The organism is Nakamurella panacisegetis (genome assembly GCF_900104535.1).
In the GTDB taxonomy this organism is placed as follows: Bacteria; Actinomycetota; Actinomycetes; order Mycobacteriales; family Nakamurellaceae; genus Nakamurella; species Nakamurella panacisegetis.
In genome coordinates this window covers 2933556-3048898 of sequence record NZ_LT629710.1, presented here as the reverse complement: position 1 = coordinate 3048898, position 115343 = coordinate 2933556, and the positions used below count along the sequence as shown (strand labels likewise).

The window sequence follows — 115343 nt, the reverse complement described above, 5'->3', positions numbered from 1 at the left end:
CGGTCTGGCCGCGGCGCTGGGCATCGCGCTCGGACTGGCCGGGGGTCTGCTCACCCGCGTCCGGAGCGCCGACGGCGCGGCGTTCATCAAGGCCGGACCGGCCGCCGCCGGGCTCTGGATAGCCAGCATGACGGCCCGGCTCGGATTCATCATCTGGATCTCGCACCACAGCGGCGCGGTCAGCATCGCCGACTTCTCCGTGGCCCACCACATCACCAGCGGCGAGACCTGGCAGACCGCGCTCGTGCTGCTGGCCCTGACCGAGGTCGTCGCCCGCATCGCCGTCATCGCCGTCCGGTCCGTGCGGGCCGCCCGGCTCACCGCCCCCGCGACGGCCGTCGAAACCGCTCCCGTCGGCTGACCCGGCGACTGGATCACCCGGATATCACCACCAGCCCAGTCCGTGACTGAGCAGCAGTCCGAGCACGGTGACCAGAACCGCCCCCAGGCACCGGACCACACTCGGGATCAGGGCCGGCCACCGAACGGCCGAGCGCAGCGGCACGACGGCGGCCAGCGCGGACAGCTGGTGCACCAGGGGCAGCAGCAGCACCAAGGTGATGAGACGACCGTCCAACTGCGCCTTTCCGAAGAAGACCTGCATCACCAGGGTCAGGAGCAACAGGACCACCGGGGCCGACGACGCGGGCCGGATCGCCACCCACAGCGTCAGGGACACGGCGATCGTCCACTGCAGGAAGTTCTGCCCGCCGCCCTGCCCGTGCACGAACAAGTTCACCATGATCAGCACGCAGGCCAGGATGAGCAGGATGCGCAGCCACGCGCCGCCGCTGGGCAGGACCAGGGTCGGCACCTCACGCTGGACCGGCACCGCGGGATCCTCCCGTGGTGCCGTCATCGGCGGTGCCTGCGCAATCGCATGACGGCGGCCAGATCGGTCGCGATCTGTCCCTGGTCCCAGGTCAGCACGGGAATCCCCTTGGCCCGCAACCGATCCAGCCGCACGTCACGCTCGGCCAACAGGAGTTGCACCTCCTTGACGGCGTGCGGGAAATGATCCGTACGAGCTGCGGCCACCAACTCGTGGACGGGCAGCGCATCCACCACCAGCACCTGATGTCCGCGCCCGGCGGCATCCAGCCCCGCCTGCATGGCCACGTCGTCGATCATTGGCGAGATCAGGACCACCACGGCGGAGGACGGCAGTCCCCAGAGCTCCGGCATCGGCATCCACCGGAGCTTGGATCCCCGCACCAGCGCCAGTTGGTACCGAACCCGTTGCAGGTGGCGGGATCCGCTGCCCATCCGCACGTGCCGACGCACGTGGGCCAGGTCGAGGACGCCGACCCGGTCCCCGGCCCGCAGCTGGGTCGCGGTGATGGCAGCCGCGGCGGCCACCGTGAAATCGATACTAGACCGCGGGATCGACGGATCCCGGCCGTCCATCGGCTCCGCCACCCTGATCAATCCGCTGAGCAGGAGCCGCAGACGCGACCAGCTGCGCACCGTCCGCTGCCGGAATCGTTGCCAACCGGTCAGTGCCCCACGGGTCTGCGGCAGGATTTCGAAGCGGGTGTCCAGGCACAGCACGAACTCCGTGTCCGCGTCGCTCTGGGTACGCCGGACGAAGAGCCGCTGGTGCCGGGCGTAGGCCCGCCAGTGGATGCTGCGAAGGCGGTCGCCCGGCATGAACTCGCGCAGATCGATCAGATCACCGCCCTGGCCGGGGCGCCGGCTCCGATGCTCGCCGGCCCAGCCCCCCATGATCGGCGGCAGCTGGAGACCGTCGACCTTCTCCACTGCCGGGGGCACCGTGACCCGCAACGCCTCCCCGATCACCGGGCCGGCCACGTAGAGCGCGTCCGGGCCGGCGGCGACCAGATCGGGCCGCGCCAGCGGCATGACCCCCCACCCGGAGGTCCGGGTCCGGGTGCTGAGCGTGCCGTCCGCTCCGCCGGCCATGGTGCCGAACCCGCCTCCGGGAGCGCCGTCCTGGTCCGGTGTCCGCAGCGTCACCAACTGGACTCCGTCCAGTCCGACGACGTCGGTCGCCACCGTGGCCGGCCGGTCACCGAAGACCTCACCTTCGACGCGGGCCGATGCGCGGGGCAACCCCGGACCCGGCTGGCGGACCGACAGCGCGAGGACCAGGAGCAACGCGAACGGGATTCCCAGCACGGCGATGTCCGGGCGGCCGAACGCGATGCCGAGACCGATGGCCGCGGTCGCGAAGGCGGTGGCCCGGTACAGGGCCGCCGTCGGGCGCCAACGGCCCGGATCGGGGGTGCTCACCGGAGTTCAGCGCCCCGCGGCCCGCAGGGTCGGTGGGGTCGGCACCGTGGCCAGCAGATGACGCACCACGTCCTCCCCGGACACCGACTCGGCGTTGGCGGCCAGGGTGAGCACAAGACGATGCCCGAGACCGGCCACGGCCACCGCCTTCACGTCCTCGGGCACGACGAATCCGCGGCCGTCCAGGACGGCCCAGGCCCGGGCCAACAGCAGCAGGGCCTGGGTACCGCGGGGCGAGACGCCGGCCTCGACCGAGGTGTGCCGTCGGCTGGCCGTGGCCAGATCGACGCAGTAGCCGATGATGTCGGCATCGGCGTCGACCCTTTCCACCCCGGCCTGCAGCCGGCGCAACGATTCCGGGTCGGTGACCTGGGGCACCGGTTGGTCGCCCGCGGCCCGGGCGATCCGGCGGCGCAGCATCTCCGCCTCGGCCTGCGCCGGCGGGTATCCGAGGCGGGTGCGGACCAGGAACCGGTCGAGCTGGGCCTCGGGCAGCGCGTAGGTGCCCTCGTACTCGATCTGGTTGGCCGTGGCAATGACGTGGAACGGCCGCGGCAGCACGTGGGTGTGGCCCTCGACGCTGACCTGCCCCTCCTGCATGGCCTCGAGCAGCGCCGACTGGGTCTTGGGCGGTGTCCGGTTGATCTCGTCGGCCAGCAGCAGGCCGGCGAACACCGGTCCGGCCTGGAAATTGAACTCGGCCCGGCCCGGGTGGTACAGGTAGGAGCCGGTGATGTCGGAGGGCAGCAGGTCGGGGGTGAACTGCAGCCGGCGGAACTCCAACCCGAGCGCGCCGGCCAGACTCCGCGCCAGCAACGTCTTGCCCAGACCCGGGTTGTCCTCGAACAGGACGTGCCCGCCGGCCAGGATGGCGGCCAGCGCCAACCGCAGCGGGTACCCGTTGCCGACCACGGCGGTTCCTACCGCTTCGGCGATACGCCCTGCGGTGTGGGCGATCTCGGCCGGGGACGCGACCGGCTCACCGGGCCGGGCCGGGCTCCGGCCCAGGTCGGCGTTCTGGGTCAGGTCGGGCGCCGCGGGTACAGGCGTGGTCATCAGGGTCCTTCCGAGGGGGAGCTGGAGCCGAGTTCGAGGAGACGGTCGATCAGGTCGATCAGCTGCGCGCTGGTCGGCGGGTCCGGCCGGGGATCGCCCTCGGCCCGTTCCGGCGGGAACAGCAGGTCGTGATGGCCCCGGCCGAGCAGCGCGATCGCGGCCGGCGACCCGATCACGACGTGCCGACGCGCGGCGATGGCGCTCGCCAGAGCGGCCAGGCGACGGCGGAGGTCCGGGCTCAGGCCGGGCGGCCGATGGGTCAGGGCGTCGAACCCGTTGAGTCGCCATCGCTGGATCTGCCCGAGCTCGTCCGCCTTCGACGGCGGTGTGGCCGGCCACGCGAGAGCGGGGACCTCCGATGCCCGGAGCAGGACGAACGAACCGACGGCGAAGACCACGCCGGCGGCCAGGGACCGGGACAGCGGGGCCCGGATGACGTAGAGCACGAGAGCGGCGACCAGACCGATGCCGGCCGCGACGACCAGGTGCGCGCCCCGCGAGGTCGTCCGGGTCGGCGGGTAGGCCGGGGGTGGCCCGGTCACGGCGGGGACCACGAGGCGGTGATCGCGCCGAGCACGATGTCGGCGCAGGCCCGGGCGCGCGCGGCCGTGTCCGGCCGCAGCCGCACGTGATCGAACCGGGCCCGCTGGTACAGCGCCAGCAGTTCGGCGCAGGCCCGTTCGTCCATCGGGTAGGCCGCCCGCAGCGCGTCGAGGAACTCGGTCGGCGTCTGGGCGGGACCGCGGCCGAAGCCGGTGGCCCCGGCCTGCCGCTCGACCTGCTCCCAACTGGCGATCACGTAGTCGGCCGCCTCGCGGGTGTCGAAGGGTCGCGCCGGGTCAGGTTGGGACGGCGATGGGATCACCTCGTCCCGGACCGGGCTCTTCGGCCGTTTCGGGCCGGCGCCGTCCGAGCGGTTCCGGATCATCGAGCCGGCCATCAGCACCAGGGCCACCAGTAGGACGCCACCCAGGATCAGCAGGACGATGGTGGGGTCGAAGGAGCTTCCGGTCCCGGTCCGCGGGTTGACCGGCGCCCGGGTCGGCAGCGTCGGAGGGGTGAAGGTCGGCAAGGTCGGGAGGTCGGTGGGCTCCGATCGGGTGCGTTCCGGACGTCCGGTCCACGGTCCGTTCGCCCCGGCCCAGAGGGCGGCCCCGGTGAGGAGCACGCCGGTGGCCACGAGCAGCCCGACCCGTACCGGCGCGGTCGGCGTCGGCCGGCGGCTGCGGATCACCTCGACCCCCCCATCGGCTCATCATGGCCTGCGGCGCCCACGTGCGGCACGGCGGGCGTCGTGGTCGCGCTCGACAAGGGTCAGGCGACCGGCGAGACGAGCAGGTCGCGGATCTCCGGTGCCTGCCGGCGCACCTGATCGGCCGAGGAGTCGCTCGGCTCGGTCTGCGACCGTCGTTCGGCCTCCACCCGGGCCAGATAGGTGGCCACCTCCTGATCGCGCTGGGCGTCGGTCCAGCCCAGCACGCCCGCCATCAGCTCGGCCACCCTGGGGGCGGTCTCCGTCCCCCGGTGTGCATACTCGATCGAGATCCGGGTCCGGCGGGCCAGCACGTCCTCGACGTGCAGGGCCCCCTCGTGCGTCGTCGCGTACAACGCCTCCACCTGCAGATACTCGTCGGCGCCGGGCAGGGGCTTCCACAACTCGGGGTCGGCCGAGGCGAGCGCGAGCAGCTCGTGGATCTCCGAGCCGTAACGGTTGAGCAGGTGCTTGATCCGGTACGGATGGACGTGGTGGTTGGCCGCGATCCGGTCGGCCTGGTTGACCAGCGCCCGGTACCCGTCGGCGCCCAGCAGCGGCACATCAGCCGTGCAGGAGGGGTTGATCCGGCCCGGCAGGTCCTCGGCGGCAGTGTCGACCGCGTCGGCGCCCATCACCCGGTACGTCGTGTATTTGCCCCCGGCGATGGCCACCAGTCCCGGCGCGACCCGGGCCACGGCGTGCTCTCGCGACAGCTTGGACGACTGCTCGCTCTCCCCGGCCAGCAGCGGCCGGAGACCGGCGTAGACGCCCTCGATGTCCTCGTGGGTCAACGGAACGGCGAGCACCCGGTTCACGTGGTCGAGGATGTAGTCGATGTCGGCCTTGGTTGCCGCCGGGTGGGCCAGGTCGAGGTTCCAGTCGGTATCGGTCGTCCCGATGATCCAGTGCGCCCCCCACGGGATGACGAACAGCACCGACTTCTCGGTCTTGAGGATGATCCCGGATTCGGAGGTGATCCGGTCCCTCGGCACCACCAGGTGCACCCCCTTGGACGCCCGGACCTTGAACCGGCCGCGGCCCCCGGACAGCCGCTGCAACTCATCGGTCCAGACGCCGGTCGAGTTGATCACGACCTTGCCCCGCACCTGCGTCTCGTCCCCGGTCTCGACGTCCCGGACCTGGACCCCGGTGATCCGGTCGGCCTCCTTGATGAACGAGACGACCTGGGTGGACGTGCGGACGACGGCGCCGTAGGCGGCCGCCGTCCGGGCCACGGTGAGGGTGTGACGGGCGTCGTCGACCTGCCCGTCGAAGTAGCGGATCCCGCCGACCAGGGCGTCGCGCCGCAGGCCGGGAACCAGACGGAGGGCACCGGCCCTGGTCAGATGCTTGTGTCGCGGAACGGATCTCGCGCCGCCCATCGAGTCGTACATGATCAGCCCGGCCCCGACGTAGGGCCGCTCGATCAGCGGCTTGGACAGCGGGTAGAGGAACGACACCGGCTTGGCCAGGTGCGGGCAGATCTTGGTCAGCATCAGTTCGCGTTCCCGCAGGGCCTCGCGGACCAGGCCGAACTCGAACATCTCCAGGTAGCGCAGGCCACCGTGGAAGAGTTTCGACGACCGGGAGGACGTGCCGGACGCGAGGTCACGGGCCTCGACCAACGCGACCGACAGACCGCGGGTCACCGCGTCCAGGGCGGCCCCGGCGCCCACCACGCCGCCGCCGATGATCACCACGTCGAACTCCTCGGCGGCCAGTCGCCGCCAGCTGTCGGCCCGGTGGACCTGCCCCCAGGTCGCCCCGGCGCCCCCGCCGTCGGCGCCCTGCTGGTCGCTCGTCTGCGTCGTCATCCTCGCCTCACCGCCCCTTTGCTGGGTTTGATCCACTTCGATTGTGCTGGTTCGCCGGTGTCAGGTCACCAGCTGGACCGTCGCGCCGCGATGTCCCCACGCGTCGGCCAGTCCCACGGCCGCCGTCCAGGCGGCGTACTCGGCCTCCCGGCGCGCCGGGTCGATCGTCGGGCGCCATTCGGCGGCGCGCTGCCAGTTGCGCCGCAGCGCCTGGCGGTCGGGCCAGTAGCCGACGGCCAGCCCGGCGGCGTAGGCGGCGCCCAGGGCCACCGTCTCAGCCATCATCGGCCGCACCACCGGGACGTCCAGTACATCGGCCAGCATCTGCATGAGCAGGTTGTCGGTGGTCATGCCGCCGTCGACGGCGAGACTGCGGGCTGACAGCCGGGCGTCGGCCCGCATCGCCTCCATCACGTCCCTGGTCTGCCAGGCCGACGCCTCGAGAACGGCGCGAGCGATGTGGGCCTTGGTCACGAAGGCGGTCAAACCGACCAGGACGCCCTGCGCGGACGGGTTCCAGTGCGGGGCGAAGAGTCCCGAGAATGCGGGCACCACATAGCATCCCCCGTTGTCGGGCACGGTCGCGGCCAGGGTCTCGATCTCCGCGGCGGTCCGGATCAGGCCCAGGCTGTCGCGGCACCAGGCCACCAGGCCGCCGGCGACCGCCACCGATCCCTCAAGTGCGTAGTGGGCCGGCTCGTCGCCGACCCGGTGGGCCACGGTGGTGATCAAGCCGTGGCTGGATCGGACGATGTCCTGTCCGGTGTTCAGCAACAGGAAACTGCCGGTCCCGAAGGTGCACTTGGCCTCGCCGGCGTCGAAGGCGGTCTGGCCGAACAGGGACGCCTGCTGGTCACCGATGATGGCCCCGATCGGCACGCCGGGCACCGGGTGCACCGTGTGACCGACGACCCCGATGGTGGAGCGGATCTCCGGCAGCATGCTGCGCGGGACCCGAAGGGCCTGCAGCAGAACGGGATCCCAGTCCAGGGTCTCCAGGTTCATCAGCATGGTGCGGCTCGCATTGGTCACGTCGGTGACGTGCAGGCCTCCGTTGATCCCCCCGGTCAGGTTCCAGGTGATCCAGGAGTCCATGGTGCCGAACATCAGCTCGCCCCGCTCGCCCCGGGCCCGGATGTTCTCGTCGTGGTCGAGGATCCAGCGCAGCTTCGGGCCGGAGAAGTACCCGGTCAACGGCAGGCCGGTGCGGGCGGTGATCTCGGCCGGATCGATGTCGCCGGCGATCTCGGCCAGCAGGTCGGTGGTCCTGGTGTCCTGCCAGACGATCGCCCGGCCCACCGGCCGGCCGGTGATCCGGTCCCAGACCACCGTCGTCTCGCGCTGGTTGGTGATGCCGAAGGCCACCACCTGCCCGGGCTCGACGCCCGCGTCGGAGAAGGCCATCGGCACCACCTGCCGGACGATCGACCAGATCTCGGCCGCGTCGTGTTCGACCCATCCGGGCCGCGGGTAGTGCTGGTGGTGCTCCCGCTGGGCCATCGCCACCATCGTGCCGTGGACGTCGAAGATCATGCACCGGGTCGAGGTGGTGCCCTGGTCGAGGGCGGCGACGAACTTCTCGCTCACCATTCGCGACCGTGCCCGAGTTCGCGGGAGATCGACCGGCCGGCCCGGATCACGTGAGACACCAGGGCCGGGCGCGGGCGGGAGCGTTCGTCACACATCCGGTTCGTGTCTCCTTCGATGCCGACGGCGGCCACCACGTAGCCTCCTCCATCGCGGATCGGGGCGGCGACCCCGGTGACCCCGGCGGCCGACTCCTCCACCGCCGCGGCCCAGCCCTGATCACGGATCGAGGCCAGATCCCGTTGCAGGGCAACACGATCGATGATGGTCCGAAAGGTGTACCCGGGCAGCGGCTTGCCCATGATGCTGCGGGCCGCGCCCGGGTCGAAGGCGAGCAGCACCTTGCCCAGCGCGCTGGCGTGCAGTGGTACGGCGGAACCGGTGAGCAGTACCTGGTCGCTGAGGTCGGGCCGGAAGACATGGTGGGCGACCACCGCCTGTCCGTCGGCGAAGGCCGCCACCCGGGCCGACTCCCCCGTGCGCGCGGCCAGCGCATCGGTCCAGTTCAGGGCCTTCGACCGCAACTCGTTGAGATCCAGGCGGGCCCAGCCGAGACGGAAGATCTCGGGGGCGACCCGGTAGGGCCCGGTCGGGAAGGTCTGCTCGATGAACCCGACGTCCTGCAAGGTGCGGAGCAGGCCGTGGGCCGTTCCCTTGGCCAGACCCAGTGCCGACGCGATCTGAGCCAGCCCGATCGGCTCGTTCTCGTCGGCCAGCAGCCGGAGCATGGCCGCCGCGCGCTCGACGGACTGCACAGTCGCGGACACTCGATCAGCGTACTCGGTTGCACTTCACATCGTTCGGCAATGCCGAACCTTTAACCGTTCGGCATTGCCGAACGCTACAGGTTGTCCCGGTCCGCGGGGCACCGATACGGTGCACCACGAGGCACTTTCGGCGGTCGTACTGCGCCCGCGGAAGAGCCCAACCCGATTGATCAGTGAGGATCCGTCGATGACCTTGCGGCGTAAGAACCCCGATGGTCCCGGCCTGCCCGCCTCCTTGCTGCGTTCATCCCACCTCCTCCCCGGCCGTGATCACCCCACGGCCGCCGAGGGCAGCACCAACGAAGCCAATGGAGTGCCGTCATGAGTTTCCTGTCCACCGCTCTGAGCCCGTCCAACCGTGAGGAATCACTCCGGCAGATGGCCGAGACGCAGTTCGACGTCCTAGTCATCGGCGGTGGTGTGGTGGGCGCCGGCGCCGCGCTCGACGCGGCCAGCCGTGGGTTGAAGGTCGCCCTGGTGGAAGCCCGCGACCTGGCGTCCGGCACATCCAGCCGTTCGTCCAAACTGGTGCACGGCGGGCTCCGCTATCTCAAGCAGCTCAACTTCTCACTGGTCTTCGAGGCCCTGCGGGAACGCAAGCTGATCCTCGAGACGCTGTGTCCCCACCTGGCTCGCCCGGTGAAGTTCATCTACCCGCTGGAGAAGACCGCCTGGGACCGCGCCTACGTCGGCACCGGGGTCGGGGTGTACGACGTTCTTGGGGCCGGCCGCGGCGTGCCCAGTCACCTGCGCCACCTGTCCAAGAAGTCGACCCTGAAGTCCTTCCGCAGCGGCAAGATCGGGGGGATCAAGGGCGGCATCATGTTCTACGAGGGGCAGCTGGACGACGCTCGGCACACCATGATGATCTCCCGCACGGCCGCCTCCTACGACGCGCTGGTCGCCACCAGCGCGCGGGTCACCGGCTTCCTGCGTGACGGCGAACGCGTGATCGGCGCCGTGGTCAAGGATCTCGAATCCGGCCGCGACATCGAGGTCAAGGCCAAGACGACGGTCAACGCGGCCGGCGTCTGGACCGACGACATCCAGCACATGATCGGGGGCAAGGGCCAGTTCCGGGTCACCGCGTCCAAGGGCGTGCACGTGATCATCCCGCGCGACCGGATCGACTCCGACACCGGACTGATCACCGAGACCGAGAAGAGCCTGCTCTTCATCATCCCGTGCCCGTGGAGCGACGACTTCTGGGTGATCGGTACCACCGACACCCCGTGGAACCTGGACCTGGCCCATCCGGCCGCCAGCCGCAGCGACATCGACTACATCCTCGACCACGCGAACCGCCTGCTGGAGAAGCCGCTGACCCGCGACGACGTGGTCGGCGTGTACGCCGGCCTGCGTCCGTTGCTGGCCGGCGAGGAGGACCAGACCAGCAAGCTCTCCCGCGAACACGCCGTCGTGTCCCCCGTCCCGGGTCTGGTCATCGTGGCCGGCGGGAAGTACACCACCTACCGCGTGATGGCCAAGGATGCGGTCGACAAGGCGGTGGAGCAGCTACCCGGGAAGATCGGCAAGTCGATCACCGACCGGGTTCCGCTGATCGGCGCCGACGGCTATGCGGCGCTGGCCAACAACCAGGACAAGCTGGCCGCCGAGGTGCATCTGGACGAGCCGCGGGTCAAGCACCTGCTCGGCCGGTACGGCAGCCTGATCCGGGAGATCGTCGCCCTGATCGCCGAGCGGCCCGAACTCGGCGACCCGCTCGAGCACGCCCCGAAATATCTGAAGGTCGAAGCGGTGTACGCGGTCTCGCACGAAGGGGCGCTGCACCTGGACGACATCCTGGCCCGCCGCACCCGCATCTCGGTGGACACCTGGGACCGCGGAGAGGCCGTCGCTCAGGAGGTTGCCGATCTGGTCGCTCCTCTGCTCGGCTGGGACGCCGCGGCCGTCGCCAACGAGGTGGAGCACTACCGGGCCAGGGTGAAGGCCGAGATCGAGTCGCAGCAGATGCCCGACGACCAGACCGCCGATGCCGCCCGGATGGGCGCCCCGGAGGTGCGGGTCGGCGCGGAATCCCCCGGCGAGCGGCACGGGGTCGACGGGGCGGCCGAAGGCCAGGGCAAAGCCGATCAGGGGCTGTGACCGGAATGCGCGGACGACGGGCGTCGGTGACCGTGGCACCACGGGGCACGGGGAACCGACTGCGCGCCGGTGACGACCGGGAGGCGCCGATGCCACCCTGACCGATGGATCGGGCGTACCGCACGCGTCGTCATCACGAACCACCCATCAACCTCGCCGGCAACGAAGCCGGCCCAGTCCAATGGAGGACTTAGTTGAGTACTGTCAGCTTGGGCCACATCTTCCTGTACGAGACGATGGGCACCGCCCTTCTTCTCCTACTCGGGTGTGGCGTCGTCGCAACGGCAATTCTGAAGGGCAGCAAGGGCGAGAACGGGGGTTGGCTGCTGATCAACTTCGGTTGGGGTCTCGGCGTTTTCGTCGGCGTCTACGTTGCCTTCCCCACCGGCGCCCACCTCAATCCGGCCGTCACCGTCTCCCAGTGGATGATGGGCAACATTTCGGCCAAACAGGCTCTCATCTACTTCTGCGGGGAATTCCTCGGCGCATTCATCGGTGCCGTTCTGGCCTGGGCTGCGTTTCGTGAGCATTTCGACGCCGAAGCCGATCCGGGCAAGAAGTTGGGCGTGTTCTCCACCGGCCCCGCGATCCGCACCCCGGTGTGGAACATCATCACAGAAATCATCGCCACCTTCGTGCTGATCTTCTGGATCCTGATGTCGGGCGGTACCCCCGCCTCGATCGGCCCGCTCGGCGTTGCACTGGTCGTCGTCGGCATCGGCGCATCCCTGGGTGGACCGACCGGTTACGCGATCAACCCCGCTCGTGACCTCGGTCCTCGCGTGGCGCACGCCCTCCTCCCGATCAAGGGCAAGGGCTCCTCCGACTGGAGCTACTCGTGGATCCCGGTCGTCGCCCCCGTCATCGGCGCGATCCTGGCCACCCTCCTGTTCAAGGCGACCGACGCCGCCGACCTGATCAAGGCGGTCAAGGCCTGAGGACCCGTCCTCAACCCGGCCTCCGGCACACCATTCACGACGAAGTGAGACAAGGGAACCCCCAATGAGCGAACAGTTCGTAGCAGCAATCGACCAGGGCACCACCTCCACCCGGTGCATGATCTTCAACCACGAGGGCCGCGTGGTCGCGGTCGACCAGAAGGAACACGAGCAGATCTTTCCCAAGGCGGGCTGGGTGGAGCACAACCCGGTCGAGATCTGGGAGAACACCCGCGCGGTGACGGCCGGCGCCCTGGCCAAGGCCGACCTCAAGGCCGAGGACATCGCCGCCGTCGGTATCACCAACCAGCGCGAGACGGCGATGGTCTGGGACAAGAACACCGGCGAGCCGGTCTACAACGCGATCGTCTGGCAGGACACCCGGACCGACGCGATCTGTCAGCAGCTCGGGGCGCTGGGCGGCGGCGCGGAGCGGTACAAGGACAAGGTCGGGCTGCCCCTGGCCACCTACTTCTCCGGCCCCAAGGTGCGTTGGATCCTGGACAACGTCGAGGGCGCGCGGGAGCGGGCCGAAGCGGGTGACCTGGTGTTCGGCAACATGGACACCTGGACGGTCTGGAACATGACCGGTGGCCCCGACGGCGGTCTGCACATCACGGAGCCGACCAACGCCTCGCGCACCCTGATGATGGACCTGGACACCCTGACCTGGGACGAGTCGATCGCGAAGGACATGGGCATCCCCATGTCGATGCTTCCGGAGATCAAGTCGTCCTCGCAGGTGTACGGCGAGGTGCGTCCGCGCGGTGTGCTGGCCGGGGTGCCGATCTCCGGCATTCTGGGCGACCAGCAGGCGGCCACGTTCGGTCAGGCCTGCCTGTCCCCCGGCGAGGCCAAGAACACCTACGGCACCGGCAACTTCATGTTGCTGAACACCGGCACCGAGAAGGTCCCGTCCAAGAACGGCCTGCTGACCACGGTCTGCTACAAGATCGGAGACCAGCCGACCGTCTACGCCCTGGAAGGCTCCATCGCCGTCTCCGGGTCGTTGGTGCAGTGGGTCCGGGACAACCTCGGCCTGATCAACTCGGCCCCGGAGATCGAGGATCTCGCGAAGTCGGTCGAGGACAACGGTGGCTGCTACTTCGTCCCGGCGTTCTCCGGTCTGTTCGCCCCGTACTGGCGCTCCGACGCCCGCGGCGCGATCGTCGGTCTGACCCGGTACGTCAACAAGGGCCACATCGCGCGGGCGGTGCTGGAGGCGACCGCCTTCCAGTCCAAGGAGGTGCTCGACGCGATGAACGCCGATTCCGGGGTCGACCTGACCGCGCTCAAGGTGGACGGCGGCATGGTCATGAACGAGACCCTGATGCAGTTCCAGGCCGACATCCTCGGTGTCCCGGTGATCCGTCCGGTGGTGGCCGAGACCACCGCCCTCGGCGCCGCGTACGCCGCCGGCCTGGCCGTCGGATTCTGGGCAACGGAAGACGACATCCGCACCAACTGGGCCGAGGACAAGCGCTGGGAGCCAAACATGGAGGAAGGCGCTCGGGCCAAGGCCTACGCCTCATGGAAGAAGGCCGTCACCAAGACCTTCGACTGGGTCGAGGACGAGGCCTGACCTTCGGCCGCCGCCGATCGACTTCGGCCCGCTTTGGCGTGGATCAACTTCGCAGGCATGGATGAACATGGCGACTCCTGTCCCATTCGTCACAAACCGGCGAAGTTGATCCACGCCGAGCCGATCGGGGTCGTCTTGGTCCACAGGGCGGGACGCACCGAGGGGTGCGCCCCGCCCTTCGTCGTCCCCCGCTCCGGCGGTCGCACACCTCGGAGTCACTCGGCCGGCGATCGGCGCAAGCGGGTGACCATCGGCCAAGGAATTGACCATCAGACTGACGAATTGTCACGCCAGGTGGCTGAACGGACGTCGCCGCCCCGCCCACATATCCCGGAAATTCACTCTCCAGATCGCGCTGCCCGGCAACAAATCTCGCCGCTCGGCCCGATTTCCGAAATAATTTCGGCGTGCACTCTTCACAATTTCTCATTGCTCGGGCAAAGTAACTTATCGTCCGGATTTGCCCCAAGCAGTCAGGAGTTCAGATGAGGACAAGCATCATCCTCGGCGCGGTGACGGCCCTTGCCGCCGCTCTGCTGATCGGGCCGGCCGGCCCCGCGTCGGCCAGTTCGACCGCGGACCACCAGAGTCGACATCGGGCGGATCGGGTGTGCGCCGTGGCCCCGGCCGGTCAGGCCGCCTGCCAGGCCCTGGTGCAGGTGGATGCGGCCGGCGCACCCGCCGCCACCGCCAGCCCGAGCGGCCTCGGGCCGACCGACATCCGATCGGCCTACGCTCTCACCTCGTCATCCAGTGGCGGGCGAACGGTCGCGATCGTCGACGCCTACGACGACCCGACCGCCGCGGCCGATCTCGGGGTCTACCGCAGTCAGTACGGGCTGTCGGCGTGCACGACCGCGAACGGATGCTTCCGTAAGGTCGGCCAGACCGGCGGGGCCGTGCCTCGCACGAACGCGGGCTGGGCCCAGGAGATCAGCCTCGACCTGGACATGGTCTCGGCCGCCTGCCCGGACTGCAAGATCCTGTTGGTCGAGGCCAAATCTGCGTCCTTCGCCGATCTGGGCACGGCGGTCAACTACGCCGCCACCCAGGGCGTCGTGGCCATCAGCAATTCCTACGGCGGTTCCGACAGCGCCTCGAGTTCGGCCTACAACCATCCGGGAATCGCGATCACCGCGTCCACCGGTGACGGTGGTTACGGCGTGGAGTCCCCCGCGTCCTTCGGCACGGTGGTAGCCGTCGGCGGCACGAGCCTGTCCAAGGCGTCGAACACCCGCGGCTGGACCGAATCGGCGTGGTCCGGGGCCGGCAGCGGCTGCTCGACCCTGAACGCGAAGCCGACCTGGCAGACCTCGGTCACCCAGTGCTCCGGCAAGGCCAACGCCGATGTCTCGGCCGTCGCTGATCCGAACACCGGCGTCGCCGTGTACGACTCGACCGCGTACCAGGGTTCCAAGGGCTGGATGGTGTTCGGCGGGACGAGCGCATCGTCTCCGATCATCGCATCGGTATACGCGTTGTCCGGCAACACATCGGGCTACCCGGCGTCGTACACCTGGGCGCACAGCTCCAGCCTGAACGACGTCACCTCCGGATCCAACGGCACCTGCAGCACCGCGATCTGGTGCACGGCTGGCACGGGCTGGGACGGCCCGACCGGACTGGGCACACCGATCGGCACCACCGCCTTCTGATCTCGGAACCGTTGGTGGGCAACGACAGAACGTTGCCCACCAACGGACCCCGACGTCAGGGGCGACGACTCAGCCGAGGTCGCCGTCGTAGTGCATGAGGCGACGGCCGATCTCGGTGATGGAGCCCGACAATGACGGGTACACGCTCAACGTGTACGCCAAATCCTTTGCGGTGAGCCCGTTCTGCACGGCCATCGCGATGGGGAGGATCAGCTCCGAGGCTTCCGGAGCGACCACCACCCCGCCGATGACGATGCCCGTGGCCGGGCGGATCATCAGTTTGATGAAACCGTTCCTCATCCCGGTCATCTTGGCGCGTGGATTGGTCGACAGCGGCATCATCATGGTGCGGGCCGGGACGGTACCCGCGTCGACCTCGGCCTGGCTGATGCCCACCGTGGCGATCTCCGGATGGGTGAACACGTTGGCCGCCACCGTCCGCAACCGCATCGGGGGAACTCCCTCCCCGAGCGCATGCCACATGGCGATCCGCCCCTGCATGGCGGCCACCGACGCCAGCATCAGCACCCCCGTGCAGTCGCCGGCCGCGTAGATGCCGGCCACCGACGTGCGAGACACCCGGTCGACCGGAATGAAACCGCTGTCCGGCACCTCGATCCCGACCTTGTCCAATCCGATTCCGGCCGTGTTCGGGATCGAACCGACGGTCATCAGTGCGTGGGAGCCGCGCACCTGCCGGCCGTCGGTCAGGGTCACCACCACCTCGTCGCCCTCGCGGACCACCGACGCGGCGCGGGCGCGGCGGGCCAGTCCGCCCCCGTGCTCGGTGAACACCGCTTCGATCACGGCGGCGGCGTCGGCGTCCTCGCTGGGCAGCACCCGGTCGCGGCTGGACACCAACGTGACCTTGACACCGATCTCGTTGTAGGCCGAGGCGAATTCGGCTCCGGTCACACCCGAGCCGATGACGATCAGGTGCTCCGGGAATTCCTTGAGCGTGTACAGCTGCCGCCAGGTGAGGATTCGCTCCCCGTCAGGCACAGCCGAATCGAGAATTCGAGGTGACGCCCCGGTGGCGATGAGCACCACGTCCGCTTCCAGCACGGTGTCGACGCCGTCATTGCCGTGCACCAGGATCCGGTGCGCGGCCAGGCCGGGCGCCGAATCGGCGAGTTCGGCCCGGCCGGCGATCATTGCGACGCCCTCGGACAGCAGCCGGGCGCCGATGTCCGCCGATTGCGCGAGGGCCAGCGACTTCACCCGGCCGTGGACGACCTCGACGTCGACGTCGACCTTCTGCGGCGGCACGATGACGCCGAGCTCGTCCGCGTCACGGACCGAGGTCCGAGCCCCCGCCGAGGCGATGAACGTCTTGCTCGGCACACAGTCGTAGAGCACGCATCCGCCGCCGGGACCGTCCGTCTCGATCAGCGTCACCTCGGCGCCGTACTGGGCGGCCACCAGCGCCGCCTCGTAGCCGGCGGGGCCGCCGCCCATGATCACGATCCGGGTCATCGGTTCTCGTTCCTGTCCATCGCGGTGTTCGGTCTTCCGGCGGGGCCACAACTCGGCCCGGCCGCTGTTTTCGGAGAATTGCGGAGCGTCAGGAGTTGCCGGCCTCGGCGTCGTACTCGACCGCCGTGACCGTGGGTCCACTGGCCTCGAGCACACTGCTCATGTAGCCGGACGCGGCGCCGAGTTCGAGGACCCGTCGGCCTCGACCGCCCATCAGGACGAGCTTCGAGTGCGTGGTGGCGGTGTTCTCCAGATCGATCTCGGCAGCGTAGCGAGTGTTCACGGTGCCCTCCGGTACTGGCGTCGCGCGGTCAGGGGACGACCGCCCGCAGAACCGTCACGGTAGCAGCGGTCGGGCTCGTCCGGGCGAACGCACCGATGGACATCGCCGACCGGCGCCCGTCCACTCGAAGAAGTGGTCGACGCCGGGGTCTCGCACGGCGGCCACGACGGGCCACCGCGAGAACCGCCGCGGCGGATAAGCTCCCCTCATGGCCCTCTATGCGGCGTACGGATCCAACATGGATCCGGCGCAGATGTTGCAGCGCTGCCCGTCGTCACCGGTGGCCGGGAGCGGATGGTTGCCCGGGTGGCGCCTGACGTTCGGCGGCGAGGACCTGGGCTGGGAGGGCGCGCTGGCCACGGTGGTCGAGGACCCCGACAGCAGCGTGTTCGTCGTGCTCTATGACATGGCCACCTCGGACGAGAAGAACCTGGACTCCTGGGAGGGCGCCGACCTGGGCCTGTACACCAAACTCCGGCTCCGGGTGCACACGTTGGAGGGCGACAAGCTGGCCTGGCTCTACGCCCTGCAGGCGTTCGAAGGCGGCGTCCCGTCCGCGCGCTATCTGGGCGTCATCGCCGATGCGGCCGAGGCCGCGGACGCGCCGTCGGAGTACGTGGCCGAGTTGCGCCGTCGGCCCTGCCGTTCGATCGGCAGCTGACGAGGGCGAGGATCGATGGAGCAGCGAGTCAGCCTGATCACGCTCGGCGTCACCGACCTGACCCGAGCCCGCTCGTTCTACGAAGCCGTGGGCTGGCGGGGGCAGGAGGTGCAGGAGACGGTCTTCCTGCAGCTCGGCGGACTCGGGCTGGTGTTGTGGGGCCGGGACAAGCTGGCGGAGGACTGCGGCCTGCCCGACGACGGGCGGCACGGTTTCGGCGGTTTCGCCCTGGCCCAGAACGTCCGCTCCGCGGCCGAGGTCGACGAGGTGATGGCCCAGGCCCGGCTGGCCGGGGCCACGGTCACCCGACCCGCGGCGACCACCTTCTACGGCGGCTACGCCGGTTACTTCACCGACCCTGACGGCCACCCGTGGGAAATCGCCTACAACCCTGGCTTCACGATCAACGACGACGGGACGCTCGTCATCCCCGACTTCGGCTGATCGATCCTCGACCGGCAGCACCCGCGTGTGGCGTGGCCATGGGCGGCGCATCGACCGGAATGAAAATTCCGCGATTGGCGGCCTGGAGCGCAAATGTCATTCCGGTCGACGCAGACAACGCGGGCGACGCCGCTCGACTACGGCCGCGGTGCGTCCAGGGCTTCCAGTGCGGTGTGGACCAGTAGCCGCACGGCCACCGGCAGGGCTCGTTCGTCGGCCCGGAACGCCCCCGAGTGCAGGTCGACCTGTGGGCTGACCCCGTCCCAGACACCAACGCGGGCAAGGGCTCCCGGCACATGGTCGAGATAGATGGCGAAGTCCTCGGCTCCGGTCGACTGTTCGGCCACCGCGGTGTGCTCCAGCCCGGCCGCGCCGCCGACGGCCAGCCGGAGGATCTCCGTGCAATCCGGGTCGTTGTCCACCGGCGGGACGCCGCGCAGGTAGTTCAGCACGAAGCCGGCCTTGGTCGGGGCGAGCAGGTCGGCGATCAGTTCCCGGACGAGGCCCTCGGCCTGGTCCCAACCCGCCCGATCCATCAGCCGCAGCGTGCCCCGCAGCACGCCGGTCTCCGGTATGGCGTTCGCGGCGACGCCGGAATGCACGTTCCCCCACACCATGACGGGCACGGAACGCGGGTTCATCCGCCGGGTCAGCAACGCCGGCAGGCCGGTGATCACCACGCCGAGGGCGTAGATCAGGTCGGCCGTCAGGTGGGGGCGGGCGGTGTGGCCGCCCGGCCCGGTGAGCTCGATCTCGACGACGTCGCTGGTGGAGGTGATCGGGCCGATCCGCAGACCGACCCGGCCCACTTCCAGCCGCGGATCGCAGTGGATGGAGAAGATCTGTTCCACGCCGTTCAGCGCTCCGGAGGCGATGACGTCGTGCGAGCCGCCGGGCATCACCTCCTCGGCCGGCTGGAAGATCAACCGCACCCGGCCCGGGAGGTTGTCCGCCGTGGCCAGGGCCTGGGCGGCGCCGATCAGGGCCGTGGTGTGGATGTCGTGGCCGCAGGCGTGGCACACCCCGGGGACCGTCGAGGTGAAGGGCAGCCCGGAGGTCTCCCGCAGCGGCAACGCGTCGATGTCGGCCCGCAGCGCGATCACCCGGTCACCGCGCCCGAGCTCGGCCACCACGCCGGTCCCGCCCGGCAGCGGACGGCCGGTGATGCCGGCCGCCCGCAGGGTCCGCAGGATCAGGGCGGTGGTGGCCGATTCGGTCCGCGCCAGCTCGGGGTGAGCGTGGATGTCCCGGCGCATGACGACCAGTTCGCCCAGCGACCGGGCCAGATAGGCCTCCAGGAAGTCCGGGCCACGGCCCGAGCCGAGGTCGTCGGGAACCTGGAGTTGCGCCGTCGCGCCGGAGGAGGTCATCTGCTCGCCATCACCGTCGAAGTTCGTGATCAGTGAAGATCACGATCACTGTAGATTTTGTCCGCACCACGGGGCGCAGCCCGCACGTCACGTTACCCGTGTGGTTGGCTGTGACCGGTGTCGCAAGCAGCGCGGCCGGCAGTCGCTTCAACCCCAGGAGGCACCATGGGCGACGACATCTCCAGCGGCTCCTTCACCCGCGAGCAGCGGCAGCGTTACCGCGAGAAGGTCCGTCGGTGCCTCGACGTGTTCGAGAAGATGTTGGCCGAGCACGTCTTCGACTTCGACCAGCCGCTCACCGGGCTGGAGATCGAACTGAACCTGGTCGACCGGAACTGGCAGCCGGACATGGCCAACGCCCGGGTGCTGGCCGCCATCGCCGATCCGGCGTACCAGACCGAACTCGGCCAGTACAACATCGAACTGAACGTCCCGCCGGGGCCGCTCACCGGCGACTCCTTGCTGGAACTCGAATCGATGCTGCGGAAGTCCCTGAACCACGCCGAGGCCAAGGCCAACGAATCCGGCTCGGAGATCGTGTCGATCGGGATCCTGCCCACCCTGGCCCCCGAGCATTTCCAGGATGACTGGATGAGCGCCAATCCCCGGTACGCGGCGCTGAGCGAAGCGATCTTCGCGCACCGCCGGGAGGACCTGGAGCTGGACATCACCGGCGTGGAGTCCTTGAAGATGTTCGCCGACACGATCGCGCCGGAATCGGCGTGCACCTCGGTGCAGTTGCACCTGCAGGTGTCGCCGGCCGCGTTCGCCGCCAACTGGAATGCGGCGCAGACCCTGGCCGGCCCGCAGCTGGCCCTGGGCGCCAACTCTCCGTTCCTGTTCGGCAAGCGACTGTGGGCCGAGACCCGGACCGAATTGTTCCTGCAGGCCACCGACACCCGCTCCCCCGAGCTGCGGAACCAGGGCGTGCGGCCGCCGGTGTTCTTCGGCGAACGGTGGATCACGTCGATCTTCGATCTGTTCGAGGAGAACGTCCGCTATTTCCCGGCCCTGCTCCCGGAGACCACCGACGAGGACCCCGAGGCCGTTCTCGCGGCCGGCAAAGCGCCTCGCCTGCAAGAACTCCGTCTGCACAACGGCACCGTCTACCGATGGAACCGACCGGTCTACGACGTGGTCGACGGCGTCCCGCACCTGCGGGTGGAGAATCGGGTGCTGCCGGCCGGACCGACCGTCGTGGACGTGCTGGCCAACGCCGCCTTCTACTACGGGGCGGTGAAGATGCTGGCCGGTGACGACCGCCCGGTGTGGACGAAGATGTCCTTCGACGCGGCCAAGGCCAATTTCGACGCCGGTGCCCGTCACGGCGTGGACGCGATGTTCTACTGGCCCGGGTTCGGCGAGGTCTCCTGGGACGAGTTGATCCTGCGCCACCTGCTGCCGCTGGCCCAGGAGGGTCTGGACCGCTGGGGGGTCTCGGCGTCGACCAGCGATCGCTACCTGACCATCATCGAGGAGCGATGCAAGTTGCGGCGCAACGGCTCCTGGTGGCAGAGCGAGGCGGTGCAGCGGCTGGAGAGCAAGGGGATGAGTCGCCACGAGGCACTGACCGAGATGCTGCACCGCTATTCGGTCGGCATGCACTCCAACGAGCCGGTACACACCTGGGAGCTGCCGTGACGGCCGCCCTCGGCCTCCGCGACCGCCGGCCGTGACCGCGCCCGACCCGAAGACGCTGGCCGCGCTCGTCATCGGCCGGCACGGCGACGGGCCCGCTCGGGCCGCCCTGTCACGGTCGATCACGTTGATGGAGTCCACCCGTCCTGACCACCGCGTGGCCGCCCGGGAGCTCTACGCATTGCTCGCACCGCACGCGGGAGGGGCGGTGCGAGTGGGGATCTCGGGCGCGCCGGGGGTCGGGAAGTCGACCCTGATCGAGGCCCTCGGCACGCACCTGACCGCCGCCGGTCACCGCGTCGGCGTCCTGGCCGTGGATCCGTCCAGCACCCGGACCGGCGGCTCCGTGCTCGGCGACAAGACCAGAATGCCCCGGCTGTCGGCCGACCCGAACGCCTACATCCGGCCGTCTCCGAACGCCGGGACGCTCGGCGGCGTTGCGCGGTCGACCGCGCAGGCCATCACTGTGCTCGAGGCGGCCGGGTTCGACGTGGTGATCGTCGAGACGGTCGGGGTCGGGCAATCGGAGACGACGGTCGCGTCGATGGTCGACACCTTCCTTCTGCTGGCCCTGTCCCGCACCGGAGATCAGTTGCAGGGCATCAAGAAAGGTGTCGTCGAACTGGCCGACGTCATCGCGGTCAACAAGGCCGACGGCGAGCGCCTCGTCGAGGCCGAGGCGACCGCCCGCGACCTGGCCGGCGCGGTCCGGCTGGTCCGCGGGAAGGACGCCCGGATGTCCGTCCTGACCTGCTCCGGACTGACCGGTGCCGGGATCGAGGAGCTGTGGGCGGCCGTCATGGCGCACCGAACGGGGCTGACGGTCGCCGGTCTGGCTCGGAAACGCGCCGGGCAGCAGGTCGAATTGACCTGGACCCTGGTCCGCGACGAACTCGATCAGCGGCTGCGGAACTCGCCGCACATCGCGGCCATCCGCGACCGGATCACGCAAGACGTGGCGGCCGGCCGGGTGTCGTCCGCCGCCGCCGCCGACCAGTTGCTGGCCGCTTACGACTCCGACTGATCTTTCTTGCTCTGCTCGTACCGGGCCCGTTGGGCCTGCGCCCGCTCCCGGCACTGACGGAGGAACTCGGCGTCGGCCTCCGGATCATCGACCGTGGATCGGCCGAGTCGTTCGTACTCCGGGAAGCCCTGCGCCCGGGCGCCGGCGTAGAAACCCCGGCCAGCGCCCCGATCGCGCGCGGTCCCGGACCGCGGCCGGCCGGCGATCAGCCAGATGATGGCCCCGATCTCGAACAAGAAGATCACCAGGAGCAGCCAGAGCATCTTCGGCAGGTTCCGGGTCGCGCCGTCCGGAGTCATGATGACGTCGACGACACAGAAGATCCAGAGCGCCATCAGCGCCAGCCCGACGAACGAATCCAGGTACAACATCCGGTCCCCTCCTGTACCCCGCCCATGACTACGACGAGGTCATCATGGCAGATCGACGGGCCCGCGTCGCGGTTGCTTTGACCCGGCGTTCGCTCGAGTTCTACTCTCATCCCACTTGAGCCCATTTGCCGGACGGAGGATGAGGTGGAACTCGGCCTCTTCGCCACCCTCCGGCCGACGACCGGCGACCGTCCGGCCTACGCCCAGGTCCGCGACCAGCTACGGACCTTGATCGACTCCGGGGCGCTGCCGCCCGGGCACCGACTTCCGACCGAACGTGCCCTGGCGCAATTGCTCGAGGTCTCCCGCATCACCGTGCGACACGCCACCTCGGCCCTGGAGAACGAGGGACGGCTGATCCGTCGTCACGGTTCGGGCACCTACGTGGCGCCGCCCCGGGTGACGGCGGCCGCGGTCACGCTGACCGGGTTCTCCTCGGTCCTGAGCGACCAGGGTCGCGACTGGCACACCCGGGTCCTCAGTGCGGGGTTCGCGGCGCCCGACCCGGCCGTGCTCACCGCGCTGCGCGTGCCCAACGAGGCGAACCGCGTCGTCCGCCTGGTCCGGGTCCGGTACATCGACGGGATCCCGAGCAGCCTGGAGACGTCCTGGCTGCCGGCGTCCACGGCCGGACCCCTGCTCGACGAACCGCTCGGCGACGAGTCGCTCTTCCAGACCCTTGGCCGGGACGGTGGTTTCGCGCCCGACCACGCCGCCGAACGGCTCTCGGCCGTCGGCCTCGACCCGGCCGCCGCCCGCCATCTCGAAAATCGTTCCGGGGTACCGGCTTTCGGTCTCGAACGGACCACTTACGCCGCCGACGGGAGACCGCTGGAGTTCGCCCGCACACTGCTCCGCGCGGATCGATTCACCTTCGTCAACCGGAGGCCTGATGGCGCGCGGCCGCTGGATCCGGCGGTCCCGTCGTGACCGGCACCGCCGTGACCGGGCGGATCCGCGACGTGACGACCCTGGCCCTGCCCGACGGGTCGACCATGGTGGTGGCCTGCGACTCGGTCGGTGGCATCGGACCGAAGCCCGGCGACACGGTGGCCGCCGATCCCTACACAGTGGGCTACTTCGCCGCCCGGACGCCCGTCCTGGAGGTGCTGGCCGCGGGCGCCGTACCGCGACTGGTGGTGAACAACTTGTGCTTCGAAACCGGGCCGGTGGCGGACGCGATGATCGCGGCGATGAGCGATCTGGCGCGTGAACTCGGGCTCGATGCGGGGGCGGTCACCGGATCGACCGAGGACAACGTCACCACCACCAGCACCGCCGTCGGGGTCACCGTCGTCGGGATCGCCGAGGCGGGCCGGCTGCGGGGCGGGAGCAGTCGAGCCGGCGACATCGTGGTCTGCCTCGGTCTTCCGCGGTCGGCTCCGGCGCACACCCTGACGCCCGCCGACCGCGCCATGCCCACCGTGGCCGAGGTCGTCCGCGTGCTGCACATGCCCGGGGTGCGGGAGGTCCTGCCGGTCGGATCCCGGGGCGTGGCCGCAGAGTTCGCCGCCCTGGCCGCCACGGCCGGTCTCCGACATCAGATCGACGACCGACATAGCGGGCAGGACAGCGGGTTCGATGTGCACGCATCGGGCGGTCCCGCTTCCTGCGTCCTGGTATCACTTTCCTCCGGCGCACTTGTCGGCCTCCGCGCGATCCGCGCGGATCTGCCGGTCACCGTCATCGGGAAGCTGTCCTCGTCGCCCCCGACCTGATCGAAGTCATCTGCGAAAGGATCCACCTGTGACCACCGTCCACCCCGAGATCGAACGCTCGGGCGTCTCGGCGCCGATATTGGAACTCAACGGCATCAACGTCATCGACCCGGTCGAGCGAAAGGGCAAGCCGTCCAACCTGTTCTGGCCGTGGTGCGCGGCCAATGTCGGCGTGCTCGGCATGGGTTACGCCGCGTACCTGCTGTTCCATGGGGTCTCGTTCCTCCAGGCCCTGGTCGCCGGGGTGATCGGCATCATCGGCTCGTTCCTGCTGGTCGGGTTCTCGGCGCTGGCCGGGAAGCGCGGCTCGGCGCCGACCATGATCCTTTCCCGCGCCCCGTTCGGCGTGCTCGGCAACCGGCTGCCGTCGCTGGTCAGCTACCTGCTGCTGGTCGGCTGGGAGATCGTCACCATGGTGCTGGCCATCTCGGCGGTCGGGGTGATCTTCGAACGGCTCGGCTGGAGCACCGGCACGGCAACCAAGATCGGATCGTTCGTCGTGGTGGCCGGGGTGATCGCGGTGGCCGGCACGCTCGGTTTCGACGTGATCATGAGATTCCAGAAGTGGATCACCTACCTGATGATCCTGCTGACCATCGGGTTCGTGATCATCACCGCGTCCCACATCCACCCGTCGGCCCTGAAATCGCTCCCGACCGGCGGGGTCGCGGCCTTCGTCGGCGCGGTCATCTTCGCCTTCACCGGCTTCGGGCTGAGCTGGGCCAATACCGCTGCCGACTACAGCCGCTACCTGCCGACGTCGGTCCGCGGCTCGAGCGTGGTCGGCTGGACCACTTTCGGGGCGAGTGTCGGCCCGGTGCTGCTGATCCTCGACGGATTGCTGCTCACCGGCTCGGACCCGGCTCTGCTGACCGCGGTCGGCAACGACCCGATCGGCGGCCTGGGCACGATCCTGCCGACCTGGTACCTGGTCCCGTTCATCCTGGTCGCCCTGCTCGGCTTGATCGGGAGCGCGGTCCTGGACATCTATTCGTCAGGTCTGGCCCTGCTGAGCCTCGGTCTGAAGACCAAGCGGCACATCGCGGTCTCGATCGACGTGGTGATCATGGTGCTCGGCACCGTCTACCTGGTGTGGATCGCCGCGGGATCGTTCCTGGGCTCGTTCACCGGCTTCCTCATCACCCTCGGCGTGCCGATCGCCGCCTGGACCGGGATCTTCCTGGCCGACATGCTGCTGCGCCGCCGCAACTACGCCGAGGCCGACCTGTACTCGTCCCGAGGCCGCTACGGTGCGGCCAACGTCTCGGCGGTCGCGCTGATGCTGCTCGGGTCGGGCGTCGGTTTCGGGCTGGTGGTCAGCACGGCCGAATGGCTGGCCTGGCAGGGATACCTGCTCGCCCCGCTGCACCTTGGCCCGAAGAACGGCACTTGGGCGAACGCCAACCTCGGCGTCGTCATCTCGCTGGCCATCGGCTTCGTCGGCTATCTGGCGCTGAACCGGCGTCGGGTCCGCACGCAGGAGAGCGTCTGACGGCAGCGGTCGTTCCCGGTGACGACCGGCCCCGCGGTTCAGTTCAAGCTGATCCCTAGTTCCGTCCACAGGGCGTCCGTACTTCGCTCGTCCTGCATCCGGTCGTCGTTCGTCACCGGCCGAACCTAGCGGCGCGGCCGACACGTGTCCGGTGAATTGCGCCCCGCACGCAGGTCAGGGCTGGAACCGGTAGCCCACACCGGCTTCGGTGATCAGGTACTTGGGTTTGGCCGGGTCCGGTTCGAGTTTGCGGCGGAGCTGGGCCATGTAGACGCGCAGGTAGTGCGTCTCCGTCTCGTACGCCGGCCCCCAGACCTCGACCAGCAACTGCTTGCCGGGCACCAGCTTGCCCGCGTGGCGGACCAGCAGTTCCAGCATCGACCACTCGGTCGGCGTGAGCTTGACCGGCTCGCCGTTCCGCAGGACCCGGTGGGCGTCCAGATCGACGGTGAAGTCCGGCGTCACCACGGGTTCCAGCACCTCGCCGCTGGCCGGCGCGCCGCGTCGAACGGCGGCGCGGACCCGGGCCAGCAACTCGGCCATGCCGAACGGTTTGGTGACGTAGTCGTCGGCTCCGGCGTCCAGCGCCTCGACCTTCTCGGCCGAGGTCGATCGGGCCGACAGCACGATCACCGGGATGCTCGACCAGCCGCGAATGCCTTGCAGCACTTCCACTCCGTCGATGTCGGGCAGCCCGAGGTCGAGGATCACCACCTGCGGATGGAGATGGGCGACGCGGTCGAGGGCGGCCCGTCCGTCGTGCACGACGGTGACCTCGTAGCCGTGGGCGCGCAGGTTGATCCCGAGCGCGCGGGCCAGAGCCAGATCGTCGTCCACCACCAGTACCCGGTTCATCAGACCGCCTCCCCTTCGGATCGGCCGGAGGCCGGTTGCTCGTCGCGTCCGGCGATCGGCACGGTGATGATCATCGTCAATCCGCCCCCCGGAGTGTCGTCCACCTCGATGGAGGCGTCCACGGCCAGGGCCAGCCCGCGGGCCACCGCCAGCCCGAGCCCGATGCCGGAGCCTGACGGGGCATCCCCGAGTCGTTGGAACGGCGCGAACATCGCCTCGCGCTGAGCCTCCGGGACACCGGCGCCGTGGTCGATCACGCGGATCTGGATGGAGGCCGCCCCTGGCACCTCACCGGCCAGGATCCGCACCGGCTTCCCGTCCGCGCTGTGGCTGACCGCGTTCGACACGATGTTCGCGACGACCCGTTCCAGCAGCCCCCGGTCGGTGTCGATGAGCGGCAGGTCGTCGCTGATCTCGACGTCCAGACGGGCCGTGGGCAGACCGATGAGGGCCCGGTACACCACCTCGTCCACCGACACCGGGCGTCGCACCGGCGCCAGGACACCGGTCTGCAACCGGGAGAGGTCGAGCAGATTCGACAGCAGCCCATCCAGCTGGTCGGCCGCTTCGTCGGTGGCGGCGAGCAGGTCGTCCCGGTCTTCCGCCGACCAGGTGACGGCGCCGTCCCGCAGGCTGGACATGGACGCCTTGATGGTGGCCAGCGGCGTCCGCAGGTCGTGGGACACCGCGGCCAGGATCGCTGTCCGGACCACGTCCGACTGGCGGAGTCGCTCGGCCTGCGCGGCTTCCGCCTCCAGCTCGCTGCGTTCCAGGGCCAGCGCGACCTGGGCCGCCACCACGTCGACCAGCTGCTGGTCGGCGGCGACCAGCGGATGCCCGAACAGGCCCAGCACCAGTCCTTCCTCCCCGTCGGCGTCGACGACGACATCGGCGCCCGCCAACGGATCATCGGGATCCGGCATGGTGTCACCGGCCACCGCGAGGACACGGGGATCCGGTCGGGTCGTGCCCGGACCGCTCCGGACCAGCACCGCTCGACGCATGCCGAATCCGATCCGGGCCTGCTCCAGCACTGCGGTGAGAGGATCGCCGGGCAACGCCATCGTGTTGGCCACCGCGGCCAGCAGCTGCGCCTCGGCCTGACCGCGGGCGGCCTGCGCGGCGGCGGCCCGGCTCCGATCGACGATGCTGGCCACCGTCACCCCGACGACGACGAATACCAGCAGGGCGAACGCGTTCTGCGGTTCGGCGATGGTGAGCGACCCGTACGGCTGGGTGAACAGCAGGTTGGCCAGTACACCGGCCACCACCGCCGTGATCGCGGCCGGCAGTACGCCCCCGATCAAGGCGGTGGTCTGCACCCCGAGCAGGAAGATCAGCAGCACGGTCGGCAGGTTCAATCCCTCCCGGAACAGCCGCATCACGGCGGCCAGCAGCACCGGCACGCCGACCACGGCGGCCCACGCCCAGCGGGTCCGGACACTGGCCCGACGGCGGGCTCGGCCCGGCGGCCGCGGCATCGGTTGGTGGGTCACCACGTGCACGTCGATGTCGCCCGACCCACGGACGATGGCCATCGATGTGCTGGGGCGCACCAGCTGGGTGAGCCGACCGTGGCGGGAGGCTCCGACGACGATCTGCGTCCCGTTGACACCGCGGGCGAAATCCAGGACCGAGGCCGCGATGTCGTCCCCGACGATGAGGTGGAAGCTGCCGCCGAGGCTCTCGGCCAGCAGGCGCTGGCTCTCGATCTCGCCGGTGGGGGCGCCCATCGAACCGTCGGACCGGACGATGTGCACGGCCACCAGGTCCCGACCGGTCGCCCGGCCGGCGATCCGCGCCCCCCGTCGTAGCAGCAGCGGCCCCTCCGGACCTCCGGTCAACGCCACCACGATGCGCTCACGGGCGGCCCACGTCCCGGTGATGCCGTGCTCGCGGCGGTACCGGTCCAGCCCCTCGTCGACCCGATCGGCCACCCACAGCAGAGCCAACTCCCGCAGCGCGGTCAGGTTGCCCTCGCGGAAGTAGTTGCCCAGCGCGGTGTCGATGGCTCCGGCCGGGTAGACGTGCCCGTGGGCCATCCGCCGCCGCAGGGACTGCGGGCTCATGTCGACCAGCTCGATCTGGTCGGCCGCCCGCACCACGTCATCGGGCACGGTCTCGGCCTGGACGATCCCGGTGATGCCGGCCACCACGTCGTTCAGTGACTCCAGATGCTGGATGTTCACCGTTGTGATCACGTCGATCCCGGCGTCCAGGATGGATTGCACGTCCTGCCAACGCTTTTCGTGACCGATGCCCGGGGCGTTGGTGTGCGCCAGCTCATCGATCAGGACCACGGCCGGACGGCGGGCCAGCACCGCGGGAAGGTCGAGTTCAGTCAGCGTGATGCCCCGGTGCTCCAGTGTTCGCCGCGGGATCACCTCGAGGTCGCCCAGGCATTCACGGGTGTAGTCGCGTCCGTGGTCCTCGACGATGCCGACCACGACGTCGGTCCCCCGTTCCCGGCGGCGGCGCGCCTCGCCGAGCATCGCCACGGTCTTGCCCACCCCCGGCGCGGCACCGAGGTAGACCCGCAGCCGCCCGCGCGCCGCCGGGCGCTCGGTCGACGTGCGGGCACTGCCGCTGGACGCCGGAACGCTGCCCTCCTCGATCACCGCCCCATCCTGCCTCTCTCCCGATTCCAGCACTCGACATCCGACGGCGCGAGCGCTGCTGCCTCCACTGTGCCGGACGGCGGTCGCTCCATCGCGGTCAGCCGGCCAGGCGGTCGACCGCGACGTTCAGTTCGAGCACGTTGACTCCGCCTTGCCCGATGAAGCCGAGCACCTTGGATTCGACGTGGGACTCGACCAGATTCCGCACGACGGCGAGCGACAGCCCGCGGGCCTTGGCCACCCGATCGACCTGGATGAGTGCATAGGCCAGGCTGATGTCCGGGTCGAGCCCGGAGCCGGAGGCGGTGACCGCGTCCGGCGGCACGGCCGACTCGGGCACCCCGTCGGCCTTGGCCACCGCCGCCCGCCGGTCCTGCACCTGCTTGGCCAGCACCGCGCTGTCGGCGGCGAGGTTGCTGCCACCGGAGGACGTCGGGTCGTATCCGTCGGCGCCGGCCGCCGACGGCCGCGATTGGAACCATTTGGCGCCGGTGAAGTTCTGACCGATCAGGCTCGACCCGACAGTGGTGCCGTTGACCGAGACCATCGATCCGTTGGCCTTGGCCGGGGCGATCAGCTGGCCGATCCCCAGGACCAGCAAGGGATAGGCAATGCCGAGCACGACCGTCATGGCGAGCAGGAAACGTAGGCCGACGAGCAGCTGCCGACCGGCGATCGAGGCCAGCGTGCCGACCGAGGGGGACGACGCACCGGGGTCCGACGGAGTCGGGGTGGTGGGGGTAAGGGTGTCTGCAGACATGGTGATCAGCCGATTCCGGGAATCAGGGAAATGACGAGGTCGATGAGCTTGATGCCGACGAACGGGACGACGAGTCCGCCCAGTCCGTAGATCCACAGGTTGCGGGACAACAACTTCGCCGCCGAGGACGGGGTGTAGCGGACTCCGCGCATGGCCAGCGGGATCAGGGCGATGATCACCAGCGCGTTGAAGATGACGGCCGACAGCACCGCCGAGGACGGCGTGGCCAGCTTCATGATGTTCAGCGCCCGCAGCCCGGGGAAGACCCCGGTGAACATGGCCGGCAGGATGGCGAAGTACTTGGCGATGTCGTTCGCGAGCGAGAACGTGGTGAGCGCCCCGCGGGTGATCAGCAACTGCTTGCCGATCTCCACGATGTCGATGAGCTTGGTGGGGCTGGAATCGAGGTCGACCATGTTGCCTGCCTCTTTCGCGGCGGTCGTCCCGGAGTTCATGGCCACCCCGACGTCGGCCTGGGCCAGCGCCGGCGCGTCGTTCGTGCCGTCCCCGGTCATCGCGACGATCCGTCCGCCCGTCTGCTCCTGGCGGATGTAGGCCAGTTTGTCCTCCGGCGTCGCCTCGGCCAGGAAGTCGTCGACCCCGGCCTCGGCCGCGATCGATCGGGCCGTCAACTGGGTGTCGCCGGTGATCATCACCGTCCGGATCCCCATCTTCCGCAACTCGGCGAACCGTTCAGAGATACCGGGCTTCACCACGTCCTTCAGATGCACGACGCCCAGCACGCGGGAGCGCTCGCCGACCAGTTCGGCCACCAGCAGCGGGGTTCCGCCGCTGCCGGCGATCGTGTCGACCGCGTCCATGACATCCCGGCCGACCTGTCCCCCGTGTTCGGTGACCCAGGCTGTCACGGCCGAGCCGGCGCCCTTGCGGATACTGCGCGACGGGAGATCGACGCCACTCATCCTGGTGCGGGCCGAGAATTCCACGAACGTGCACTCGTCGCCGACGGAAGGTTCGGCGCCGTAACGGCTCTGGCACAGGTCCACCAGCGAGCGTCCCTCCGGCGTCTCGTCCGCCATCGACGAGTCGAGCGCGGCCGACGCCAGGTCGGCCATGTCCACCCCAGGTGCGACGACCAGTTCGGAAGCCTGACGATTGCCGAACGTGATGGTGCCGGTCTTGTCCAGCAACAGGGTCGAGACATCTCCGGCCGCCTCGACCGCCCGGCCGCTCATGGCCAGTACGTTCCGCTGCACCAGCCGGTCCATGCCGGCCACACCGATGGCCGAGACCAGGGCCCCGATCGTCGTCGGAATGAGGCAGACGAGCAGGGACACCAGCACGACGATCGACTGGTGCGAGCCGGAGAAGGACGCCATCGGCTGCAGCGCCATGATCACCAGGAGGAAGACGATGGTCAGGCTGGCCAGCAGGATGTTCAGGGCGATCTCGTTGGGGGTCTTCGAGCGGACCGACCCCTCGACCAGGGCGATCATCCGGTCCACGAAGGACTTACCTGGATCCGCGGTGATCCGCACGACGATCCGGTCGGACAGCACCCTGGTCCCGCCCGTCACCGACGAGCGGTCGCCGCCGGACTCCCGGACCACCGGGGCCGACTCCCCGGTGATCGCGGCCTCGTCGACGCTGGCCACGCCCTCGGTGATCTCGCCGTCGCCGGGGACGGTGTCACCGGCTTCGCACACCACCAGGTCGCCCTGGCGCAACTCGGAAGCCGGGACCTGTTCCTCGGTGTCGCCGGTCAGCCGGCGCGCGACCGCGGTGTCCCGGCCGGCCCGCAGGGATGCCGCCTGAGCCCGTCCGCGGCCTTCGGCCACGGAGTCGGCCAGGTTGGCGAACAGGACGGTGAGCCACAGCCAGATCGCGATCCAGACACTGAACGCGCTGTAGTCGGTGAAGCACAGTGCCGTGGTCAGAGCGGCACCGACCTCGACCACGAACATCACCGGGTTGTGCCACATCACCCGCGGGTCAAGGGCTTTCAGGGCGTTCGGGAGCGCCGCGAGCAGGCTGGCGGGCCGGAAGACGCCCGCCCCGACGCGGTGCGGCTCGGCGTCCTGGGAACCGGCGACGGCCGGTCGGTGCAGAACAGGCGTGGTCATGCTGATCCCTCGGCAATCGGACCCAGCGCAAGCGCCGGAAGGTAGGTGAGAGCGGCGACCAGGACCACCACCCCGATGAGGATGGTGATGAACTGGAGTTTGTGGGTGGGGAGCGTCCCGGAATCGTCCGGACGGAACCCTTGGCGTCCCAGCGATCCGGCCAGGGCCAGCACCATCGCGATGGGAACGAATCGGCCGAGGAGCATCACCACGCCCAAGGCGATGTTGTAGAAGTCGTTGTTGGCCGACAGCCCGGCGAAGGCGGAGCCGTTGTTGTTGGCCGCCGAGCCGAACGCGTAGACGATCTCGGTCAGTGAGTGGGGCCCGGAGTTCAGGACCGCACTCTTGGCCGACGGGACCAGCAGCGCCACACCGGTACCGAGCAGCACCAGGGCCGGGGTGGCCAGGATGTAGAGAGCGACGTACTTCATCTGCTCGCCGCCGATGCGCTTGCCCAGGTACGTCGGCGTACGCCCGACCATGAGGCCGGCCACGAACACACCGACCATGGCCAGGATCAGCATCCCGTAGAGACCGGATCCGGTCCCCCCGGGGGCGATCTCACCCAGCAACATGTTCAACAGCAGTGCGCCGCCGCCGAGACCGGTGAACGAGGAATGGGTGGAATCCACCGCCCCCGTGGAGGTCAGCGTGGTGGATACCTCGAACAAGGTGGACATCGGTACGCCGAATCTGACCTCCTTGCCCTCCATTGCGGCGCCGGCCGCGCGCAGTGCGGCGCCGGCGTGGCTTTCCTCCAGCACCAGGGTGGTGGTCAGGGACCCGGCCCACAACACGGCCATGGTGATCAGAATGGCGACGCCCTGCTTGATGCTGCCGACCATTCGCCCGAAAGTGCGTGGCAGGGCGAACGGAATGGCGAGCATCAGCACGATGGCCAGGAGATTGGTCCACTGGGCCGGGTTCTCGAATGGGTGTCCGGAGTTCGCGTTGAAATACCCGCCGCCGTTCGTCCCCAGTTGCTTGATCACCTCCTGTGAGGCGACCAGGCCACCGGGAATGGTCTGCGATCCGCCGGCCAGCGTGGTGATGTCGGTCGGCGCGTTCAGGTTCTGGATGACGCCACCGGCCACCATCACGAGCGCGATGACGGTCGAGATGGGCAGCAGCAGACGTACCGTGGTCCGGGTCAGGTCGACCCAGAAATTGCCCAGCCGATCGGTGTGCCGACGGACCAGTCCCCGGATGAGCGCCGCGACCACGACCATGCCCACCGCACCGGAGAGGAAGTTCTGGACCGTGAGACCGATGGCCTGCACGGTGTAACCCAACGCGGTCTCTCCGGAATAGGACTGCCAATTCGTGTTGGTCACGAAACTGACAGCGGTGTTGAAACCCTGGGCTTTCGGCAGGCCGGCCCGGCCGAAATCGAACGGCAGGTACGACTGCGCGGACAGCAGCGCCCAGAGGAGCAGGATCGACACCGCACTGAAGCCCAGAACGGACAGCAGGTAGGTGTACCAGCGTTGATCGGCGCGGCTGTCGATCCGGAGCAGTCGGTAGAACCCCCGCTCCACCTTCCAGTGCTTGTCGGAGGTGTAGATCCGGGCCATGTACTCGCCGAGCGGGACGTGGATGATCGCCAGCACGGCGACGACCAGAGTGATCTCCAGGGCCGCGGACAACCAGGGCGTCATCAGAAACGCTCCGGTTTGAGCAGGGCCAGGAAGAGATAGACCAACAGTCCGATCGCGGCCGCGGCCGCCACCACGGTCATGACGTTGCCCCGGAGAGCCAACGGGAAGTGAACACCTGGTGCCGCCAGTTCTTGTTTGATACCCAGTGTTTTCGCACGGTAGGGCCGGTCGGTCCCACTGGCGACGACGGTATGGCGGCCCGGCCCGACGGCTGATGGGTCCTGATACGGCCTTGACGGCCCGGGAAACGTTCTTGACGGAATCCTGATGCCAACGGGCCGGGATCCTCACTCCACTACCCTGGAGCGGTGGCCACCGTCTCCGACCCCGCGGGTGGCCGTGCCGTGCCCGAGGACGAGCCGACCCAGCGGCTCCTGGGTGGCCGCTACCGGTTGGAGCGCGTGGTCGGCAAGGGCGCCATGGGAAAGGTGTGGGCCGCCTACGACGAGGTTCTCGGCCGCCCGGTCGCGATCAAAGAAGTCGATTTCCCGGCCGGCATGCCGAAATCCGAGGTCGACCAGATCGCCCAGCGCACGATGCGGGAGGCCAGGGCGGTCGCGTCCGTCTCCGACCCGCACGTGGTGACCATCTTCGACATGCTCAGCCTGCCGAACGGGCCGGCCATCGTCATGGAGTTGCTCTCGGCCCGGTCCCTGGCCGAGATCCTGGCCCGGGACGGAACCCTGTCCGACACCGAGTCCGCAGTGGTCGGCCTGTCGGTGGCCACCGGCCTGCTCGCCGCCCACTCGGCCGGCATCACCCACCGTGACGTCAAACCGGGCAACGTGCTGATCTGCGACGACGGTCGGATCAAATTGACCGACTTCGGCATCGCGCGCAGCGCCGGGGAGCAGACCATCACGGCCAGCGGCCTGTTGCTCGGTTCGCCGGCCTACATCTCCCCCGAGGTGGCCGCCGGCCGCCCGGCCAATGCACAGTCCGACGCCTGGGGGCTCGGCGCCCTGTTGTTCGCCTGTGTCCAGGGTGGGCCGCCGTTCGACCAGGGCACCCCGCTGGCCACCCTGACCTCGGTGGTGCAGGACCCGGTCCCGCCGCACCCGAATTCCGGCCAGCTCAGCGGGGTGATCCGCGGTCTGCTCGTCAAGGACCCGTCGACCCGGATGTCGGTCGGACTGGCCCATCAGGCGATGCTGCGGATCGCGGTCGACACCGGGGGCCTGGTGACGCACGCCTGGAAGCCGGCGGCTCGGGCCCAACGCCCGCCTTCAGCGAACCGCCCCCCGTTGCCGCCCCCGCCATGGGCGACCTCGGCGTCGAACCGACCCGGGGACCTGCGGGCCGGTCCGGCCCTCCCGCCGCCGCCCTGGGCCGGGTCCGCGGCCACCGCGCTGCGCCCGATCCCGGTCACGGCACCGGCCCGGTCCCCGCGCCGGAAGCTCGCGCTGACCGCCGTCGCCCTGTTGGTGGCCGTCCTCGCCGCCGCCGCCGGGTATTTCGGTGTCCGCGTCGTCGCGCACCTGGAGAACGGCACGCCGATCGCCGCGGCCGACGCGGCACCGGTCGCGGCCCTGCCCTACGCTCCGCTGCATGTCTGATGATGCTGGGACCGACAACCGCGCCAAAGCCGAGGAAGCCGCGTCGGCGCTCGCCAAAGCGACGGGAGTGCTTCACCACGACGTCGCCCTGGTGATGGGATCGGGCTGGGCACCGGCCGCCGACGCGCTGGGCACGGCCACGGCGGAGATCAAGATGGCCGACCTGCCCGGCTTCCTGCCGCCGGTCGTGCCGGGCCACGGCGGTGCCGTCCGGTCCATCCCGATCGGCGACAAACGCGCCCTGGTCTTCCTGGGGCGGACCCACTTGTACGAGGGCCGCGGAGTGGCCGCACTGGCCCACGGCGTCCGCACGGCCGCCGCCGCCGGGGCGAAGCTGATCGTGCTGACCAACGCGGCCGGCGGACTGCGCGACGGCATGCGTCCGGGCCAGCCGGTGCTGATCGCTGATCACCTGAATCTGACCGGGATCTCGCCCATCGTCGGGGCGAACTTCGTCGACCTCACCGACCTGTACTCGCCGCGGCTGCGCAAGCTGGCCACCGAGATCGACCCGAGCCTGGAGGAAGGGGTCTACGCCCAGTTGCCCGGTCCGCATTTCGAGACCCCGGCCGAGATCCGCATGCTGCGCACGCTGGGCGCGGATCTGGTCGGCATGTCCACCGTCCTCGAGGCCATTGCCGCCCGGGAGGCCGGAGTCGAGGTGTTCGGGCTGTCGCTGGTCACCAACCTGGCCGCCGGCATGACGGGCGAACCGCTGAACCATCTCGAGGTGCTGGCCGAGGGCCGCGCCGCCGCCGGCCGGATGGGCTCGCTGTTGGCCGACGTCGTGGCCCAGGCATGACCGTCGGTTCGGAGTTGCGCCAGAAGGCGATGCGCTGGATCGCCGACGACCCGTCGCCCTCCGACCGCGCCGAGTTGCAGAAGGTCTTGGCCGAGGCGATGGGCGGTTCGACACCGGCCCTCGACGACCTGACCGAACGAATGAGCAGCCCGCTCACGTTCGGCACCGCCGGTCTCCGTGGGCCGCTCCGGGCCGGACCGGCCGGCATGAACCTGGCCGTGGTGCGCCGGGCCGCCGCCGGGATCGCGGCCTATCTGAAGGCGCAGGGGGCCGGTGGGGCGACCGTGGTGATCGGATTCGACGCCCGCCACCGCTCGGCCGAGTTCGCCCGGGACGCCGCCACGGTGCTGGCGGCCACCGGTTTCCGGGCACTGCTGGCGCCGAGCGCACTGCCGACCCCGGTCACCGCGTTCGCCGTCCGTCGCCTGAACGCCGCCGCCGGGCTGCAGGTCACGGCGTCCCACAACCCGCCCCAGGACAACGGGCTCAAGGTCTACCTGGACGGCGGCTGCCAGCTGGTCGGTCCGGCCGACACCGAGATCGAAGCCGCCATCGCCGCGGCCCGCCCCGCCATCTCGATCGACACCGCCGGTGCCCCGCTGTCCTGGCCCGACGACCTGCTCGAGGCCTACGTCGGCCGCGCGGCCGGCTTGGCCGGTGCCGGTGGAGCCGTCCGGGACCTGCGGGTGGCCACCACCGCGTTGCACGGCGTCGGGGGCGAAACCCTGGTCAAGGCCCTGCATCGGGCCGGATTCACCGACGTGCACGTGGTCGCCGACCAGGCCGTACCCGATCCGGATTTCCCGACCGTGACGTTCCCGAACCCGGAGGAGCCGGGGGCCACCGATCACCTGCTGGCCCTGGCCGCCGAGATCGGCGCCGATCTCGCCATCGCCAACGATCCGGATGCCGACCGCTGCAGCATCGGCGTTCCCGGGGCGGACGGTATCTGGCGGATGCTCAGCGGTGACGAGGCCGGGGCGTTGCTCGGTGACCGCATCCTGGACCGGCTGGACCGCACGGCCCATCCGGACCCGTTGGTGGCCACCACCATCGTCTCCTCGCAGATGCTCGGTCGGATCGCCGCCGCTCGCGGCGCCCGGTACGACGAGACGTTGACCGGGTTCAAGTGGATCGTGCGGGCCGGGGACGGGCACGGCACCGGGCTCGTCTTCGGCTACGAGGAGGCGCTCGGCCTGGCCGTCGACCCGGATGCCGTGCGCGACAAGGACGGCATCTCGGCCGCGGTGCTGGCCTGCGACCTCGCGGCCGACCTGAAGGGCGCCGGTCGGTCCGTACCCGACGTTCTCGACGACCTGGCCGTGACGCACGGGTTGCACACCACAGGCGCGGTCTCGATGCGGGTCGCCGACCAGTCGACCATTCCGCGCTGGATGAGCCGGCTCCGGACGCACCTGCCGACGACGCTCCTGGGCGAGGCCGTGGTCACCGCCGCCGACCTGCTTCCACGGACCGACGGAGTCCGCCTGGCCACCGAGCGGGCGCGGGTGATCGTCCGTCCATCGGGCACCGAGCCCAAGCTCAAGTGCTACCTGGAGATCGTCACCCCGGTGCCGGTCGCGGCGGATCTCCCCCGCCTGCGGGCGGCGGCCGCGGTCGATCTGGCCGCCCTCAAGGCGGAAGTGACGGCCCTGATCCAGGGCTGACCCGGTGATGGTCTGCCCCGGGTCGAGCTTCGTCTGAACGGGGGAGCCCATTCGTCGAATGGGCCCGGTACGGGGTCATCCCCTTACGATCGATCACGATGAGACCCGATCGTGATGTTGACATCGGAGCGGACCCGGTTGGGGCCGGCTCGCTGATCGTTGTGCGCCCGAAACCGCCCCCACCTCTCTGAGCTGGGCAGATCGCAGTCGTTCCAGACCGAAGAGGAGAAGAAGTGACGCTCAATGACGTCGTCGTTCCGATCGAGATACAGACGTTCAGCACCGAAGAGGGGACGGTCAACGGACAGCCGGTGACCAAGGGGAACTACCGCACCATCCACGACGCCTGCATCGCGCTGGCGGTGCCGCTGGCTCAGCGGGCCGGCGCTCCCCTCCTGACCCACGCGGTCGACACCATCGGCTCGCCGCTGGAGTACTGGCTGCATGTGCACCCGGATGGCCAGGCGACCCCGGCCGGCCCGATTCCCGAGCCGCGTCAGGACCCGGCCGAGGCGGGCTCGTCCATGACCAGGGCCGAACGCCGCCGGCACGCCGCCGAGCAAGACGGCCGCGCCGCGCCGAACCTGGAGTCGCCGACGCCCGCCGCGCCGCCGACGCCCGCCGTCCCAGTCGCGTCGGCCTCGCCCCCGCCGCCGGCCGCCGCCGCGCCCCCGGTTGCCGCACCCCCGTCGCCGACCCTCGACGACCTGCTGGCGACCCGTCCGGCTCCCCCCGAGGACCCGGCCCAGCTGGGCTGGCGAGCGGCCGTCCGGAAGCTGACCGGCGGCCTGATCACGCTGCGCCCGAACGAGTTCGAGGTAGCCCGGCGGCGCGGGATCGCCGCCGTGCAGCGCAGCCTGGCCGGCCCGCGAACCGTGGTCGTGATCAACCCGAAAGGCGGGGCCAGCAAGACAACGGCCTCGCTGCTGTTGGCCGCCACCTTCGGGATCCACCGCGGGGGCTACACGCTGGCCTGGGACAACAACGAGACCAGGGGCACCATGGGCTGGCGGGCCAAACAGGGCCGTCACACCAATACCGCGGTCGATCTGCTGCGGGAACTGGACCGGTTCGAGGACGCCCGGTCGGCCCGCATCGGCGATCTGGACAACTTCGTCCGTGGCCAGGGCAGCGCCCAGTTCGACGTACTGGCCAGCGACGAGGACGCCGCCTCGGCGGCGTCGATCGACGCCGACGCGTTCACTGCACTGCATCGCAGCCTGAGTCGCTTCTACCGGGTGATCGTGGTGGACACCGGGAACAACATGCGGGCCTCGAACTGGGACGCCGCGGTGGAAGCGGCCGACCAGGTGGTCATCGTGTCGACCATCCGGGAGGACACCGGCCAATCCGCCGCGTGGGTTGCTGATGCGTTGGGCGAGAAGGGTTTTGCCGAAAAGGTGGCCTCGGCGGTGACCATCCTGGCGGCGCCCGGTCCTGATCCGGACCGCGAGTTGAGCGGCCGCCTGCGCGACCACTTCGGCCGCCTCACCCGGGCCGTCACACTCGTGCCGTTCGACCCGTCCCTGGTGGCCGGCGGCCCGATCAACATCGACTTGCTGTCCCCCGCGTCGCGGGACGCATGGCTGCAGGCCACGGCCCTGGTGGCCGACGGGCTCTAGGACCGCGCCCGGGCCGATGCCCGAGTTGCGTCAGGAACGGCGAAACCGGGCACAGTGGGGGCATGTCCTCAACGAACGCGGCCCGGGTGACCATCGTCGGGGCCGGACTGGCCGGCGCCGCGTGCGCCGTGGCCCTGCGGGACGCCGGGGTCCCGTTCCGGCTCGTCGAACGCGGACGGTCGATCGGCGGACGGATGGCCTCCCCGACCGTGCGGGGCCGACGGGTCGACATCGGCGCCGGGTACTTCACCGTGCGGGACAACGGTTTCGCCGCCGTGGCGCAGGCCTGGGCGCGAACCAACCTGGCCCGGGAGTGGACCGACACGTTCGGCGTCCTGCGCGCCGGAACCGACCCCGACACCACCACCGGCCCGACCCGCTGGGCCACCCCGGGTGGGTTGCGATCGTTGGTGCGGGCCCTGCTCGCCGACATCCGGGTGGAGTTGGAGACCGAGATGACCGAACTACCCTCGGGGACGGTCGTCCTGGCCATGCCCGACCCGCAGGCGGCGCGGCTGGGCCCGGTGCCCGATCCGGTCGGCTGTTCACCGGTGCTGACCACGGTCCTGGAGTTCGAGGAGCGGGCCTGGCCGTTCGTCGATGCCGCCTTCGTCAACGATCACCCGATCGTCGAGTTCATCGCCGACGACGGCGCCCGACGGGGTGACGGCGCGCCGGTGCTGGTGGCGCACAGCACCCCCGACTTCGCCCGCTCGTACCTGACGAACTCCGAGGCCGCCGCCGCGCCCATGATCTCGGGTGTCCGCGAGGTGATCGGGGGGCGACCGCCGGTCCGGACCCACGTACACCGGTGGACGTTCGCCAAACCGGCCGGACAGCACGCCATGAGCTTCGGACTGGTCGAAACGGGTGGCCGCCTGGTCGGATTCGCCGGCGACCAGTGGTGCCCCGACGGTCCGCCCCGGGTGGAGAGCGCGTGGCGGTCCGGGACGGACGTGGCCGCGGCGATCATCGCCGCGCAGTGACCGTCAGACCGCGGACGGTCAGACCGCGCCGAACTGACGATCCCCGGCGTCGCCGAGGCCGGGCACGATGTAACCGGAGTCGTTCAGGCGCTCGTCGACCGACGCGGTGACGACCCTGACCCCGAGGCCGGACTCGGCCAGGGTCACCAGGCCCTCGGGCGCGGCCAGGGCGCAGATGGCGGTGACGTCGGTGGCGCCACGGGCCTTCAGCAATTCGATGGTGTGCACCATCGACCCACCGGTGGCCAGCATCGGGTCGAGGACGTACACCGGCCGGCCGGCCAGCGATTCGGGCAACGACTCCATGTACGGCGTCGGCAGCAGCGTCTCCTCGTCCCGGGCCAGGCCGACGAAGCCCATCTGCGACTCCGGGATCAGCGCGTGGGCCTGGTCGGCCATGCCCAGGCCGGCCCGCAGCACCGGAACCAGCAGCGGCGGATTGGCCAGCCGGATCGCCGAGGTCCGGGCGACCGGCGTGTGGATCGGGTGCTTCTCGGTGGCCAGGGTGCGGCTGGCCTCGTAGATCAGCATCAACGTCAACTCGCGCAGGGCCGCCCGGAATGCCGCGTTGTCGGTCCGCGCGTCGCGCATGGTCGACAGGCGCGACGCGGCCAGCGGGTGATCGACCACCGTGACGTCGAGGCCGGCGGGGATCTCGTGCGGAGCTGGCATGGTGGGTGACTCGCCTTCTTCTGCTGGGGCCCATCGACACCGCAACCGTAGTCGGTGGCCGCCCGGCGCCTAGGATCGCGGGAATGACCACCGCTCCCCCGCAACGCCGCGACCCGGTGCACCCCGACCTGCGCGACGCGGTCGCCGACGAGTCGTCGCTCCGCCGGTTCCTGCACGGGCTGCCCGGGGTCGACCCGGTGGGAGTGGAGTCCCGGGCCGCCGGGCTGGCCACCCGGTCGATCAAGGCGGCGTCCAAACTGCGGGCCATCGACCTGGCCATCTCGATGGTCGACCTGACCACCCTGGAGGGCTCGGACACCCCGGGCAAGGTCCGGACGCTGGCCGCCAAGGCACGCCGACCCGATCCGGCCCAGCCCGACACCCCGGCGGTGGCCGCCGTCTGCGTCTATCCGGACATGGTCGCGGTCGCGGCCGGTGAACTGCGCGGGACGGGGGTCGGCATCGCCTCGGTCGCCACCGCCTTCCCGTCCGGACGCTCCTCGCTCGCGGTGAAACTGGCCGACACCCGGCTGGCCATCGACTCCGGGGCCACCGAGGTCGACATGGTGATCGACCGCGGCGCGTTCCTGGCCGGGCAGTACGGCAAGGTGTTCGACGAGATCCGGGCGATCAAGCAGGCGTGCGGCGCGACCCGGCTCAAGGTGATCCTCGAGACCGGCGAACTGGCCACCTACGACAACGTGCGCCGCGCGTCGTGGCTGGCCATGCTGGCCGGCGGCGACTTCATCAAGACCTCCACCGGCAAGATCGCCCCCGCCGCCACTCTGCCCGTCATCCACGTGATGCTGCAGGCGGTGCACGACTGGTTCGCACGCACCGGCGAACGGGTGGCGGTGAAACCGGCCGGCGGCATCCGGAACACCAAGGACGCGCTGCGCTACCTGGTCGCCGTCCGGGAGGTGGCCGGCCCGGAGTGGCTGGACCCGTACCTGTTCCGGTTCGGCGCCTCCTCCCTGCTCAACGATCTGCTGATGCAGCGGCAGACCCAGCTCCAGGGCCACTACAGCGGCCCCGACTATGTGACGGTGGACTGATGACTGATCTCGACGGTGGACCGGCCCCGGTCGACCCGCACGTCCCCGGCAAGCGGGGCGCGGTCGACTGGGACTACGCGCCAGCGCCGGAATCGGCGGCCATCGGCCGGGTCAAGCAGCGGTACCAGATGTTCGTCGGCGGCCGGTTCGTCGACGGCGGCGGCGACGACCTCGAGACGCTCAACCCGGCCACCGCCGAGCCCCTCTCGGTGGTGTCGACGGCGTCGGGCGGCGACATCGACACGGCCGTCGGACATGCACGAAAGGCCTTCGACGGCAGCTGGTCCCGCCTGTCCGGGGCCGAACGCGGCAAGTACCTCTTCCGCATCGCCCGGGGCATCGCCGAGCGGGCCCGGGAGCTCGCGGTGGTCGAGACGCTCGACAACGGCAAACCGATCAAGGAGTCCCGCGACGTCGACGTCCCCACCGCGGCCGCGCACTTCTTCTATCACGCGGGCTGGGCCGACAAATTGCGGCACGCCGGATACGGTCCCGACCCGAAGCCACTGGGTGTCGTCGGGCAGGTGATCCCGTGGAACTTCCCGCTGCTGATGGCCGCGTGGAAGATCGCCCCGGCCCTGGCTGCGGGCAACACCGTGGTGATCAAACCGGCCGAGACGACGCCGTTGTCGATCCTGGTGCTGGCCGAGATCCTGGCCGACGCCGACCTGCCGCCCGGGGTGGTGAACATCCTGCCCGGAGCCGGCGACATCGGTGCCGCCCTGGTCAACCACCGGGGCATCGACAAGGTGGCCTTCACCGGGTCGACCGACGTCGGCAAGCAGATCCAGCGTTCGCTGGCCGGGACCGGCCGGAGGCTCACCCTCGAACTGGGCGGCAAGGCGGCCAACATCGTGTTCGACGACGCACCGATCGATCAGGCGGTGGAGGGGATCGTCAACGGCATCTTCTTCAACCAGGGTCACGTGTGCTGCGCCGGGTCCCGTCTGCTGGTGCAGGAATCGGTCGCCGACGAGGTGATCGACAAGCTGCAGCAACGGATCTCGACCCTGCGGCTCGGCGATCCGATGGACAAGAACACCGACATCGGCGCCGTCAACTCGGCCGAGCAACTGGCCCGGGTGACCGCTCTGGCCGCCACCGGCGAGGAGGAGGGCGCCGTGCGCTGGACCTCCCCGTGCCCGGTTCCGGACCGTGGTTACTTCTTCGCCCCAACGGTTTTCACCAACGTGTCGCAGTCGATGCGGATCGCCCGCGAGGAGATCTTCGGGCCCGTGCTGTCCGTGCTGACGTTCCGCACCCCGGACGAGGCGGTGGCCAAGGCGAACAACATCCCGTACGGGCTCTCGGCCGGCGTGTGGACCGAGAAGGGATCGCGGATCCTGGGCATGGCCTCGGCCCTGCGGGCCGGTGTGGTGTGGGCCAACACCTTCAACCGCTTCGACCCGACGGCCGCGTTCGGCGGCTACAAGGAATCCGGGTTCGGGCGCGAGGGTGGCCGTTCGGGCCTGGCCGCTTACCTGGACACCGACGACGAGGGGGCGTTCTGATGGCGGACGAGCAGCGGACGGCCGACCCGTCACCGGGTGACCGGCTGACGGTGGCCAAGACCTACAAGTTGTTCATCGGCGGAGCTTTTCCCCGCTCCGAGTCGGGGCGGACCTACCCGGTCCGGGACCACTCCGGGGCGTTCCTGGCCAACGCGGCCCGCGGATCCCGCAAGGACGCCCGGGACGCGGTAGCGGCGGCGCGCAAGGCGTTCGGCGGCTGGGCCGGGGCCACGGCCTACAACAAGGGCCAGGTGATCTATCGGATCGCCGAGATGCTGGAGGGACGGCGGGCCCAGTTCGTCGAGTTGCTGGAGGCGACCGGCCAGAAACAGGCCGGCGCGGCGGTCGACGCCTCGGTCGACCGGCTCGTGCACTACGCCGGTTGGACCGACAAACTCGCCGCGGTGTTCGGCGGCGCCAATCCGGTGGCCGGCCCGTTCTTCTCCTTCTCCACCCCCGAGCCGACCGGGGTGGTGGCCGCCGTCGCGCCGGCCCAGGAATCCTTGCTGGGCCTGGTCAGCGTCATCGCCCCGATCATCACCTCGGGCAATACGGTGGTGGTGATCGCGTCGGAGGAACATCCGTTGGCCGCGGTCGCGTTGGCCGAGGTGCTGGCCACCTCCGACCTGCCCGGCGGCGTGGTCAACATCCTCACCGGCGACCCGGCCGAGATCATGCCGCACCTGGCCGCGCACGGGGACGTCAACGCGCTCGACCTGACCGGCGCCGAGGGCGATCTCCGGACCTCGCTGGAACAGGCCGCGGCGGGCACCGTCAAGCGCGTCTTCGCCCCGACCCGGTCCGATTTCGGCCGGCCTCCCGGCACCGCGCGGCTGCGGGCGTTCCTGGAGACCAAGACGGTCTGGCATCCCACCGGCGCGCTGTCCCTGGGTGGGGGCGGCGGGTACTGATCGGTCCGGCCGCGTCTCAGAACGCGGTGAACTTCGCACGGGACAGCACGAACCCGTGGTGGTCGAAGTTCTCGCAGCGGACGCCGCCGGTCTGGGCGACCACACAGATGACGTCGCCGCTCATCGCCAGTTGACCGTAGGCGATGGGCTGGCGGCCGGCGTTGACCATGGTGTCCCCCTGGCAACCGGAGAGGGTGGGGGTGCCGCCGGCCGGCCATCGGACGATCGTCCCTGGCTCACCGACGCAGCCCGTGGGGACCGCGAAGTCGGTCTTGCTGATCGTGCAGTCGACCTCGCCGCTGCCGTACGGCTGGTCGACGCACCACAGGTTGCCCGAGGCCGAGACGATGCCGCCGCCGAGATCCAGGATCTTGGCCGCCGAACCGGCGGTGTAGCCGGCGATCGGCGGCGTGCCCGAGCACGGACCGGTCTGCGGCGTCGTGGGTGGCGTCGGCGGCTCGAACGCCGGGGCCGAGCAACCGGTCTTCGTGATCGAGGTGGTGACCGTGTACGTGACGTACGCCTTCGGGGCAGCGGCGTAGCTCACGCCGTAGTCGTAGAACGCGACCGTCCCGACGATCAGGGCGTGGGTGGCGTCGGTCGAGCGGAAGTCGAACCCGCCCTCGGACGCAATCTCGGTTCTGGTCAGGTTCATCAGCCGACCGTTGACCACCCGCGCCACCGCACCGAAGGCGGTGTGGGCTCCCGGGACGCCGCTCATCAGACAGGTCGGGGCGCCACTGACGGTGAGACAGGTCAGCACCGGGTGCGCACCGAGGTCGCGCGTACCCAACTGGTCGTAGACCTGGCCACCGGACAGCAGGAGCATCAGCGAGGCGGTGGCGCCGGCGTTGACCACGGCCACACTCCATCCGCCGGGCAGGCCGACCCGGGCCACCGCCGGGCACGACTGGTCGGACCAGCAGGCCGGGGCCGCGTTCGGCCGCGGGGTCACGGGGCGGCCGGTGGTCGAGGGATTGCTCCCCGGCGTGGACGGCGCGGTGCTCGCCGGGCCTGAGGTCGGTGTGGTCGTCACCGTGACCGTCCGACCGACGGTCGGACTCGGCGCCGGTTCGCTTGCGCCCGGCGACGACCCGGTCGAGTCCGGCGCCGCCGTCGAGGCGGGTCCGGCGGAGACCGTGGACGCGGCGACCGCCTGGCCGCCCTCGGTGACCGAGCAGCCCGCAAGAATCAGTACGGCCAGGATGAGGGAAGCACCCGTGATCGCTCGTCGCATGTGGTCTCCGCCGCCGTTCGGTACACCGTTGTGAGGCCAGAGAATACCGAACCGGCGTGCTCGGCGACGGCGTTCTGCGACTCCTCGCGGGACCGCTCTCCGGCTCCGGGCACCGACTCCGACCTGCGAGATTGCTCACCATGGAAAGAGGGTGCCCCGCACTCAAGTAGCCTGGAGGGGTTGCCCGTATCGAGGAGAACTCTGTGTCCCAGCCTGTGTCGTTGCCGTTGCGTGTCGCCGTCGTCGGCGCCGGACCGGCCGGAATCTACGCCTCCGACATCCTGACCAAGAATGACCCCGATGTCACGGTCGACATCTTCGATCGGCTGCCGACCCCCTACGGCCTGATCCGCTACGGCGTCGCGCCGGACCACCCGCGGATCAAGCAGATCATCGTCGCGCTGCACCGCGTCATGGAGTCCGACCGCATCAACTTCATCGGCAACGTGCACGTCGGCGTCGACATCAAGGTCGACGAACTGCGCGAGTTCTACGACGCGATCATCTTCGCCACCGGCGCCGAACGGGATCGGCCGGCCGACCTGCCCGGGATCGACCTCGACCGCAGCTACGGAGCGGCCGACTTCGTCGCGTTCTACGATTCGCACCCGGACCGCGAGAAGACCTGGGACCTCACCGATGCCCACTCGGTCGCCGTCATCGGCGTCGGCAACGTGGGCCTGGATGTGGCCCGCATGCTGGCCCGCACGGCCGACGAGCTGCTCTACACCGACATCCCGGAGCACGTGCACGCCGTCCTGCGGGACTCGGCCGTCACCGACGTCCACATGTTCGCCCGTCGCGGCCCGGCCCAGGCCAAGTTCACCCCGGTCGAGCTCCGCGAACTCGACCACTCCCCCAACCTGCAGGTGCTGGTGCAGCCGGAGGGGATGGAGTTCGACGCCGGTTCGCAGGAGGCTCTGAGCAAGTCCAAGTCGCTGCGCATGGTGGTCGACGTGCTCAGCGAGTGGGCCATCCGGGACGCGGATCCGAACTTCAACCGGCGGATCCACATCCACTTCCTCGAGAACCCGATCGAGGTGATCGGCGAGGACGGCAAGGTGGTCGGGCTGCGCACCGAGCACCAGGAGCTGACCGGCGACGGCAATGTTCGCGGCACCGGCGAGTTCACCACCTGGAACGTCCAGGCCGTCTACCGGGCCATCGGGTACCGCTCCGAGGCGATCGAGGACCTTCCGTTCGACACCCGCAACTTCGTGTTGCCGAACCGGGCCGGACGGGTCATCGACCTGGACGGCGAGCAGCTCTCCGGCATCTACGCGACCGGATGGGTCAAGCGCGGACCGGTCGGCCTGATCGGACACACCAAGTCCGACGCCGCCGAGACGGTGGCCAACCTGCTGGCCGACGCACCGAGTCTGATCAAGGCGCCGGTCCGCGACCGTGAGGCCGTGCACGCCCTGCTGGCATCGAAGTCGTTGCCGGTCACCGACTTCGAGGGCTGGGATCGCCTGGACGCCCACGAGCGGTCGCTCGGCGAGCCGGCCACCCGTGAGCGCATCAAGCTGCACTCACGCGAGGACATGACGCAGATCGGTCGCGCCGGCGCACGCTGACCGCGCTCCGGTCGTCACCTGCGCCGGAGGTCCGCTCGGTGACTCGTGATCCGAACGGCGTCCGCTGTCGCGTTGCCGTCCTCCAGCCGCCGCGCCCCGCACTCCTGGGGGCGTCGCGGCCCACCCGTTCGGCCGCGACCTCGAAACCGCACGGCCGGGAATACCGGTTCCGATTCGTCGGGATCGCTCAGGTCTTTCCCCGGCCGACCCGAGTACCGTGGTTGGTGAAAGTCCCTGTGCCCCTGGCTGCTTCGCCGATTGTTCGGACGATCACCCTCTCCTGCGATCCGGACCGGCCGGGCCGTGGCGGCGTGGTTGGCGTCGTTCTGCGCCCGAGCAACCACGATCGGTGAGCACGAGGGCGATGATCGACTGGCGCGTGACGGGAGCCGAAGGAAGTGCCGTGATGACATACGCAGTCCATCTCCGGGCCGTCCAACAGGTGCCGTCCGTCTTCGACGTCGACCTGCCGGTATTCGACGACCGGCCGGTCTGTTCCGGTGAGTTCCGCGGCTCGGTGTTCATCCTCGACGAGCAGGGCATTCAGCAGGCCGTGGCGCCGTGGCCGGTTCCCACCGACGAGGAAGCCGACGTCACCCTGCAACGGTTGGGCCTGGAGCGGCTCACCACCTGGGAGCACGACGAGTTCGGGCGACGCACGGCCCACGTGACGCCGATCCGGACCGGCGCCGACCGGTCCGATCGCTGGCCCCCGCAGCAGCTGCAGACCATCGGCTGACCAACGGCCGTCCGGGGGAAGCCATGGGGTCCGATCGCACTGCGCGGCCATGGCGGTTCGGACCGGTGATTCTGTTGCTGGCCGCCGGCTTCCACCTCTACCGGCGTCAGCTGGTGGAGGCCGCGGTCTTCGGCGCGGCGGGCGCCGTGCTCATCGTCGACGACCTGCACCCGATCCGGGCCCATCGCGTGGGCTGGGCCCGGCCCACCGCGACGATGTCGGTGGCCGGGGCCGGGGTCGTGGGCGCCGCGATGGGGTTGTCCCCCCGGTACTCCGGACTCGACATCGTGGCGGTGGCGAGCGCGGGCATCACGGTCATGGCCCTGACCTGGCCCGGCGGCGCAGGGCCGACGGGCCAACCGGCCCGCACCCTCCCGCGACGGACGGTGGCCGCGTGGTCGTCGGCCGCCGTCGTCACCTGCCTGGTCGAGCTGTCCGCCTACGGCTTGGGTGATGCTCGCCATCGGGGGAACAGTCTTCCGACCCTGTCCGATCTGATCGACCCGGCCCTGGGCCACTGGTTCTGGCGGGTGCTCGCCGGCGGAGTCTGGGTGGCGACCGGCGTGACCTTGGTGCGCTGGTCCCTGACCCAGGCGCCAGCGGCGGAGGAGAGTCGGCGACCGGAGTTGCCCCCATGACCAGGGTTCTCACCATCGCCCTTTTCGTGGCCTGCGGTCTGGGTCTGGCCGTGTTGCAGTGGCGGGGCGCGTCGGAGCCGGGACGCGCCGGGACGCTGGGGGCCGTGCTGCGGTCGACCATGTCGCACCGCTCGTCGCGCATGACGGTCGTGGTGTTCTGGTGGTGGCTCGGCTGGCACTTCTTCGTCGAGAGGTAGCGGCACCGTCACGGTCCGCGACGACGCCGCGGATCCGAGATGACGGTCGGCGGGCGTCGGGCCGAACGGCCAAAGACCGACCCGGGCGGCCTGCCGGGGTCGGGTCGGCGCCAGGCGCTACTCTGCTCGGACGGCGCCGCAGGTGCGCCCGATCACCTCGGCCGCGCCGCACGCCGGTCCCGAGCACAACAGGAGGAACGAACGATGTCGCAGAAGGTCCAGGGCGTCATTTCACGTGCCAAGGACGCGCCGGTCGAACTGGTCACCGTCGTCGTCCCCGACCCCGGACCCGGGGAGGCCGTGGTGAAGATCCAGGCCTGCGGCGTCTGCCACACCGATCTGCACTACAAGACCGGTGGCATCGGCGATAACTACCCCTACCTGCTCGGACACGAGGCGGCCGGCATCGTCGAGGCGGTGGGCGACGGTGTCACCGACGTCGCGCCGGGCGATTACGTCGTCCTCAACTGGCGCGCCGTCTGCGGGCAGTGCCGTGCCTGTCTTCGCGGCCGTCCCTGGTATTGCTTCAACACTCACAACGCCAAGCAGAAGATGACCCTGGAGGACGGCACCGAACTCTCCCCGGCCCTTGGCATCGGCGCCTTCATCGAGAAGACACTGGTCGCGGCCGGCCAGTGCACCAAGGTCGACGCGACCGCCCCGGCCACCGTCGCCGGCCTTCTCGGCTGCGGTGTGATGGCCGGTCTCGGAGCGGCCATCAACACCGGCGCGGTCACCCGCGGTGACAGCGTGGCCGTCATCGGCTGCGGCGGCGTCGGTGACGCGGCCATCGCCGGTGCCCGGCTGGCCGGTGCGAACAAGATCATCGCGATCGACATGGACCAGCGGAAGCTGGAATGGGCCAAGGACTTCGGCGCCACCCACACCATCCTGGCCTCCGACGGTGACGTGGTGGAGGCGATCCAGGGGCTCACCGGCGGCTTCGGTGCGGACGTCGTCATCGACGCCGTCGGGCGTCCGGAGACCTGGAAGCAGGCGTTCTACGGTCGCGACCTGGCCGGCACCGTCGTCCTGGTCGGTGTCCCCAACCCGACCATGCAGCTGGAGATCCCGCTGATCGACATCTTCGGCCGTGGTGGCTCTCTCAAGTCCTCCTGGTACGGCGACTGCCTGCCGTCCCGCGACTTCCCGGTGCTGATCGACCTGTACCTGCAGGGCCGGTTGCCGCTGGAGAAGTTCGTCTCCGAGGAGATCGCGCTGACCGACATCGAATCCGCGTTCGCCAAGATGGACCACGGGGACGTGCTCCGCAGCGTGGTCGTGCTGTAGAGCCGTCCGGACGAAACAGGGCCCCGACGCGACGCGCCGGGGCCCTCTTTCGGTCAGGCCCGCGTCACCAGCATGCGGCGGCCGCCGAGTCGAAGGGTGGCTGGCAAGGTCAGCGGCGTGGGCACCCCCGGGGGGCAGGCCGACAGTTGGCCACCGTGTTCGACCAGGACCCCGTTGGTGGAATGTCGGTCGGTCACCACGATGCCGGCGGCCGACGGCGTCAGCAGCAGATGCGTCTTCGAGAAGCTGAACGTCATGTCGGGAACCGCTTGGAGGACGGCCTGTTCGCCGTCCATCGGCGCCGGGTCCCGGCCGAACAGCGTCGGCGAGTCGACGGTCACGATCTCCCCGCTGTCGAGTTCGACCCGAAACGTGCCGCCCATATCTCGACGACGGGCCGTCGGGTGGGCTCCGGCCTCTGCCGCGCGGCCGACCCCCGGGACAGCGGTGATCATCTCCCCCGGTGCTCCGACCGGTATCGGCCCCACCTCGGGGACGGCCGGTCCCGGAGGTGACCACGCTGACGGTCCGGCAACGGTGGGCGCACTGCGGATCTGCGATGCGGCAATCCGCATCGTGTGATCAGCGGACCCGGACGGCTCCGGCTCCTGGGCCCCAGGACGTTCCACCGCCGCGTAGGGAAGTCCGTACCAGGCCGGTTCCGTGGCCGGCCGCCGCCCGGCGGTGACGACCGCGGCGAGCTGGCGATGTTGGTCCGACGCGGACGCGGGGAGCAGCGTGTGCCGGTGGGCCACGATGCGCTGCACAAGTTCCCAGGCCAGATCCGCGGCCGCGAGGTGTCTGGTGGTGACCAAGTCGACGTACTGGCGACCGGCTTGCGACGCCGGGAGGTTGGGGTCCAGGAAGAGAATCCGGATGTCACCCGGGTCTCGCCGGCCGGCCCGGGGCCGGACCAGGAGGTCGGTGATCCAGGGGAACAGGATCTCTCCGGCCCACTGTCCGGCGGCTTCGCTGTGGGCCAGCAACCCAAGGCGGCTCGCCGTCCGGGTGATCACGGTCTGCAGTCCGACGCTGTTGAACACGACCCGGCCCTGGTCGTCCGGGTGTTCGAGCTCGCCGGCGGCCACACTCAGCAGATCCGTCGGGTCGGGTTGCTCTCCGTCGCCCGGGCGCATGACCAGTCGGCCGGCCGGATCGACCAGCGGCTGTTCGGCGCCCGGTGGCCGCCCAGCCATCACCTCACCCAGGACGGTGATCTGGCCGAACAGCACGAACGTCATCCCCTGCGCACCTGCATCTCCCGATCTCCGAACCGCACCACCGACCCGGGCCCGGCGACCATCGGTTCTCCGGCCCGACACCGGGTGGCGATGCCGGCGGTGATCACCACCACTCCGTTGGTGGAGTGGCGATCGGTGACCAACATGACGTCTCCGGCCGGCTCCAGTCTGACATGCGTCTTGGAAACGGTGCGTGTCTCGTCCCGGGAGGACCACCAGCGCAACGTCGCCCTCCCCGGGCCGACGCGACGGATCGCGACCGAAGACCGACGGTCCGGCCAGCGGAACCGCCCGTCCGTCGTCAAGGGTGACCGCCCAGGCGGGAGCGATCGGGTGGCCAACCAACCCCGGCCGGGGCGGCGCCGGCCTCACGGCGGGGGCGATGACCGCTGACACCGCCACCGGAACCGGACGAACCATCGGAACCGGCCGAACCGCCGGGACCTGCCCGGCGGCGCGACGGCGCGCCTCCTGCATCCGGCGTGACGTGCCGGTGAGGGCCCGGCCGAGACTGGTGCCGCGCGTCAGCAGGCCCACCCACACCAGCAGGTACAACCCGGCGACGACCGACAGCCAGAGCACCAGGGGACCGCCGAGGCGGCCGCTCCAGCGACCCCAGCCGGCCAGGGAACCAACGACGACGGGCGGCCCGAGGTCGATGAGCAGCGCGATCCCGTAGGGCGAACGCGGCCGCTCCGGAGGAGCCGCCCCGTGCCGGGGGTGGGACGAGGGAAGGCAGGGGCTGGTGCCCGCGTCGACGCCCACCATCCCGACGACCGGCAGGGGGCGTACGGCCGGCGTCGACCGCTGGGGACCGGCCGCGCGACCGCAACGCGGGCAGAACAAGCTCCCCACCGGCGGCGCCGAACCGCAGCCGCCACAGATCGCCGCGGTCACGTCAACCACCTGATCCGGTCCGACGTGGGCGCCGCCCGGCCCGCCGACGTCCGGGCGGTGCCCACGTCAGGACCGGACGGCCGGTTGCCGGTCGCCGATCAGCGCCGTGTCCATGATCGATCGGATCTCGGCCAGGTCCAGGGTGCGGGCCGGTGAGACCGTACCGACCAGCTCGACCAGGTCGGTGACACCGTCGTGTTCGACCACGAAGATGCGCCAGGACTGGGCCAGGGTTCCGGCCTCGGCATGACGGAAGGCGAATTCCCGGGCGTAGCCGTTCCGCCCGGCGGTCTCGATGATCGCCCGCCCGATGTCCTGGACGTCGGCCAGGGACGCCACGCCCTCATCCACGATGGCGGCGGCCGTCTGGAGATCCACGGTGTTCTCCACCCGCTGGGTACGCACGATCACGTTGGAGACGAACTGCCCTTCGTCGACGCGCCGGTGTGCGGCGAGCACCGTCGCCGGCACCACCACGCCCGACCATTCCTCAGGCAGCACAAGGGACACCGCCGGCAGTGCCGGGAAATCCTCACTCGGGAATCTGATGGTCGAGTTCGACATGACCATGGCCTTTCGTTCGTTGCGGACTGATCTCTAGAACCAGCTGCTGATGTCGTGGACGACGCTGTCGCCGACGCTGGCGATGCCACCGACGGTGTCGGAGATGCCGTTGACCATGTCCTTCGGACTGAAGTCGACGTCGAAGCCGACCTCGGCACCGAGCCCCAGTCCGGCTCCCACATCGAAGCCGAGATGCACGTCGTCGTAGCCGATAGCCAGGTCACCGGACGCCTTGGCGCCGATGCCGGCCCACGCCGATGCTGTGGTCGAGCTGTTCATCCCCAGGACCGACGTCGTGTAGCCCGCACTGGCCCGGGCGCCGGCGAAGGCATCACCGCTGAAGCCGCCGGTGACCTGTGTGGCACTGATCGTGCCGTTGACCGATCCGGTCGCCGAGGCGCCGGCCATGGCGTTCGCCGTGCCGGAGACACCGACCGGCCCCAGGGACAGGTTGCCGTCGGCGTTGGCCTGGGCACCGGCGAAGGCGCCGGCGTGGGCCTGGCCGGTGGCGCCGTCCGGACCGATGCGGCCGGACGCGTCGGCATTGGCCTGGGCGCCGGCGAACGCGTCGCCGTGCGCGGTGCCGTTCAGGGGTCCGGCGTGCAGGGATGCGTCACCGGAAGCCCAGGCACCGGCCCTGGCGCTGGCGTCGGCCGAGCCGGACATGGTGTTGCCGTCCATCGAGCCGGAGGCGTGGGCGTCGGCCTGGGCGCCGGCGCCGGCCGTGCCTCGGTAGTCCAGCGGACCGTAGCTGCCCTGGCCGCTGACCTGGACGTAGCTGGGATGGCCGTTTCCATCCGTCACCGTCCCGGTCCCGGCCGTGGTCAACCCGGCCGAGCTGACACCCGAGGCGTTCCCGTCGTACGACGAGCTCGTGGCGTCCTGGGCGTCGGCGTTGCCGAGGGCCTTGGCCCCCAGTTCGTCGATCTCCTTGGCCAGCGCGTCGATGATCGCCCGGTACTGACCGGTCCACAGCTGCGTGAAATGGTCGGAATCCTGGCCGTGCCAGGATTGTCGCGCCCGTCCGGCCGTCCGATCGACGGTGGTGACGACGCCGCGCAGATTCAGCGACTGAGTCTGCAGATCACGCCCGACCTGCCGGATCACCTGCAGGTCCATCCCGACGAATGCCATCGTCACCGCCATCCTTTCTTGCCCGAGGACCTACCGACCGGCGATCAGTAGGAGTTGGAGGTGCGCTCCTGCTCACCGGCGTTCTTGATGGCGGCCTTGCCCAGATCCTCGATGTCGGACTGGATCTTGCGCAGCTGGCCCTGGTACTGCCCGTGCCAGAGCTGCTCGAAGTGGTCGGAATCCTTGCCCTTCCAGTTCTGCTTCGCGTTGTCCAGCAACTTGTTGATCGCGTTGATCGACGTCTGGATCGCCTGGGCCTGGGTCCCCAGATCCTTGCCGATCCCCTTGACGACATCAACATCCATTCCGACGAGCGACATGATGAATGCTCCTTTCAAGAGCAGAGTTCAGGCTTTGGGGCTGACGTTTCGCCGCCCCGATCCAGACGATGATCGAAATGTAATTCGCAATTCGTGATGGGGCAATGGGCACAACTACCCATGCCTGCCGGTCAGTAGGAACCGGACGTGCGCTCCTGCTCACCGGCGTTCTTGATGGCGGCCTTGCCCAGATCCTCGATGTCGGACTGGATCTTGCGCATCTGGCCCTGGTACTGCCCGTGCCAGAGCTGCTCGAAGTGGTCGGAATCCTTGCCCTTCCAGTTCTGCTTCGCGTTGTCCAGCAACTTGTTGATCGCGTTGATCGACGTCTGGATCGCCTGGGCCTGGGTCCCCAGATCCTTGCCGATCCCCTTGACGACATCAACATCCATTCCGACGAGCGACATGATGAATGCTCCTTTTCAGCGTCTTTTTGATTCCCCACCCCCCGGCGGGAGGTGAGACCAAAGTTATGGGATCTGGTCGGAACCGGCAATGGGCAGCACTACCCATCCCGTTCTCCCCTGACGGGCGGTCAGCTGGCCTCGACGAACTGCACCTTGGTAACGGACCCGTTGAGCACGAACGCCCCGCCGCAGACGGCGAAATCTTTGCGTTGACCGCGGGGCAGGTCGGTGCGCAGCAGGTTGTCCCCGTCAGCCTGGTCCGGCTGGACCAGGAACCCCTTCCGCTGTCCGCGCAGCAGCTTGAGCAGGTCGCTGTACTGCGACCAGGTGCCGGTCTCGGACTCGGCGATGACCCCTCCACCCGCCCGGCCGAGGGCCTGGGCCAGGTTGAACACGGCCTGCTCCATCGCCGTGCCAACCAGCCCGGCCACGTCCTCGACGAACAGCACCGTCGTCGCGGCCGCGGCGGCCACCGCGGCCGTCCAGCGCTCGAGGTCGTCGTCGGTCCGTAGGATCGCCGTCCAGGGCAGCGACGGTTCGACCGCGGACTTCCGGCCGGACACCAGCAGGCGCTGGATGCCGGGCCGGTCCCGGGCGATGGCCGCCGCCAGACCGACCAGCACGTCGGGCGTACCGGACCCGGGCGGGCCGGCCAGAACCCAATAGCCCTCGGGCTCGAATTCGATGGGGGCCAAGGTGTTTCCGGCGATCCCGATCGGCACCCCGGATGTGCCCGGCGGTAGCTCGGCCAGCAACACGCGGTTCGGCAGGCGCCCGATGGCCGGCGCGTCGACCACCCCACGTGCCCGCAGGGTCCGGGCCAGATCATCGACCGCCTTGGACTGCACGGCCAGGTTGGGGCTGCCGCCGAGCACCGCCACCTGCAGGTCGAGACCGTCCAGGACGCCCCGCCCGGGCGGGGAATTGCCGTCCATGGCGTCGGCCGGCACGCCCAGGAAGTTGTAGTCGCTGTCGTCGGCCAGACGGAGCACGGCCGTCCGCTGGATCGCGGCCCGGAGCGAGCTGGGGATCGACGCCGCCCGGTCCGCGGTCACCACCACGTGGACGCCGACCGGACGGCCGTCGGCGGCGATCTGGGTGAACATGGCGAAGATCGACGCGACGGCGTGACTTTCGTACTGCTGCCGGAAATTGGCGATACCGTCGACCAGCAACAGGATCCGCGGCTCGTCGTGGTGGCCGCTGATGTCGCGGTACTCGGTGATGCTGCCCGCCCGGACTGCGGCGTACCGACCGGCCCGCTCGTCCAGCACCGTCTTCAGCCAGCGCATCAGTCGGTTGATCCGCTCGTCGTCGTCGCCGGAGATGATGCTGCCGACGTGGGGCAGCGTTTCGAGCATGCGCAGCCCCGACGAGCCGAAGTCGAGCCCGTAGACCTGGCACGGCCCGGATCGGGGGGTGATCCCGGCGGCCAGCGCGACGGTGCGCAGCAGCGTGGACTTCCCGGAGCCGCCGGTGCCGTAGACAGCCATGTTGCCGTCAAGGTCCGGGTAGAAGTACGCCGTCCGCTGCTGCTGGGCGTTCGGATCGTCGATCACCCCCAAGGCCAGTTCGCGATCTCGCCGCTGGCCCAAGAACTGCAGGTCGTAGGTCGGCGCCATGTCCGGCAGCCAGGGCTTACGCGGCGCCGGGATCTCGGCCCGGCCGGCGGCCTGGGAGATGGTGGCGACCAGCCGGACGATGTCGGTCGGGCCGAGATCGACGTCGGCACCGCGATCTTCGACCTGCGGCTCGTCCCACGGCCGCCCCGGCCCGAAGGCCAGCTCCCCCACACTGACCTGCGCCGCGGGCGCGTCACGCTGCGACCACCCGCCGACGTAGCCGGTCTGGAAGCCGGCGATCCGGCCCGGCCCGGTCTTGGCCGCACCGCGTCCGGGGATGTCCGGCGAGAAGCCCGCGGCCAACGGCACCCCCAGGACATCCGTCGAGTCGTTCTCGTCGGCCATCCGCAGGGCGATCCGCAGGTTGGTGTTCGCCCGCAGGTTGTCCTTGATGACACCGGCCGGCCGTTGGGTGGCCAGGATCAGATGCAGACCGAGGGAACGGCCGCGCTGCGCGATGTTCACCACCCCGTCGACGAATTCCGGCACCTCCTGCACCAGCGCGGCGAACTCGTCCACCACGATCACCAGGCTGGGCGGCGCCTCCGGGTCGCCGCGCCGTTGCAGTTCGAGCAGGTCCTTGGCCTTCTTGGCGTTGAGGATGTGTTCCCGGTGGCGCAGCTCCGCGTTCAGGGAGGCCAGCGCCCGGCGGACCAGGTGCGGCGAGAGATCGGTGACCAGGCCGACGGTGTGCGGCAGGTGGACGCAGTCGGCGAACGCGGCACCACCCTTGTAGTCGACGAACAGGAAGGTCAGCGTGTCGGGCGAATACCCCGCGGCCATGCCGAGCACCCACGACTGCAGGAACTCGCTCTTGCCGGCCCCGGTGGTACCGCCGACCAGGGCATGCGGGCCCTGGGTCCGCAGGTCGAGGGCGAGCGGCTCGCCGGCGGCCTGACCGACGACGGCCCGCAGGCTGGTCGTCTTCCGCGGCACCGGCGCTGCCGCCGCCCGGTCGATGACTGACTCGGACTCGTGCCACCGCTCCAGGACACTGGCCGGGTCCTGGGCCAGGTCCGTCCCGATCAGCGTCAGGAACGAGATCGAGCGGGGCAGATCCGACTCGTCGGCGATCCCCGCTCCGGCGTCGGCGACCGGGGCCAGCGCCCGGGCGGCCAGCATGGCCGCCTGCTGGTCGACCGTCTCGCACACGACCGGGGCGACACCGAACGCCGTGGTGACGAACCCCGCCGTCACCTCGCCCGTTCCCGGGTCCACGGTCACGTAGGTCCGGCAGGCCGCCGGCAGCCGCTCCTGCGACGCGGCCACCCACAGCACGTGGATCCCTTGCTCCGGGCCGTTCTCGGCGATGCCGACCAGCCGGTGCCGTTCGACCGGGGCGTCGTCCTCGACCAGGACCAACAGGGCCGGCATCATCCGCTTCCGGGGATCACGCTTGACGGAGCTGCGATCGACGATCAGCTGCTCGATCTCGGCGATCAGCCGGGTGCCGGCCCCGGTCTCGTCGGCCAGATGCCCGATCGACAGTGGCGAGTACGCAGAACCGTTGTGCGGCAGCCACTTCAACGCATCCCAATCACGGCCGCTGTCGCTCGAGGTGACGGCGGCGACGGTCAGATCGGCCGGCGAGTGCAATGCGGCGAACTGCAGCAGCACGCCGCGGGCCACACCGACGGCGGCCGACCGAGGACCGGCGATCCCGAGGCCGCCGCACGCCGGCAGTTCCACGACGACCGGAACCCCGTGCACCAGAGCCACTTCGGACTGCAGCTCGGTGAGCATGTGCCAGTGTTCGGCTTTGGCCCGCGCCCGCGACGGCAGCACCACCGTGTGCCGGCTGGGCAGGGTGCCGGTACCGAGCCGGGCCGTCAGGAACCGGTCGTGCTCGCCGCGACGGGTCCACAGCAACGCGGTCTGGCGGTGAATGGCATCGACCGAGTCCGTGGTCGACGGTGCCTCGGCCAGCCGCCCGACCTGTTCCAGTGCGAGCGCCTGCCGCAGGTCGATCCGGAGCGCGCGGAGCGCCTCCTCGAACACCGCGGTGGCCTCGCGGAGGTTCCGCCTGCTCTGCAATCGCTCGTCCAGGTAGGACCCGATGACCAAGATCGGCGACAGGGCGACGAACAGGACGGACAGGGCGCTGCGGGTGAACGCGAACAGCGCCGCTCCCATGATCAGCGGAGCCAGCATGGCCAGGATGGGCAACCGGGCCCGGGGCGGGCGCTCCGGGGCCTCTGGGGCCTCGAACCGGAGCCCGGCGTAGGTGGGGTCGAGCCGGGGCGAGCGGTTGAAATCGACGTCGGCCGTCGCCGTCGGCGACGACGCGGACGTCCGGTGCAGGGTGATCCCGATAGCGGTGTCACCGACGATCACCCGATCCTGCGGCCGCAGCACCGCCCTGGGCACGGCCACTCCCCCGATCACCAGACCGTTGGCCGAGCCCAGGTCGATGATCTCCGCGGTGTCGCCGATGGTGATCCGCGCGTGACGCTTGGAGACCAGCGGATCGGTCAGCCGGATGTCGCAGGCCGGGGCCCGGCCCAGGAAGCAGGTGCCCTCGCGCAGCGGGATCGTCCGCCCGGCCTCCGGCCCGGTCAGGACGGTGAGGGTGGCCGCCGAGGGGCCTCCGTTCGCGCCCGGCGCGTGCCACTGCTCGGTGACCGCCGCCAACGAGACGAACGAGCCGGACCGAAGTCCGCTGGTGGCCAACGGGATGCCGGCGGCCAGCACGGATGTGGGCCCTTGCGGGCCGCCCGCGTGCACCCGCAGGGTCAGTACCGGCCCGTCGCCGGCCGTGCCGCGGGCCGATGCCTCGCCGGATCGAATGGCGGACACCGATAGCCGCGGGGCGCGTGCGCCCTGGGCCTGGCGCACCGGGTCGCAGCGCTCGACTGCCGAGGCCAGGTCGCCGACGGACACGGTGGCGTCCACCGTCGCGACCAGATCCACCGTCTGGCCCCCCGGTCGTACCAGCGTGAACTTGAGCTTCATCTATCGGCGCCCGTCTTCTCGGCGTAGGGACGCGATGGAGACCCGGGCCCGCAGGCGCCGCCACCTACCGTGTCCGGTCTGCAGGCCGAGCAGGGCCGCGTCGACCTCGGTCCAGAACCGGGCGGCCTGCTCGTCGTCGACGGCATCCGGCCCGAACACTCTCGCGTCGGCCTCCCGGGCCAGCAGGACGGTGCCGGTGGCGAATCGTTCGTCAAGGTCGGCAGCGGCTTCCGAGCGGGTGCGTCTGTCCGGCACGGCCCAGCCGAAATCGGTCGCCTCGTCCAGCACCTGGTTCCACCCGCCGGATATGCGGTCCGGGGGCGCAGGGGCGTTCCGGCGCCGAGCACGGCGGCGGGCCTTGAGCCACAGGATCAGGGCCACTCCCGCCGCGATCAGCAGCATCAGGCCGCCGGCCCCGAGGCCGATGGCCCACCAGAATCCGGAAGCGGCGCTGCCGGGCGGCGGAGGGTCGTTCTTCTTGTTGTCGTCGGGGTTCTTGTCGCTGGACTGGCTCTGATCGACCTCGGACGTCTTGGCCTGACCGGGCGGCGGGGGTGGCGGCGGCGGCTGGACCACCTGGGGTTTGGGCGCCGATTGCCGAGGTATCGGTTGCGGCGCCTGTGAGTTCTGGTCCGGGGTCGGGTCGAACGACACCCAGCCGACCCCGGCGAACGGCACCTCGACCCAGGCGGTGACATCCCCTCCGGTCACCGTGACCGGCGCGGTTCCGTGCTTTCCGGTGGCGAATCCCATGACGACCCGGTTCGGGATGCCCTGGGACCACAGCATCATCGACAGGGCCGGGGCGAACTGCTCCTGATCACCGATCATCTGCGGGTCGGTCAGCAGTCGCGTGAGCCGGTCGATGCCGTGTCCGGAGGGCGATTGCCGCGTTTCGGTCTTCGACCCGTGGCTGAGGTGCCCGGCCGCCTTGAGACCGTCGGCCATGGCCTTGGCCTTCGCGTAGGCGCCGTCCACCGCACCGGTGTACTTGGTCGCGGCGGTCCGGGCCGCGTCCGGGATCTTCGCCGGCGCGACGATCCCGGTGGAGTTGTCCACAGCTGCCGAGGCCATCTGGCCGTCGGTCGGATCGGCCGGCACGAGGGCGGTGAAATCGTAGGTGTCACCGGGCCGCAGACCATCGGGCTCGACACCGACCGCACTGCCGGTGGCGTACCGGAAGGCCTCGGTGAGGGTGGCCGCCCGATCGCCGGAGAACTCGATCCCGGTCAGATGGCCGGCGGTCGGCAGATACACGCCCTGATAGCCTTGGACGGTCAGGTGGGCCGAGACCTGTGTTCCGGTCACCGATTCGGCGATCTTGTCCCCGACCCGGGCGAACGCTCCGGTGTCGGAGGTGACGCCGAACGCAACGCCGTCGTAGGAGTCCAGCGCGGCCAGCCGGACGTCGACGTCGTCCGGCAGTCCGCTGATGCTGAACAGCTTGACCTTCTTCGCCTCGTCGGATCCGACGTAGTTGCGGAACCCGGACAGCGGGCTCGGGTAGGTCTGCGGGTCGAACGGCGGATTGACGTAGGTCCGCAGCGCCACCCGGGGACTCCCGGGCGCCGTGGGTCCGCCCGCGAACAGCACCGCGGCGACGGCGGCCGCCAGCACCAGGATTCCGGACACCGGTTTGCGGAGGTTCAGCCGGGCGTCCCCCACGCCGACCGCCGAGGCCAGGATCAGTCCGCCGACGGCCAGCACGCCGCCGGAGACCAGCGGCAGGTGGGAATCCGAGGTGCCCATCAACGCCGCGACCGCCAGCATGACGGTCGGCGCCAGCAACGCGAACAGCGGCCGGCGGGTCCGGACGGCGATGGTGGCGCCGACGTGACTCAGCACCAGGGTAGACAGGAAGACCGGCACCAGCAGCGCCCCCGACGAGCCGACCGGGACGGCGACCGTGAGTGCCTGCCGCCACGACGTGACGACTCCCAGGACCAGCAGCCGGGTCGATTCCAGGGTGGGCGCGATCCCTCCCGCCGCGACGCTCGGAGTGGCCAGGGCAGCTCCGAAGAGAAGGTAGGCCACCACCAGCCCCAGCACCGAGAAGAACCACGGCAGAGCGAGCCTTGCTGCACCCCAGGCCACCAGGGCGCCGGTCGCCGCGCCGCCCACCGCGGCGACCAGCCAGCGTTGCCCGCCGTAGGCCGGTTGCAGGGCCAGGGAGCCGGCCACCACCAGAGCGGCGATCCCCACGGCGAGAACGAGCGTGGCCGATGCGCGCCGGCCGCTCCGGGTCGCCGGCCGGCCGGCGACGTATGCCGTCATGCGCGCACCGCCCGGAGGGCGCGGGCCAGGTCGTCGAGGGCGCCGATGGTCAGGACGGGAAGGGAGCCGACGCGTCGGACCGCGATCGGCGCGCCTCGTTCCACCCGGACCGCGACCACGCGCACGCCGACCGGGAAAGCCGTGGCCGCGGAACGGATCTGCGCCACCGTCGGCTCGCTCCCGCAGAGGACGATCGCGACCGACACGTCAGGCACCGTGGCCGCCGTGTTCCTGGCCGCCGTGGCCACCCCGTCGGTGGTGTCGGACCATTCGACTCCGGCGATCCCGTCAAGCAGTCGGCGGGCGGTGGCGGCTCGGAGCGGCCGGTCGCCCGGGACGACCGACACCGCCCGTTCCTCGCGGAAGGCCTGCACGCCCAGCGAGGCGGCCGATGCGACGGCGATCTCGAATTCGGCTTCGCTGCCGTAGTCCTGCATCCGCACCGAGAGGGCGACGGCCAGGTGGGACCGTCTGGTCTCCTCGAACTGACGCACCATCACCACGCCGGTCCGCGCCGTCGTCTTCCAGTGGATGTACCGCCGGTCGTCACCCGGAACGTAACCGCGCAGGGCGTGGAACGACACGTCGTTGTTCGACAGTTCCTTGGTCGCCTCACCCTCGAGATCCTGGATGAACCCCGGGCTGGTGCCCTCGAGCGGGACGGTCCGCGGATGCACGTACAGCAGTTCCGGTTCGGTCCACCGGACCGACCGGCGGAACAGGCCGAAGGCATCCCCACGGACCGATCGCGCCGGGCCGACCACGATCACCCCCCGCCGCGCGGTCGGGATGACGAACAGTTCCTCGTGCACCGCGTCCTTGGCCAGCGACGGGATCGAGATGGACGGGATCGCCGCCCCGACCGGCAGTTCCATCCGCACCGGCAGCAGGCGGGAGCCGGAGGTGTTGCTCACCAGCATCCGGCCGGTGGCCGGCTCACCGACGACGACCCGCTCGCTGCGCAGGTCGAGAACGACCCGGTACCGCGACCGGCCGACGACGAACACGGACGCGACCACCAGCGCAGCGGCCAGGGCCACCGCCACCACCGAGAGTTCCGGCCAGCCGGTCCATCTCGAGGCGGCGAAGAACACCACGGCGGCGCCCACCGCGGTCCACCCGATCGGGGTGACGACCCGTAACCCTCGCCCGAGGCCGGCCTGCGGGCGCCGGCCACCAGCGGTCGGTCCGGTCCCGGGTGCGGCCGGACGGGGGGCGAGAAGACTCACGGGTGACTCCTGTGGATGGCGAGATCGGACGACGGGCCGGGCTTCACGCCCGGCGCTGCGGCGGGGCGATCTCGGTGATGATGCGGCTCAGGACGGCCGGGACGCTCGCCCCGGCGAATTCGGCCTCCGGGTCGAGCAGGATCCGATGGGCCAGGACGGGTTCGGCCAGAGCCTTGATGTCGTCCGGCACGACGAAGTGGCGCCCGTTGGCGGCGGCCCAGGTCTTCGCCGCCCGCACGAGGGCCAGGCATCCGCGGACCGAGACCCCGAGCGTCGTCTCGGGCGCGAGGCGGGTGGCCTCGGCGATGTGCGAAACGTACTCCAGCACCGAGGGATCGACGTGCACGGTGGAGGCGAGCTCGATCATGTCGATCACCGCCGCGCTGGTGATCAGCGGCGCCACCACCTTCGGCCGGCTCCGGGTGCCGATCGCGCCCAGGATCTCCACCGTCGACGCGTGGTCGGGGTAGCCCAGCGACGCTTTCATCAGGAACCGGTCCAGCTGCGCCTCGGGCAGCCGGTAGGTTCCGGCCTGTTCGATCGGGTTCTGGGTGGCGATCACCATGAACGGATACCCGACCTCGTGGGTCTCGCCGTCGACGGTGACCTTGGATTCCTCCATCACCTCCAACAGCGCCGACTGGGTCTTGGGCGAGGCCCGGTTGATCTCGTCGGCCAGCACGATCGACGCGAAGATCGGGCCCTGGTGGAACTGGAAGTGCCCGGTCTGCTGGTCGTAGATCGTCACTCCGGTGACGTCGCTGGGCAGCAGATCCGGGGTGAACTGGATCCGGTTGGTCGTCCCCTGCACGGTCTGGGCGAGGGCACGGGCCAGAGACGTCTTCCCGGTGCCGGGGAAATCCTCGAGCAGCATGTGACCCTCGGACAACAGGCACGTGAAGGCCAGCCCGATGGTGCGCGGTTTGCCCAGCACCACCTGGCCGACGTTGGCGACCAGCTTGGAGAAAGTCTCGGCAAACCACTGTGCGTGTTCGGGGGTCATCGTCATGAAGGTGCTCACTCTCTCGTTGATCAACTCGGGGGCGTACTGCCGGAATTCCACACTTTGGAGACGGACGCCGTCTTGCCGCCCCCGCTGCAGGTGATGGTCATGGTCTTGCTGGGGTACCCGAAATACCAGGTGCTCTCGGCACTTCCGGCCCCGCCGGTCAGGTTGATGGTGGTGGTGCGATCGACCTGGTTGTTGGTGCACGCCACCGATGAGACACCGGTGAAATTCGCCACCGTGATGCGCACGCTGTAGCACGAGGGATCCCAGCAGGTACTCGTGTTGTAGTGAGTCGCCTTGGTGAAGTCCACGACCGGGCTGGCCGGACACGCGTCCGTCGACATGTTCTTCGACGTCACCGGCCCGGCCAGACCGGTGGTGTCGACCGCCCGGACATCGATGTTGTAGCTGGTCCCGCAGTTCAGTCCGCCCGCCGTCGCACTGGGGTTCGCGCCCGTGCCGGCATCGACGAAACCACCGCTGTTCACCCGATACTGATTCGTCAATGGGCCCTTGCCATTGCTGGGCGGTGCGTTCCAGGAGAACCTGATCGAGTTCTGCCCGCTGCTGGTCTTGGTCAGCCCGGTCGGCGCGGCCGGGGCCGGGCAGGCGGACGTCGAGCCGGCCACCGCGCCGGATTGCGGGCCCGCGTGACCCTCGGAATCGAAGCCCTGCACGTTGATCGTGTGCTGCGTCCCACAACCCCAGTTGCCGACGACCACCGACGCGTCGCCCGCGCCGAAGTTGACGAACGCACCACCGTCAACGCTGTACTTGGTCGTCATCGGGGAGCGGCCGTTGTCGGCCGGCGCGCTCCAGTTGAACCGGATCTGGGTCAGGCTGTTGTCGGTTTGCCGGACGTTCACCGGCGCCCCGACCGGGCCGTACGGCGTCGCCGTCGCGCTCGCACTCTTGCCGCACAATTGCGCTGTGGTGTAAGGACTTTCGTCCGGATAGCAGACCCGCGCGGTGAAGGTGTACTGCTGACCGTTGGCCAGGGTACCCCCGCCGGAATCGGTGGTGACGGTGTCGCCGGGCGAGAACTGCTTCCAGCTCCCGCCGTTGTCGGTGGAGTAGAAGTCCGATCCCGTCCGGCCGCTGGACGCGCCGCCCTGGACGTTCGACAGTTGCACCGAGTGGTCGGCGCCGGTGGCGGTGGCGGTCAACGAGGTGACCGGGGTCGGGGTGGTGAACGCGGTGACCGACCCGGACGAACCGGACGACGGGTCGCCGTCGCCGAACTTGTTGTGCGCCACGATGTTCGACACCGCATAGCGATGACCGTCCACCGGCGAGGGCAGTTCGGCGCTGGTGGCCGACCCGGACGACACCGGCAACGTGCGGGACGATCCGTTGTCCGTGTAGGTGATCACGTAGCTCTGGACGGTCGGCCGCAGTGAGTTCGCGGCCGGAGGCGACCAGGAAACGGTCGCCGCATGGCTCCCGGGGTCGAAGGCGATGCTGACCGCGGTGGCCGGCCCGGGGGTCGTGTTCGGGTGCTGCGGAGCGCTCGGCGCCGACTGCGCGGACCCCTTCTTGTTGGTGACCGTCAGATAGAAGGAATACGCGTTGCCGATGTCCAGACCGGAGAAGTCCTGACTTCCGCGACCCGAGGACGGCACGGCGGTCGTCTTGCCGTCGGTCCCGTTGACCACTTCGGTCAGGACGGCGGAAGTGACCGGGCTGTAGGACTTGTCGTCCTTGCCGATGTTCCAGGTGACGGTGAGCTGCCGGTCCGCGCTCAAGGTCACAACCGGGGCGGACGGAGCCGGCGGAGCGGCGTCCGGCGTGATCGGGGCCGATCTCGGGGACTGGGCCGAGCCGTCCTCGTTGGTCGCGGTGACGGTGAAGACGTACTGACGCCCCGGAGTCAGGCGGCTGATCTGACAGCTGTTGGTCGGGCAGGTGGTGCTGTCCAGGCCGGGAGCGCTGACCACGAACGGCCGCACGGTGCCGCCGTTGGCCCAGTTCTGTTGCCACTGCCAGGTCAGGGTCACCGAGCTGGCGGTCGCCGAGTTCGGGACCGGAACGGGCTGCCCGGGCGCGTGTGGCTTGTCCTTGACCGTGAGGGTGAGCTTCCCGGACGCGTAGCGAGCCTGATCCTTCGTGCCGTCGGCCACGGTGAACTGCACGACCATGTCGCCGATCTGGCCGGCGGCCGGAGTGACCCTGACCGACGAACCGGAGACGCTGACCGTCCCTTTGCCCTGCAGCACAGTCGGATCCGGCTGTACCGTCAGGCCGGCACCGAACGGGTCGGTGCTGCCGGCGAGCACGTCGAACGTGCTGGTCACACCGGGCTTTCCGATCTGGCTGGCGTCGCTCACCGTCGGCAGCGGCTTGGTGGTTCCGGTGGCCGTCACGTTGATGCCGGCCGCGACGGTGGCTCCCTTGACATCGGTGACGCTGATCGGGACGCGAGCGGTTGCGCCCTTGGGCACCGAGCCCGCGACCGCGACCGTCACCGTGGTGCCGTTCCGGGTGGCGGTGAATCCGTTCCCGGGGCTGCCTGCGGTGTACCGGAGTCCGGCCACACCCGGGTAGTTGGTCGGGCTGACCAGGCTGGCCAGATTGACCGTGCCCGATTGCCCGACCTCGACGTCGAGGTTGGTGTTGTTCAGCACCGGGGTAGCCGGAATGATGATGATCGGGACGCCGATCCGGATGGACGGTGATCCGCCAACCGAGGCGGTCAGGCTGAGGGCGTCCCGGCCGGCCCCTGTCTTGGCCGCGGTGTAGCTGAATGTGCCCGCGTCGAGGAGGTGTCCGACTCCCTGCGTGGCCGACATCGGCGACCGGGCCGGGATCTGGGCGGTCTTGCCGGCCGGCACGTCGACGTAGTCGGCAATCTTCCCGGTGACGGTCGCGCCGGCGTCGACCGTGAGCGTCGGCATGTGAGCCTTCGGTGTCGGTGGCTGGTCCAGAGGCTGGTCCTGCTGCTGTTGCGGTACGGCGACCAGGTCGGTCTTGGGCGGGACGACGATGAATGCCTTCGCCACCTGCCCGTCGCCATCGGTCACGGTGTAGGCCAGCACCTGCCGGTTCGCGGTGAGGGGGATCCGGATCACCGTCGCCGAGATGACCGTGGCCGGCTCGCCCGCCGTCAGCCCGACTGACAGTTCCGAGTGCTTCCCGGTGTTGTTCTGGATCGACCCGGCGACGTTCACCACGGCGTTGACCTTGTCGGTCGCCATCGCCGGGGTGACGATCACGTCCTGGGCCTTCGGTGGGACCAATGGAGCGGTGGCCGAGATGGTGACGGTGATGACCCCGCTCGCCGTCAGGCCCCGATCGTCGACCACGTGGTAGGTGAAAGGGGCGATGCCACTTGTCTTTCCGGGGGCACTGATGACCAGTGCGTCGCCGTCACCGACGGCCTGCCAGCCGTCGACCGGGTCGATCGCGGGCGTGGCCAGCTTGACGTTCTCCCCGCTGACACCGGAATCCAGCGGTCGGATGGAGACCGCCTTTCCCGGACGCATCGACGCCACCAGGTTCGGCGCCACCGGCGGCGACACCACGTCCGGCGTGCCGACCACGATCATCGTCACCGTCCCGGGCGTCTTCTTCCCGTAGGGATCGGTGACCGTGTAGTTGATGGTGTCGATACCCGGTTTGGCCAGCGCCGTGTAGGAGATCGCGTCGAGACCGTCCACGGTGGCGGTTCCGAGGTTGCCGGTGGTGCCGTCGACGCTGGCCACCGTGACCCAGTCACCGTCCGGATCGATGCCGTCCAGGGGCAGCGCGACGGTCGTCGTCTCGCCGGTGAACACCCGGCTGACGACCGTGGCCGGCGCGTTGGGCGCGGAATCGACCGCCGGGTTGCGGTCGGTGACCGTGAGGGTGACCGCCGCGGCGGAGGACGTCTGGCCGCTGGTGTTGGTGACGCTGTAGCTGAACTTGACCGGTGCGGCCGGCGCCGTGGTCGGGGCCAGGTACCGGACGCCGGTGGAGTCCGCGAACAGCACGCCCGGAGTCGTGCCGCTGGCTCCCGGGACGATGGTCGGGGTCAGCGCCTGGCCGCGCGGGTCGCTGGCGAACCGGTCCACGGGCAGGGTGATGGCGTCACCGGCGCGGACGGTGAGCGAGATCGGGTTGGCCGTCGGCGCCGGCGGATCGGTGAGCGGGGCCACCGGGATGACCCGGATCTGCCCGGCCGCGGTGGCCACCCCGTTCGACACCGAGTACGTCAGGGACGTGGCCTTCGACAGTGCGCCTCGTGCGGCGATCTGCAGCGTGCGCATGTCGGTGTCGGTGACCGTGAGATTGCCCGAGGGGTCGGTCCCGACCTGCTGAACGGCCAGGCCGGATCCGTTCGGATCGAGGTCGTTGGCCGTCGGATCGACGCGGACCGAGTCACCGGCCGGGAGGTAGACGATGTCGGCCGTGGCGACCGGGGGCGCCGGCTTCACGGGCCGGTCGGTCACGTCGAAACGCAGCACACCGGTGGACTTTCCACTGCCCGCGGCCACGGCGTAGGCGAAGTAGTACGTCCCAGCGGCGGAGGCGCTGAGCGTGACCGTGTTGTCGTCGGAGTTGACGGTCGCGGTGGCCTTCGCCCCGCCTGACTTGCTCGACACGTTGGTCAGTCGCAGCGGATCCAGACTGGGCGACAGGACGCTGTTCAGCGGGTTCACGGTTGTCGGCACATTGACCAGGGAGGCCGCGACCACGGCCGACGCGATCGGCTTGCCGGTCCCTTCGGCCTGCACGTTGACGGTGAGTTTCCCGGACTTGACGACGTCGCCATCGGTGATCGTGAACAGCACTTCGTGATTGCCGGTGCCCGAGGAACCCTTGTCGTGGAACGTCAACTGACCGGCCGGGGTGAAGTCGACGGTGTCGCCGGCGCTCGTCGCGCTGGCCCCGGTGAGGTACAGATCGTCCCCGGTGGTCGAGTAGTAGTCGGGCAACACGTTGTAGGTGACGGAGCCGTTGATCTCGACCTCGGTCGAGGAATCGCGCTGCTTCTTGATGTCGCCGGGCTGCCCGGCCGGTACCACCGTGATGACCAGGCTGGCCGACACCGGCGGGTTCACCCCGTCGCTGATCGAGTAGGTCAGCGACGGAAGGCGCCCCGATACCCCCGACGGGACCGTGACCTGGAGCGCCTGCCCGGCGTTGACGATGTCGATGGTCCCATCGGTGGTGGGCAACTTGGAGACAGTGCCGACGACCACGGCGGCGCAGTCGCCGGCGTTGACGAAGTCGAGCACCGGCAGGACGGTCGCGCGCCCAGCCCGGACCTGGTACTTCGCATCCTTTGCGGTCGATTTCGCCGGACCCTGCTTGCTGCAGTCGGCTCGGGCGGCGGCGATTTCCTCCGACTGCGTCTTGCTGCCGTCGGTGTTGTCGGTGGTGTCGCTCTGGTTCTCCGGCTTGACCTGTTCCCAGTTGTCGATCACGGTGACCGTCATCGTCTTCGCCACGGCCCAGATCGTCCCGGAGGTCCGGTCGTTGAGCACGATCGCGCCGTCGTTGACCCGGAACACCGGATCCCGTTTCCCGGTGCCGGGCAACGTGACCGACTGCGCGGCACCGCCGTCGCAGGCCAACGCCTCGAGAGTGGTCGGGCCGTTCCAGGCCGCCCAGGCGCAGCCGTCGAGCCGCACCGGCGCGATGGCCGAGCCGTTCCCGCCGCCGAACACGACGGTCGGTGCCCCACCGTCCAGGGGGTATTGCAGCAGTTGGGTTCTGGTCTCGACCAGGACCGCGTCGGCGGCCGGGCCGCTCTGCTGCAGGACGGCGGCGGCGGCATCGGCCACCGGGACGCGGTGGCCGGACACGTACAGCTGACCGGCCGCGCGGTCCAGCACCACCGGGGTGTCCCCGACCGCGGTGATGGCGATGCCGGCCTTGAACGGAACCGAAGCACTCAACGGCGCGGCGAGGGTGGGCCCGCCCGTTGCGTCGGTGGTCCCGGTCGCGTTCTTGGCCGGGGCGATCGGTGTGCCGTCGGGGTTGAAGGCGATGGTGAAAATCTTGTTCGATCCGGGGGCGACGGCGAACGCCCGGCCGGACTGGGTGACGACGGCCACCGCGTTCGGTGCGGTGGTCATCGCGGGCGGTGCGGTGGCCGGATCGAGGCCGGAGAGGGCGTCGGACGACCCGGCCCACCACTTGCCGCTGCTCGGGTCGATGATGCTCAGGATGCCCGCGCCGTAGGCCACGTCGGCATTTGCCGGAAGGCCGATCTGGGCACCGGTGGTGACGGTCGACTGGTCGACCGTCTTGATCTGGTTCTTCGTCCGGTCGACCGCGAACACCAGACCGTCACCCTGCAGCACGTCGAAGTTCGGGTTGGATTTGAACGACGAGTTCAATTGCTTGATCTGCATGTTGACGCGGCCGACCAGAGAATCGGTGTTGTTCGTGGTCCAGACCGTGCTGGTGGACAGATCGACATTCGCCTGCGCATATCCGGGCGAATTCAGGGCGAAGGCGATTCCCGTCGTGACGGTCAGCGCGCCGACAATGCCGATGGCGATACCTCGTTGCCCCCGGGTCCATGCGTTCGGCATTTTCATCATCTGTGGTCCCCGTACATCGGTACTGATCGCGGTTGATCGGATCGGAAGGCGGCGCTCACTCGAGAAGGTCCAGCAGGCGTAGATCCTCCGGGACCACCAATCGGGTGGCGACGGCGTGCTCGACCAGGCGGGCACGGCGATTGACGGCCAGCTGGCCGACGCCGCCGCGGAGTCCGCGCACCCCCCGTCGGTCCAGTTTGTCGCAGACGTTGTCCAACTTCCGATTGAATTTCGTCTGTTCCCATCCCAGCCGGGCGGCGGCTTCCCGCGAGGACGGGATGGAGCTGACGCTGGTGCCGTCACGGCGGAGCAACGGCTCGGCCAGGGCCACGATCAGCTGCTTCTGCGAGGGCGTCAGCATGACGGGACCGATGGTGGTCTCACCGGTCTCGGACCGGCCGACCTCCGACATCGCAAATGCGGCCGTGTCGTTGACGATGCTCAGCTCGTACGTCGTCGGTCCGGCCGTGAAGAGCACCGTGGTCTCGGCGAACACCATCGGTAGCCGGGCCCCGGGCGCCAGCCAGGCCTGCAGCGCCCCGGCGCTGTCGGAGACCGTGGCCGACAGCTGGCTACCGACATTGGCCAGCCACCACATGTCGTCGATGCACTCGATGGCCAGGAAACGGCGGTGCAGATAAGGGTTGTCGTCGATCTGCAGGGCTCCCTCGCGGCCGATGTCGAACGACCGGCTCGGATCGGGTGTGAACCATTCACCGCAGAATTCCACCTGGATACCCATGTCAATTCCTCGGGGCGCAGGCCGTGGCTGCGTTCGACAGGCTCGAATTGGCCCGGACAACGACCACTTCGATGCAGGCCCGACCGGCCCCGACGACGACGGCCGTCGGTTTGGTGGTGTCGGTCCAGGACGAGGCGGACGCGGAATCCTGGTCGGTTCGCCGCCACTGGAAGGTGTCGCCGGTGACCGGGTCGGGATTCACCCAGGTGAATTGAACGTTGGGCCCGACGGGCTTGCCCGTCAGATTCGTCGGTGCCGACGGCAGGCTCACCTGCACCAGGCTGGGACGAGTGGCCGGGGCGGTGGACTCCGGTGCGGCCACCGGGCTGGTGCCCCGCTGGGCGAGCACGAAGCCGACGACGCCCAGCACCACGAGCAGGACCGCGACACCGACCAGGACGGGAATCCGTGAACGCCGGACGACCGGCACGGCCACCGGGATCGGTCCGACGGGCGGGCGGACCTCGGTGTCCACCGGCGGGGGCGGTGGGGCCAGGTCGGCCGGGCGCAGATGTGGTCGGTCGGCGGCCGTCGGTCCGGTGAGCCCCCGCATCCGGGTTCGGTCGACCGGCGGCGCGGCCGGGTCGGTGGCCGGATGCTGGGCCTGGATGACGAGCGGCCGGATCCGGGTCCGGCCGTCGTCCTTCGGCGCCAACTCGGCCACGGCGGCGACCGGGTCCTCGGCCGAGATGTCAACCGGCGTCACCGATCCACCCATCTCGGCCTCGAGCTGCTGCAGCGCCCGGGCGAGCTCGAGCGCGCTCTGGTACCGACGGCCGGGATCCTTGTTCAGTCCGATGGCCAACACCGCTTCGACGGTCTGCGGCACATCGGCCCGCCCGGTGGGCGTCAGCGGCATTCGTTGGATGCGGGTGATCAGGTCGATCTGCTCGTTCGATCGGCCGATCAGTTCGAACGGGGAGCGGCGGGCCAACAGGGTGAAGATCGTCGCGGCCAGTGAGTACACGTCGGCGCGATGATCACCGGCCGGGGCGCCGCTGAGCATCTCCGGCGGCGACCACGGGATCGACAGGCCGACCGACTCTTCCTCGTGCATCGCACCCATGGCCACCGAGATGCCGAAGTCGGTCAACGCCGGGCGGCCCCCTGGTGCCGTCAAGACGTTGGCCGGCTTGATGTCTCGATGCAGGATGCCCTGCCGGTGGGCGGTCTCGACGGCACCCGCCAGTTGCACGCCGATGGAGAGCACCTCGGCCACCGGGATCTGTTGCGTCTTGTAGCGGTCGGCCAGGTTGAGCCCGGGACAGTAGGCCATCACCAGGTAGGGACGACCGTCGGCGGCGATGGCCGCGTCATGGATGGTGACGATGTTGATGTGGTCGGACAGCGCCGCCATCAACCGGCTCTCGGCGGTGAACTGCCGCCGTACCTCCTCGGTGGAGGCATTGGCCCGCAACACCTTGACGGCTACCTTGCGGCCGAGCGCACTCTGCTCGTAGAGGTAGACGTCGGCGAAACCACCGCCCCCCAGGTGTCGCCCGACCCTCAGCCCCGGAATGTCCGGCGGGGCGACCGGCGGTCTCATCATGACGGCGCCCGCAGCACGGCCGTCACACCGTCGCCGAGATCGAGCACGTCACCGAACTGCAGGTCCGACACGGCGCCCTCCCGCAGGACCTGCGCGGCGCCGTCGGCCCGGCGGATGATGCTGCCGTTCGTCGAGCCGAGATCGATCGCCAGGAAACCGTCGCCACTGGGTCGCACGGCCACGTGCGACCGGGAGATGTCCTGCTGCGGACTGGGCACCGTCACCAGGTGGGGAATCTCGGCCCCGGACACCCGGTCGATGTGCGGGCGCCGGCCGATGACCACACCCCGGTCGACCTCGACGCTCTGGCCGGTGGACAGCACCAGGGTGGGGCAACGAGCTGGCCCCGGCGCCGGGACCGGATCGCCGGTCGAGGCCAGGACGGCGGCCAGCTGACCCGCCATGATGGTGGAGCCGTCATGATCGCCCTGACGTTCGGGCTGTGAGTTCTGCACAACCGGTCCGACGGTCACGAGGGGTTCGGCGTTCCCCGGCCCTGATGCCGGTTCGTCGGCGGCGCGGACGGCGGCATCTTCGACACTGCGCATCACCGTCGACTCGAAAAGGTGCTCGAACGAGTCGTCGATAGGCTCGATGCGGGTGTCCGGGAGGGCCGATGCGGCCGGCCCGGACGGCGAGGGGATCGATTCCGGGACAACGGTTTGCGTTGGCGTGGGCGTCGGCACCACGTCGGCCGGTTCCGGCCTGATGTCCGATGCCGACGAGCCGGCCGGTAGCGGTGTGACCGCGGCCGCGGCGGACACGAACGCCGCGGCCAGGGCGGCCGGGCTCACCGGGTCCTCGGCCGCGTGCTTGTTGATCGACACCGGGGCCACCGGGGCGGCGTCGGTGGGCGCCGGTCCGATCCCGGCGGCGTCGGATCCGTCGCCGGCCGACCATGCGAAGCCGTCGGCCAGCACGACGCCGGCCACGAGGGGCAGGCCGTGGTCGGCGTCCGGCCCGGTGCTGAGCGAGATCGGAACCGCCAGCACCTGCTCGTTCCAGGTGCGGACGGCGTCGCCGTCGATCCGGACGTCCTCGCCGTCACCCAGCCGGAGCCGCACCGACCGCTTGCCGCGGACGATCACTCGGGCGCCACCGGAGTCGATCTCGAACAACAGCAGGTCCGGCAGCCGGCCCAGGCCGTCTCGCAGGGCCTCGTCCAGCAGGGCGGCGATCGGCGAGCCGCGGCCGATCAACGGCCACAGCCGCAACGCCAGCGGGCCGTCGGAGGTCAACACGCCACCGCCCGGCCCCACCACGAGGTGGGAGGAACCGGGTTGGTAGCGGTACCCGCTCATGTCGAGTCACCGACCCGGCTGATCGCCGGGAGGCGGGGCAGGGTGTGATCGCGGTCGGCCGAGGCGGTCATCGACCGGTCGCCGATCGGCGCCGGCGCGTCCGCGGTCACGTCGATGACGTCCACGACCACCACCGTGATGTTGTCCCGGCCGCCGGCCTGCAGCGCGAGTTCGACCAGCGATTCGGCCACCTGCTGCGGGTCGGTGTCGACCGACCTGGTCAGCGTGGCGATGGCGGCCGCGTCGATCTCGCTCGTGATGCCGTCCGAGCAGATCATCAGACGGTCGCCCGGTTCGCCGGGCAGCAACCAGAAGTCGGCGCGCGGGCCATCGGGGGCCCCGACGGCCCGCGTGATGACGTGCCGCTGCGGGTGGAACCGGGCCCGATCAAGGGTGACCTCCCCCAGATCGACCAGTTCCTGCACCACCGAGTGGTCAACGCTGATCTGCGTGACGACACCGTCGATGCAGTGGTAGATCCGCGAGTCGCCGATGTTGAACACCAGCCAGTACGGCGTGCCGTTCTGCTGGACCGCGGCCACGCCGGCCACCGTGGTGCCGCCGGCGGAGGAACGCCGAATGCGGGCCTGGGACCGTTCGAATGCGTCCATCACCCATTCGGGGGTGACGCTATTGGCGCCGGACGGCGCGGTGAACTCCTCCACGACGATGGCGCTGGCCGTGCCGCCGGCCGCGTGCCCACCCATCCCGTCGGCCACCAGGAAGATCGGCATGGCCGCCAGCAGAGCGTCCTCGTTGACCGGCCGCCGACGGCCCGAATCGGTCGCAGCACCCCATGCCACCTGCATCATCAGAGGTCGGTCGCGCTTTCGCCGCGGGCGTGGGTGAGGCGCGAAGACATCATCTGACCCCCCGGGTGTAGGTGTTTGCACGGTCGCGGGACGAGTTTCGCACATCGAACTATCGGCGCGCACCCATCCACGAGAGTGGTCAACACGGGACGACAAACGGGTGATGGGTCCACGCGGGCGACGCTACGGCCGATGGCACTCACCGGCAATGGGCACCACTGCCCATCGTTTCCCGCCGGTTCGGTCCGAGGCCGTCAGGGTCGGTACCGCGCCCCGCCGGGCCACGACCCCAGACGCCGGACAACCGCCGCGAGAGACTCACGGCGGTTGCACGAGACCGACGGCGCCGACCGGTCGGGCCGGCCGGCCACGGGTCAGGCCGACCCGGACTTCCGGCGGAAGGTCTTGGTCGCCTTGTGACTGGACGTGGCCCCGCCGACGCCTCCGTGCGCGTCCAGGTGCGCAGCGCGCGCCTGCCCGGTCTGCTTCTTGCGCTCCAGCGCCGCCGCGAAGGCCGCCTTGGTGCTGGGCGTCACGGGTACGTGTTCTTCCTCGGTTACTGCCTGCGGTTCATGTGACTCTTCGGCCATGGCTACCTCCTGCGATGTTGGTGCGATGTCCAGCCCGGGCGCGAGTTGCCCGCGGCACGTGTCCATCATGTCCGACGTTCGCCGGGTCGAGCCACCTTCTTACCGCAGAACCGGGTCGCGATCGGAGCGCCGGCCGATCCTTCGCGTGTCGGGAGCTCGGACCCACCCCACTGGTGAAAGGACCGGGAGACGGTGAATGCTGAGGTGCGGAACGCTGGAGGGATCACCGCCGGCGGCGGGCGACGATGCCCACCGCGGCCCGAGAGAGGGAGATCATGAGTTCGCAACTGCGCACGCTGCGCAACTTCGTCAACGGAGAGTTCACCGACGCGGCCGACGGTGCCAGCAGCGAGGTGATCAACCCGTCCACCGGCGAGGCGTACGCCACGGCGCCGGTGTCCGGCGCCGCGGACCTGGATGCCGCCTATTCGGCCGCGTCCACCGCGTTCGAGCGCTGGGGCCGGAGCACGCCGTCGGAGCGTCAGCGGGCCCTGCTCAAGATCGCCGACACGCTGGAGGCGCGGGCCGAGGAGTTCGTCGCGGTGGAGAGCGAGAACACCGGAAAGCCCCTGGCCCTGACCGCATCCGAAGAGCTGCCGCCCGCGGTCGACCAGCTGCGGTTCTTCGCCGGGGCGGCCCGGGTCCTCGAGGGCCGCAGCGCCGGGGAGTACATGGCCGGGCACACATCGTTCGTCCGCCGGGAGCCGATCGGCGTCGTCGGTCAGGTGACTCCGTGGAACTACCCGCTGATGATGGCGATCTGGAAGATCGGGCCGGCCCTGGCCGCCGGCAACACCATCGTCCTCAAGCCGTCGGACACGACTCCCGCCTCGACCCTCCTCCTGGCCGAACTGGCCGCCGAGTTTCTCCCGGCCGGTGTCCTCAACGTGGTCACCGGCGACCGCACCACCGGCGCGGCCCTGGTCTCGCACCCGACCCCCTCGATGGTCGCCATCACCGGCAGCATCCGGGCCGGTATCCAGGTCGCCCAGGCCGCCGCGACCGACGTCAAACGCGTGCACCTGGAACTGGGCGGAAAGGCGCCGGTCATCGTGTTCGACGATGCCGATCTGGCGGCCGCGGCCGAAGCGATCGCCATGGCCGGGTACTTCAACGGCGGCCAGGACTGCACCGCCGCGACCCGGGTCATGTGTGCTCCGGGTATCCACGACGACTTCGTCGCGGCGCTGACCGAGCAGGCCCGCCGAACGGTGACCGGACCGCCGTCGGACACCGACGCGCTGTACGGCCCGATCAACAACGCCAACCAGCTGGCCCACGTCGGCGGCTTCGTGGACCGGCTCCCCGACCACGCCTCGCTCAACACCGGCGGTTCGGTGCTGACCGGTGCGCAGTACGGCGGCGGCTACTTCTACCAGCCGACGGTCATCTCCGGCCTGGCCCAGCAGGACGAGGCCGTGCAGAACGAGATCTTCGGGCCGGTGATCACCGTGCAGAAGTTCAGCGACGAGAAGGAGGCTCTGGCCTACGCCAACGGCACCAAGTACGGCCTGGCCTCCTCGGTGTGGACGGCCGATCACGGGCGCGCCATGCGGATGTCGGCCGCGCTGAACTTCGGTTGCGTGTGGATCAACACCCACATCCCGCTGGTCGCCGAGATGCCGCACGGTGGCTTCGGCCATTCCGGCTACGGCAAGGACCTGTCCATGTACGGACTCGAGGACTACACCCGCATCAAGCACGTCATGTCCGCCATCGGCTCGGCAGAGTAGGTCCAGACCATCATGAGCATTGCCTTCCGCACCGACATCGCTCAGGAACGACGCCTGATCACCGCGATCCCGGGCCCCAAATCCGTTGCTCTGCACGCCCGTCGCACCGCTGCCGTGGCGGCCGGTGTGGCCTCCACCGTCCCGGTCTACACGGCCGACGCCGGCGGCGGGGTGATCGTCGACATCGACGGCAACTCCCTGATCGATCTCGGCTCGGGTATCGCCGTCACCTCGGTCGGCAACTCCGCGCCCCGGGTCGTCGACGCCGTCCGGGAAGCGGTGGAGCACTTCACCCACACCTGCTTCATGGTGACGCCGTACGAGAGCTACGTCGCGGTGGCCGAGAAGCTCAACGCCCTGACTCCGGGCCGGCATTCGAAGCGCACCGCTTTGTTCAACTCCGGCTCGGAGGCGGTGGAGAACGCCGTCAAGATCGCCCGGCTGGCCACCAAGCGGACCGCGGTGGTCGCGTTCGACCACGCCTACCACGGCCGCACCAACCTGACCATGGCGCTGACCGCGAAGGCCATGCCCTACAAAAAGGGGTTCGGCCCGTTCGCCGGCGAGATCTACCGGATGCCGATGTCCTACCCGTTCCGGGACGTCGAGGGCATGAGCGGGAAAGACGCTGCGGCCCGGGCCATCTCGATGATCGAGAAGCAGATCGGGGCCGAAGACGTGGCCGCCGTGCTGATCGAGCCGATCCAGGGCGAGGGCGGATTCATCGTGCCGGCCGACGGGTTCCTGCCGGCGCTCTCGGAGTGGTGCACCCGCAACGGAGTCGTGTTCATCGCCGACGAGATCCAGTCCGGCTTCTGCCGCACCGGGTCATGGTTCGCCTCCGACCACGAGGGCATCGTCCCGGATCTGATCACCACGGCCAAGGGGATCGCCGGCGGCCTGCCACTGGCCGCCGTGACCGGCCGGGCCGAGATCATGGACGCCGTCCACCCGGGCGGCCTCGGCGGCACGTACGGCGGCAACCCGATCGCCTGCGCGGCCGCACTGGCCGCCATCGCGACCATGGAGGAGCTGGACCTCAACGCCGCCGCCCGCCGGATCGAGGAGGCCATCGTCCCCCGGATGCGGGCCCTGGCCGCCGACACCGGCCGGATCGGCGACGTCCGGGGACGCGGCGGCATGATCGCGCTGGAGTTCACCGTGGGCGGCTCCACCGAGCCGGACGCGGCCGCGGCCGCCGCGGTGGCCAAGGCCTGCCACGCCCAGGGCGTCATCATCCTGACCTGCGGCACCTACGGGAACGTCGTCCGCCTCCTGCCGCCCCTGGTCATCGGCGAGGAGCTCCTCTCCGAGGGCCTCACCGTCCTGGAGGCCGCCGTCCGCGCGCTGTAGCCCCGGGGTCGGCGTCGGCCCGTGGTCGGCCCGTGGTCGGCGTCGGCCCCGTGGTCGGCGTCGGCCCGTGGTCGGCGTCGGCCCGTGGTCGGCGTGGATCAACTTCGCAGGCATGGACGAAATTGACGACATCTGTCACACCCGTCCCAAATGAGCGAAGTTGATCCATGCAGGAGTTCCCTGGTCGGCCCGATAGGCTGGCGCCGCACCGTGGCACCGTCGTATCAGTTCTGAGAGGACCCACCAGTGGCAGCCGAAATCATCCCCATCTCGCTCGGTCTGACGGCCGGCAACGGCCTGACGCTGTGGGCACCCCGCTGGCGCGAGGACGGCGAGGAGTGGGAGGCGTTCCTCGGGCACGGTGACGACCTGTACGTGTTCCCCACCCCGGCCCACCTGGCCGCCTTCATCCGCAGCAGCGACGAGCACGACCTGACCGACCACCCCGAGTGGGACGCCGTCTCGGAAGCGATGACGGACGAGTTGGTGCCGGACGACGACCACCGGTTCGACATCGTCGGCGTCCCCGAGTTGGTCGCCGAGGCCCCCGACATCTGGACCCTGGCCGAGCTGGCCGACACCGTCGCGATCCTGCACTCGTTGGCCGACGTCTGCGATCTGCCGGCGATCGACGACGTGCTCGGCGCGGCCGACGGATTCTCGGTCCTGTCGGCGGGCGAAACCGCCTTCTCCGGTCGCCGCGGCGAGAAGCTCTGGGACGGCATCGGCGCCGTCGTGGCCAAACGCTGGGACGAGGTGATCGAGGCCCTCGACGGCGTGGTCAAGACCCCAGACGTCGACCCCGAGGTGCTGGCCGCGGCCGAGGCCGAAGCGGTGGCCGTCAACGCCGTCCTTCCCGAGCCGGACGAGGACGACGAGCTCCTGGTCGAGGAACTGGCCGAGGGTGAACGCGATCCGGAGCTCGCCTTCTGGGACGAGATCGGCATCGACTGCATCGAGATCACCGTCGGTGAGCGCAGCGGCTGGACGCTGCGCTGCTACCTGGACGACGAACCGGTCTTCCTCTCCAAGGCCAACCGGATCCAGATCTTCTCCTCGGACGAGAAGTTGGAGAACTACCTGACCGACGCCGGGGCCGACCACAAGCTGGCGTCCCTGGCCGTCTGGCCGGAGGTCCGCGACGCGATCGACGGCGGTGACGCGGTGGTGGTCGCCGGCCCCGAGAACACCTACGTGCTCGATGGTCTCGCCGACGCCCTGACCGAAGGTCCGGACGCGGTGGATCGCCATCAGCTCGAGCTGGCGGTGGAACTGCTGACCGACGCCGCTATCGCCCGCAAGGACGAGGAGACCACCGACGCCCTCTCGTCGGCGACGCCCTTGGCCAGCCTGGTCAGCGCGATCATCAAGCCCGACGCCGGACGGATGCCCCCCGCGCCCCCGTTCGACGACGAGGCTCAGGCGTGGTCCGTCCTGGTCGACCGCTTCGCCGGCACTCTGGACTGGGACGGCGAAGAGTCCTGACGGTTGTCCGTGTTCGGCATGGATCAACGTCGCAGGCAGGGACGAACGTGACGACTCGCGTCACTCTCGTCCCATCCGGGCCAAGTTGATCCATGCCGGATCCGCCGGTCGTTACGCGCGGCGGGCCCAGCCGATGGCATCCGGAGGATCTAGTGACCAGCAAGTCGGCAAGGGCTTGCTGCCGCGGATCCGCCGAGCAACGTCGACCCGGCGCAGGATCTCGGCCGGACGGTGCATCGCCACCTCGTAGGAGTACCGAGCGAGTTCGACCCCCACGGACCGCAGGTCACGCTCACGATCCTTCTCGGCATTGACGATCACGCTCGCGTCCGGGCGATCGTTGTACTTCGTGCCGCCGTCGCCCTCGACGGCCACGCCGTCCTCGGGCAGGTAGTGATCGACCCGATACTGCCGCTGCCCCACCGTGAACCAGACGTTCGACAGCGGCGCCTCGCGCCGGTGAGTCAGAAATGCCAACCGTCCCAACGTTTCCAACGGACTCTCGGCTCGCGGGTCAGCGTGTTCGACCACCCAGCCGGCCGTCTGGATACCGGGGTAGTTCACCATCTCGCCCACGAGACGGGCCAGGCTCTCCCGCCGACCACCGGAGCGCAGTGCGAAGTCCGCGGCCACCAGCCCCGCGACGGCGCCGTAGTGCCGGGCGATGTCGATCGCGGCGTAGGCGGCATCAACCGTCGCCACCCGGAACCGCCGCGTCCGATGCCACGACGGGAGATGGCCCCAACGTGTGCGCCCGTACGGGGTCCGGTCCGGCGCGCGGTGGGCATCTCCGGGACGCAACCCGGTGACCAGCCGAGGCGGCGCATGAACGGTCGGCACGCCGAGCACGGCGGCGGCGCCCCAGCCGGTCAGGTGCACGTTCGATCCCGAACAGAGCCCGAACCCGATGGAACGCAACCGAAATGCGTCCCATTCGCTGGCCCGCTCGAGTGACGAGCGGCGGACGAACGCCGACTTCGCCACGCGGACCAGCAGTCCGCTGTCGGCCCCTCGCCGGACCAAGGAGCCCGGGATTCCCGACGCCGCCGCGTCCGACATGGTCACCACGTCGCCGAATCGATCGAAGAGCTCGGCCAGGATCCGGGCATCGCGCAGTCGCGTCATGTGGTGATGCTGCGACACGTCCCGACGCCCGTCAGCCGGCGCCCCGCAATTGTGGAGAACCCGACGGTATGGGGACAAACCCGAGCCGCCCCGACGTCGGCATGGATCAACTTCGCCGATCTGGGACGGAAGCGGCAGAAGTGGTCAAGTTCATCCTCGCCTGCGAAGTTGATCCACGCCACCCACGGGCGGCGGGCTCAGTCGAGGAGGGCGGCGTACCCGGGCTTGATGACGTTCTCGATGATGGCCAGGCGTTGGTCGAAGGGCAGGAAGGCCGACTTCATCGCGTTCACCGTGAACCAGCGCAGGTCGGCCCAGGTGTAGTCGAAGGCCTCGGCCAGGGCGGTCATCTCGCTGGTCATCGTGCAGCCACTCATCAATCGGTTGTCGGTGTTCACGGTCACCCGGAACCCGAGGTCCTTCAGCAGGCCGATGGGATGCGTGGCGATGGATTCGGCCGCGCCGGTCTGGACGTTCGAGGTGGGAGCCATCTCCAGGGGGATGCGCTTGTCCCGCACGTACGCGGCGAGCAGGCCGAGGTTGGCGGTTCCGTCGAAATTGAGCGAGATGTCGTCGATGATGCGGACCCCGTGACCGAGACGGTCGGCGCCACACCATTGCAGTGCCTCCCAGATGGACGGCAACCCGAACGCTTCACCGGCGTGAATGGTGAAGTGCGCATTCTCCCGCCGCAGGTATTCGAAGGCGTCCAGGTGCCGGGTGGGCGGGAATCCGGCCTCGGCGCCGGCGATGTCGAATCCGGCCACCTCCTGATCGCGGTACTTGACCGCCAGGTCGGCGATCTCGCGAGATCGGGCCGCGTGACGCATCGCCGTGAGCAGCGCCCGGACCCGGATGCGGTGTCCGGCCTGGGCGACGGCCCGCGTGCCGGCGGCGAACCCGTCGAGGACGGCCTGCACCACCTCGTCCAGGTCGAGGCCCTTCTCCGTGTGCAACTCCGGCGCAAAACGCACCTCCGCGTACACCACACCGTCGGCGGCCAGATCCTGGACACACTCGGAGGCGACCCGGACGAGCGCGTCCCGGGTCTGCATCACCCCGACCGTGTGCGAGAACGTCTCCAGATACCGCTCCAGCGAACCGGAGTAGGCCGCCTCGGAGAACCAGCGGGCCAACTCCGCCGGGTGCGTACTGGGCAGCTCCGCGTATCCGGTGTGCTCGGCCAGTTCGATGAGCGTGACCGGGCGCACGCCTCCGTCCAGATGATCGTGCAGCAGGACCTTCGGCACCGTTCGGATGTTCTCTGCGGTCAGGGCCGGAGTGTTCGTGATGGGCATCCGCAGACGTTACCCGGGACCGGCGTCCGGAGCGGAACCCGCAGGTGAACGGCAACCACCGGACGTCTCCCGGGTCCGTGGACGAGCGGACTGTCGGTGGTGTCATTTACCGTCTCTTGGTATGACGGACGTGATAGTCGCGGAAGGGCTCACCAAGCGGTACGGCGAGACCACGGCGCTGGCCGGGGTCGACCTCGCGGTGGCCGAGGGCACCGTGCTCGGCCTCCTCGGGCCCAACGGCGCCGGGAAGACGACGGTGGTGCGCATCCTGGCCACTCTGTTGCGCGCCGACAGCGGTCGCGCCGTGGTCGCCGGGCTCGACGTGGCCCGGCAGGCCGACGAGGTCAGGGCGGTCATCGGCCTCACCGGCCAGTACGCCGCGGTGGACGAGTACCTCACCGGAGCCGAGAACCTGGAGATGGTGGGCCGGCTCTACCACCTCGGCCGGAAGGAGTCGCGGCGACGCGGAGCCGACCTGCTCGAGCGTTTCGACCTGGCCGACGCCGCGAAGCGACCGGCCAAGACCTACTCCGGCGGCATGCGACGACGGTTGGACATCGCCGCGTCGCTCATCGCCCGGCCCAAGGTGCTGTTCCTGGACGAACCAACCACCGGGCTCGATCCCCGGAGCCGGCAGGGGATGTGGGATTTCATCGCCGACCTGGTGAAGGACGGGACGACGATCCTGCTCACCACGCAGTACCTGGAGGAGGCCGACCGGCTGGCCTCCTCGATGGTCGTCATCGACCATGGCCGGGTGATCGCGCGCGGAACCGGGGACCAGCTCAAGTCCCAGGTCGGCGGTCAACGGCTGGAATTCATCACCGCGCACGCCGAGGATCTGGCCGGCCTGGCCGAGTTGCTGGCGCCGCTGGCGGCGGAGCCGATCGCCATCGACGAGCAGGCGCGCACGCTCAGCATGCCGGTCGCCGCCGGCGCCGACGACCTGGCCTCGGCCATGGACAAGTGGCGCGGTTCGGGCATCGAGCTGATCGACGTCGGACTGCGCCGACCCGACCTCGATGACGTCTTCCTGATCCTCACCGGGCACAACGCGGTGACCGAACCGGCCGCCGACTCCAAGGAGAAGAAGTGACGACCTTCGCCGAAGGCATCGCCGATGGTGTGACGATCACCAAGCGAAACCTGATCAAGCTCAAGCGGGTTCCGGACCTGATCGTCTTCGCCACCCTGTCCCCCATCATGTTCGTGCTGCTGTTCCGGTATGTGTTCGGCAGCGCGATCTCCACCGGGGGCATCGGATACGCCGAGTTCCTGCTGCCGGGCATCTTCGCGCAGACGGTCTTCTTCGGCAGCACCATCACCGGTTCGTCGCTGGCCGAGGATCTGCAGAAGGGACTGATCGACCGTTTCCGATCGCTACCCATGGCGCGGTCGGCGGTCCTGGTCGGCCGAACGGTGGCCGACATCGGACTCAACATCGTGACGATCTTCGTCATGTCCGTCACCGGTTACATCGTCGGCTGGCGCATTCACACGTCGTTCTTCGAGGCGCTGGAAGCCTTCCTCCTGCTGTTGGTCTTCGCCTTCTCGATCTCGTGGTTGATGGCCACGCTCGGTCTGCTCGTGCGGACCCCTGAGGTGTTCAACAACGCCAGCTTCATCGTGATCTTCCCGCTGACCTTCGTCGCGAACACCTTCGTCCCGAGCAGCGGATTTCCGACGGTGCTGCGGGTGTTCGCGGACTGGAATCCGGTCTCCACCATCACGCAGGCCATCCGGAACCTGTTCGGCAACACCTCGACGACGCTCAAGATCTCCAACGCCTGGTCGATCCAGCACCCGGTCACCTACACGCTGATCTGGATCGTCATTCTCCTGGCCGTCTTCGTACCCTTGGCGGTGCGCCAGTACCTCCGCAGTGCCCTTCGATAGCCGAGCCAAGAGCGGTCAGCCACGCACCGCGTCGATGACCAGGACCCGGTGCGGCACCGCCGTTCCGGGGGCCGCGATGTGCAGGGCCCCGTCCAGATCGGCCAGCGCCTGGTCGAACCGCTCGGGGGTGTCGGTGTGCAGTTCGAACAACGGCTGCCCGACCACCACCGCGGCACCGGGCTTGGCCAAGCACAGGACTCCCGCCGCGGCCTGGATCGGATCCTCCTTGCGCGCCCGGCCCGCCCCGAGACGCCATGAGGCGACGCCGACCGCGTGGGCATCCAACGCGGTCACCACCCCATCGGCGGCGGCGGTGACCACATGACGTTCCTTCGGCCGCGGCAGGACGAAGTCGGGGTCGCCGCCCTGCGCGGCGATCATCGCCCGCCAGGAATCCATGGCCGCACCGGAGGCGAGTACCTCCGCCGGGTCGACGTCCAGTCCGGCCAGGCCCACCATCTCGCGGGCCAGGGAGATCGTCAGCTCCACCACGTCCGGCGGGCCGCCGCCGGCCAGCACCTCCACCGACTCGGCCACCTCCATGGCGTTTCCCACCGCCACTCCGAGCGGGGTCGACATGTCGGTGAGCAGGGCGGACACCCGAACGTCGTGGGCGGCGCCGAGGTCCACCATGGTCCGGGCCAGCTCCCGGGCCCGATCGACCGACTTCATGAACGCCCCCGATCCGACCTTGACGTCCAGGACGAGCGCATCGGTACCCTCGGCGATCTTCTTGCTCATGATCGACGCCGCGATCATCGGGATCGATTCGACCGTCGCGGTGACGTCGCGCAGGGCGTACAGCTTCCGGTCGGCCGGCGCCAGATCGGCCGATGCCGCACAGATCACCGCACCGACGTCGGACAGCTGACGGATCATCGCCGCCGGCGACAACCCGGCCGTCCACCCGCTGATCGACTCCATCTTGTCCAGGGTGCCCCCGGTGTGTCCGAGACCCCGCCCGGACAACTGCGGGACCGCGGCCCCGCACGCCGCGACCAGTGGCGCCAGCGGCAGCGAGATCTTGTCCCCGACACCGCCCGTCGAGTGCTTGTCGACCGTCGGACGGCCGACCCCGGACAGGTCCAGCCGAATGCCGGAGGCGATCATCGCCGCGGTCCACCGGGCGATCTCACCCGGCGTCATGCCGTTGAGCAGGATGGCCATCAGCAGCGCCGACATCTGCTCCTCGGCGACCTCGCCGGCGGTGTACGACGAGATCGTCCAGTCGATCTGCGCGTCCGTCAGCACCTGCCGGTCCCGCTTGGCGGCAATGACATCAACGGCGGCAAAACCGGACATGGACGACTCCTTGTGGCTGGCGCCACCCGGGTGGAGGCGCCGACCCCTGCAGTATCGCCGTTTCCGAGTTTCCGGTTCCCGGAGGGTCGACCGGTCGGGGCCGGCCGCCGCGTGAGACCCCGGCCGCTAGCCTGAGCGCACAGCAGGCTCGCGCACCCCAGGGAGAACACGTATGTCCACGCCCCACATCGATGCCGACCCCGGCGACTTCGCTCCGGCGGTGCTGATGCCGGGCGACCCGCGGCGGGCCCAATTGATCGCCGAGGCCCTGTTCGACGAACCCAGACTGGTCAACGACGTCCGCGGTATCCTCGGCTACACCGGAACCATTGGCGGGCAGCCGATCTCCGTCATGGCGTCCGGTATGGGGTGCCCGTCGATCACCATCTACGCCACCGAGTTGTACCGGTTCTTCGGGGTGAGGCGCATCATCCGGGTGGGTACCGCGGGCGCGATGCAGGAGGCGTTGCAGCTGGGCGACGTGATCGCCGCCTCGGCCGCCCACACGGACTCGGCCATGGCCCAGGCCCGCATCCCCGGGGTGTCGATGAGCCACGCTCCGTCGTTCAACCTGCTGCTCGCGGCCGTCGAGGCCGCCGCCACGGCCGAGGTGAAAATGCAGGTCGGACCGATCTTCTCCTCCGACCATTTCTACGTCAGCCGCCCCGAGACCGCAGCCGCCCTGATCGCCCACGGAACCCTGGCCGTGGAGATGGAATCGGCCGCCCTGTACGCCGTGGCCGCCGCCGAGCGCGCCGAGGCATTGACCCTGCTGACCGTGACCGACCACCTGGGCCGCGGCGAGAGGATGACACCGAAACAGCGGGAGGACTGCTTCCTGGACATGTCGACGGTCGCGATCGCCGCGGCGCTGAGCCGATGACCGACGCCGCCCGCATCAGCTCACCCGACTTCGGGGCCGCACTGACCGCCGGCGCCGTGCCGGTGCTCCCGTTCGGCGCCTTGGAGCAACACGGCCCGCACCTCCCGCTGGCCACCGACACCATCATGGCCGACGGTCTGGCCCGGCGGATCACCGAAGAGATCGGCGGGATCCTGTTGCCGCCGTTGCCCTACGGCCAGACCTCGGACAACGCCGGGTTCGCCGGCACGATGACTCTCGCCTTCGACACGGTGCGGGCCATCGCCAAGGACATCGCCACCGCCCTGAAGCAGCAGGGGGCCCGCGGATTCGTCATCGTCAACGGCGACTTCGGGAACCAGGCGCCCCTGCGGCAGGCGGCCCGGGAGATCAGCGAGCATCTGGATCTGCCGATCCTCGTCGTGAACTACCCGGGAATGGCGGAGATCGCGGCCGACCTCTGCACGACCGAACCGGCCGGCCTCGGGCTCTACCACGCGGAGGAGTTCGAGACCTCGCTCGTCCTGCACCTGCAGCCGCAGGACGTGCGCATGGAACGGGCCGTCGCCGAGTACCCGGACTACCCGGCGACCTTCCCGGCCGTACTCACCGGGCTCGAGAAGCTCTCCCGCAGCGGGGTTTTCGGCGACCCCCGGCCGGCCACGGCTGATCTCGGCCGTCGGTTGCTGGATCGCCTCACCACCGAGGCGGTCGCCCTCGTCAACGCCTTTCTGGCCACCCTCCCGGGCTGACAGCCACGCCAGGGTCCCAAGGGGGGAATGGCCACCCATCGCGCCGATTCCCGGGAGCTCGTCCGATCGTCCACGATCGACAAGGCTGTGCCGAGCAGACCTTCCCGCACCGGCAGACCGTCAGAACCCGTAGTCCTGGATGGACTTCCCGTGGCTGGTGTCGGTGAGCTCGGCCAGACGCGGCCGCAACGCCTCGACCACCGCCGGGACGTCGACGGTGAGCAGCCGGCGGTCGGCCATCAAGACCTGCCCGGCGACGATGGTGGTCGAGATGTCGGCCGAGCGAGCGCTGAACACCAGCGTCGATGCCAGGTCGTGGACGGGCTGGGTGTGCGGACCGGACAGATCGACCAGGATGACGTCGGCGACGTGCCCGGGCGCCAGCGAGCCGGCCACGCCGCCCAGCCCGACCGCGGCCGCGCTCCCCAGCGTCGCGATCCCGAGCACCTGACGGGCCGACATCCAGAGTTCGTCCTGCTCGACGTACTTCTGCATCAACGACGTCATCAACATCGATTCCCACACGTCCAGGGTGTTGTTCGACGCGGCGCCGTCGGTCGCCAGCCCGACCGCCACTCCGGCCGACAGCAGCGCCCGGATCGGCGTGGTCTCCTCCCCCACCTTCATGTATCCCTTCGGAGCGCTGCCGACGCCGACCCGTCCCCGCGCCGCGGCCAGCAGCGGTAGGTCCTCCGGCACGATCCCCTTGCCGTGGGCGATCAGGGTGCGGCCGTCGAGGATGCCGGTCGAGGAGAGCACCTGGATCGGCGACAGTCCGCGCTCGGCGCGACTCTGCCGGGTCTGGATGCGGCTCTCCGCGGCGTGGATGTGGACCAGCAGGTCGTGGTCGCGTCCGGCGGCGGCCGTGCGGCGCAGGTCGTCGTCGTTGACGGTGTACTCGGCGTGCGGGGCAAGGGAGGTGGTGATCCGTCCATCGGCGGACCCGTTGCGGTCCAGGGCGAACCCGAGGCCGCGGTCGAACCCGGCGTGACCTTCGGACGAGAAGAACGTCCAGCCCAGGTTGGCCCGCATCCCGGTCTCGTCGACCACGTCGGCGATCCGGTCCATCATGAAGTAGTGGTCGGCAAACGTGGTGGTGCCGCTGGCGATCATCTCAGCGCAGGCCAGGCGCATGGCGAGGGTGACGTCCGACTCGGTCAGATTCACCTCCATCGGCCAGATCTTCTTGTTGAACCAGTCCGAGGTGCTGACGTCCTCGGCGGCGCCGCGGAACATCACCATCGGCGAGTGGGCGTGGCAGTTGATCAGACCGGGCATCGCGACCTGCCCCCGGCCGTCGATCACCCGGGCCGCCGGATCGGAGTACGGCTCGGTCGATACCGAGACGATCCGCCCGTCGGCCACCAGAATCGTTGCCCCGTCAAGGAACTCGATGGTTCCGTCCGCCGTGTGGGTCAGGGCGACGACGTCGGTGATCGCCAGATCGATCGATTCGGGGTTGCGCATGAGGTGGTCCTTTTCGTCCGCGGCCGGGAACAGCTCGGACCAGTTTCCCAGCCGGGGATGCCGCCACCCGCCACCGGCGACACACCGGTCGGCCGGACACCCGCGGCGCGGGGCGGATAGGTTGGCCAGGACGACACCACCCAGGCAGGACGAGGATGGATGACCGACACCACCGTTGACCAACGTTTCGTCGAACTCAACACGCAGAGTCTGCGCGCGGCCGGGCGCGGATCGCTCGACGAGGCAGCGACCCTGGCCGATCGATCGGCCGACATCGGATCGCTGCTCGGGGTGGCCCTGTCCACCTACCTCCGGACGTCCGAGCACGACGGCGTCTACGACCGGCCGGGAGCGTTCGAGGCGTTCATCGCCGGCGGGGGCAACGTCGATCTCTACCGCCGGACCAGCGCCGCTCTGGCCCGCTCCTACCCCGGGGCCGGGTCGTTGCTGGACATCGGGTGCGGCAACGGCCTGGCCCTGGTACCGGCCCTGCGGCAATCCGCCACGGTGCCCCCCGAACTCGACCTGGTCGAACCCGGCCAGGACCTGCTCGACCATGCCCTGGCCGCCCTCACGGCCACAGCGCTGCCGATCCGGATCACCGCCTGGCGGATGGGCCTGAACCCGTTCCTGGACTCGGCCCCGGCCACCCAGCGCTGGGACCTCGCGCAGTCGACCTTCGCGCTGCAGTCCATCGAACCAGGCCCGCGGTCCGCCGCTCTGCGGCAGCTCGCCCAGCGGGTCGACCGGCTGGTGATCATCGACTTCGACGTGCCCGACGAGAAGGCCGGGAGCGCCGAGCACCTGCGCGGCCTGGCCGCCCGGTACGAGCGTGGGTTGGCCGAGTACGACGACACCCGCGACCTCGTCGCCCAGGGCTTCCTGATGCCGGTGCTGCTCGGCCAGATCACCCCCACGACACCACGCACCAACTGGGAGCACACCGCAGAGTTCTGGCGGGCGCAGGTCGCCGACGCCGGTTTCCGGAACGTCACGGTGCGGCCACTGACCGACTACTGGTCGGCCCCGGCGTTCCACCTGACCGCCGACGGAGCCGCCCGGTAGCGCCCGAATCCGGCCGATTCCCCGCCCCGCAAGATCGACAAGTGCGGCCGGACAATCAGTTTCACCCGGCCGGACGACTGGCACTCGGAGGCGTCGAGTGCTAAAACGGAAGGTGCACAGCCTCGTAACGGCCGCCGCCCGGGCCGCCGTTGATGTCGTAGGAGGTGATCGCTGTGCTGACCTTTGATCCATTCCGTGACCTGGACCGCCTGACCTCGCAGATGACCGGCGCCATGGCCGGCACCGCCCGGGTGCCGCGATTCATGCCGATGGATCTCTACCGTTCGGGTGACCACTATGTGCTGCACGCCGACCTGCCCGGGGTCGACCCCGGCTCGGTCGACCTGAACGTCGAGAACGGGACCCTGACCATCACCGCGCAACGGACCGCCCGGGGTGACGAAGACGTGCAGTGGATCGGTTCGGAACGATTCACCGGCACCTTCCGCCGCCAGCTCGCGCTGGGCGAGGGTATCGACGTCCAGAAGATCGCCGCCACCTACGCCAACGGCGTGCTGTCGGTGACCATCCCGCTGGCCGAACAGTCCAAGCCGCGCCGGATCAGCATCGAGACCAAGGACACGCCAAGGGTGATCGAGAGCGCCGACGCCGGGGCCACCTCCGGGAAGGGCTGAGCCGCTCGGTCCCGCGCCGGCCTCCGGACCGTGCGCGGGACCACCAGCGCGGGAACGCGAGCGCCCGCATACCACCGGCCGGTCAGGTGACACCGAGCAAGCCGATCAGGCGGGCAACGCCCCGGCGACAACCTGTCCGCGGCACACGACGGCGACGATGTTGTCCGGATCCAGAAGCGAGACGTCCTGCCACGGGCGCCCTTTCATGACCAGGAAATCCGCGCCGAATCCCGGGGCGATGGTCCCCACCGACGTGCCCAGCCCGACCGCCGAGGCGGCGTCCGAGGTCGCCGCCCGCAACGCCTGGGCCGGTGAGTGGCCGAGCACCTCGACCATCCGGACGAGTTCGCGCCACTGGTCCCCGAACTCCAGGAAGTAGCCGTTTGCGTCGGTACCCAGGACGAACCGGACGCCGGCCTGGGCGGCGCCCCGGAGCAACTCGTCCCGGGCCGAGACCAGGGCCGCGGCAATGGATTGCGCCTCGTCGGACACGGGTACCTCGGCCCGGGCGATCATGTCGTTGATCAGCAGGGTCGGCGCCACCGGGATCCCGCGTCGGGCCAGCACCGCCGCCTGATCCAGCGTCATCCCGGTGCCGTGCTCGATCGAATCCATGCCCTCGTCGAGGGCGATCTGGATGCCCTCGGCCGAATGGGTGTGGCAGGCGACCAACATGCCCAGCGCGTGCGCCTCGTCCACGGTGGCGGCGATCTCGGCACGAGTGTGGTTGCGCCAGGCCACCTTGTCGCCCATCGAGAGCACACCGCCGCTGGTGTAGGTCTTGATGCCGGTCAGGCCGGCCCGGGCCCATCGCCGCACCAGAGCTCGGCAGGCGTCGGGCGAATCGGCGGTCGGCGGACGGTCGGTCACCGCCCGCGGGGTGAACAGATCCAGGTGGCCGGCCGTCATCCCGACCGGGCCGGAGGCCAGCAGGCGTGGGCCGGGCAGGATCCCGGCGTCGAACACGCGGCCGATGGCGGCCTGCGTCTCGTCGGCGCCGAGGTCGCGCAGGGTGGTGACGCCCAGACGCATGGCCTTCTGGGCGTTCGCCGTGGCGTGCAGCGTCTGTTCCTCGCGGATGGTCACCAGCGGCCAGGTGAAGGTGTCGAACCCGCGCACGTTCGACCGGCCACCGGCGTACCCGAGCAGATGGACGTGCGTGTCGACCAGGCCCGGAATGACGCTGTACTGCGCCTCGCCGGTCGGTTCGCCCACCGCCGTGATCGAGTCACCGGTCCAGCTCAACGAGCGAGCCCCCAGGTCGGAGACGCCGTCGAAGACGGCCACCGAATCCAGCGACGTCATGCCGGGAGGTGTTCCGGGCCGAAGGCATCGGGCAGCACCCAGGACATCGGCTTGATGCCGGACGGGGTGTCCACCAGCAGCTCCGGGCCGCCGAACTCGTAGATCACCTGGCGGCAGCGGCCGCACGGCATCAGCAGGTCACCGGCGCCGGAGCGGCAGGCCAGCGCGACCAGGCGTCCGCCGCCGGTCAACCTCAGCTGCCCCACCAACGAGCATTCGGCACACAGACCCAGCCCGTACGAAGCGTTCTCCACGTTGCATCCGGTGATGATCCGGCCGTCGTCGACCACCGCGGCGACGCCGACCTGCAGCCCGGAGTACGGACAGTAGGCCAGGTGCGCGGCCTCCACGGCCAAGGCACGCAACGCTTCCCAGTCGTAGTCGGCCATGGTCAGTGACTGCCCTTCCGGTACGGCAGGCCGTCCGCTTTCGGCGGCCGCAGACGTTGGGACGCGAGACCCATGACGAGCAGGGTGATCGCGTAGGGGGCCGCGGTCACGAGCTGCCCGGGCAGCGACGTGGTCAGCATGAACCAGACCAGGCAGAGCACTCCGATCAACAGCGCGACCACCCCGACCATGCGCTGCCCGCGCCGGATCTGGAGGATGGCCACCAGGACCAGGGCCGCCGTGACCAGGAGCAGGAAGGCTCTCATCGCCGTGCCGTCGCTGTCGAACAGGCCGACGCCCTGGGTGTAGCCGAACAGGACCGCCCCCGAGGCCATTCCGCCCGGACGCCAGTTGCCGAAGATCAACGCGGCCAGGCCGATATAGCCCCGCCCGGCGGTCTGCCCGTTGATGTAGTTCTGCCCGACCACCAGGAACGCACCGGCGAATCCGGACATGGCACCGGACACGATCACCCCGATGTACTTGTAGCGCACCACGTTGACCCCGAGCGACTCGGCGGCGTAGGGCGCCTCGCCGACCGAGCGCAGCCGAAGGCCGAACCGGGTCCGCCAGAGCACGAAGCCGGAGAAGATGATCAGCAGGGCGGCGATGACGGTGAGCAGGGACAGCTGGGTCAGCGTGCCGCCGAGGATGCCGGCGATGTCGGAGATCAGGAACCAGCCCTTGCCCTGCAAGGTGTTCAGCCAGTCGGACAGACCCGGGATGGTGATCTTGTAGACGTCGGACACCGGTGGCGACTGCTGGTCACCGCCACCCGGGGCGTTGGCGAACAACAGCTGGGACAGGAACAGGGTGAGCCCGGGCGCGATGATCGAGATGGCCACACCGGCGATGATGTGGTCGACCCCGAAGGTGATGGCGGCCAGCCCGAGCAGCAGGCCGCCGAGGACGCCACAGATGATGCCGAACGCGACGCCGGCCCACGGACCCCACTGGTACCCGGCCCAACCGGCGCCGAAGGTACCCAGGATCATCATGCCCTCGAGGCCGATGTTGACCACGCCGGCTCGTTCCGACCACAGACCCGAGAGTCCGGCCATGGCAATGGGAACCGCGGCCAGGATGGCCGATTGCACGGCGCCGACCGAATCGAGGTTGTCGGCGCCGGTGACCAACCGGACCAGCGAGATCAGGATCAGTCCGGAGAACACCACACCGACCCAGACGACCGGTGGCAACTTCCGCGACCTGGTCGCCGGGGCGGCCCGGGTGATCGGGGCGTCCTCGTCCAGCGTCGTCATGCCGCCACCGCCGTTCTCTGCGACGCGGCCAGGGCCCGCGCGACTTCTCGTTGTTCCAGGGCCACGCCGTACCGCCGGACGATCTCGTACGCGATGACCACCGACAGCAGGATGGTCGCCTGCATGATCGTCACGAGTTGGTTCGGGATGCCGACCCCCTGCAGGGCATTGGCCGACGAGTCGAGCGCCGACCACAGCAGGGCGGCGAACACGATGCCCAGCGGGTGGTTTCGGCCGAGCAGCGCGATCGCGATGCCGATGAACCCGAGGCCGGACGGGAAGTTGATGGAGTACTGCGCCGCGTCGCCGTTGAGCAACTCGGGCATACCGACCAGGCCGGCCACGGCCCCGGAGATCAGCATGGCCGAGACGGCCATCTTCTTCGCGCTGATCCCGCTGGCGACGGCCGCCGCCGGGTTCATGCCGGTGGCCTTGATGGAGAAGCCGAAAATGGTGCGGTTCAACAGGAACGCGTATCCGATGCCGACCACGACGGCCAGCAGGGTGAGCGTGTAGATGTTGGTCAGCGAACCGCTGACGTGGATCACCGGGACCTGACCGCCGTCGGTGATCACCCGGGTCCCCAGGTTGTTGCCGGATTGGACGGCCAGCCGGCCCGGCGCCAGTAGATACGCCACGATGCCGGTGGCGATCGCGTTGAGCATGATCGTGCTGATGACCTCGCTGACGCCCCGGCTGACCTTCAGCCAGACGGCGATCCCGGCCCAGAACGCGCCCACGATCATCGCCAGCACGATCGTCATCGTCACCCGGAGCACGGACGGCAGGCCGTCCATGAAGCCGGCCCCGGCCAGCGCCGCGGCCAGCATCGCGGCCAGCCGGTACTGCCCGTCGACACCGATGTTCAGCAGACCCATCTTGAAGCCGATGGCCACCGCGACCGCGGCCAGATAGTACGAGGCGGCCTGGTTCAGGGTGCCGATGAGCACCCGGGACTTGCCGAAGGCGCCGCCCATGGCCGAGAAGGCGTCCCACGGGTTGTGCTGGGTGAGCAGCAGGATGATCGAGGAGATGATCGCCGACACCAGTAGGGCGCCGATCGGACCGGCCGCGCCGAGCGCGAGTTTGCGTCCGGACATCGTCATGTCAGGCCTCCGTCAGTTCGTCGGCCGCGTCGTGGCCGCCCGTCATGGCGACGCCCAGGCTCTCGGGCGTGACCACCTTCGGGTCGAACTGGCCGACCAGCCGGCCGCGCAGGATGACGGTCAAGGTGTCGGACATGCCGATGAGTTCCTCCAGATCCGCGGAGATGAGCAGTACGGCCAGACCCGCGGCCCGGGCCCGGCGCAGGTGCTCCCAGATGGCGGCCTGGGCGCCGACGTCGACCCCACGGGTGGGATGGGAGGCGATGAGCAGAACGGGATCGCCGCTCATCTCGCGACCGACGATCAGCTTCTGCTGGTTGCCACCGGACAGCGCGGCGGCCAGGACGTCGATCCCGGGGGTACGGACGTCGAACTGCTCGATGACGCGTCGGGTGTCGGCCTTCGTCGCCGCCCGGTCGAACAGGATGCCCTTCTTCACCGGCGGCCGCGTCTGGAAGCCGAGTGCGCGGTTCTCCCAGAGCGAGGCCTCCAGGGTCAACCCCTGCCGGTGCCGGTCCTCGGGGATGAACCCGATGCCGGCCTCTCGCCGCTTCAGGGTGCTGTAGTGGTTGATCTCGGTGCCGTTGAGCCAGATCTTGCCGTCGGCGATCGGCACGATGCCCATGATCGCGTCGACCAGTTCGGCCTGGCCGTTGCCTTCGACTCCGGCAATCCCGAGCACCTCGCCGGAGTGGATGGTCAGATTGATATCGGTGAGCACGTCACGGCCTTCGGGGCCGGCGACCCGGACGCCGACCATCGACAGGGTCTCCCGATCGGTCACGGTGGATTCACGCAACTCGGGCACCGGCAACGCCGAACCGACCATCAGCTCGGCCAACTGCCGGTTGGTGACGGACTTCGGATCGGCTGTGCCGACCGTGGTCCCGCGGCGGATGACGGTGATCTCGTCAGCGATGGCCCTGACCTCGTCAAGCTTGTGCGAGATGAAGATGATGGTCAGGCCTTCGGCCTTCAGATCGTTCAGGTTCCCGAAGAGTTCCTCGACCTCCTGCGGCACGAGCACCGCGGTCGGTTCGTCGAGGATCAGGATCTTGGCCCCGCGATAGAGCACCTTGATGATCTCGACCCGCTGCCGCGCCCCGACCCCGAGCTCTTCGACGAGGGCATTCGGGTCGACGTGGAGGCCGTACCGCTGCCCGATGTGGGCGATGTCGGCCCGCGCCCTGGCCCCGTCCAACCGACCGCCGGACACCGGCTCCGACCCCAGGACGACGTTCTCCCACACGGTGAGGTTGTCAGCCAGCATGAAGTGCTGGTGCACCATGCCGATCCCGGCGGCGATGGCGTCGGCCGGTGAGTGGAACGACTTCACCTCGCCGTTCACCTCGATGGTGCCCTCGTCCGGCTGGTGGAGTCCGAACAGAGTCTTCATCAACGTCGACTTGCCGGCCCCGTTCTCCCCGACCAGAGCATGGACGCTCGCCCGACGGACACTGAGGTTGATGTCGGAGTTGGCCACGACACCGGGGTACCGCTTGGTGATACCCGTCAGACGGACGGCCAGGGGCGGCGCATCGGTCGCGGTGGGGGCTGTACTCACTCGTGCTCCTGCTCTGCGCGGGCTGGATTGACTTCTTTCGGACACGACCTGGCCCGAGGATAGATCAGCAGGTGAAGCAAATCAGGGTCCGGCGACGCCGCAAGAAACTGTCTGCGGCGCCGCCGAACCCTGTCAGGAGAAGGAGACCGCTAGCTGAGGGTCGTCGGGACCTTGATGGTGCCCGCGATGATCTTGGCCTGGTAGTCGTCGATCTTGGACTTGATGTCGTCGATGGCGCCACCGGAGTAGGAGATGCCGACACCGCCGTTCTTCAGGTCGTAGACCTGGACGCCGGTCAGCGGCTTGCCCGCAGCGACCGAGCTGATCATGTTGTAGACCGCGACGTCGACGTTCTTGACGGCCGAGGTCATGATCACCGACTTCACCGAAGCCAGTGTCGGCAGGTTGTACTGGTCGGAGTCGACGCCGATGGCGAGCTTGTTGGCCGCCTTGGCCGCCTTGAACACGCCGTTGCCGCTACCGCCGGCGGCGGAGTAGACGATGTCCGCGCCCCCGCCGTACATGCCCTTGGCGATGGTCTCGCCCTTGTCGGGGGCGTTGAAGCCGCTGTAGTCCGGCGGCTCGGTGATGTTCTTGTTGTCGACCTTGACGCTCGGGTTGGCGGCCTTGACGCCCGCGTCGAAACCGGCCTGGAAGGTGTTGATCAGCGGCGTGTTGACCCCGCCGATGAAGCCGACGTGGGAGGTCTTCGACTTGAGCGCGGCGGCCACGCCGACCAGGAAGGAGGACTGCTCGGCGGCGAAGGTCAGGGACGCGACGTTCTTCAGCGCGCCGCCCTTGCGGGTCGGGTCGGACAGGGACGAGTCGTCCACGATCGCGAAGTTGACCTTCGGGTTCGCGGCGGCGACCGTGCCCATGGGGCCGGCGTAGTCGAAACCGACGGCGATGATCGTGTTGGCGCCCTGGTCGACGAGCTGGCTCAGACGGTCGACCTTCTTCTGATCGGGCTCGCCGACCGAGGCCGCGAGTTCGGCGACCAGCTTGATGCCCTTGCCGGTGGCCGCAGCGACGCCACGGGCCGCCGAGTCGGTGAAGGACTGGTCGCCCTTGGGTCCGTCGTAGGCCATGCCGAGCTTGACGGTCGACGGATCGCCGGTCATGGCCGGAAAGGTGGCCGACCCGGAGGTCGCGGCGCCCGACGAGGTCGCCGCACCGGACGTCATGGCACCGGAGGTCATCGCGCCGGACGTCATGGCACCGGACGTCATGGCACCGGACGTCATGGCACCGGAGGTGGGAGCAGAGGAGCTCATGGCGCTCGATGCGGCCGAAGCAGCACTGCCGGCGCTCGATGTCGCGGAGGAGCTGCTCTTGGAACTACACGCAGACAGCACGAGGGCCGCCGCGGCGACCCCGGCGATCAGAGTCAGGTTACGAGCGCGAAGCACGTGTTCTCCTTTTCGTGTCCTGCCCGCCCCCGGACGGGGTCGGGCTTCATTTCGGGGGCGTCTACGCCGACGGGCCCAATACCGACGGGACGCTACCTGCGCGCGGTGCCGCGCCGCGACCCCGCGATCGGGTCCGTAACCGAATCGTGCTCCAAACGGGTGGGTGGCCGGAAATCTTGCGTCAGCACCGCGATGGGGACGGATCGTGTCCGTCAGGATCAGCCAGTTGGCCCTTCCCGACCGGGCATCGGACGGGTTGTTGTCAGCAGTCAAACCTCCTCGGGGCGCCGCCCGATGAACACGGTGTGTCAACAGGGTCACATCGCGCCCGGTCGCTGGCGTCGTGAAGCCGGGGTTAGCATCGGACCAGCCGCTGATCCAATTCCTGATGCATCCGACGCTGCCGTCGACGGCGAGGTCGACGCGGCGGAACTTTGGAGGTCGAAACCCACCATGTCCTCAACCACCGCCCTCCGGCCAGGAGGAAGTGGCATCCCGAAGCCGCGCAGGGGCACCGTCTACAAGGGCGCCGAGGGCATGTGGTCGTGGGTGGCCCACCGGATCACCGGCGTGCTGACCTTCTTCTTCCTGTTCGCCCACGTGTTGGACACCGCTCTGGTCCGGGTGTCGCCCGAGTCCTACAACAAGGTCATCGAGACCTACAAGAACCCCGTGGTCAACCTGCTCGAGGTCGGGCTGGTCGCCGCCGTGCTCTACCACGCCCTCAACGGCATCCGGATCATGCTGGTCGACTTCTGGGCCAAGGGACCTCGCCACCAGCGCACGATGCTGTGGATCGTCGTCGGTACCTGGATCGTCGTCATGGTGCCGACCGTCTACTTCATGCTCGAGTTCACCGTCCGCAAGATGTTCGGAGATGCGTCGTGACCGCCGCCTACGATCCGCCGGCCACCCGGGGCATCGAAGCCCCCCGCGCCCCGAAGAAGCGAGTGGCCGGGCGCCGCTCCAACTTCGAGATGTACTCCTGGCTGTTCATGCGCCTGTCCGGCATCGTGCTGGTCGTCCTGGTGCTCGGCCACCTGCTGATCATGAACGTCCTCGACGGCGGCGTGCACAAGATCAACTGGGGCTTCGTGGCCGGACGCTGGGCCTCCCCGTTCTGGCAGATCTGGGACCTCACCATGCTGTGGCTGGCCGAATTGCACGGCGCCAACGGCCTCCGCACCATCATCAACGACTACTCCCGCAAGGACGGCACCCGTTTCGTGCTGACCATCCTGCTGGCCGCGTCGGTCCTGCTGACGCTCGGGGTGGGCACCTTCGTCATCTTCACCTTCGACCCGACGCTGACAAGCAAATAAAAGGGCTGGAACACTATGCAGTTTCACCGTTATGACGTGGTCATCGTCGGCGCCGGTGGCGCCGGAATGCGGGCCGCCATCGAATCGACCCAACGGGCCCGCACCGCGGTCCTGACCAAGCTCTACCCGACCCGGTCGCACACCGGCGCGGCCCAGGGCGGCATGTGCGCCGCACTGGCCAACGTCGAGGACGACAACTGGGAGTGGCACACCTTCGACACCGTCAAGGGCGGCGACTACCTGGTCGACCAGGACGCGGCCGAGATCATGTGCAAGGAAGCCATCGACGCCGTCCTGGACCTGGAGAAGATGGGGCTGCCGTTCAACCGCACCCCCGAGGGCCGGATCGACCAGCGCCGGTTCGGCGGCCACACCCGCAACCACGGCGAGGCGGCCGTCCGCCGCGCCTGTTACGCCGCGGACCGCACCGGCCACATGATCCTGCAGACGCTGTACCAGAACTGCGTCAAGCAGGGCGTGGAGTTCTTCAACGAGTTCTACGTGCTGGACGTGATGCTGACCGACACGCCGGACGGCCAGGTCTGCACCGGGGCCGTGGCCTACGAGCTGGCCACCGGCGAGATCCACGTCTTCCACGCCAAGGCCGTCGTCTTCGCCACCGGCGGGGCCGGCAAGGTCTTCAAGACCACTTCCAACGCCCACACCCTCACCGGCGACGGCATGGGTGTCGTCCTGCGCAAGGGACTCCCGTTGGAGGACATGGAGTTCTACCAGTTCCATCCGACCGGGCTGGCCGGTCTGGGTATCCTGCTGACCGAGGGCGCCCGCGGTGAGGGCGCGATCCTGCGCAACGCCTCCGGCGAGCGGTTCATGGAGCGGTACGCCCCGACCATCAAGGACCTGGCCCCGCGCGACATCGTCGCCCGTTCGATGGTGATGGAGGTGCTGGAAGGCCGCGGCGCCGGTCCGCTCAAGGACTACGTCCTGCTGGACTGCACCCACCTGGGCGCCGAGGTATTGGAGACCAAGCTCCCGGACATCACCGAGTTCGCCCGCACCTACCTGGGCGTCGACCCGGTCACCGAACCGGTGCCGGTGTTCCCGACGGCGCACTACGCGATGGGCGGCATTCCGACCAACGTGCAGGGAGAGGTGTTGCGGGACAACACGCACGTCGTTCCCGGCCTGTACGCGGCCGGTGAGTGCGCCTGCGTCTCGGTGCACGGCTCGAACCGGCTGGGCACCAACTCCCTGCTCGACATCAATGTGTTCGGCAAGCGGGCCGGCCTGGCCGCCGCCGCGTACGCCAACTCCACCGAGTTCGTCCACGACGTCACCGAAGAGGGCCACTCACCGTCGCAGTACGTGGAGGACATGGTCTCCGGGCTGCTGGGCTCGACCGGTTTCGAGCGGGTCGCCGACATCCGGATCGCGTTGCAGGCCACCATGGATGCCAACGCCGCGGTCTACCGCACGGAGGACACGCTGAAGACGGCGCTGACCGACGTGCAGGCCCTCAAGGAACGGTACAAGCAGGTCTCGGTCCACGACAAGGGCAAGCGGTACAACACCGACCTGCTGGAGGCGGTCGAGTTGGGATTCCTGCTCGACCTGGCCGAGGTGATGGTGGTCGGCGCGCTGACCCGCACCGAGTCCCGCGGCGGCCACGCCCGGGAGGACTACCCGACCCGCGACGACACCAACTGGATGAAACACACCATGGCGTACCGGGTACCTCCGACGGATACCCAGGCGGTAGCCGGCACCGAGATCCGACTCGACTACAAGCCGGTGGTCCAGACCCGTTACCAGCCGATGGAGCGTAAGTACTGATGACAGTCACTGTTGGGGACACCGGCATCGCACCCTCGGCCGGACATCCGGCTCCGCTGCCGCCGGTGCCGGACGGCGCCATCATGGTCACCGTCCACATCCAGCGTTTCAACCCCGAGGTCGACGACGCCCCGCACAAGGAGTCGTACCGGATCCCGGCCCTGCCGACCGATCGCATCCTGAACCTGCTGCACTACATCAAGTGGTACATCGACGGTTCCCTGACCTTCCGGCGATCGTGTGCGCACGGCATCTGCGGGTCTGACGCCATGCGGATCAACGGCCGGAACCGGCTGGGCTGCAAGGTGTTGGTCAAGGACATCGTCACCGACAAGAAGACCGAGATCACCGTCGAACCGATCAAGGGCCTCCCGTTGGAGAAGGACCTGATCGTCGACATGGAACCCTTCTTCGAGGCGTTCCGCGCGGTGAAGCCGTACATGATCACGCACGGCAACGAGCCGAGCCGGGAGTGGATCCAGTCGCAGGCCGATCGTGACCGGTTCGACGACACCACCAAGTGCATCCTGTGCGCCTGCTGCACCACGTCGTGCCCGGTGTACTGGTCGGAGGACGCCTACGTCGGCCCCGCGGCCATCGTCAACGCCCACCGGTTCATCTTCGACTCCCGCGACCAGGCGTCGCAGGAGCGGTTGGAGATCCTGTCCGACGCCGAGGGCGTGTGGCGCTGCCGCACCACGTTCAACTGCACGGACGCCTGTCCGCGCGGTATCGAGGTCACCAAGGCCATCCAGGAAGTCAAGCGCGCCTTGATGTTCCGCCGCATCTGAGGCGGCTCGCCGGGCCGGCTGGTCCAGGCCGGAGGCCGGGCCGGCTGGTCCAGGCCGGAGGCCGGCTCGCCAGGCCGCTGGCCGGAGGCCGGCTCGCCAGGCCGCTGGCCGGAGGCCGGCTCGCCGCACCAGTTCGTCGCACGCACACCCGTTCCCGCCCAGGGAGCGGGTGTGTTTGCTGTTGACGGGTGTGGCTGCGGCGGGCGTCCGGACCCGGGCCGGCCAGGTCAGGTCAGGTCAGGTCAACTTCCGCCCCTGGCCAGCCATTCGCCGTAGAACAGCCCGGCCCCCAGTGCCGCCGAGATCGCGGCCAGCAACCAGAACCGGACCAGCACGGTGGTCTCGGTCCAGCCGATCACCTCGAAATGGTGGTGGAACGGGGCCATCTTGAACAGCCGCACCTTGCGCCGCTTGTACACCGCGACCTGCATCATCACCGAGACCGACTGGACCACCGCCAGGGCGGCGACGACCACCATCAGCAGTTCGGTGCTGGTCAGGATGGACAGCCCGGCGAACAGGCCACCGAGGGCCAGCGATCCGCAGTCACCCATGAAGATCCGCGCCGGATGGGCGTTCCACCAGAGGAATCCGATGCAGCCCCCCAGGGCCGCCGCGGCGACCACGGCGACGTCGAGCGGGTCCCTGACCTGGTAGCACCCCAGCGCCGCCGCGGCGTTGCAGGTGTTCCGGAACTGGAAGAAGCAGATGAACACGTAGGTGCCGAGCACCATCACCGAGAATCCGGCGGCCAGCCCGTCGAGCCCGTCCGACAGGTTCACTCCGTTCGACCAGGCCACGCTGATCAGCACGGCGAAGAGCACGAAACCGACCAGTCCGAACGACAGCCAGGTCAGGCCGCGGGTGTACGACAGGTGGGTCGAGGCCGGCGTGATGCCGTCGGCGTTCCGGAACATCAGGGCCAGTACACCGAAGACCAGGGACACCCCGATCTGGCCGATCAGCTTGCCGCGCTTGGTCAGTCCCAGGCTGCGTTCCCGACGGAGCTTGATGAAGTCGTCCAGGAACCCGACCAGACCGAGCCCCGTGGTGAGGTACAGCAGGAGCCAACCGGACGCGGTCGGGCCGCCCTGGCCGGTCGAACGCTGCACGATGACGGTCACGCCGTATCCGGCCCACATCGCGATGATGATCGCGATACCGCCCATGGTGGGCGTGCCCCGCTTCTTGAGGTGGGTCTGCGGGCCGTCGTTGCGGATCTCCTGACCGAACCCGTGCCGGGAGAAGAATTTGATCAGGTAGGGCGTCACCAGCAGCGACACCGCCAGAGAGACCGTCGCCGCGATCAAGATGGACTTCATGCCGCCCTCGCCCCCGTCCGTCACCAACCCGGCCAGGATCATCCCACGGCCGTTCCGGCTCGGACGCTCTCGGCCGAGTGGGTCGGCCGGGCCTTCGCGGCCCAACGCCGGGCGGTGGTCGTCCCGGGGTGTCGGCCAGGCCTTCGCGGCCCAACGCCGGGCGGTGGTCGCCCCGGGGTCGGGATCAGCTCAGCCGCACCGACCCCTGCGGAGTGGCCAGTACCGCCTGCAGTCCGACCATTCCGAGATCGACCGGCAGTCGGAGTTGCAGCGCCTCCAGCGTGCCGCGCACGCCGTCCGGGTCCGGATGGGTGGCCTCGAAGCCTTGGAGCGACAGGGTCGGAAGAGCCGGATCCGAGGACGGATGGGCCGACCGGCCCCAGTCGATCAGGAACGGCGTCACGCCGCCGAACGGCAACGGCATCGCGCTGGCCAGCCGCCACTGCAGCAGTCGGCCGTCGGGCGTCCGGCGGCTCATCGGGAGCGCCGGCCCGAGGTCGGCCCCGGCCGCCGCGGAGACCGCTGCCGCCGAATCCACGTCGTCGGCCCGGACGGCCCAGGTCAGAAGGCGCGACGCGGTCAAGGCCTCGATCCCGAACGGCAGTCCGGCCCCGGCCGTCGCCGGATGCTCGATGTCGGGACCGATGATCTCCAGGTACCGGCCCGGACCCAACCCGACGAGGTAGTTGCGGGTACCCCGGCCGACATGGCGGCCGCCCTCGGCCGGGCGAACGCCGGTTGCCCCGACGAACTCGGCCACCGTCGCATCCAGCTCGGGGGTCGCGTAGACCAGGTGATCCAGCCGCGGCTCGACCGCCGAGGGGTTCGGAGTCGAGGTCAGCGCGGTGATCGTCATACCGTCATTGTGGTCGGCGCAGCGGGTCAGCCCTCGACCGGCCCGGTCCAGCGCCAGTCACCCTCGGCTCCCAGGAATTCCACCCGCTGGATGTCTTCGTCGATCTCGTCACCGTCGCGGGCCAAGGCCAGCGCGGTCGCGTGATCGGCCAGTTCCCGTTCGTCGACCACGTCGCCCATCGGGTTGAGGAAGCGGTAGCGGGTCATGCCCAAGAACCTAGCCCAGCCCGGGGTTTCCGGCTCGGTCGCGCTCTGGTGACGGCGGATGCGTCAGCGCCGCCGGCGCGACCAGCCGATGCCCAGGATGGCCCCGACCCCGACGAACCCGATCAGCTTCGGTTTCGAGATCACCTCGTGCACCACCACCGCCGGCTCGAGGACCTCCGGCTCGTCCTTGTCGTCGAACGCCCGGTGCGGCCCGCCCTCGGAGGTGGAGATCCAGGCGGCGACGAACAACACCAGGGTGGCCACCAGGTTGAAGAAGGCCAGCAGGCCGATGATCGGGCCGAACACCTTGCCGGTCGCGCCTCCGGACAGTGCTCCCGGCAGGATCGTGGTCAACGCGAACTTGAGCACCTCGAACCCGGCGGCGGCGATGATCGACCCGCGGATCAGGGCCTTGCGGGGCGCCTTCATGTGTTTCGGTGGGAGAACGGAGTACACCCAGAGGAAGATCAGCACGTCGGCGGCGATGGCCAGCACCCAGGCGGCCACGGTGATCACCGGAGTGAACCAGGCCTGGCCGTCGAGCCCGACCAGCCGGGCCACGGTGTGGGTCAACGAGCCGCCGATCGACGACAGAGCGAGCGAGACGACGAGGGCCAGTCCCAGCCCGGCCAGCATCCAGAGGTTGCGGAAGAGGGTCTTGGCGAATCCTTCGGCCGCGATCTCCTGGTTGTCGTCGAAGTCCGGTCTCCATTGCGCCTGCACGGCCTGCCGGACGTTGCCCATCCATCCGATGCCGGAGTACAGGGCCAGCACCAGCCCGATGATTCCGACGGTGAACCGCGCGCCGACCGCCTGATCGAGCGCACCCGAGATGGTGCTCGACAGGTCACCGGGGATCTGCTTGGTCACCTCCGCCTGCAGCTTGGCCAGCAGATCGGGCCGCGAGCTGAGCACGAACCCGGCCGCCGAGAACGCCACCATCAGGATCGGGACCAGGGACAGGAAGGAGAAGTAGGTGATGGCTGCGGCGAACTGGCTCCCCAGACGCTCACCGAACCGGGCGGCGGCCCGGGTGAGGTGACGGACGCCCTTGCGTGACTTGATCCGCACGACCAGTTGCCTGACGCGGACCGCCATGCCCGCAGCGGGCTCGCTCTCCTTCTTCAGGTCGACTCCCCGCAGGTCCGTGCGTGTCGTCACGTGTACTCCCCCGTCGGTGTGCTCGTCTGAGGTTCGGCCCGGCTCCCGGACCTGTTCGCTCCCGGTCCCAGTTCCCACTTCCGGCCCGGCCGCTACCTCAAACGGTCAGAAAACCCACCTTCTGGTAGACGTCGGCGACCGTCTTGGACGCCACCGCCGTCGCGCGGGCCGCGCCCGCTGACAGGATCCGGTCCAGCTCGGCCGGGTCGGCCAGGTAGCCGGCCACCGCGGCTTGGAGCGGCGTCACGAACTCGGCCCACACCTGGGCCAGATCACCCTTGAGGTCGCCGTACCCCTTGCCCTGGTACGAAACCTCCAGGTCCGGGATGGAGGTACCGGTGAAGACGGACAACAACGACAGGAGGTTCGAGACCCCCGGCTTGTTCTCCTCGTCGTAGCGGATCTCCCGCTCGGTGTCGGTGACGGCCGACTTGATCTTCTTCACCGACGCCTTGACGTCGGCCAGCAGGTCGAGGGATCCGCCGGGCGACGACTTGCTCATCTTGGCCCTCGGCTCGGACAGGTCGTAGATCTTGGCCGTCGCCTTGAGGATGTACGGCTCGGGCACCCGCAGCGTCTTCCCGAAGCGAGAGTTGAAGCGCTGAGCCAGGTTTCGGGTCAGTTCCAGGTGCTGCCGCTGGTCCTCCCCGACCGGGACGGCATCGGCTTGGTAGGCCAGGATGTCGGCCGCCTGCAGGATCGGGTACGTGAACAGACCGACGCTGGTGTGGTCGGCGCCGCCCTTGCCCGACTTGTCCTTGAACTGCGTCATGCGGCCGGCCTCGCCGAACCCGGTCAGGCACTCCATCACCCAGGACAGCTGGGTGTGGGCCGGCACCTGCGACTGGACGAACAGCGTCGACCGCTCCGGGTCGATGCCAAGGGCCAGCAGTTGCGCCGCGGCCACCCTGGTCCGCTGCCGCAGCAACTTGGGCTCGTGCTCGACCGTGATGGCGTGCAGATCGACGATGGAGTAGAAGGTCTCGTGGGTGGCCTGCAGATCCACCCACTGACGGAGCGCTCCGAGGTAGTTGCCGACGTGGAACGAGTCGGCGGTGGGCTGGATTCCGGAGAGCACCCGGGGGCGGCGGCTGGCGCCGGCGGCGGACGGTGAAGAAGGAGCCATGTCGCGATCCTTTCATTTCCCGCGACCGCTCCTTCACGCGCGCACCTCACCCCGTGGGGTCGGCCACCGGTGGCGCGGCGCCGGGGGCGGTCGTGCCGTCGTTCGGGCTGTCGGCCTGGCGGTGGGCCGACACGGTCGAACCCACCTTGATGCGTGCGATCCGGCGCTCGTCCATCGACGTCACGGTCAGGGTCCGGGAATCGACGACCACGGCGTCTCCTTCCACCGGCAGGCGGCCCAACCGGGCCATCAGATAGCCGGCGACGGTGTTGTACGGACCGGGCGGCAGGTCCAGCCCGGTCGCCTCGCGGAAGTCGTCGAGGTTGAGCAGACCGTCCACCTCACCGGCCTTGGCCGTGGTCACCGGTGCTCGGTCGCCCCGCTTCTCCGACACCATCTCCCCGACGATCTCCTCGACCAGGTCCTCGAGGGTGACAATGCCGTCGGTGCCGCCGTACTCGTCGACCACCACGGCCAGATGCTGGCCGGCGCTGCGCATCTCGTGCAGCGCATCCAGCACCCCCTTGGTCCCGGGGACCACGGCGACCGGCATCGCGATGTCGGCCACCGTGGCCGAGCGCCCCAAGGTGTGGGTGGGCACCAGCAGGTCTCGGATGTGCACCACGCCGATCACCTCGTCGGCGTCCCGGCCGATCACCGGGAACCGGGAGTGCGGATGAGCCAGGGCGAGGCGGGTCGCCCGAGAGACGGTGAGCGACGCCGACAGGAAGTCGACCTCGGGGCGGGGCACCATCACCTCCCGGACGTGGGTGTCCTCGGCCTCGAAGACGTCGGCGATCATCCGGCGTTCCACCGACGTCAGTGACTCGTGGGCCGCCACCAGCGACTGCAGCTCCTCGGCGGTGATCTCGTCGCCGGAGGCCTTGGGGTCGCCGCCGAGCAGACGCACCATCAGGTCGGTCGAGCGGCCGAGTAGCCACACCGCGGGCCGGAAGAGGCGGGCCAGCACGGACAGCGGCGCGGAGGCGAACAGTGCGATCGACTCACGTCGTTGCAGGGCAAGGCGCTTGGGGGTCAGCTCGCCGAGCACCAGGGAGAAGAACGAGATGATCAGGGTGACGCCGATCAGGGCGACCGGGGTGGCCGCGCCGGAGCCCATCCCCTGCCCGATCAACCAGTTGGCCACGCGCTCGGACACCGTGGCCGCACCGAAGGCCGACGAGAGCATGGTGGCCACGGTGACGCCGATCTGGACCGCGGCCAGGAACCGGTTCGGGTCGGCCACCAGGCGTTCCAGCCGGCGACCGCGCGCGCCGTGGTTGGCCGCCAATTGGCGGACCTGGCTTTCCCGGAGCGAGATCATCGAGATCTCGGCGGCGTTGAAACAGCCCCCGATCAGAATGAAAAGGGCAACCAGGCCGATCTCTTCCAGCAGTACGCCCATCAGGCGACCCGGGCCGAGAGCGGGAGCCGGGGCAAGCCGGGTAACGGGGGTTCCACGCCTGGTGATCTTACGGCCCGGACCGCGCCGGGCCGACGGTCCGAGTTGGCCTGACGTACCGTTTGGCCCAGCAGAAGTGAGCCGCCGGCTCACCGGTCGCCGATGGGGGCCGTTCACGGGGAGACGGGGCCGAAGCGATGACCACACGACGAAGGATCTGGACCGCTCTGGCCGCCGGCATGGCCGTGGTCCTGACGGTGACTGCGTGTCAGGTCGATGGCAGTGCCTCACCCGATCCGGCCGCGGTCGTCGCGCTGCAGTCCGGTTCTGCAACGTCCTCGGCCGCGTCCTCGCCCGGTCCGGCCGAATCGTCGGGCCCGGCCCCGTCCAGCTCGGCCGGGCCGGCGAGCACCGCGACCCAACCACCGACCACGATCGAGGACCGCTCGACCAGCGTCGGCCCCAGCAGCGACGTCCCGACGACTTCGACGTCCGCATCCGGCCCGACCCTGGTGTTCGCCGACGACGGCTACGCGGCGAGCGTCGTCGTCGTCACCACGTGGGCCCGTGCGTTGGTGGCCAAGGGCTTTCGGGTCGGGATCCGTACCATCGACCAGGAGGCGACGCAGGTCGCGGCGCTGAAGGCCGGGCAGATCGATCTGGCCCTGCAGTACAACACCGAACTGCTCGAGTACCTCGACGCTGCCAGCGACGCCGTCACCCAGGCCGACGTCGATGCCGCGATCGCGACGAAGCTGCCGACCGGGCTCTCGGTACTCAGGTCGACCGCGGCCAAGGACGACGGTCAGCTTGCCGTCAGCGCGGCGACCGCCGCCCAGTACAAGCTGCACTCGATCTCGGACCTGGCCGACCACGTCGGCGACATCACCCTGCTCCTCCCGGCTACCAACGGAACCAAGTTCGCCCGCGGCCTGACTGACTACTACGGGCTGACCTTCGCCTCCACGAAGGTCGCCGACTGGGGTGGACCGAAGACCATCGCCGCCATCAAGTCATCGGCGGCGGTCGGTCCGATGGCGGCCAGCCAATGGCAGATCGACGCGAACAAGTTCGTGACCCTCACCGACCCCAAGCATCTGTTCTTCACCGAGAACTTCATCCCGCTGGTCGGCCAGACGATCACCCCGGCCATGCGGATCACGCTGAACGCAGTGTCGGCGAAGCTGAGCATCGCCGCCGTCCGCGGGATGCGTCAGCAGCTCAGCGCCGGCGGCGAACCGTCCGACATCGCCGACGCGTGGCTGGCCTCCGTCGGTCTCGGCTGAGGTCGGGCCGCCCGGACGTCACAGGTCGTAGTCGACGACGACGGCGCTGTGGTCGCTGATCCGCTCCTGATAGCTGGCGGCCCGCTCGACCCGACCCGACATCGCCTTGGCGGCCAGCTCTTTGGACGCGAGGTGGTGGTCGATCCGCCAGCCGGAGTCGTTGTCGAACGCCTTGCCGCGCCACGACCACCAGGTGTACGGACCGGCCTGGTCCGGGTGCAGGTGCCGGAGCACGTCGACCAGACCGCCGGTCGAGATCAGCTCGCCGATCCAATGCCTCTCATGGGGCAGGAATCCCACCGACCGCAGGTTCGTCTTCCACGACTTGATGTCGGCCTCGGCGTGCGCGATGTTGTAGTCGCCGCAGACGAGGAACTCCCGCCCGGCCTTGTTGGCCCGGCCGATCGACGTCGCGGTGTAGGCCGAGAATTCGCGCATGAAGCGGTGCTTGCTCTCCATTTTCTCGCCCGCAACGTCACCCTTGGGCAGGTAGAGCGAGCCGACCGTGAGTCCGTCGACATCGACCTCGATGTACCGGCCCTGCGGATCGAACTCGGGTGACCCGAAGCCGATCCGGACCGCCGTTGGCTCGGTTCGGGTCAGGACGGCGACACCGTCCCGTCCGGCCCGATCCCCCTGGTGGTAGGCCAGGTGATAGCCGGCGAGGGCGTCCATCGGGATGGCGTCCAGGCTCGCGCGCACCTCCTGCAGGCAGAGGACGTCGATCCCGCTGTCGGCCAGCCAGGGCCCGAACCCGCGGCGCACCGCGGCCCGGATGCCGTTGACGTTGAATGCGGCCACTCGCAACACGATGTGCTGACTCCCTCGATCCGCCCTCGACCGCTGTTCAGCCGCGGCGCTCGATCATCGCGTCCGCCCCCGACGTGGATCAACTTCGCAGGCAGGGCCGAACGTGTTCAATTCCGTCCCACGGGCCCCAAATCGGCGAAGTTGATCCACGCATGCCGCTTGACCTGCGGCAGGGACCCGACACGTAGTGTGGGGCACACCACAGGTCGATGACGCCCTCCGGAGGTCCCTCAATGAGTTTCAGCAGCCCGTTCCCCGACGTCGACATCCCGGACGTCCTGCTGTTCGACTACCTCTTCGCCGACATCGACGACGTGGCCGACGATCCGGCCCTGATCGACGGATCGACCGGGACGGTCACCACGTACCGCCAACTGGTCGGGCAGATCCTGGCCCTGGCCGGCGGACTGCACGCCAGAGGCCTGGGCGTCGGCGAGGTCTCGGCCATCCTGTGCCCGAACATCCCGGCGTTCGTGACCGTGTTCCACGGCATCATGCGGTCCGGTGGGACGGCGACCACCGTCAACTCCCTCTACACGGCCCACGAGATCTCCGAGCAGCTGCTCGACTCCCGCGCCACCCATCTGTTCACCCTGTCGATGTTCCTGCCCCAGGCCGACGAGGCCGCGACCGCGGTCGGGATGCCACGGGAGAACGTCATCCTGATCGACGGCAGCGAGCAGGTCCATCCTGATCGCACCAACCTCCGTTCACTGCTGGTCACCGGCGCCGCCCCGCCGGAGTTGCACCTGGACCCGGCCACCCACCTGGCCGTGCTCCCCTACTCCTCCGGCACCACGGGGCGGGCCAAGGGCGTCATGCTGACCCACCGAAATCTGGTCGCCAACATCGCGCAGGGCGGCCCGGTGATCGGGGTGACCCGGGCCGACCGGATCCTCGCCGTTCTCCCCTTCTTCCACATCTACGGGATGAACGTGCTGATGAACGGAGGTCTGTACCGACGGGCGCCGATCATCACGATGCCGAAGTTCGACCTGGTCGAGTTCCTCCGGATCATCGCCGAGCTGCGCGCCACCTACCTCTACATCGCGCCCCCGATCGCCGTGGCCCTGGCCAAGCATCCGATCGTCGACTCCTACGACACGTCGTCCATCCGCATGATCTTCTCCGGCGCCGCCCCGTTGGACGCCGAGCTCGGGCACGCCGTGGCCCGACGGCTGGGGTGCACCGTCCGGCAGGGTTACGGCATGAGCGAGATGAGTCCGGTGAGCCACACCATCCCCGAGGACCGTGACGACATTCCCTTGGGCACAGTCGGTGTCACCCTGCCGAACATGGTGTGCAAAATCGTCGACCCGGCCACCGGGGAGGAGATCGAGCAGCCGTCGACGGGCGTCAGCGCGCCCGGCGAACTGTGGTGCAAAGGCCCCAACGTGATGGTCGGATACCTGGCCGACCCCGAGGCCACGGCCGCCACGCTGGACGCCGACGGATACCTGCACACCGGCGACGTCGCCACCGTCACCAGCGAGGGTTACGTCAGCATCGTCGACCGGGTCAAGGAACTCATCAAGTACAAGGGGTACCAGGTGCCGCCGGCCGAACTCGAGGCCGTCCTGCTCAGCCACCCCAAGATCGCCGATGCAGCCGTCATCGGAATGCTGGACGAGGAGCACGAGGAGATACCGAAGGCATTTGTCGTACGGCAGCCCGGTGCCGAGCTGACGGCGGAGGACGTGATGGCCTACGTGGCCGAGCGCGTCGCCCCCCACAAGAAGGTCCGTCAGGTGGAGTTCATCGACGCCATCCCGAAGTCGTCATCGGGGAAGATCCTGCGGCGGCAACTGCGGGTGCCAGCGGACACCTGACGTCGCACCGGCTGTCGCGGACCGCACACCTGGCCGGCATCCGCACCACCCGGCCGGCAGGGATCAACTTCGCCGGTCTGGTACGGAAGTGACGGAAGTCGTCATTTTCGTCCAGGCCTGCGAAGTTGATCCACGCCGAACTCGGGATCAGGCGGCGGTGAGGCGGGCCTTGAGGTTGTCATCCAGGGCGGCCAGGAAGTCCTCGGTGGTCAGCCACGGCTGGTCGGGGCCGATCAGGCTGGCCAGGTCCTTGGTCATCTTGCCGCTCTCGACGGTCTTGATGATGACGTCCTCGAGAGCCTCGGCGAAGGCGGTGACCTCCGGGGTGCCGTCCAGCTTGCCGCGATGCTTGAGGCCACCGGTCCACGCGTAGATCGACGCGATCGGGTTGGTCGAGGTCGGCTTGCCGGCCTGGTGCTGCCGGTAGTGGCGGGTGACGGTGCCGTGGGCGGCCTCGGCCTCGACGACGTCGCCGTCCGGGGTGAACAGCACCGATGTCATCAGGCCGAGCGAGCCGAAACCCTGGGCCACGGTGTCGGACTGCACATCACCGTCGTAGTTCTTGCAGGCCCAGACGTAGCCGCCCTCCCACTTGAGGGAGGCGGCGACCATGTCGTCGATCAGGCGGTGCTCGTAGGTGATGCCGGCCGCGGCGAACCGGTCGGCGAACTCGCTGTCGAACACTTCCTGGAAGATGTCCTTGAACCGGCCGTCGTACACCTTCAGGATGGTGTTCTTGGTCGACAGGTAGACCGGGTAGTTGCGGGCCAGACCGTAGTTCAGCGAGGCCCGGGCGAAGTCGCGGATCGAGTCGTCCAGGTTGTACATGGACAGCGAGATGCCGGCACTGGGGGCCTGGAAGACCTCGCGCTCGATGACCTCGCCACCGTCGTTCGGGGTGAAGACGACCTTCAGGGTGCCGGCGCTGGGGAACTTGAAGTCGGTCGCCCGGTACTGGTCGCCGTACGCGTGACGGCCGACGATGATCGGCTTCGTCCAGCCCGGTACCAGCCGCGGGATGTTGGAGATGATGATCGGCTCGCGGAAGATCACGCCGCCCAGGATGTTGCGGATGGTGCCGTTCGGCGAGCGCCACATCTGCTTGAGCCCGAACTCCTCGACCCGCGCCTCGTCCGGGGTGATGGTCGCGCACTTGACGCCGACGCCGTGCTTCTTGATCGCGTTGGCGGCGTCCACCGTCACCTGATCGTCGGTCGCGTCGCGGTTCTCGATGGAGAGGTCGTAGTACTCCAGGTCGACATCGAGGTACGGCAGGATGAGCTTGTCCTTGATGAACTGCCAGATGATTCGCGTCATCTCGTCGCCGTCGAGTTCGACGACCTTGCCGGTGACCTTGATCTTCGCCATTGAAATAAACGCCTCTCCCTGTGTGAACACGGGGCTTTCCGCCCAGTTGGACTGCTCGTCGTGGCGCGCGCATTCAGCACGGCACACCGCGGCTATACAGTACGAGCGTACTGGTAGCCCGAGGTGCGCCTGACCGCCGCCCACACCGGCCTCAGACGCTACCGTCCGCCTCCGGTGGGCGATTCGGGAGGGCGGATGCACCGCCCGGGTCCCGAATCGGTGCCCGCCAGCCCATCGGCCTCACCGATGGTAGGAATGGACGGTCATGACCGTGGAGGGAGGGCAGATGACGGGACCGATCAAGATCGAAGCGGACCGGATGGACGCCTGGGTGGGGTTCTTGCATGCGCATGCACGGATCATCAAGGCGCTGGCCGATGAACTGGACAAGGCCGGCCAGGTGTCGTTCGGGACCTATGACGTCCTCGCGCAGCTGTCCGAGGCCGGCGGGTCACTCCGACACCGCGACCTGCTGGAACGCCTGGTCATCTCGCAACCCGGCCTGTCCCGGAAGGTGGAGCGGATGGAATCGGCCGGCCTGGTCGAACGCAAGCCCGACCCGGCCGACGGCCGAGGCGTCATCGTCCGGCTGACGCGGGCGGGACGGGCGGCGCTGCGCGCGGCGGCCAAGGTGCACATGGCCGGGATCGACCGAGAGTTCGGCGGGCGACTCAGCGACGACGAGGCCGCGGTGCTGGCCACGGCTTTCCGGCGGCTGGCCACGCCACCGGGCGATTGAGTCCCCCACCTGTGGTCCACCCCCGCCAGCAAGCCGCATCAACGCCCTGACCAGCGATTCCAGGACGAACACCATGCACCGGCATGGATTCGGCGCTATCATTCTTCCATCCGGAACTTTGGAGGTCACCGTGCCCGCATCAACCGTCGCGGATCTTCTGACGCTGCCCAGGATCGCCACCCCCGATCCGACAACCACCAGGAGCCGCACCGTCCGGTCGGTCACGACCGCACCGAGAGGGATTGAGGGAGAGGGCTTTCCGGTTCGCCGGGCCTTCGCCGGGGTCTCCGTGGCTGAACTCGATCCTTTCCTGCACATGGATCAGATGGGCGAGGTCGAGTACGCCCCGGGGGAACCCAAGGGCACGCCCTGGCACCCCCATCGCGGATTCGAGACCGTCACCTACATGATCGACGGCCAGATGCAGCATTCCGACTCCAACGGCGGTGGCGGCCTCATCGGTGGCGGCGACACCCAGTGGATGACGGCCGGGTCCGGGATTCTGCACATCGAGACCCCGCCCGAGTCGCTGGTTGCCTCGGGCGGCCTGTTCCACGGCTTCCAGCTCTGGGTCAACCTCCCGGCGCACAACAAGTTCGCCGCCCCGCGCTACCAGGACATCGCCTCCAGCCACGTCGCCCTGCTGAGCAGCGCCGACGGGGGCGCCCTGATCCGCCTCATCGCCGGCGAGATCGGCGGCCATCGGGGCCCAGGCTCCACCCACACACCCATCACCCTGATCCACGCGACCCTGCACCCAGGAGCAACGCTGACCCTGCCCTGGCGGCCGGACTACAACGCCCTCGTCTACGCCCTCGGCGGCCACGGGACCGTCGGTACCGACCACCGTCCCCTGCGTGACGGGCAGCTCGCCGTACTGGGCGACGGTGACAGCCTGAGCGTCGCGGCGGGCGGGCATCAGGATGCCCGGCACGCCGACGGCGTCGACGTGCTGATCCTGGGCGGGCAACCCATCCGGGAACCGGTCGCGATGTACGGGCCGTTCGTGATGAACACAAGGGAGGAGCTGGTCCAGGCGTTCGAGGACTACCAGGCGGGCCGGCTCGGCGTCATCCCGGCCGGACGACTGCCGCACGTCGGGTCGTGATCGCGGAGGCGAGGTCAACCTTTCCGCCAGCTATCTGAAAGATATCTCTTGAAACAGATATTTCGAGAGAGTACTTTCAGGTCATGCCGCAGCGCTCGACCCCCCAGGCCCCGGACCCGACCGACCCTCCGACCACACCGGCGGACGACCGCCCGTCGGTCCACCTGCGGGATGCGCGGTCCCTTCGGGCGTTCGCCCATCCCCTGCGCGTTGCGCTGATCAGTGCCCTCCGGGTGCACGGCCCCCTGACGGCCACCCAGGCCGCGGCCATCGTCGACGACTCGCCGTCGAACTGTTCGTTCCACCTTCGCACCCTGGCCTCCTTCGGTCTCATCGAAGAGATCCCGGGATCGGATGGCCGGCAGCGCCTCTGGCGCGTCGTCCGCGGCGGGGTGTCCTTCGACCCCGATCCCACCGCTGAGTCCAGAACGGCCGCCCGGTTGGCGGCTCAGGTCTTCCACCGTCACACCCTGAGCGGCCTCTACGACTGGATGGACCAGCAGCCCGACGCATCGCCCGAGTGGCAGGAGGCCTGGTTCGACTCCAACTGGACCGTCTCGGTCACCGCAGCGGAGCTTTCCGAGATCTCGGAGCGAATCGCCGCCATCATTCGCCCCTTCGTCCGCCGACGGCGATCCCGTCCGGACGAGCCCGGTGAGTCGCCGGTCAGCCTGACCGCGTTCGCGTACCCGCACCGGACCCCGAGCCAGAGCCCGGCCGACCCGCCCGAGCCGGTCTGAACCCCGTCCACCACCGCCCACCGATCGGAGCCACCATGTCCCAGCCCATCGACCCCTGGTCCCACCTGCGTCACCGGACCGAGGAGACCGATCGCCTGTTGCGGAACCGCCGCCGGCGGAACGATCCTCGGGTCACCGTCCGGACCCGGAGCCCCGGTCAGGGCCGGTGACGCCGGTTCTCCACGGACACCGTCTGCTTCGGGGTCGATATCCCCGATCGCCCCCCTCGTCTGGGCGATGATCGACAGGGCGGCGCCGACCAGGGCCGGTGAACGATCAGCGGAAGGGCCGATGGCGGCGATGTTGTACGACCTGACCTACGCCGCCCAGTTCGAGGTGCTCAGGGTCTGGATCTCGGGACTCGACGCCGACGAACT

General features: G+C 69.5%; 98 protein-coding genes (2 of these 98 cut by a window edge). 44 read left to right on the top strand and 54 right to left on the bottom strand.

Going from position 1 to position 115343, the window contains the following annotated elements:
• Nucleotides 1-361, top strand: the 3' portion of a protein-coding gene (locus BLS97_RS13545; protein ID WP_090476686.1) for a hypothetical protein. Its footprint begins 173 nt before the window's first position; only the last 361 of its 534 coding nucleotides appear in the window; its start codon lies beyond the left edge, outside the window; the stop codon is at nt 359-361.
• 24 nt (nt 362-385) lie between these two features.
• Here the strand turns inward: BLS97_RS13545 and BLS97_RS13540 are convergent, their stop codons facing one another.
• The 8 genes from BLS97_RS13540 to BLS97_RS13505 all read right to left on the bottom strand — a co-directional run bounded on the left by BLS97_RS13540 (nt 386) and on the right by BLS97_RS13505 (nt 8732).
• Nucleotides 386-859: a hypothetical protein gene (locus BLS97_RS13540; RefSeq protein WP_157695407.1), complete on the bottom strand. Its 474-nt coding sequence runs from the start codon at nt 857-859 to the stop codon at nt 386-388.
• Nucleotides 856-2253: a DUF58 domain-containing protein gene (locus tag BLS97_RS13535; protein WP_090476682.1), complete on the bottom strand. Its 1398-nt coding sequence runs from the start codon at nt 2251-2253 to the stop codon at nt 856-858. The genes BLS97_RS13540 and BLS97_RS13535 overlap by 4 nt, the downstream gene beginning before the upstream one ends.
• Before the next feature lie 6 nt (nt 2254-2259).
• The gene (locus BLS97_RS13530; RefSeq protein WP_090476680.1) at nt 2260-3309 is read right to left on the bottom strand and encodes an AAA family ATPase; all 1050 of its coding nucleotides are present in this window, start codon (nt 3307-3309) and stop codon (nt 2260-2262) included.
• Nucleotides 3309-3851 carry a hypothetical protein gene (locus BLS97_RS13525; protein ID WP_157695406.1) on the bottom strand — a complete coding sequence of 181 codons (543 nt, stop codon included), beginning with the start codon at nt 3849-3851 and terminating at the stop codon, nt 3309-3311. Before BLS97_RS13525 ends, BLS97_RS13530 begins: the two co-directional genes overlap by 1 nt.
• Nucleotides 3848-4543 (bottom strand): DUF4129 domain-containing protein, encoded by a 696-nt coding sequence (locus BLS97_RS13520; protein ID WP_090476677.1) that lies wholly within the window; start codon nt 4541-4543, stop codon nt 3848-3850. Before BLS97_RS13520 ends, BLS97_RS13525 begins: the two co-directional genes overlap by 4 nt.
• An 80-nt stretch (nt 4544-4623) precedes the next feature.
• Nucleotides 4624-6378, bottom strand: coding sequence for a glycerol-3-phosphate dehydrogenase/oxidase (locus tag BLS97_RS13515; protein WP_090476674.1), 1755 nt, complete (start codon nt 6376-6378; stop codon nt 4624-4626).
• A 60-nt stretch (nt 6379-6438) separates the two neighbouring features.
• Nucleotides 6439-7965: a glycerol kinase GlpK gene (gene glpK / locus BLS97_RS13510; protein ID WP_090482161.1), complete on the bottom strand. Its 1527-nt coding sequence runs from the start codon at nt 7963-7965 to the stop codon at nt 6439-6441.
• The gene (locus tag BLS97_RS13505; protein WP_090476672.1) at nt 7962-8732 is read right to left on the bottom strand and encodes an IclR family transcriptional regulator; all 771 of its coding nucleotides are present in this window, start codon (nt 8730-8732) and stop codon (nt 7962-7964) included. Before BLS97_RS13505 ends, glpK (BLS97_RS13510) begins: the two co-directional genes overlap by 4 nt.
• Nucleotides 8733-9053: 321 nt before the next feature.
• Here BLS97_RS13505 and BLS97_RS13500 point away from each other — a divergent pair, with 321 nt between their 5' ends.
• The 4 genes from BLS97_RS13500 to BLS97_RS13485 all read left to right on the top strand — a co-directional run bounded on the left by BLS97_RS13500 (nt 9054) and on the right by BLS97_RS13485 (nt 15013).
• Complete coding sequence (locus tag BLS97_RS13500) at nt 9054-10838, top strand: glycerol-3-phosphate dehydrogenase/oxidase (protein WP_090476670.1); 1785 nt, start codon at nt 9054-9056, stop codon at nt 10836-10838.
• 194 nt (nt 10839-11032) lie between these two features.
• A complete protein-coding gene (locus BLS97_RS13495; RefSeq protein ID WP_090476668.1) occupies nt 11033-11776 on the top strand; it encodes an MIP/aquaporin family protein in 744 nt (247 codons plus the stop codon).
• Between the two features lie 64 nt (nt 11777-11840).
• Nucleotides 11841-13358, top strand: a complete 1518-nt coding sequence (glpK, locus tag BLS97_RS13490; protein ID WP_090476666.1) for a glycerol kinase GlpK — start codon at nt 11841-11843, stop codon at nt 13356-13358.
• A gap of 485 nt (nt 13359-13843) precedes the next feature.
• Nucleotides 13844-15013 carry a S53 family peptidase gene (locus BLS97_RS13485; RefSeq protein WP_090476664.1) on the top strand — a complete coding sequence of 390 codons (1170 nt, stop codon included), beginning with the start codon at nt 13844-13846 and terminating at the stop codon, nt 15011-15013.
• Nucleotides 15014-15082: 69 nt separating this feature from the next.
• On the opposite strand, the gene BLS97_RS13480 is transcribed toward BLS97_RS13485, so the two are convergent.
• Entirely contained in the window at nt 15083-16489 is a 1407-nt protein-coding gene (locus tag BLS97_RS13480; protein WP_090476662.1) for an NAD(P)H-quinone dehydrogenase, read from the bottom strand.
• Between the two features lie 88 nt (nt 16490-16577).
• Entirely contained in the window at nt 16578-16772 is a 195-nt protein-coding gene (locus tag BLS97_RS13475; protein WP_090476660.1) for a hypothetical protein, read from the bottom strand.
• 208 nt (nt 16773-16980) lie between these two features.
• On the opposite strand from BLS97_RS13475, the gene BLS97_RS13470 reads away from it, so the two are divergent.
• Nucleotides 16981-17433, top strand: coding sequence for a gamma-glutamylcyclotransferase family protein (locus BLS97_RS13470; RefSeq protein ID WP_090476658.1), 453 nt, complete (start codon nt 16981-16983; stop codon nt 17431-17433).
• Between the two features lie 15 nt (nt 17434-17448).
• Nucleotides 17449-17877, top strand: coding sequence for a VOC family protein (locus BLS97_RS13465; RefSeq protein WP_090476656.1), 429 nt, complete (start codon nt 17449-17451; stop codon nt 17875-17877).
• Between the two features lie 137 nt (nt 17878-18014).
• On the opposite strand, the gene BLS97_RS13460 is transcribed toward BLS97_RS13465, so the two are convergent.
• Nucleotides 18015-19247 carry an amidohydrolase gene (locus BLS97_RS13460; protein WP_090476654.1) on the bottom strand — a complete coding sequence of 411 codons (1233 nt, stop codon included), beginning with the start codon at nt 19245-19247 and terminating at the stop codon, nt 18015-18017.
• Nucleotides 19248-19412: 165 nt separating this feature from the next.
• Between BLS97_RS13460 and BLS97_RS13455 the strand changes: the two genes are divergently transcribed.
• Both BLS97_RS13455 and meaB read left to right on the top strand, forming a co-directional pair.
• Nucleotides 19413-20888: a glutamate--cysteine ligase family protein gene (locus BLS97_RS13455; protein WP_090476652.1), complete on the top strand. Its 1476-nt coding sequence runs from the start codon at nt 19413-19415 to the stop codon at nt 20886-20888.
• Nucleotides 20889-20943: 55 nt separating this feature from the next.
• Nucleotides 20944-21909, top strand: a complete 966-nt coding sequence (meaB, locus tag BLS97_RS13450; protein ID WP_407938057.1) for a methylmalonyl Co-A mutase-associated GTPase MeaB — start codon at nt 20944-20946, stop codon at nt 21907-21909.
• On the opposite strand, the gene BLS97_RS13445 is transcribed toward meaB, so the two are convergent.
• Nucleotides 21894-22280 (bottom strand): PLD nuclease N-terminal domain-containing protein, encoded by a 387-nt coding sequence (locus tag BLS97_RS13445; RefSeq protein WP_090476649.1) that lies wholly within the window; start codon nt 22278-22280, stop codon nt 21894-21896. The genes meaB and BLS97_RS13445 overlap by 16 nt on opposite strands.
• Nucleotides 22281-22424: 144 nt before the next feature.
• Here BLS97_RS13445 and BLS97_RS13440 point away from each other — a divergent pair, with 144 nt between their 5' ends.
• Genes BLS97_RS13440 through BLS97_RS13435 form a run of 3 tightly spaced genes read left to right on the top strand, consistent with a single transcriptional unit; the run spans nt 22425 to nt 25490 of the window.
• Entirely contained in the window at nt 22425-23210 is a 786-nt protein-coding gene (locus tag BLS97_RS13440) for a GntR family transcriptional regulator (RefSeq protein WP_090476647.1), read from the top strand.
• A complete protein-coding gene (locus BLS97_RS23530) occupies nt 23207-23998 on the top strand; it encodes an AIR synthase related protein (protein WP_157695405.1) in 792 nt (263 codons plus the stop codon). Before BLS97_RS13440 ends, BLS97_RS23530 begins: the two co-directional genes overlap by 4 nt.
• Nucleotides 23999-24026: 28 nt before the next feature.
• Nucleotides 24027-25490, top strand: coding sequence for a purine-cytosine permease family protein (locus BLS97_RS13435; protein WP_197676167.1), 1464 nt, complete (start codon nt 24027-24029; stop codon nt 25488-25490).
• A gap of 174 nt (nt 25491-25664) precedes the next feature.
• Here BLS97_RS13435 and BLS97_RS13430 read toward each other — a convergent pair whose 3' ends face one another.
• The 6 genes from BLS97_RS13430 to kdpF form a co-directional block, all read right to left on the bottom strand.
• On the bottom strand, nt 25665-26345 hold the full coding sequence (locus BLS97_RS13430) for a response regulator (RefSeq protein WP_090476642.1): 681 nt from the start codon (nt 26343-26345) through the stop codon (nt 25665-25667).
• Nucleotides 26345-28960 carry a sensor histidine kinase gene (locus BLS97_RS13425; protein ID WP_407938056.1) on the bottom strand — a complete coding sequence of 872 codons (2616 nt, stop codon included), beginning with the start codon at nt 28958-28960 and terminating at the stop codon, nt 26345-26347. The genes BLS97_RS13430 and BLS97_RS13425 overlap by 1 nt, the downstream gene beginning before the upstream one ends.
• 100 nt (nt 28961-29060) lie before the next feature.
• On the bottom strand, nt 29061-29723 hold the full coding sequence (kdpC, locus tag BLS97_RS13420) for a potassium-transporting ATPase subunit KdpC (RefSeq protein ID WP_090476640.1): 663 nt from the start codon (nt 29721-29723) through the stop codon (nt 29061-29063).
• A 5-nt stretch (nt 29724-29728) separates the two neighbouring features.
• Nucleotides 29729-31807 carry a potassium-transporting ATPase subunit KdpB gene (gene kdpB, locus BLS97_RS13415; RefSeq protein WP_090476638.1) on the bottom strand — a complete coding sequence of 693 codons (2079 nt, stop codon included), beginning with the start codon at nt 31805-31807 and terminating at the stop codon, nt 29729-29731.
• On the bottom strand, nt 31804-33465 hold the full coding sequence (gene kdpA / locus BLS97_RS13410; RefSeq protein ID WP_090476635.1) for a potassium-transporting ATPase subunit KdpA: 1662 nt from the start codon (nt 33463-33465) through the stop codon (nt 31804-31806). Before kdpA ends, kdpB begins: the two co-directional genes overlap by 4 nt.
• Entirely contained in the window at nt 33465-33566 is a 102-nt protein-coding gene (gene kdpF, locus BLS97_RS13405; protein WP_231988094.1) for a K(+)-transporting ATPase subunit F, read from the bottom strand. Before kdpF ends, kdpA begins: the two co-directional genes overlap by 1 nt.
• Nucleotides 33567-33773: 207 nt before the next feature.
• Here kdpF and BLS97_RS13400 point away from each other — a divergent pair, with 207 nt between their 5' ends.
• The 5 genes from BLS97_RS13400 (at nt 33774) to BLS97_RS13380 (ending at nt 40098) form a co-directional block, all read left to right on the top strand.
• On the top strand, nt 33774-35021 hold the full coding sequence (locus tag BLS97_RS13400; protein ID WP_157695404.1) for a serine/threonine-protein kinase: 1248 nt from the start codon (nt 33774-33776) through the stop codon (nt 35019-35021).
• Nucleotides 35014-35823: a purine-nucleoside phosphorylase gene (locus tag BLS97_RS13395; protein WP_090476629.1), complete on the top strand. Its 810-nt coding sequence runs from the start codon at nt 35014-35016 to the stop codon at nt 35821-35823. The genes BLS97_RS13400 and BLS97_RS13395 overlap by 8 nt, the downstream gene beginning before the upstream one ends.
• The gene (locus BLS97_RS13390) at nt 35820-37490 is read left to right on the top strand and encodes a phospho-sugar mutase (protein ID WP_090476628.1); all 1671 of its coding nucleotides are present in this window, start codon (nt 35820-35822) and stop codon (nt 37488-37490) included. The genes BLS97_RS13395 and BLS97_RS13390 overlap by 4 nt, the downstream gene beginning before the upstream one ends.
• 233 nt (nt 37491-37723) lie before the next feature.
• Nucleotides 37724-39112, top strand: coding sequence for a MinD/ParA family ATP-binding protein (locus BLS97_RS13385; RefSeq protein WP_090476626.1), 1389 nt, complete (start codon nt 37724-37726; stop codon nt 39110-39112).
• A 62-nt stretch (nt 39113-39174) separates the two neighbouring features.
• The gene (locus BLS97_RS13380; protein ID WP_090476624.1) at nt 39175-40098 is read left to right on the top strand and encodes an NAD(P)/FAD-dependent oxidoreductase; all 924 of its coding nucleotides are present in this window, start codon (nt 39175-39177) and stop codon (nt 40096-40098) included.
• A gap of 18 nt (nt 40099-40116) precedes the next feature.
• On the opposite strand, the gene upp is transcribed toward BLS97_RS13380, so the two are convergent.
• Complete coding sequence (upp, locus tag BLS97_RS13375; protein ID WP_090476621.1) at nt 40117-40770, bottom strand: uracil phosphoribosyltransferase; 654 nt, start codon at nt 40768-40770, stop codon at nt 40117-40119.
• Nucleotides 40771-40853: 83 nt separating this feature from the next.
• Between upp and deoC the strand changes: the two genes are divergently transcribed.
• From deoC to BLS97_RS13360, 3 genes are read left to right on the top strand one after another with little or no spacing between them, the layout of a single operon-like run.
• Nucleotides 40854-41825, top strand: coding sequence for a deoxyribose-phosphate aldolase (gene deoC / locus BLS97_RS13370; RefSeq protein ID WP_090476619.1), 972 nt, complete (start codon nt 40854-40856; stop codon nt 41823-41825).
• Nucleotides 41825-43336, top strand: a complete 1512-nt coding sequence (locus BLS97_RS13365) for an aldehyde dehydrogenase family protein (protein WP_090476617.1) — start codon at nt 41825-41827, stop codon at nt 43334-43336. The genes deoC and BLS97_RS13365 overlap by 1 nt, the downstream gene beginning before the upstream one ends.
• Nucleotides 43336-44247, top strand: a complete 912-nt coding sequence (locus tag BLS97_RS13360; RefSeq protein ID WP_090476615.1) for an aldehyde dehydrogenase family protein — start codon at nt 43336-43338, stop codon at nt 44245-44247. Before BLS97_RS13365 ends, BLS97_RS13360 begins: the two co-directional genes overlap by 1 nt.
• Before the next feature lie 16 nt (nt 44248-44263).
• On the opposite strand, the gene BLS97_RS13355 is transcribed toward BLS97_RS13360, so the two are convergent.
• On the bottom strand, nt 44264-45484 hold the full coding sequence (locus BLS97_RS13355; RefSeq protein ID WP_157695403.1) for a hypothetical protein: 1221 nt from the start codon (nt 45482-45484) through the stop codon (nt 44264-44266).
• A gap of 215 nt (nt 45485-45699) precedes the next feature.
• Here BLS97_RS13355 and BLS97_RS13345 point away from each other — a divergent pair, with 215 nt between their 5' ends.
• The 5 genes from BLS97_RS13345 to BLS97_RS13325 all read left to right on the top strand — a co-directional run bounded on the left by BLS97_RS13345 (nt 45700) and on the right by BLS97_RS13325 (nt 49925).
• The gene (locus BLS97_RS13345) at nt 45700-47061 is read left to right on the top strand and encodes an FAD-dependent oxidoreductase (protein WP_090476610.1); all 1362 of its coding nucleotides are present in this window, start codon (nt 45700-45702) and stop codon (nt 47059-47061) included.
• Nucleotides 47062-47467: 406 nt separating this feature from the next.
• A complete protein-coding gene (locus tag BLS97_RS13340; RefSeq protein WP_157695402.1) occupies nt 47468-47800 on the top strand; it encodes a hypothetical protein in 333 nt (110 codons plus the stop codon).
• A 65-nt stretch (nt 47801-47865) separates the two neighbouring features.
• On the top strand, nt 47866-48438 hold the full coding sequence (locus BLS97_RS13335) for a hypothetical protein (protein WP_157695401.1): 573 nt from the start codon (nt 47866-47868) through the stop codon (nt 48436-48438).
• Nucleotides 48435-48635, top strand: coding sequence for a DUF6186 family protein (locus tag BLS97_RS13330; RefSeq protein WP_090476604.1), 201 nt, complete (start codon nt 48435-48437; stop codon nt 48633-48635). The genes BLS97_RS13335 and BLS97_RS13330 overlap by 4 nt, the downstream gene beginning before the upstream one ends.
• Nucleotides 48636-48839: 204 nt before the next feature.
• Nucleotides 48840-49925, top strand: coding sequence for an S-(hydroxymethyl)mycothiol dehydrogenase (locus BLS97_RS13325; RefSeq protein WP_090476602.1), 1086 nt, complete (start codon nt 48840-48842; stop codon nt 49923-49925).
• A 53-nt stretch (nt 49926-49978) separates the two neighbouring features.
• Here BLS97_RS13325 and BLS97_RS13320 read toward each other — a convergent pair whose 3' ends face one another.
• From BLS97_RS13320 to BLS97_RS22890, 16 genes are all read right to left on the bottom strand, one after another.
• The gene (locus BLS97_RS13320; RefSeq protein WP_157695400.1) at nt 49979-51166 is read right to left on the bottom strand and encodes an FHA domain-containing protein; all 1188 of its coding nucleotides are present in this window, start codon (nt 51164-51166) and stop codon (nt 49979-49981) included.
• Nucleotides 51163-51390 carry an FHA domain-containing protein gene (locus BLS97_RS22895; RefSeq protein ID WP_331710740.1) on the bottom strand — a complete coding sequence of 76 codons (228 nt, stop codon included), beginning with the start codon at nt 51388-51390 and terminating at the stop codon, nt 51163-51165. Before BLS97_RS22895 ends, BLS97_RS13320 begins: the two co-directional genes overlap by 4 nt.
• Nucleotides 51391-52129: 739 nt before the next feature.
• Nucleotides 52130-52627, bottom strand: coding sequence for a hypothetical protein (locus BLS97_RS13310; protein WP_157695398.1), 498 nt, complete (start codon nt 52625-52627; stop codon nt 52130-52132).
• A gap of 33 nt (nt 52628-52660) precedes the next feature.
• Nucleotides 52661-53767 carry a hypothetical protein gene (locus BLS97_RS24230; RefSeq protein WP_157695397.1) on the bottom strand — a complete coding sequence of 369 codons (1107 nt, stop codon included), beginning with the start codon at nt 53765-53767 and terminating at the stop codon, nt 52661-52663.
• A gap of 38 nt (nt 53768-53805) precedes the next feature.
• Nucleotides 53806-54081 carry a WXG100 family type VII secretion target gene (locus tag BLS97_RS13300; RefSeq protein ID WP_090476594.1) on the bottom strand — a complete coding sequence of 92 codons (276 nt, stop codon included), beginning with the start codon at nt 54079-54081 and terminating at the stop codon, nt 53806-53808.
• A 131-nt stretch (nt 54082-54212) separates the two neighbouring features.
• Nucleotides 54213-54488: a WXG100 family type VII secretion target gene (locus BLS97_RS13295; RefSeq protein ID WP_090476592.1), complete on the bottom strand. Its 276-nt coding sequence runs from the start codon at nt 54486-54488 to the stop codon at nt 54213-54215.
• 128 nt (nt 54489-54616) lie between these two features.
• Nucleotides 54617-59062, bottom strand: a complete 4446-nt coding sequence (locus tag BLS97_RS13290; RefSeq protein WP_090476590.1) for an FtsK/SpoIIIE domain-containing protein — start codon at nt 59060-59062, stop codon at nt 54617-54619.
• The gene (locus tag BLS97_RS13285; protein ID WP_090476588.1) at nt 59063-61336 is read right to left on the bottom strand and encodes a transglutaminase family protein; all 2274 of its coding nucleotides are present in this window, start codon (nt 61334-61336) and stop codon (nt 59063-59065) included. It lies immediately after the preceding gene.
• Nucleotides 61333-62565 (bottom strand): DUF58 domain-containing protein, encoded by a 1233-nt coding sequence (locus BLS97_RS13280; protein WP_090476586.1) that lies wholly within the window; start codon nt 62563-62565, stop codon nt 61333-61335. Before BLS97_RS13280 ends, BLS97_RS13285 begins: the two co-directional genes overlap by 4 nt.
• Nucleotides 62566-62608: 43 nt before the next feature.
• The gene (locus BLS97_RS13275) at nt 62609-63574 is read right to left on the bottom strand and encodes an AAA family ATPase (protein ID WP_090482158.1); all 966 of its coding nucleotides are present in this window, start codon (nt 63572-63574) and stop codon (nt 62609-62611) included.
• 23 nt (nt 63575-63597) lie between these two features.
• Nucleotides 63598-70095, bottom strand: coding sequence for a fibronectin type III domain-containing protein (locus tag BLS97_RS13270; RefSeq protein WP_157695396.1), 6498 nt, complete (start codon nt 70093-70095; stop codon nt 63598-63600).
• Between the two features lie 64 nt (nt 70096-70159).
• Nucleotides 70160-70846, bottom strand: a complete 687-nt coding sequence (locus tag BLS97_RS13265; RefSeq protein ID WP_090476583.1) for a hypothetical protein — start codon at nt 70844-70846, stop codon at nt 70160-70162.
• Nucleotide 70847: 1 nt separating this feature from the next.
• Nucleotides 70848-72395, bottom strand: coding sequence for a serine/threonine-protein kinase (locus BLS97_RS13260; RefSeq protein WP_090476581.1), 1548 nt, complete (start codon nt 72393-72395; stop codon nt 70848-70850).
• On the bottom strand, nt 72392-73696 hold the full coding sequence (locus BLS97_RS13255) for an FHA domain-containing protein (RefSeq protein ID WP_090476579.1): 1305 nt from the start codon (nt 73694-73696) through the stop codon (nt 72392-72394). Before BLS97_RS13255 ends, BLS97_RS13260 begins: the two co-directional genes overlap by 4 nt.
• Nucleotides 73693-74505, bottom strand: a complete 813-nt coding sequence (locus tag BLS97_RS13250) for a PP2C family protein-serine/threonine phosphatase (RefSeq protein ID WP_407938055.1) — start codon at nt 74503-74505, stop codon at nt 73693-73695. The genes BLS97_RS13255 and BLS97_RS13250 overlap by 4 nt, the downstream gene beginning before the upstream one ends.
• 377 nt (nt 74506-74882) lie before the next feature.
• Nucleotides 74883-75044, bottom strand: a complete 162-nt coding sequence (locus tag BLS97_RS22890) for a DUF5302 domain-containing protein (RefSeq protein ID WP_157695395.1) — start codon at nt 75042-75044, stop codon at nt 74883-74885.
• Between the two features lie 329 nt (nt 75045-75373).
• On the opposite strand from BLS97_RS22890, the gene BLS97_RS13245 reads away from it, so the two are divergent.
• The 3 genes from BLS97_RS13245 to BLS97_RS13235 all read left to right on the top strand — a co-directional run bounded on the left by BLS97_RS13245 (nt 75374) and on the right by BLS97_RS13235 (nt 79669).
• Entirely contained in the window at nt 75374-76831 is a 1458-nt protein-coding gene (locus tag BLS97_RS13245) for a gamma-aminobutyraldehyde dehydrogenase (RefSeq protein WP_090476575.1), read from the top strand.
• 12 nt (nt 76832-76843) lie between these two features.
• Complete coding sequence (gene gabT, locus BLS97_RS13240) at nt 76844-78184, top strand: 4-aminobutyrate--2-oxoglutarate transaminase (protein WP_090476573.1); 1341 nt, start codon at nt 76844-76846, stop codon at nt 78182-78184.
• Nucleotides 78185-78430: 246 nt separating this feature from the next.
• A complete protein-coding gene (locus tag BLS97_RS13235; protein ID WP_090476569.1) occupies nt 78431-79669 on the top strand; it encodes a hypothetical protein in 1239 nt (412 codons plus the stop codon).
• 111 nt (nt 79670-79780) lie between these two features.
• Here the strand turns inward: BLS97_RS13235 and BLS97_RS13230 are convergent, their stop codons facing one another.
• Nucleotides 79781-80794: a type IV toxin-antitoxin system AbiEi family antitoxin domain-containing protein gene (locus tag BLS97_RS13230; protein WP_090476567.1), complete on the bottom strand. Its 1014-nt coding sequence runs from the start codon at nt 80792-80794 to the stop codon at nt 79781-79783.
• Between the two features lie 197 nt (nt 80795-80991).
• Complete coding sequence (locus tag BLS97_RS13225) at nt 80992-82092, bottom strand: adenosine deaminase (RefSeq protein WP_090476565.1); 1101 nt, start codon at nt 82090-82092, stop codon at nt 80992-80994.
• Nucleotides 82093-82213: 121 nt separating this feature from the next.
• On the opposite strand from BLS97_RS13225, the gene BLS97_RS13220 reads away from it, so the two are divergent.
• A complete protein-coding gene (locus tag BLS97_RS13220) occupies nt 82214-83188 on the top strand; it encodes an ATP-binding cassette domain-containing protein (protein ID WP_090476563.1) in 975 nt (324 codons plus the stop codon).
• A complete protein-coding gene (locus BLS97_RS13215) occupies nt 83185-83988 on the top strand; it encodes an ABC transporter permease (protein WP_090476561.1) in 804 nt (267 codons plus the stop codon). The genes BLS97_RS13220 and BLS97_RS13215 overlap by 4 nt, the downstream gene beginning before the upstream one ends.
• Before the next feature lie 15 nt (nt 83989-84003).
• Here BLS97_RS13215 and BLS97_RS13210 read toward each other — a convergent pair whose 3' ends face one another.
• The gene (locus BLS97_RS13210) at nt 84004-85290 is read right to left on the bottom strand and encodes a thymidine phosphorylase (RefSeq protein WP_090476559.1); all 1287 of its coding nucleotides are present in this window, start codon (nt 85288-85290) and stop codon (nt 84004-84006) included.
• A gap of 172 nt (nt 85291-85462) precedes the next feature.
• Here BLS97_RS13210 and deoD point away from each other — a divergent pair, with 172 nt between their 5' ends.
• Both deoD and BLS97_RS13200 read left to right on the top strand, forming a co-directional pair.
• On the top strand, nt 85463-86173 hold the full coding sequence (deoD, locus tag BLS97_RS13205) for a purine-nucleoside phosphorylase (RefSeq protein WP_090476557.1): 711 nt from the start codon (nt 85463-85465) through the stop codon (nt 86171-86173).
• Nucleotides 86170-86904 carry a creatininase family protein gene (locus BLS97_RS13200; protein ID WP_090476555.1) on the top strand — a complete coding sequence of 245 codons (735 nt, stop codon included), beginning with the start codon at nt 86170-86172 and terminating at the stop codon, nt 86902-86904. The genes deoD and BLS97_RS13200 overlap by 4 nt, the downstream gene beginning before the upstream one ends.
• A gap of 120 nt (nt 86905-87024) precedes the next feature.
• Here the strand turns inward: BLS97_RS13200 and BLS97_RS13195 are convergent, their stop codons facing one another.
• On the bottom strand, nt 87025-88371 hold the full coding sequence (locus BLS97_RS13195; RefSeq protein ID WP_090476553.1) for an amidohydrolase: 1347 nt from the start codon (nt 88369-88371) through the stop codon (nt 87025-87027).
• Nucleotides 88372-88530: 159 nt separating this feature from the next.
• Between BLS97_RS13195 and BLS97_RS13190 the strand changes: the two genes are divergently transcribed.
• Together BLS97_RS13190 and BLS97_RS13185 are read left to right on the top strand one after the other, a co-directional pair.
• Complete coding sequence (locus tag BLS97_RS13190; RefSeq protein WP_090476551.1) at nt 88531-89436, top strand: class I SAM-dependent methyltransferase; 906 nt, start codon at nt 88531-88533, stop codon at nt 89434-89436.
• 173 nt (nt 89437-89609) lie between these two features.
• Nucleotides 89610-90071, top strand: coding sequence for an Hsp20/alpha crystallin family protein (locus BLS97_RS13185; protein WP_090482155.1), 462 nt, complete (start codon nt 89610-89612; stop codon nt 90069-90071).
• 105 nt (nt 90072-90176) lie between these two features.
• Here BLS97_RS13185 and BLS97_RS13180 read toward each other — a convergent pair whose 3' ends face one another.
• The 6 genes from BLS97_RS13180 to BLS97_RS13155 all read right to left on the bottom strand — a co-directional run bounded on the left by BLS97_RS13180 (nt 90177) and on the right by BLS97_RS13155 (nt 97106).
• Nucleotides 90177-91376, bottom strand: a complete 1200-nt coding sequence (locus tag BLS97_RS13180; protein WP_090476549.1) for an amidohydrolase family protein — start codon at nt 91374-91376, stop codon at nt 90177-90179.
• Nucleotides 91373-91765: a cytidine deaminase gene (locus tag BLS97_RS13175; protein ID WP_090476547.1), complete on the bottom strand. Its 393-nt coding sequence runs from the start codon at nt 91763-91765 to the stop codon at nt 91373-91375. The genes BLS97_RS13180 and BLS97_RS13175 overlap by 4 nt, the downstream gene beginning before the upstream one ends.
• 2 nt (nt 91766-91767) lie before the next feature.
• A complete protein-coding gene (locus tag BLS97_RS13170; protein ID WP_090476545.1) occupies nt 91768-93027 on the bottom strand; it encodes an ABC transporter permease in 1260 nt (419 codons plus the stop codon).
• The gene (locus BLS97_RS13165; RefSeq protein WP_231988092.1) at nt 93024-94133 is read right to left on the bottom strand and encodes an ABC transporter permease; all 1110 of its coding nucleotides are present in this window, start codon (nt 94131-94133) and stop codon (nt 93024-93026) included. Before BLS97_RS13165 ends, BLS97_RS13170 begins: the two co-directional genes overlap by 4 nt.
• A gap of 1 nt (nt 94134) precedes the next feature.
• The gene (locus BLS97_RS13160; protein ID WP_172832273.1) at nt 94135-95697 is read right to left on the bottom strand and encodes an ABC transporter ATP-binding protein; all 1563 of its coding nucleotides are present in this window, start codon (nt 95695-95697) and stop codon (nt 94135-94137) included.
• 149 nt (nt 95698-95846) lie between these two features.
• The gene (locus BLS97_RS13155; protein ID WP_197676165.1) at nt 95847-97106 is read right to left on the bottom strand and encodes a BMP family lipoprotein; all 1260 of its coding nucleotides are present in this window, start codon (nt 97104-97106) and stop codon (nt 95847-95849) included.
• Nucleotides 97107-97559: 453 nt separating this feature from the next.
• On the opposite strand from BLS97_RS13155, the gene sdhC reads away from it, so the two are divergent.
• From sdhC to BLS97_RS13135, 4 genes are read left to right on the top strand one after another with little or no spacing between them, the layout of a single operon-like run.
• The gene (gene sdhC, locus BLS97_RS13150) at nt 97560-97994 is read left to right on the top strand and encodes a succinate dehydrogenase, cytochrome b556 subunit (protein WP_090476542.1); all 435 of its coding nucleotides are present in this window, start codon (nt 97560-97562) and stop codon (nt 97992-97994) included.
• Nucleotides 97991-98428, top strand: coding sequence for a succinate dehydrogenase hydrophobic membrane anchor subunit (locus BLS97_RS13145; RefSeq protein ID WP_197676164.1), 438 nt, complete (start codon nt 97991-97993; stop codon nt 98426-98428). The genes sdhC and BLS97_RS13145 overlap by 4 nt, the downstream gene beginning before the upstream one ends.
• Before the next feature lie 15 nt (nt 98429-98443).
• A complete protein-coding gene (gene sdhA / locus BLS97_RS13140; protein ID WP_090476540.1) occupies nt 98444-100222 on the top strand; it encodes a succinate dehydrogenase flavoprotein subunit in 1779 nt (592 codons plus the stop codon).
• Nucleotides 100222-101013 carry a succinate dehydrogenase iron-sulfur subunit gene (locus BLS97_RS13135; protein WP_090476538.1) on the top strand — a complete coding sequence of 264 codons (792 nt, stop codon included), beginning with the start codon at nt 100222-100224 and terminating at the stop codon, nt 101011-101013. Before sdhA ends, BLS97_RS13135 begins: the two co-directional genes overlap by 1 nt.
• A gap of 242 nt (nt 101014-101255) precedes the next feature.
• On the opposite strand, the gene mraY is transcribed toward BLS97_RS13135, so the two are convergent.
• The 6 genes from mraY to BLS97_RS13105 form a co-directional block, all read right to left on the bottom strand.
• Nucleotides 101256-102335 carry a phospho-N-acetylmuramoyl-pentapeptide-transferase gene (gene mraY, locus BLS97_RS13130; RefSeq protein ID WP_090482142.1) on the bottom strand — a complete coding sequence of 360 codons (1080 nt, stop codon included), beginning with the start codon at nt 102333-102335 and terminating at the stop codon, nt 101256-101258.
• A gap of 184 nt (nt 102336-102519) precedes the next feature.
• Entirely contained in the window at nt 102520-103191 is a 672-nt protein-coding gene (locus tag BLS97_RS13125) for a VOC family protein (protein WP_090476536.1), read from the bottom strand.
• A gap of 26 nt (nt 103192-103217) precedes the next feature.
• Nucleotides 103218-103397 (bottom strand): hypothetical protein, encoded by a 180-nt coding sequence (locus BLS97_RS13120; RefSeq protein WP_090476534.1) that lies wholly within the window; start codon nt 103395-103397, stop codon nt 103218-103220.
• A 63-nt stretch (nt 103398-103460) separates the two neighbouring features.
• Entirely contained in the window at nt 103461-104558 is a 1098-nt protein-coding gene (gene yhjD / locus BLS97_RS13115; protein WP_090476531.1) for an inner membrane protein YhjD, read from the bottom strand.
• A gap of 97 nt (nt 104559-104655) precedes the next feature.
• A complete protein-coding gene (gene trpS, locus BLS97_RS13110) occupies nt 104656-105684 on the bottom strand; it encodes a tryptophan--tRNA ligase (protein ID WP_090476529.1) in 1029 nt (342 codons plus the stop codon).
• Nucleotides 105685-105730: 46 nt separating this feature from the next.
• Nucleotides 105731-107089: a hemolysin family protein gene (locus BLS97_RS13105; RefSeq protein WP_090476527.1), complete on the bottom strand. Its 1359-nt coding sequence runs from the start codon at nt 107087-107089 to the stop codon at nt 105731-105733.
• A 194-nt stretch (nt 107090-107283) separates the two neighbouring features.
• On the opposite strand from BLS97_RS13105, the gene BLS97_RS13100 reads away from it, so the two are divergent.
• Nucleotides 107284-108372 (top strand): glycine betaine ABC transporter substrate-binding protein, encoded by a 1089-nt coding sequence (locus BLS97_RS13100; RefSeq protein ID WP_090476525.1) that lies wholly within the window; start codon nt 107284-107286, stop codon nt 108370-108372.
• 18 nt (nt 108373-108390) lie between these two features.
• Here the strand turns inward: BLS97_RS13100 and BLS97_RS13095 are convergent, their stop codons facing one another.
• Nucleotides 108391-109182 (bottom strand): exodeoxyribonuclease III, encoded by a 792-nt coding sequence (locus BLS97_RS13095; protein WP_090476523.1) that lies wholly within the window; start codon nt 109180-109182, stop codon nt 108391-108393.
• 233 nt (nt 109183-109415) lie between these two features.
• On the opposite strand from BLS97_RS13095, the gene BLS97_RS13090 reads away from it, so the two are divergent.
• The gene (locus BLS97_RS13090) at nt 109416-111011 is read left to right on the top strand and encodes an AMP-binding protein (protein ID WP_090476521.1); all 1596 of its coding nucleotides are present in this window, start codon (nt 109416-109418) and stop codon (nt 111009-111011) included.
• Between the two features lie 147 nt (nt 111012-111158).
• On the opposite strand, the gene BLS97_RS13085 is transcribed toward BLS97_RS13090, so the two are convergent.
• Nucleotides 111159-112379, bottom strand: coding sequence for an NADP-dependent isocitrate dehydrogenase (locus tag BLS97_RS13085; RefSeq protein WP_090476519.1), 1221 nt, complete (start codon nt 112377-112379; stop codon nt 111159-111161).
• Between the two features lie 286 nt (nt 112380-112665).
• On the opposite strand from BLS97_RS13085, the gene BLS97_RS13080 reads away from it, so the two are divergent.
• From BLS97_RS13080 to BLS97_RS13065, 4 genes are all read left to right on the top strand, one after another.
• Nucleotides 112666-113118, top strand: coding sequence for a MarR family winged helix-turn-helix transcriptional regulator (locus tag BLS97_RS13080; protein ID WP_157695394.1), 453 nt, complete (start codon nt 112666-112668; stop codon nt 113116-113118).
• 130 nt (nt 113119-113248) lie between these two features.
• Nucleotides 113249-114226: a pirin family protein gene (locus tag BLS97_RS13075; protein ID WP_090482139.1), complete on the top strand. Its 978-nt coding sequence runs from the start codon at nt 113249-113251 to the stop codon at nt 114224-114226.
• Nucleotides 114227-114309: 83 nt separating this feature from the next.
• Complete coding sequence (locus BLS97_RS13070) at nt 114310-114966, top strand: ArsR/SmtB family transcription factor (protein ID WP_090476515.1); 657 nt, start codon at nt 114310-114312, stop codon at nt 114964-114966.
• Nucleotides 114967-115257: 291 nt separating this feature from the next.
• Nucleotides 115258-115343 carry the 5' portion of a maleylpyruvate isomerase N-terminal domain-containing protein gene (locus BLS97_RS13065; protein ID WP_157695393.1) on the top strand. It continues 592 nt past the right edge of the window, so the window shows 86 of its 678 coding nt (coding positions 1-86); its start codon is at nt 115258-115260; the stop codon falls past the right edge of the window.

Bases quoted from the DNA above. Each gene is read 5' to 3' on its own strand.
- BLS97_RS13540 (WP_157695407.1), bottom strand. From the start codon at position 859: ATGACGGCACCACGGGAGGATCCCGCGGTGCCGGTCCAGCGTGAGGTG.
- BLS97_RS13530 (WP_090476680.1), bottom strand. From the start codon at position 3,309: ATGACCACGCCTGTACCCGCGGCGCCCGACCTGACCCAGAACGCCGAC.
- BLS97_RS13515 (WP_090476674.1), bottom strand. From the start codon at position 6,378: ATGACGACGCAGACGAGCGACCAGCAGGGCGCCGACGGCGGGGGCGCC.
- BLS97_RS13500 (WP_090476670.1), top strand. From the start codon at position 9,054: ATGAGTTTCCTGTCCACCGCTCTGAGCCCGTCCAACCGTGAGGAATCA.
- glpK (WP_090476666.1), top strand. From the start codon at position 11,841: ATGAGCGAACAGTTCGTAGCAGCAATCGACCAGGGCACCACCTCCACC.
- BLS97_RS13485 (WP_090476664.1), top strand. From the start codon at position 13,844: ATGAGGACAAGCATCATCCTCGGCGCGGTGACGGCCCTTGCCGCCGCT.
- BLS97_RS13480 (WP_090476662.1), bottom strand. From the start codon at position 16,489: ATGACCCGGATCGTGATCATGGGCGGCGGCCCCGCCGGCTACGAGGCG.
- BLS97_RS13470 (WP_090476658.1), top strand. From the start codon at position 16,981: ATGGCCCTCTATGCGGCGTACGGATCCAACATGGATCCGGCGCAGATG.
- BLS97_RS13465 (WP_090476656.1), top strand. From the start codon at position 17,449: ATGGAGCAGCGAGTCAGCCTGATCACGCTCGGCGTCACCGACCTGACC.
- BLS97_RS13460 (WP_090476654.1), bottom strand. From the start codon at position 19,247: ATGACCTCCTCCGGCGCGACGGCGCAACTCCAGGTTCCCGACGACCTC.
- BLS97_RS13455 (WP_090476652.1), top strand. From the start codon at position 19,413: ATGGGCGACGACATCTCCAGCGGCTCCTTCACCCGCGAGCAGCGGCAG.
- BLS97_RS13445 (WP_090476649.1), bottom strand. From the start codon at position 22,280: ATGTTGTACCTGGATTCGTTCGTCGGGCTGGCGCTGATGGCGCTCTGG.
- BLS97_RS13430 (WP_090476642.1), bottom strand. From the start codon at position 26,345: ATGAACCGGGTACTGGTGGTGGACGACGATCTGGCTCTGGCCCGCGCG.
- kdpC (WP_090476640.1), bottom strand. From the start codon at position 29,723: ATGTCTGCAGACACCCTTACCCCCACCACCCCGACTCCGTCGGACCCC.
- kdpB (WP_090476638.1), bottom strand. From the start codon at position 31,807: ATGACCACGCCTGTTCTGCACCGACCGGCCGTCGCCGGTTCCCAGGAC.
- kdpA (WP_090476635.1), bottom strand. From the start codon at position 33,465: ATGACGCCCTGGTTGTCCGCGGCCCTGGAGATCACTCTGGTCGTCGCC.
- BLS97_RS13395 (WP_090476629.1), top strand. From the start codon at position 35,014: ATGTCTGATGATGCTGGGACCGACAACCGCGCCAAAGCCGAGGAAGCC.
- BLS97_RS13390 (WP_090476628.1), top strand. From the start codon at position 35,820: ATGACCGTCGGTTCGGAGTTGCGCCAGAAGGCGATGCGCTGGATCGCC.
- BLS97_RS13380 (WP_090476624.1), top strand. From the start codon at position 39,175: ATGTCCTCAACGAACGCGGCCCGGGTGACCATCGTCGGGGCCGGACTG.
- upp (WP_090476621.1), bottom strand. From the start codon at position 40,770: ATGCCAGCTCCGCACGAGATCCCCGCCGGCCTCGACGTCACGGTGGTC.
- deoC (WP_090476619.1), top strand. From the start codon at position 40,854: ATGACCACCGCTCCCCCGCAACGCCGCGACCCGGTGCACCCCGACCTG.
- BLS97_RS13365 (WP_090476617.1), top strand. From the start codon at position 41,825: ATGACTGATCTCGACGGTGGACCGGCCCCGGTCGACCCGCACGTCCCC.
- BLS97_RS13360 (WP_090476615.1), top strand. From the start codon at position 43,336: ATGGCGGACGAGCAGCGGACGGCCGACCCGTCACCGGGTGACCGGCTG.
- BLS97_RS13355 (WP_157695403.1), bottom strand. From the start codon at position 45,484: ATGCGACGAGCGATCACGGGTGCTTCCCTCATCCTGGCCGTACTGATT.
- BLS97_RS13340 (WP_157695402.1), top strand. From the start codon at position 47,468: ATGACATACGCAGTCCATCTCCGGGCCGTCCAACAGGTGCCGTCCGTC.
- BLS97_RS13330 (WP_090476604.1), top strand. From the start codon at position 48,435: ATGACCAGGGTTCTCACCATCGCCCTTTTCGTGGCCTGCGGTCTGGGT.
- BLS97_RS13325 (WP_090476602.1), top strand. From the start codon at position 48,840: ATGTCGCAGAAGGTCCAGGGCGTCATTTCACGTGCCAAGGACGCGCCG.
- BLS97_RS13320 (WP_157695400.1), bottom strand. From the start codon at position 51,166: ATGACGTTCGTGCTGTTCGGCCAGATCACCGTCCTGGGTGAGGTGATG.
- BLS97_RS13310 (WP_157695398.1), bottom strand. From the start codon at position 52,627: ATGTCGAACTCGACCATCAGATTCCCGAGTGAGGATTTCCCGGCACTG.
- BLS97_RS13300 (WP_090476594.1), bottom strand. From the start codon at position 54,081: ATGTCGCTCGTCGGAATGGATGTTGATGTCGTCAAGGGGATCGGCAAG.
- BLS97_RS13295 (WP_090476592.1), bottom strand. From the start codon at position 54,488: ATGTCGCTCGTCGGAATGGATGTTGATGTCGTCAAGGGGATCGGCAAG.
- BLS97_RS13290 (WP_090476590.1), bottom strand. From the start codon at position 59,062: ATGAAGCTCAAGTTCACGCTGGTACGACCGGGGGGCCAGACGGTGGAT.
- BLS97_RS13285 (WP_090476588.1), bottom strand. From the start codon at position 61,336: ATGACGGCATACGTCGCCGGCCGGCCGGCGACCCGGAGCGGCCGGCGC.
- BLS97_RS13275 (WP_090482158.1), bottom strand. From the start codon at position 63,574: ATGACGATGACCCCCGAACACGCACAGTGGTTTGCCGAGACTTTCTCC.
- BLS97_RS13270 (WP_157695396.1), bottom strand. From the start codon at position 70,095: ATGCCGAACGCATGGACCCGGGGGCAACGAGGTATCGCCATCGGCATT.
- BLS97_RS13265 (WP_090476583.1), bottom strand. From the start codon at position 70,846: ATGGGTATCCAGGTGGAATTCTGCGGTGAATGGTTCACACCCGATCCG.
- BLS97_RS13260 (WP_090476581.1), bottom strand. From the start codon at position 72,395: ATGATGAGACCGCCGGTCGCCCCGCCGGACATTCCGGGGCTGAGGGTC.
- BLS97_RS13255 (WP_090476579.1), bottom strand. From the start codon at position 73,696: ATGAGCGGGTACCGCTACCAACCCGGTTCCTCCCACCTCGTGGTGGGG.
- BLS97_RS13250 (WP_407938055.1), bottom strand. From the start codon at position 74,505: ATGCAGGTGGCATGGGGTGCTGCGACCGATTCGGGCCGTCGGCGGCCG.
- BLS97_RS13245 (WP_090476575.1), top strand. From the start codon at position 75,374: ATGAGTTCGCAACTGCGCACGCTGCGCAACTTCGTCAACGGAGAGTTC.
- gabT (WP_090476573.1), top strand. From the start codon at position 76,844: ATGAGCATTGCCTTCCGCACCGACATCGCTCAGGAACGACGCCTGATC.
- BLS97_RS13230 (WP_090476567.1), bottom strand. From the start codon at position 80,794: ATGACGCGACTGCGCGATGCCCGGATCCTGGCCGAGCTCTTCGATCGA.
- BLS97_RS13225 (WP_090476565.1), bottom strand. From the start codon at position 82,092: ATGCCCATCACGAACACTCCGGCCCTGACCGCAGAGAACATCCGAACG.
- BLS97_RS13220 (WP_090476563.1), top strand. From the start codon at position 82,214: ATGACGGACGTGATAGTCGCGGAAGGGCTCACCAAGCGGTACGGCGAG.
- BLS97_RS13210 (WP_090476559.1), bottom strand. From the start codon at position 85,290: ATGTCCGGTTTTGCCGCCGTTGATGTCATTGCCGCCAAGCGGGACCGG.
- deoD (WP_090476557.1), top strand. From the start codon at position 85,463: ATGTCCACGCCCCACATCGATGCCGACCCCGGCGACTTCGCTCCGGCG.
- BLS97_RS13200 (WP_090476555.1), top strand. From the start codon at position 86,170: ATGACCGACGCCGCCCGCATCAGCTCACCCGACTTCGGGGCCGCACTG.
- BLS97_RS13195 (WP_090476553.1), bottom strand. From the start codon at position 88,371: ATGCGCAACCCCGAATCGATCGATCTGGCGATCACCGACGTCGTCGCC.
- BLS97_RS13190 (WP_090476551.1), top strand. From the start codon at position 88,531: ATGACCGACACCACCGTTGACCAACGTTTCGTCGAACTCAACACGCAG.
- BLS97_RS13180 (WP_090476549.1), bottom strand. From the start codon at position 91,376: ATGACGTCGCTGGATTCGGTGGCCGTCTTCGACGGCGTCTCCGACCTG.
- BLS97_RS13175 (WP_090476547.1), bottom strand. From the start codon at position 91,765: ATGGCCGACTACGACTGGGAAGCGTTGCGTGCCTTGGCCGTGGAGGCC.
- BLS97_RS13170 (WP_090476545.1), bottom strand. From the start codon at position 93,027: ATGACGACGCTGGACGAGGACGCCCCGATCACCCGGGCCGCCCCGGCG.
- BLS97_RS13165 (WP_231988092.1), bottom strand. From the start codon at position 94,133: ATGACGATGTCCGGACGCAAACTCGCGCTCGGCGCGGCCGGTCCGATC.
- sdhC (WP_090476542.1), top strand. From the start codon at position 97,560: ATGTCCTCAACCACCGCCCTCCGGCCAGGAGGAAGTGGCATCCCGAAG.
- sdhA (WP_090476540.1), top strand. From the start codon at position 98,444: ATGCAGTTTCACCGTTATGACGTGGTCATCGTCGGCGCCGGTGGCGCC.
- BLS97_RS13135 (WP_090476538.1), top strand. From the start codon at position 100,222: ATGACAGTCACTGTTGGGGACACCGGCATCGCACCCTCGGCCGGACAT.
- mraY (WP_090482142.1), bottom strand. From the start codon at position 102,335: ATGAAGTCCATCTTGATCGCGGCGACGGTCTCTCTGGCGGTGTCGCTG.
- BLS97_RS13125 (WP_090476536.1), bottom strand. From the start codon at position 103,191: ATGACGATCACCGCGCTGACCTCGACTCCGAACCCCTCGGCGGTCGAG.
- BLS97_RS13120 (WP_090476534.1), bottom strand. From the start codon at position 103,397: ATGACCCGCTACCGCTTCCTCAACCCGATGGGCGACGTGGTCGACGAA.
- trpS (WP_090476529.1), bottom strand. From the start codon at position 105,684: ATGGCTCCTTCTTCACCGTCCGCCGCCGGCGCCAGCCGCCGCCCCCGG.
- BLS97_RS13105 (WP_090476527.1), bottom strand. From the start codon at position 107,089: ATGGGCGTACTGCTGGAAGAGATCGGCCTGGTTGCCCTTTTCATTCTG.
- BLS97_RS13100 (WP_090476525.1), top strand. From the start codon at position 107,284: ATGACCACACGACGAAGGATCTGGACCGCTCTGGCCGCCGGCATGGCC.
- BLS97_RS13090 (WP_090476521.1), top strand. From the start codon at position 109,416: ATGAGTTTCAGCAGCCCGTTCCCCGACGTCGACATCCCGGACGTCCTG.
- BLS97_RS13085 (WP_090476519.1), bottom strand. From the start codon at position 112,379: ATGGCGAAGATCAAGGTCACCGGCAAGGTCGTCGAACTCGACGGCGAC.
- BLS97_RS13080 (WP_157695394.1), top strand. From the start codon at position 112,666: ATGACGGGACCGATCAAGATCGAAGCGGACCGGATGGACGCCTGGGTG.
- BLS97_RS13070 (WP_090476515.1), top strand. From the start codon at position 114,310: ATGCCGCAGCGCTCGACCCCCCAGGCCCCGGACCCGACCGACCCTCCG.